Here is a 115343-nt window from a genome sequence, read left to right on the forward strand (position 1 = left end):
GGCATAAATTTTCAATTTTACTGCCTTCCTGTACTATATAAGGTGTCCGCCGCCCATCTATCAGTATGTCAATTTCACCAAAAGGCGTTACTAACTTTCCCATAGCTCTTCTCCGATAAATTGGAATCTGTCGCTTAGAAATTATAGTAAGGACGATCCTTATATTCTTCAGGCAAGTTTCCTCCCAAATCTGTCCACCCCAGATTTTTAATCATTTTTGATTCGCAGTCCGGGAAAACATAAGTATTTAAATACTCAATGAAATCTGCTTCTGTATAACATACTGCATTTCCAACTCTGTACTTTTTAGCTTCGGGACTATTCCAAAGCCAGTCAGAACAAAACTTCAGACAATATTCTTCCAAGTTTTCAGCAACAGCGTCCGGAACCAGATATAAGACACTATCTCCGTCTGCGCTCAGTATTATTTCTTTCATACATTGGACCTCACAAACACCGATTTGTATCACTGCCATCATTATAACAAAACACGAATTTACTTCACTCAGGATCGCCATATCCACCGCTATTGAAATTTTTTGGTTAATAGTGATACTTTCTACGCAGGCCAACCATGAACAGGCTTCCGACAACTGCCGCCATCAGATCGCCAATAACAACGGAACACCATATGCCTTCCACGCCAAACAACACCGGCAGTAAAAGCACAGCCCCAAGTTCAAAGACAAAGGTCCGTAAAAAAGATATCAATGCCGATACCTTTCCGTCGTTCAGAGCTGTAAAAAAGGCTGAGCTGAAAATAGCCATTCCTGAAAAGAAGTATGAAAAAGAGATGATCCTGAATGCGTGTACGGAAATTGGCACCAGTTGCATGGCATCCTGCAGAAATAAGATGGAAAACGGATAAGCAAGCGCTTCCGAAAGACAAAACATCGCAACGGATGTAATTCCGATAACCACAAGGCTCCTTTTTCGCAGGTTCTTAAGTTCACCATGATTCTGTGCGCCGTAATGATAGCTGAACACCGGCCCGACCCCATTAGAATAACCCACAAAAATGGCTGAAAAAATCAGGCTGACATACATCAGTTGGCCATAAATTACGACTCCGTCTTCACCCGCATACTTAAGCAGCTGCATATTATAGATAAGCCCTACCATAGACGCAGCGGCTTCCGCCATGAATTCCGAGGATCCGTTCGTACAGGATTTAATGATCGACCTTGCATCCCATACGGGCTTTACCAGCTTCAGGAGGCTGTTATTCTTTCGGCTGAAATAAAAAAGGGGGAACACACCTCCCACCATCTGGGCTAACGCCGAGGCCGCCGCAGCGCCTGCGAGCCCCCACTGAAAGCCGATAATAAAAAGCGCATCCAATATCATATTACACAGTCCTGAGAATACCGTGACCATAAGTCCCAACCGCGGTTTTTCAGCAGTGACAAAGAAAAGCTGAAACGCATACGACAATATCCATGCAGGCAGAGCCAGAATAAAGATCCGTCCGTACAGCACGCTGTTTTCAAGAAGACTTCCTTCTGCGCCAAGCCAGGACGTAATCTGGGGCATAAAGATAAATCCCGGCGCCATCATTAAAAAGCCCAAGCCGGAAGATACCAGTACAATCAGTGAAAACAGCCTGTTTGCCCGTTCCTGATTTTTTTCCCCCATCGTCTTGGCGATCAATGCGCTTCCGCCCACACCGAACATATAGCCGATCTCTCCCATAATATTAAGTACAGGCAGGACCAGATTGACAGCCGCAAATTCCGTCTTTCCCACAAAATTAGCGACAAAAAATCCATCCACGACAATGTACAGGGAGAGAAATATATTCATCACAATGGATGGCAGTGTAAACCGCAGCAATTTCCCGTATGTAAAATTATCTGAAATACGAATCTTTGATTTCATGTTTTAATTGAAATAATGGATGCCTACCGGACGTAATCAAACAATCAGTTTACTTTCTTTCCGGAAAAATACACCTCTGCCGGCATGTTGTGGCTGAATCCTTCATGCTCTGCGGTAAGCAGATCATTGTCGAATACCAGATAGTCGGCATCCTTGCCGGTCGTAATAGAACCCTTTCTATCCTCGATGCCAAGCTGCTTTGCTCCGTTGATCGTGTATCCCAGCAGCATCTCTTCTATGTTCATCCTTTCCTCTGCAGGAGGTAATACCGCCGTGCTCCTGGCCCATTCGGGAAGCCTGGTCTTTTCGGTAGCTATGCGGGTCATTCCGATCTCCATGCCAAGGTACGGGTTCCAAGGTACGAGATCCCCGAAGACGATGTTATCACTGGACCATGTCACAAGAGCGCCGGAGTCCCAGATCGTTTTGCAGCGGAACTGCTTTGCGGCGCGTTCCGCCCCAAGCCAGGAACTCGCTTCCTTCGTGTCTCCCTCATGCCACCACGGTGTAAAGTTTGCGATGACGCCAAGCTTGGCAAACCTGTCCAAATCCGCATCGTCCTGAACCTCCAGATGAGCGCAGGTGACACGCACATGGAAGTCATCTCCCAGCTCTTTTTTTGCCAGCTCCACACCGTCCAGCACAACACGGGACGCACGCTCGCCGACAGTGTGACAGTGCAGATCCAGACCCGCCTCATTGAGCTGTTTTAAAAGATCTGCAAGTTCCTCTGGAGAGAAGGCAGTAGATCCCAGTGTGTTGACATCTACATAAGGCGTAACCATAGCCGCGGTATGGATCCTCTGGGTCCCGTCCATCATAATCTTCATGGTATGAACCTTAACATGCTCTGTGTTGTACTCACTCCGGAAACGCTTCAGCTCCTTAAGGGCTTTCTCCGCATCGCGAGCCGACATGACCACATAGCTGCCGTCAATATAAACAGGCAGTTTTCCCAGCTCATCCAGTTCGCACAGACGCTTGTATATCTTCTCATGGAACACGGGATCTCCCGGCAGCCCGGCATCAAATACGCAGCTTACGCCGGCATTTACCGAAAACTCGATCCAGCGGTTAAGAGGAGCGTCAACCTGCCCGTCGGTCAGTTTCATCATGCTGTCCAGAATGATGGGAACTTCCGTCGAGGCCTCAATCATATTTCCGGTCACATGACCATCCTTCCTGACATAATAAGTAAGTCCAGGCACAGGATCCGGCGTGTCGTCAGTAATACCGTGTTTAGCAAGGATCCTGGAGTTCACCCAGATGCTGTGACCTTCCGCTTCCTGAATTAAAATCTCGGCATCCGGACAGATTGCATCAAGGTCCTCCTTTACGATATCGTCTCCATGGAGGAACCTTTTCTCCAAAACAAATCTGTAACGCTCCTCACCGGGATTCTTCTTAATATAGTCTGACATAATGTCCAGCGCTTCCTGTTTGCCGTTGCACTCAAGGCGCATCCCCATATCCGCGTATTCGAAACCGACCGGCATGGTGACATGGACATGGGTGTCAAGGATGCCTGGCATGATGAATTTTCCGCCCAGGTCTGTAACCTCGCCCTCATACTCCGAAAGACCGGCCTCGTCGCCCACATAAACGAATTTGCCTTCCTTCACCGCAAGAGCGGTTGCCAGCGGGTTGTCCTTGTCAGCTGTGAAAATTTTTGCATTTTTAATAATCTTGTCTGCTTTCATTTTGTCTCCTTTCGTTCGTCTTCCCGAATAATTTTTAAATCCATTTCCCATGTCACGTATCTCTACTTTTATTCTTTATTATAACGTAATTTACAGGTGCTATCACATCTATAATTCATTATAACAAAACAGCCGCAGAAAAATCTCAATGTAATTCAGTTAAGCTCAATTTCGATAAAATCGAAGTTGGGCTTTTCTTTTTGTCTAAAAAATGATTCAGTTAAGAGTTCGCAATATATAAGAAAATCCCTGCCGAGTTTTATTTCGACAGGGAAAATTTTTATAGAATCCATATAAAATTGTCAAATGTCAGAAAAATTATATAAAGAAAACACAGTTTGAGTATTTTAGGCATAGCAAACAGACGGGGGCGTCCCCGCCTTATGCGGCTATACGATATGTAAATGGTATTAGTGTCGGTGGTCGTATCTTACGTTCATCTCGTCTGCCCGGAATAACCGAACAGATATATCTCGCTATATTTTTTAATAAATCTTCATAAGTCTGTCTGCCGGGATGAAACAGGAATTCTCTGACGGCAACGGTCGCCATTTTAAAATTCACTTTTTTAGGATGCTTTTCACCCGGTTTAGATTCTACGCAGACTGCCGGAAAAGCGCAACAGATTTTGTACCGATCCAGGATATTGTATCCGCCGCCATGGACCGGCTGGGCCGCTTCGGACAATCTGGCCGCCTCGAACATATTCATTGACGACACCCCGGGCCTTTCCATCCGGGAGCTGCGCTCCAAAGCCCGGCGGCTGAAAGCGGCCGGGGGGCTGGACCTGATCGTCATCGATTACCTGCAGCTGATGCAGGTATCCCTGGGACGTTCCGGTTCTGAGAACCGCCAGCACGAGGTATCGGAAATCAGCCGGAGCCTGAAGGCGCTGGCCCGGGAACTGGAGGCGCCGGTGCTGGCCCTGTCCCAGTTAAGCCGCAGCGTGGAAAACCGCCAAGTGAAGCGGCCCATGCTCAGCGACCTGCGGGAGTCCGGCTCCCTGGAGCAGGACGCGGACATCGTCATGTTCCTGTACCGGGAAGACTACTACAAAGCCGCGGAGGAAGAGCCTACCCACCTGACGGAGCTCATTGTCGCCAAGCACCGCAACGGCCCCACCGGAAAGATCGACCTGTTCTTCCGGAAGGACTGCACACGGTTCATCAGCCTGAACGAAAAAGATGCGGTGTAAGTAAGTAAGGAAGGAAGGAAGGAAAAAAGGCACGGGCTTATAACCTGTTGACCAGATAGTTTCATACTGTAAACATACGCCTGCTATGGGATTTTAAAATAAAGCGGCGGTGAAGTTGCTTATTTGCCAACTCAACCGCCACTTTAATATTCTATTTTCCTACCTTTGCTTCCAGTCGCGCCAGCGCTTCTTTTAATGCTGCAATTTCTGCATCCTGCGCCGCAATCTTTTCATCCTGCGCCGCGCTTTCTTTCTGATGTGCTTCTTTCAATGCTGCAATTTCCGCATCCTGCGCCGCAATCTTCCGCGCCATGGCCGCCTTGCTTGCACCTAATCCCTTGCCCTTATCCAGCGCAAAGATGACGCCTGCGTTGACCATGTTCTCCCCATTGCCCATGCTGCCGCCGATGCTGAACATCAGGTTATCCTTGGGCTGATAGAACAGGCCCATGGCCATGGCATTGGCGTTCCGGTAATTACCGTAGCCCAGGCCCATGCCAAACTTGCCGTCCATATCCAGCGGGTGCAGTGCCGCCAGGGCCGCCGCTCCTGCGCCCACTTTGTTGATGCGGTTATCCAGCCGGTTGATGCTGTTGTTGAGATAGACTGCATTGTTGTAAGCATTCTGACTGGCCGCCTGCAGCTGGCCGACGGTGGCTGCATCAGTATCATCCGTACCGGGGGCAACATGCTTAATCTGGCGCTCACCGCCAGAGGATCCCACGGAAACCGCATCCGCCTCCGCAGTAGAATTGTTCCCCAGCACCACAGCGTTGTCTACGTCAGCAGTTACGTTGTTGCCCAGCACAAAGGTATTGTTGCCGGAAACTGTATTGTCGTTACCAACAGCATAACTTCCGGAACCGCTCACATCGTTGGGATCGCCAAAAGCGCCGCTATTGCTCCCGGTCACTGTATTGCCAAAGCCAATTGCTATTGACTGATTACCGGTAGCAGAACTGCCCTGTCCAATGGCTACCTTTGTACTGTTTTCGCCTAACTTCAGGCTCCCTTCTTCACCGGGCCTGCCATTCAGGTACTCGTATACGGTAACACCCTTGACAAATTCATTCGCATGCTCGCCCTGCGCAATTATTTTGCCATCCTGATCAGCCAGTTTATCAACCTTCTCATCAAGGGCAATCACACCATCAATCGACCATTCTGTACCTGCTAATAATACTGCTACACCGGTCATAGCCATATCTGCAGTTTCCTGAGCGGTAATAATATTGTCTGCATTGGTGGCAATGGCCTGGGTATTGTTCTTAATATTTGTTGTATTCGACTCTATGTTTTTTGCATTCAACTCAACTGCATCTGCATTGCTCTTCACCTGTACATCCAGCGCCGCGAGATTGGCAGCCGTTGTGCTTTCTTTCTTCACGTATTCACCGTCTTCTGCCGGGCGCACCTCGCTGTAAACCGCAGCACCGGTAATTAGCTTCCCGTTCCCATTTTCCACTGCGCCTGTACCCAGCGCGCTGCCCCAGGCCTCTGAATTATCCGCATCGTTGCCGCTGGCATCTTTCGCGTTTCTGCCAACGTTAGACGCATCCGCATCAGCCTTCTTATCCAGAACATCCCTGGCAATCCCGGTCTGGTCCTGCAGGGCTTGATCTATCAGTGTCAGGTTTTCGGCAATATTTTTATCCGTTCTGATGATGAGTCCGTTTTCGCCGATTGTACCAATGCGGTCGGACAATGCGACATCGGCGGCATCCACAGCTTCTTTCGTGTAGGCATCGGTAATGCCGTAACCTTCCAGCGTAGATGCTTTGTCTGCTTTACCCGCTACTGCCGTATTGATGGCACCTGCCGTTTCCGATTTCGTGTAGGCATCGGTAATACCGTAACCTTCCAGTGTAGATGCTTTGTCTGCTTTGTTAACTACCGCTTTGTTGATGGCGTTATCCGTTGCAGTCTTTGTATAAGCATCCGTAATACCGTAACCCTCCAGCGTCGTGGCCTTATCTGCTTTTCCCGCTACTGCTGAATTGATGGCACTGTCTGCCTCAGTCTTCGTGTAAGCATCCGTAATGCCGTAACCCTCCAGCGTCGTGGCCTTATCTGCTTTTCCCGCTACTGCTGAATTGATGGCACTGTCTGCTTCGGTCTTCGTGTAAGCATCCGTAATACCGTAACCCTCCAGCGTCGTGGCCTTGTCTGCTTTGTTACGGATTGAGGCCTCTGTCAGGAACTTGTCGTCAGCCTCCGCCTTTGTGTAGGCATCTGTAATACCATAACCGGACAGTGTATCAGCCATATCCGCTTTGCCCTCCACCGCCGTTTTGATGGCACTTGCAGTTTCAGATTTCGTGTACGCATCAGTTATACCGTAACCCTCCAGTGTCGTGGCCTTGTCTGCTTTGTTACGGATTGAAGCCTCTGTCAGGAACTTGTCGTCAGCCTCCGTCTTTGTGTAGGCATCCGTTATTCCATAACCGGACAGAGTAGTCGCTTTGTCCGCCTTATTATTTAAAGAAGCCTTCGTCGCAAAGGTGTCGTCAACCTCCGTCTTTGTGTAGGTATCCGTTATTCCATAGCCGGCCAGTGTATCAGCCTTGTCCGCTTTACCTTCTACTGCCGTTTTGATGGCAGTTACCGTTTCAGATTTCGTATAGGCATCCGTAATTCCATAGCCTTTCAGTGTGGAGGCCTTGTCCGCTTTTCCGCTGACCGCATTATCTACTTCTGTTTTCGTATAAGCGTCCCTAATGCCGTAACCTGCCAACGTGGCCGCCTTATCTGCTTTATCGTCCAACGCATTATCTACTTCTGTTTTCGTATAAGCGTCCCTAATGCCGTAACCTGCCAGAGTCGTAGCTTTTTGCGCGAATTTATCATCTGCTTCCGTTTTTGCATATACGTCCGCCGCATTTGCTTTCAGTTCAATACTATCCTCATTGATCTTTACCTGCTTATCCAGGGCTGTCAGGTTTTCCGCAGTGGTATTGGCTTTTTTTACATAATTCCCGTCCTCAGGACGCACTTCATGATATACGGTAGAGCCTCTGACAAATTCATCCGCTTGGCTGGAACCGGAAGAAGCCACTGCCCCATCCATATTTTTAATGGTTTCAATTTCCTTCGTTTTCTGGCCAATTTCGTCAGCAATATCAACGATCAGGTCAAAATTGAGATCGGTTCCCATCTCTATAACCTGTAATGTTTTTATAATATTATCCGAACTCGTCTTTACTTCTCCCAGTGTCTTATCCAGTGCAGTCAGGTTCTGAGCTGTGGTATTAGCCTGTTTTACAAAATGCCCATCAGAAGGGCGCAGTTCGCTGTACATGGTTCCACCGGTCACCAGCCTGTCATCACCGGCAGCCATTTTTCCGGTTCCCAGGGCTGCACCCCAGACCGCAGAATTATCGGTAGCTGCATTAACACCTACGTTGCCGGCGTCGGTATTCGCTTTACCGGCCACCAGCTCCTGTACTTTCCCCATCTCGCTCTTTAACGCCGTGTCAATCTTAGTCAGGTTTTCTGAAATATTCTTCCCCGCTTCAATGATGATGCCGTCTTCCCTGATTGTACCAATACGTTCGGACAGGGCTGCATGGGCTGCATCCGCTTCCGTCTTGGTATACGCATCGGTAATTCCGTAACCCGACAAAGTTGTAGCCTTATCTGCCTTAACAGCTATGGCTTGATTGATAACAGAAGTTGTTTCCGTCTTGGTATAGGCGTTGGTAATGCCGTAGCCCGCCAGGGTGGTCGCTTTGTCCGCCTTATTATTTAAAGACGACTTCGTTGCAAATGTATCGTCTGTTTCTGTCTTTGTATAAGCATCCGTAATACCGTAGCCTGCCAGAGTGGTCGCTTTGTCCGCTTTATTATTTAAAGAGGCCTTCGTGGCAAATGTATCGTCTGCTTCCTTCTTCGTATAGGCGTCAGTTATCCCATACCCTTCCAGCGTCGTGGCTTTGTCAGCTTTAGTTTCCACCGCAGCTTTTGTGGCAAATGTATTGTCCGTTTCCGTCTTCGTATAAGCGTCTGTAATGCCATACCCTTCCAGCGTCGTGGCTCTGTCTGCCTTACCTGCTACTGCAGCAGTGACAGTCCTGTTGGTTTCCTCTTTCGTATAGGCGTCCGTAATGCCATACCCTTTCAGCGTGGCGGCCTTGTCCGCCTTTGTCTCTGCCGCCGCTTTGATGGCCTCATTGGTCTGAGTCTGCGTATAAGCATCCGTAATGCCGTAGCCTTCCAGCGTAGCAGCTTTATCAGCTTTTCCTTCTGTTGCAGTTTTAATGGCACTGTCCGTTGCGGTCCTGGTGTAGGCATCAGAAATACCATAACCCGCCAGGGTATTCGCCTTGTCTGCCTTGCCTTCCACTGCAGCTTTTGTGGCAAAGGTATCGTTTGCTTCCGTCTTTGTGTAGGCGTCGGTTATCCCATACCCTTGCAACGTGGTGGCTTTGTCCGCCTTTGTCTCTGCCGCTGTTTTGATAGCCTCATTGGTCTGGGCCTGTGTATAGGCATCCGTTATGCCATACCCTTTCAGCGTAGTGGCCCGGTCTGCTTTGCCTGCTACTGCCGCAGTGATAGTACTGTTGGTTTCCTCTTTCGTATAGGCATCCGCAATGCCATATCCTTTCAGCGTGGTGGCTTTGTCGGCCTTTTTCGCTGCCGCTGCATCAATGGCAGATTGAGTCTCCGTCTTGGTAAAAGCATCCGAGATCCCGTAACCTTCCAATGTATTCGCCTTGTCAGCCTTTTTCACTACTGCACTGTACACCGTACCACCGCTCACAATGCCTGTGTTGTCGGCTGCCACCGTCCCGTTCTTCGTCACCTGCAACTTACCATCGGCATCCAGCGCCAGATCACTGCCTGTATTTACCTGCAGCTTTCCGTCCTTATCGAAGTCCAGGCCGCTGCCGTTTTTCACGCTGAGAGTGTTTTTATCCGAAACGGCAATTCCGTCGCCTGCGGTATATGTTGCGCCGCCTCCACCTCCGGCTCCTATCGCATCTTTCAGGGCTTTTAACTGCGCCACGTTCACTGCATCGGTGTCGTATGTGCCTGCCGCCACGCCTGTAATCTGGCGGGTAACGGTAGCGGTATTGCTGTCAGTAGCGGACGCGCCTACAGAAATGGCATTGGCCGTAGCGACCCAGGCCACGCCGGCAGCAACGGTTCCGTCCGGACGGTAGCCCCCTACGCCTGCCAGCCGGTTGGCCACCGAGCCGTTTCCCAGGGCTATGGAATGGGCCAGATTGGCCTTGGCCCCATCACCAATCGCCACGGAACCGGTAGCGCCTTCTGCAGTAATACCGCCTAACGCCGCCAATGAATTAATGCCATTTGCTACGGAAGAATCGCCAAAAGCCGTTGCAGCAGCACCGATGGCTTTTGAATCTATACCCCAGACGGTCGCATTGATTCCGTTTGCGACAGTATTGTTGCCCCAGGCGGTCGCATTGGCTCCGCCGGCGTTTGCTTTTAATCCCCAGGCTGTTGCATTGGAGCTTCCTGCCTGTGTATTGTTCCCCCAGGCAGATGCATTGGCGCCCGTACGCGTTACATTACTTCCTGCCACTCCGGCCTCATCAGCCCATGCCGCCTGCGCGCCGAAGCCGCTCACAAGGTATGCGCTCAGAAGCAGCGCGCCCAAAACGCGGGCAACCCTCATGCGACTGCTACGCATACCGCTGCCCTTTGTATGAGACTTCGCCAACTCGCTTGCTACCACATAACAGTTTTTCGTTTTATTCCAGACGATTTTATATATCTTGTTCATCTTTGCGTCCCCCGTATCAGAATGTCACGGAACAGTTAAAATGGATCCGCGTCTTGTCAACCTTTTCCGTCTGGCTCTTGAAATCCCGCTTCAGCGGAATACCCAAAGTCAGGCTGGAATACAGGTTCTTGTAGCTGGCTGTGATCCCCAGGCCCGTGGATACCAGGGTGTGATCCACTACCGTCCGCTCATCGCCAAAGACCCGGCCATAATCTACAAAGGTAAAAGCATTCCAGATTTGTTTTTTATCTATAGGCGCCTGCCAGGTAAGGCTGGCGCTGAAGCCCTGGTTGCCGCCCAGGAAGCTTTCTTCATAGCCCCGCACGCTGTTGGCCCCGCCGATATAGAAATAGTCGGAAGTGGACATGTTCTTCTTTTCGCTAGCCACCTGTGCGTTCAGGCGCCCTAACAGCATCTGGCCTCCCCCCAGCCGTTTCTGGTACACAGAATCCAGCCGGTAGGCCGTATAGTTGTCGCCGGTATCGTATAAATTGTTATAGCCGGTAAAGGCCAGGCTGTGTTTGTGGTATAACACGCTGCTCTTGCCGTAGTGGGTGAAGGAAATGTAGGGAATGTAGGTATTCCGCGTATCGTTTACCCATTTTACATAGCTGTCAGATTTGGTGCCGATATCCGTCTGGGATTTCTGGTGCAGATACTGGAGCCCCACCTCGTAGCGGCGTTTTTCGTCTACCCGCAGGGGATGCCGCAGGGTGATGCCGGCTACATAGGAATGGCCCTTTACCCCTGCCGTTTCTGCCAGATTACCTTTGACAAGCTTTGTCGTATTAGTGCCGTAATCAAAGTCCAGCATAGTGCCCAGGTTATTCACCGGTATGGAGTAATTGGCACCGAAAATATTGGTACCCTTGCTGCGCAGGTAGTTCATCCGCAGGGCATCCCGCTGACCGGTGACGCTGCGCATGGTATAGAATACGCCTTCCCGCCAGCGTCCTGACGTTTCGTATCCGTTATTGTCCACATACAGGGATATCTGATGATTATTTTTCGGTTCAAAGGCCGCAATCTCATAATCCGTAGTCCCCGGTTTTTCCCCGGCGTGCACCAGGATGCGCAGTTGCACATCGTTGGTAGCATTAAAACGCTGCAGTTCATCGTTCAGAGTGTCTGTATTGGCCACCTTGCCCGGTTCCAGATGGATGCGGTGGGTCACATATCCCTGCCGGGTAAAGCGCAGGCCGTTTACCGTCACGTTGCCGGTCTTGCCCTCCAGCAGTCTGATCTGCACAGCGCCTTCATGGATGCGCTGGGGCGGCAGATAGGCCCGGCACACGGCATAGCCCTTTGCCTCGTATAATTTATTGATCGCCGCCGTCATATCGTACAGATCCTGCAGGGAAGCGGTCTTCCCCACATAAGGATCTGTCACGGCTTTAATCTCTGCTTCCGTCAAAATTTCCGAGGGATCCGTATCCACCCGCGTCAGTGTAAAGGTGACCTGGGCAGCGCTTTGCTCCAGTTTCTGGGTTTCCGTTTCCACCTTTGCCTTCTGCCGTTCCTGGTCTTCTTCCAATTGCTGGGCCACCCGCTGCCGCTCCATATACTCCCGTGCCTGATTCAGCTGGGCGCCGGAATCAACCGATCCCATGGAAGCCGCCCAAGCCGTCGGTTCAGCGGGCAATAAAGCGGCAATCCCCTCCGGCAGCGCAGCTGGCACCGCCGGAGCTAATACAGCTGCGGCAAATACGGAAGAAACAAGCCAACGTCCGGTTGCGGAAGTCGCCGCTGAAATTTTAAACATAATCAATCATCCTTTTATAAAAATTTATTACTTTGCAGTCTTGCCAATCTTAATTTCCACCGGTTTCGCATTCCGGACAGGCGCTACATCCAGGGAATTGCTGTAACCTACCAGGCCGTACCGGTCGTAATAAGCAATTTTGCCATAACCCTTACGGACCTGTTCCGGCAGGTCCTTACCCGCCGTCACGGGACCCATATACGTAACAGTTCCCGATCCGGTACGGGCAATCACACTGCGGCCGGCCTCTACAGCACTGCCGTAGTAAATATTTCCTTCGACAGCATCTGCGATTACATTACGCCCTGCACTGACACGTCCCAGATAGATGATGTTACCATCCTCGGTGATTTTCGCTTCCACATTGCTGCCGGCGCTTACCGAATCTGCATAAATAATGTTACCGTTTCCTATGGTCCCGGTCACATTGCTGCCGGCGCTCACATTACCGTCGTACCAGATCTGTCCGGTTCCCACTTCCACTGCGACATCGTTGCCTGCGCTCACATTGCCGTCATACAGGACCGTACCGTCTGCCGTGGCCGCCTTTATATCCCCTCCGGCTTTCGTAGTGCCGGAGTAGGTGATGTCGCCGTATTCCTTTACAGTAGCGGTAATATCCCCGCCGGCCTTTACATCCCCCGGGTTATTCCCGCTGTTATCCATCATACCGGCTAACGTAATATCGCCATTGTCGGTTACCGCCGAGATATTGCCGCTGTCCGAGGTGATCTTCCCTTCTACCAGGATTTCCCCGTCTTCCGTTTCCAGGCTGATATGGCGGCCCGCATGGATGTTCATCGTCTCATTTATCTTTTCGTCCCTGTAAAGGGTAATGCTGCCGTCGCCGGAGGTCTTCATCGTCATATCCCGTTTTGCGTCAAGGTCGCCGCCGATATCGATATCGCCGGCTTCGCTGGTGATTGAGATATCCTGTTTGGTTGCCTCCAGCTTGCCGTCGGCCACAATATCGCTGTCTTTACCGGTAATTTCCACACTGCCGCCGGTAACGCTGCCGTTTATGGTGATATCGCCTTCTTCCGTATTGTTATGCAGCGCTGCCAGGTTCCGGGCCGTTACATTGCCGTCAATCACAATATAGCCGTTTTTCTCTTTGCCGGTCTTATCCGGATCAACCTGTATGGTTGCGTTCCCTGCATTCACGTTGCCGGATACATAGATGTCGCCTCCCGACAGGGTTTCCAGCACAGCATCGGAGCCCGCCGTAAGATTGCCTGTAAGCTGCAGATCCCCGTCGCTTTGCAGGACTGCATTGCGGGTGGTTTTCACATCGCCCACGTACATGGTAGCCTTATCCCCCAAGAGGCCGTTGACACCCTTAATTTTGGCTTCATTAGCGACCAGTGTGATCTCCGCCCCGCTATTGAGGATGCGCAGCGGAGTATATGAGCCCAACACACCGCTGTAGCTGTTTGGATCTGCGGTAAGCCGCACCTCGTTCCCTGCATTCAGGTACGCGCTGCTGTAATTTCTGTCCCAGGACATCTCGATGCCAGGTCTGGAGTCCAAAGCAAGGGTATCCCCTGCATACAGGGAGCCTACAAAGAGTCTGCTAGGTCCCATATTTTTGATATAGATGCTGCCGTCCGCATTGGCGCTCTGGAGGTCGCCCCGCAGGTCCACTCCCAGGTACTTATCTTCAGCGCCGATATCCTCAGTGCCCCCATAGGCGATCAGGTTATTCGCTTTAATATTGGCCTGGCTGGCATCCTTTCCCTCCAATGCGTTGTAGATACCTTTCTGGGTGTACAGCCGCACATCCTTTACTCCCGCATTAATGACACCGGTATTCAGGGGCGAGAAAACGCCCTTTGTATCGCTTCTGCCGGCGATAAATACGCTTTCGTCGCTGGCAGTGACATCCACCTTTCCCTCAGCCTTGACCCCCAGGGGGCTCAGGTTGCCGATGACAAATTTGTACACCGCGCCGTCCGTCGCCACCGTATTGCCGATGGAATCCCGGGCCGTTACGGTCTGTTTGCCCTCTGCGTCCGTGCTGAAAATCAGGGTATTGTCATTTTGATCCTTCATGGTTACATCCGCCGCGTCCGCGTTGGCCAGCTTCTTCAGGTTGGCAATGGCTTTTTCGGAGCCGCCTGTCAGGTCGCTGGCCAGGATGGTGGTGGTTTTGTTGCTGTTCATGCCGATGCCCTGGGCGTTCAGGGTCACATTTTTCCCCTGCACGTTGGCAATCTTGCCCTGGGTCTCCGTAGTGACGCCGCTTTCCTTGTTGACGATGGCGTTGCGGATGGAGTACAGCAGCTGGTCTTTTGTCCAGGCAAAGGTGGGATGGGTGTATCTGTCCACGATAGCCTGATAGTAGGTATCCTGGGCCAGGTACGCGTCAACACTGGTATAGGCCGTACCGTCCTTTTTGGTGAACATTTCCTTCACTGCGTCGCTGGCTTCCTTATTGGTAAACAGGGCAAACTGTTCCTCAACGCGCGCTTTATAATTGGCCGCGTCCTGCTTCAGGCCCTTGATATAGGCGCCTTCATAATCCTCCGTGCCGGCAATGAGCCCGGCGTCGATCCAGTGCCGTACCAGGTCGTCCTCTTCAATATTGTTACTGTTCTCTGCCTGAGGCAGGGAGTCCAGCAGCCGCCCGTTCTTCGCCGTCAGGGTCACATCGCCTTCACGGGACACGATGGAACCAATCCGCATGTCAGCATTGGCTTCCGTCAGGTAGATATCCTTTTTCGCGCTGGCGTCCACATTGGCGGATCCCGGCCCAAAGCCGTAGGCTTCCGGCAGGGACCACAGTACCAGCGCCTGTTTGGACGTGCCAAGACCGCCGTTGACGCTGGTCAGGTCGATTTCCCGCCCCATTACGGCAGTTTCCGAACCCGACTGGGTAATATCGCCGTCTGCCGTGAGGGCCACGTCGCCCGTGCCATCATTTCCGTAAGCGAGGCTTTCCAGCTTCCGGATCTCCACATTGCCGGGCAGGGCCTGGCCCTCCGCCGTACCGCCCCGGACGGTCACGTCAATATTGCCGCCACAGGTGGAAACCGCACTAAGTACCACCTTGTCCGAGGTGGTATAGGTGTTGCCGTCCCCGCTGGCGGTCCGGGTTCCCAGGGAGGTAATATGGATATTTTCAATATCTTCCCGGGCCTGCAGGTCTGCCTTCCCGGTGATCAGGGCCGTATCTCCCTGCTGGACGATGCTGCCCGCCGCCGTATGGATGGTCAGGGCCGCATTGGCCGAATTGTTTTTGATCGTATCTGTCAGGTTGATACCGGTTCCCTTCCTGTTGCTGTTTGCCAGGGAGATGCTGCCGTCTTCCTTACCGATAAAGCCGATGCCGATATCCCGGTCCGCCTTCAGGGAGAAGGTGTAGGACTGGCTGGAACCGGTCTTGGTGGTCCATTCCATATGGTATTTGGGGTTGGACCACAAAGCATACCAGTTGCCGCCCTCCTTCCACTTGCCGGTCACGGTGCGGGTATCGCTGGTGACCCGGTTCTCGTAGACCGCGCCGAACTCCGTGCTGTTCAGCTTCTTGCCGTATTCTGCGTCGTTGATCGCATCAATAAAGGTACCGCTGCCCAGACTGCGTTCGCCGCCCTTATTGACTTCTTTCGCTTCGGTACTGCTTTCCAGTTCCTTCAGCTTGGACTGGCTGCTGCTGGTATCCAGCGCCCCCCAGAACAGGGAGTTCTGGACTCTGTGGTAATATTTTGTAGTACCGGTTTCCGTGCCCAGGGTCCAGTTATAGCGCAGGCCTTCCTTCACCTTATAGGAACCGGAGGGCGTAGCGCCGCTGTTATAACCGATACCGGATGCGGTCTTTGTAGCTTTTTCCGCCGCAGCGCTGTCCTTGGCATATTTGCTGTAATTTTCAATGGTTTTCGTAGCGGAACGGGTGTATTCCGTCCAGGTATCTTTAGCCAGGTCCGTAATGGTGATCTTGCCTTCGATATCATTATTGAGCACCTTGCCTACGTCCAGTCCATAGGCGGAATTATTGGTAACGGAAATATCCGCGCCCCCGTCCGCCGCCAGGATCCTGCCGTTGCCGGTGCTGGAGATCCGGCCCGTCAGGTAGACCTTGCCGCCTTTGGTATCGATGTCCTCTACCAGCAGCCGGTCGTTCTGGGGGTCGTAATACACCTGCACCACGTATTTAAAGCCGCCGATACTGCTATCATAGACCGGCTTGCCGCCGTCGTTCACCTTGTACATGGTACGGCCCTGGACGGTCACCGCCCGGTCAGCCGTTTTGATCCTGTCAATATTATTTAACGCATCTTCACCAACCACTGCTTCATACTTGCTGTAGCCGCTCTGGATCAGGCCGTTTACGTTAATATCCGCCGCCGCGATATAGACGCTGTCCCCGGCAATACGTCCCAGCTCCGCGTTGGTAATATCCGCCGCCGTCTGTTTCAGCCCGGTTTCGGAATCCGTCTTGTTAGCCGTCTTATCCTTCAGGGTGCTGTCTTTTGCGTTATTCATGGCCTTATTCACTTCCGCCGCATTCAGATCCTGGGGCCGCCCTCCGATATTCACGATGCCGTCCACATAGTCCTGGGAGATGCTGTCCCTGGCAGTGAGCTGCACCGTCCGGCCGGTAATGTTGGCGCCTTTCGAAGTGCCTCCGATGGTAATAGATCCGCTACTGTTGGCGATCCGGATGTCCCCGGTATCGTTGTTTATGTCGCCTGCTACCGCCACATCGGTAATGGGGACATAGGGGCCCTGCTTCCCGCTGGCATCCTTCACCTGGACGGAAGCCCCCGCCTTGTTTTCATTGGTAACCGTAATGGCGCTGACCTTGTTCCCTGCCGTATCATTTTGTAAGGTCGTAAAGGCCGCCTGTATTTTCTTATCCTTATTCAGGGCGTTGACATCTGCGTTCTTCGCTACGCTGGTGAGAGCCGTGCCGTTGCCCCGGAAGCGGATCTCCCCGCCCGGTTCCCGGATCTGGATCCCGTCCAGCTTCAGGTAGGCGTTGGAGTTGTTGGTAATGGTCACCTGGGGAGCGCCGTTGGCTTCCAGCTTGCCCTTACCGTACAGGTTTTCCGAGTTCACGGTAATATTGCCGCCGCTGACGGTAATCTCCGGTATTTCCACGTAGCGGATGGTAAAGCCGCTGGTGGTATAGACTTTTTCCTGTTTCCCGGCCTGGGGGTTAGTTTCCATCTTGAACAGCCCCCGCTTGTCCAGCTCGTCCAGGATGCGCTGGCGCTGCTGCACGTAGCCCAGATAGGAGGCCATGCTCTTGGCGTCCGTACCGGTGCTGTATTCCTTGATCAGGGCTTCCACCGCCGCCAGCTGGGTTCCCAGTTGGGTAGCGTAATCCATATCGCCGGTCTTGATGTCGTCCTTGTTGAAGTTTTCGCTGGACCCTGTAGTGTCGATCGCCAGCGCAGACTGCCCGCTTACGGGTTTGATCCCGCCCGCTTCGGGCACGGCGCTGCCGGTAATGGTAACGTTCACCTTGTTGTGGATGCCCGCTTTCAGGGCGCCTTCCACGTTGACAAAGTTGTTGTTGGTTTCGCTGATATTCGATTTTCCCGGAGTATTAGCGACTACTTTTTCTTCTTTGTTCTTACCGGCAAACAGGTTGGTGACCTTTACCACGTCTTTTTTAAAGGTTTCGCTGCCATTGTCCGCCGCCAGGTTGATATTCCGCACGGAAGTAGCGCTGCCGTTCGCGCCCACCTTCACCTGCTGGTTGTTCTTCAGGTCCAGGCTTGCCTCCGTGGCTGTATCAAAAGACAAAAGAGTATTGTTATGTGCTTCCGCCAGGCTTTTCACATTCAGCTCCGCATCAGCTCCGTCTACATCGGTGCCTGCATACAGGTTGATATCGTGGGAGCTGTCTAACTTACCGTTCACTTCCACTCCATTATTGCGGGTGACCCGGTTACGCACCTTGGTTCCCACCGTACCTTCAAAGCCTCCGATATAAACTTCCGCAGCCCCGTCTATCTTGATTTTGTCGCTGCTGCTGAGGGTGATATCTTTGCCGTCATCAAAAGCGCCCTTCTGTTCCAGGGACGCCCCCTCGTTCACGGTAACCTTATTGGTGGAGGTGACAAAATTATCGCTGAATACATATTCATGCTCGAATGCGCCGCCTGCCTTGCCTTCCACCTTGTTATACATGTCAATATTGCTATATGCGTCGTAAACCTGGCCCTCGACGGTGGTCACTTTGGCATTTTTACCGATGACCACATTGGCTTTGTCCGTTATCTCCTGTTCCGATTTTACATCCGGCGCTACCTGAATCACGCCGCCCACGTTCATGTGATTGTTCCAGGCCTCCCCGTCGTAGGCGCCGGTTACGATCTTGTTGGCCGCCAGCACATAGCTCTTCCCTGCGTTTAACTGGGCCCCTTCCCTGATTTCCGTTTTGGTATCCATCTCCACATGGTTGTCAGAATTGGCCCAGGTTACGCTGATTGCGCCGCCTGCGCCGGTCTTGGAGCTGCCCTTGGAGGTAACCTGCTGGCTGGCAGCGATATCCGCGCTGTTGGTAACATCCCAGGCCCCGGCCAGGGACGCGGTATTCGTGGTTTTGGTGTTCATGGTAATAGTCGCCGCTGCGCCTATCGCCAGGAAACCGCCGGAATCCCCGTCCGCAAAGCCCTTGGACGTGTTGGCGCCGCCTGCGTCAATTTTCAGGTTCTGGAGTTTTACAGCCTTGTCGCCGCTGCCGCCTTTGGCCTCTACCGTGCTCTTATCGTCGCCTTCCGCTTTCGCGTCGCCGAAGCCGATGGAGGCAAGCAGGCCTATGCTCGTATTGCCGATGATGGACCGGCGGCTGGCATTGTTCTGGGTAATGAGGGCCAGATTGGTAGCTGCCGCGGATTCCTTTTTAGTCTGGGAAGTACCGTTGGCATCTGTCTCCTGTACTTCCTTTTCCGTTGTCTTGTAGGTTTCCGTGCCCACATTGACGCTGGCCGTAGTCTTGGTGATGGCCTTGGCCTTGTTGGGCGCTACGCCGGCTCCGATAGCCACACTGGTACTGTGGGTCTCGGCATGGGTCATGTCCGTCCCTTCTTTGCCGATGACCGCCTGGGCCAGTACTGTGTCGCCAATCAGCTTGTTACCGTCCGCTACGTTTACCTTAGCTGCGGAATAGGCCTCTGCATTGCTCTGCATAACGGCAACGCCGATCAGGGCCACGCCTGTGCCGCCGGCTTCCGCCTTCACCACCGGCGCATTGATGGCTTCTATCCGGATGGCGTCCGCAGTAAAGGAGTTGGCCGGGGTATCGGTTTTCTTGTCGGTATCTGTTTTCTTGGCAGTAGTGCCGCCGGCTTCCACCGTAACGGCAGAGGTGCTTTCATCATAGGCTTTGGCCGTGTTCACCACTACAGCGCCCCCGCCTACGCCTACGCCGGTGGTCTTGGCCGCTACCCGGCCGGTCCGCTCTGTCTGCAGAGTAATGGCAGCCGGAACCTTTTCTGTTGTTTTTTTGCCGTCGCTGCCCGTTACCTCCTGTGTCTTCGTCGTTTCCGCCTGCAGCGTGCTGTCGCCTTTTACAGTTACAAAATTATTGGCTGCGTTGGTGTTGTGGGCCACGCTGACAGGCACTGCTACAGCGGCCGCCGACACGCCGATCATATTGACCTTGCTCTGGGCGGCGTCGCTGGATTTCACAGTCAGGTCCCCGTTGGTGGCGGCCAGCGTGCTGTGGTCTACCGCAATGCCGGTGTTGCCTTTGGTGGTAAGCCCGGCGTAGCCTACGCCGATCCCCACGGCGCCCAGTCCCGCCTGCACGGTCCGCAGGTGGATGGCGTCTTCCTTATTTTCCGTCACATTGCCCTGCCGGGCCGACAGGGTCACGCTGGCGCCTTTCACGGTGGAGTCCTTTACGGAAATATCGTTCAGCTGGTTCAGGTGGTACACCGTATCCGCCACGTTTATCTCAATCCCGCCAAGGGAGCCGCTGCCACCGTTCAGTTCCGCGTCGTTCAGCTCCGTATTGTTCACGGTCAGGGCTCCGCTGGCAGCTTCCAGCGTGGAGCTGTTCTGCACATAGGTATGCACCCCGGTGCCGTCCACATACCTCTTGTCTTTGGTGTCGGCGTCCGCCTTCACCTTTTCCTGCATCTGCTTCTTTTCCGCGTCGGTCATGCCGTGGAAGTTTTCGGAAAGATCCCGGTTAGTATTGTCGTTGACAATACCCATGGCCTTATTGACGGCGTCCGTATGGCTGAAGGCCGTAGGCTTGCCGTCTGCATCTTTGGCATACCCCAGGTCGTTGATCCCGCCATTGACCGTAACGGCCGCCACGTTCACCGCAAGGCCTACGATGCCGACGCCGACGCCGGCTACGGTAGAGTCGATCTCCCGCCGGGTTTTGGTGTTTACTGCCAGGGTATCCTTTGCCTTGAGGGTACTCTTGTCCACAACAGTGCTGACGCTGTCGTTGAAGGTGCTGACATCCACTCCGACGCCGACGCCGGCTATCAGGCCGCCTCCGCCGGTGCCGGTGGCGTCCTTGACCTTGATGGCATTGGCCGTATCCACGTTGATGGTATCCGCTTCCAGCGTACTGCCTGCAATGCGGCTGGTGACTTTGCTGTCAATATTGTTCACGGCAATGCTGCTGGCCACCCCGCCGCTGAACATGCCTGCCGCCAGGCCCACAGACACCAGCTGGGATTCCAGCTTCGTGCTGTTGGATGCGCCTACAGACAGGGCGGATTTGGCCGTACCACCCCTGGCCTTGTCGTTGGCTTTGATATCGCTGTTTTCCACGTTGGCGGTCACGGTGGAATGTTCCTTCACCAGGCCCACGCCCACATTCAGGGAACCGGCCCCGCTGTACGTGCTGGCCGAAATAGCCAGGCCCGCGTCCACGTTCAGGTCGTAGATCCGGTCCTCGTGGCTGGCCTCCACTTTCGCATCTCCGGTGTAATCCACGGTAGAGTTGGTCACCGTGGCAAGGGTGGAACTTTTCATCCGGTTGATGTTCACGTTATCGCCGGTTTCAAGGGTGAATTCCTTACTGCCGGCAATAGCCCCGGCCACGTTAAAGGCAGACATGGCCTGCCTGGCATCCGCAGTCACGTTGAAATTCTTGGCGTAAACGGTATTTTTCTCTTTACTGGTATCGACGCTTTCGTAGTATTTCTTGGTATCGTTCCACTTGGCAGAAGACGTGGAGATACCCGCCGCCGTTACCCGGCTCACCTCGTTGACCGCGCCGGTAAAGCCTGCCGCGATGCCTACGTCTTTCCCGATGCCCACGGAGGCTGCGCCGCTGAATTCCGCTACGTTGGTGTAATCCGCCGCATGGATATTCACGTCGCTGCGGGCCGACGCGGAGTTCAGTTTGGAATCCAACACTTTCGCCGTGGTAGAACCGGCGATCTCGTTCAGGTTGATCACACCCGCCACGGAAGCGCCAATGACGCCGCCGTTGCTGATACCTGCCGCCACGCCGCCGTTAGCCATGACCGAAGCAATGGAATGGGTAGCGGAAGCGTCCACCACCACGCCGGTCTTTTCTTCTTCCACCCGGCCCTTCTGCAACCGGCTGACGCCGTATTTTTTGTTATCCCCTTCCGTGAAGGAGCCGCTTGACCAGGTGTTCCGGCTTACGGCGCTGTCGATCAGGTACTTTTCATTATCTGTATTGTCTTTCAGCTTGCTGGCCGTCTTAATTTTATTACTGTCGCTGCCGGCGGCTGTTACCGTGCTGTCGCTGATCAGGGCGGCGGTATTGCCGCTGATCTTATTATTGGATCCCGTTACGCCGATGGCGGCGGCAAGGCCCTGCCCGCCCACGGCTACGTCCAGCACCCCCGCATAGTTGGAGATGGCTTCATCGCTCCGGGCCACTACCCCTACATTGCCTGCGCTGCTGATATTCGCTTTCTTAATTTCCGCCGTCGCATTATTTTCAATATAGTTATGGCTGCCGGAACCGCCGGCGGCCACCGTCCCTTTCGCCGCCACGGAAGCGCCCATGGCCACGCTGAGGATATCCACCTGGGAAGCAGAGCTGATATCCAGGTTCCCCACGTTCATGGCTGCGGCGTTCTGCTTATCCGTATAGGTCACCCCTGCGGTGGTGGTATCCTTGATGCGGTTTACGCCTACCGCCACTACCCCTGCCAGGAAGGAATCCGGCCCGGACAGCTGCAGGGCCGCCGCACCGGTCTTCAGGGTGGAAGAGGTATCCGCTTTCACCGTCACCAGAGCCGCCTTGCTGCCGCCGTCCTTGTCGATGGCGGTATCCTTCAGGCCTGCCGTATTGGTTTTGTAAATATTGGCGTCCGCCCCCATGCCCTGGGCGGCAAACTTCGCGCTTTTCACCAGGCCCGCGCCGACGGATACCGTAGTGGCTTTGGATGTATCCGATACGGCAGCGCTGATGATGGGAGCCTTCCCGTTCTTCTTCACGGTGGTAATATCCGCGTTGTTAATTTCCGCACGGACGGTTTCTTTGCCGTCGCCCTTTTCCGAGCCTTTATCGCTTTCCGTCAAGGCCACGCCTACCCCTAAGGCCACCGTGGTGTCCTTGATGGCCAGTTCCGCCGCGCCGGCTACGGTAGTCTTTGTGGTTTTATCCGTAGCCTTTACCGTCACGGACGAGGCGTTGGTGATCTTATCCCTGTTACCTGCCTTCTTCCCATCTTTGTCTTCCCCGATGACGGCTACCGTATCGTTATGGCCCCGGTTAATGCCAAAGTTACCGTGGGCCGCCACGGTACCGCCATCCTTATAGGTGGCCGCCGCGCCCACAGACAGAGCCAGGGCATAGGCGTCGTTGTTTGCGTCCAGGGAAATATCTACCCCCTTGGCCGCGTCTTTCGCCCGGACCTGGTTATTGGCTGCATAGACCCCGGTAGTATCGTCCATGCGGTTGTAGGCAATCCCTAAGCCTATCGCATTTTTACCTCCGGCAACGTCGCCGGTGACATTGACAATGTGGCTGGTGTTTTTCGCCGTTGCGCTGACCGTATCGGCGGCAATGCCGCTGTTGGCAGCCGTACCGTTGCGGTTGCCGGTGACGGACACGATATTATCCTGGTCCAGGTCGTTAAAGGACAGGGAACCTACGCCGCCCCAGTCCGCTTCGCTGACGCTGACCCCCGCCGCCACGGACACGATGTTGGTATGCACGTCCGATGCCGCCTTGACAGAACCTGCTTCCAGATTCTTGTTACCGGTAATATCAGAACTGAACTTGTTGGTCACGTTGTTGATGGACAGCGCCGCGCCGGCCGCGTTGGTCTTCCCTTCGGAAATCTCCACCGCCACATTTACCATCGTGCTGCCGGCCGCAGTCCCCGTCCCCAGCTTATTCGCGGTGTCGCTGCTCAGGTACCCCAGCCCCGTAGCATCCACCTTGCGCGCTTTCAGGTATTCTTTATATTGATTTCCTTTTTTGCCGGAAATATCCTGGCTGGTCACCGTCACACCGCCGCTGGCCTTCAGGGTCTCCGTGCCGGAAATATAGCTGTGGTTGGTATTCTTCAGCTCTGCGTAGGCCAGCGACCCCGCTGCGGCAATGCCCTTGTCCGAACGGGTAAAGCCCAGGCCCACCGCCGCGTTCACCTGAGTCAGGGCGTCCTCGCCGGCTGCCAGCACATTGGAAAGCCCCATGTAAGAGCCCCCCTGGATGCCGCTCTGGATATCGTTATTTATCTCACTGACGGCTGCCGTCATGCCGGCTGCGATGCCGGTTCCTGCCTGGTCCGTCTTCACCCAGGCCAGGTCCACGCCGCCGGCCACCTGGATATCGCCGTCATAGGCGCTGTTCTCCAGGTCCGTACCGCCTGTATAGGCTATATTATCTGCTTTTTCCTCATATTTGGAGGTTGTGTCCACCAGCAGGGCGCGGGCGCCGGTATTGGCCTTGTTCATGGCCAGACCGAAGGCCACGCTGGCATCCGTGCTGGTTCCATGGCTGTCGTTGGTCACCGCCAGGCCCAGGGCCGCAGCAACTTCCGAACCGTTCCGGATGGCCGTATTTTTAATGTTGCCTGCCTGGGAGATCCGAGATGACAGAATCACCGCGTCTGCGTTCCGGTTCAGGTGATTAACCGCCAGCGCCGTTCCCAGGGCGCCTTTTTTCGCATTATTGTTGGCAGCCGCCCCGGTTGCACCGTTAAACCAGTTCACCGCCGCCGCCCCGGCCCAGGCCCCGCTGAACACATCGTCCGTTGCCGTATTGACCATGGAACCCGCCTTGTCTGCATCCTTCTGCTTCCGCAGGTTCACATCGATGCCGCTGATGGCGGAGGCCGTCTCGCTGTCCACCTTGTTCCAGGCCACGCTGGCCGCCGCCGTAGCGTTGAAGGACGCTTCCGACGCGTTATCGTTGGCGGGCTGCACCGGCTGGTAGGTGCTGAAGTCCCATGTCTTTTTGAGCTGGACATCCTTATTGAGTATCTTTTTAAGCCTGTCAACGGGGAAGCCCACCACATTCTTGCCGGCGTCCGTCATCTGGTCCCGTACATAGTTACCCTTCTTGTCCCAGTTGGTGAGAAAATCAAAGCCGGCGTGGCTTTCCGAGGCCTCCGCGCCCTCGATGCCCACGGCGTTCAGGGTCCCGTTGCTGTTCCCGGTCACCGAAACGTCTTTCGCTGTTACAACGCCTTTGGCAGCGCCGTCGGCGGTTTTTGCCCCCAGAGAAGAGGTCGGTTTTTCCGTGGTCAGGCTGAAATCCGTGCCCATCTTTTTAGTCTGGGCTTCTTTTGCCGCCACCTTGCGGGCGGTGGCCAGAGCGTTCTCCGCCTTGATTTTGTTCTGTTCTTCTACACTCTTTTTCTTAAACCCGTCCGTGTCCGTATCCGTCACCGTAGTGGAGGCGCCCGAACCGGTATCGCCGATCATGGCGATGCTGTTCACGTCCAGCAGGTTCACCGCCACCCCGGCACCTATGGTGGCGTTAGTACGGGCGCTGCCCAGGGCCAGGCCCCCCACTACGTTGGTCACCGTGGTCTTGCTGTCGGCGCCCATGGTAAAGGTTCCCGCTGCCTTGACCGTTGTTTCATCGTCCAGCAGTACCAGCGTGTTGACGCCCCCTGTAAGCAGGCTCAGGGATCCTGTGGCGCTCAGGTTCTTATCCGCCTTGCCGGCGCTGAGGATGATGCCGGTCTGGATCATTTCGTTCTTGGCGTCCAGGGCAATGTTGCCGCTGTCCTTTCCGGCTGTATTTGCCGTCAGGGTCACATTTTTCCCGGACAGGATCAGGCTGTCGCCGATAAAATCCTGTACCGCCACGGTAGCCCCCGCAGCGTTGCCGTTGCTTTCCGACATGGCGAAAAATTCCCCGCCGTAGCCGGTGGCCGTCACTACATCCGTATCTGCCAGGGTATCCACATTAATATTTTTCCCGGCGGAAATATTCGATTTTTCCCCCAGGGACACGATACCCTTGTTGTGCAGCTTAGCGATGTTGATCGAGGCCGCCACATCCAGATTAGCGGAGCCGCTGTCCTGGGAATCCACCATGTAGCTGCGCACATAGTAGTTGGTATAGCTGCCCGGGCTCACTACGTCGGACAGATCCTGAACCATCTTTTTTGCTTCACTGCTCAGCTTGGTAACGTTCTTCCCTTCGTTTTTCAGGAAGTTCTTCAGCGAATCACAGAAATCCCAGAAGGAAGCCCGGTCTGTCTCCGTTTTGAGTTTTCCGTCCACCAGCTTCTCCACCTTCACGGTATCGGATTCCAGGTTGGCCAGCTCCGGGAACTGGTAGCCGAAATTCTTTAATATCTTCCACATCTTTTTCGCGCGATCCACCACGTTTTTGACAGGTTCTGCCGCGTCGTAGATCTGCTTGCCCGTGGCGTTCAGGTTCACGCTGCCCTTTTCGGAAATCAGGGAGGCACCCTTGTGGTTCGCCGTATCTCCCTGCAGCTCCACCTTGGCGTCGTTTTCGATATTGCTGTACAGGACGGAGGAAGCCACCGTCACCTTGGACGCGGTGTCCGCATCCTGCTCATTGGCCCACCCCTGCAAGGAATGGTGCAGGCTGTCAATGTGGGCGTTTGCCTCCAGGGTTACATCCCCGCCGGGAACCTCCTTGCCGCCGGCATCCTTTTTGACCGCGTCCCCCGTGGCCTTCAGGGTCACGCCGGGGGCTACGGTGACCGCGGCGCTGTTGACGCTGTCCACCACCGCCACGGCGGCGCCGGCCGTAATATAGCCCTGCGCAGTGTCAAAGGCATTCTCCAGGCCCGCCAGTTTACCCCCGTTAATAAACCCGTTCCAGTGATATTTATCTTTCAGATATTTGGCAAGCTGATCGCCTTTCGTCGGGTTTAACAGCACAAAGTCAATATGGGGCTGCTCTCCCTCGCCATTGGCGTCTTCTGCGGCCACGCTCAGGCCGGCAATCTCGTTTTCCGCCGCAGCCTTCACCGACTCGGCCTCTACGGACCGTTTGACGTTCACATTGGTAGCGGTATCAAAATCCAGCACCGTGACAGAGGTAGAGGCAAAGGTCTTATCCGCGCCCTCTACATAACTGCCGGCCGACAGGTCGCTGGTAGCATGGGCTTCCGCCGAAAAGTCTCCCCCTTTGGCCGTAATGGCATTTTTGCCCTCGTCAATATTGATCTGGGCCAGGTTATCGCCGTCCAGCCAGGATACCCCCACATAGATGGCATTGCCCTTGTCCCCGGGCGATACGTAGGCGGTGTAAGGCTCCAGCGCCACGGTTTTCAGTGAAGCATTTGTCGTGGCGTTCGCCGTCAGGGCCACGTCGCCTGCCTTGGAAGTAATGTCCCCCTTCACATCCACCAGGGCCTTGTTCTTCACAATACCGACGGTCGCCGCCGCAACGGGCATCGCTGAAGTGGTCCCGTCCGCCTTGGCCGGCCTGATTTTCGCCTCCAGCTTGATTGTCGTCGTGGCGTCCGCCTGCAGGTTTACATCGCCTGCCGCCGTAATTTTCCCATTTTCCTTCAGGTTCACCTGGGCGGTGGTATTTTTCCGCGCCCCGGCGGCATCTATCTGCAGGCCCAGCAGATCCCTGAGCAGATCCTTCCCCGCCTCCATCACCGGCTTGGTCAGCGTAAACTTGCTGCTGTCAAACTTATGGGTCGCGCTGGCCGAAATATCCGCTCTCCCGTCGGTTTCTATAGCGCCGTCCACGTCGACCCTGGCGTCGAGACTCGTGTTTATAATCGTTTCAATTGTGGGCGAATACAGGAACGTATTGTCGTGCTCCGTGGCCGCCCGCAGGATGATATCGCCGCTTTTATCATCGGCCACAGCCGTCATGCCCACGCCGGAAAGGGTCGCATTCGTCACCACCGTGCCGCCATCGTCTTTGGCATTCACAAGGCTGGTAAAGTCAATATTTTTATTTCCCCGCAGCAGGGCGCCGTTTTTAATGTCGATGTGGGCAGCGCCCAGCAGCATGCCGTTGCGGGTGTTCACCTGCCCCGCGATTTCAATTTTCCCGTCGGTCGCCAGTCTGAAGCCTTTTAATTCCTCCTGTTCGGCCCATTCGGTGCGCATCACGCTAAACTCGCCCTTGTCGTTGCGTTTTCCAAAATTCGAAATGTAGTGTTCGAACTGATAGGCCATCTGAGTCGTGCTGCCCCACATGCCGCTGGTGCCCACATTACCGGTGAAATTGCTAGAAGCAGGCACCATGGCCACAAAACGGCCCGCGTTGATGACGCCGGTCTTGCCAACGGCCATGCCGTCAGCGCTCAGGAAATATAAATTGCCGCCGATGCGGTTATCCTTGATGGCGTTTACCGTACCCTGAATGTCAATTTTGCTCTTGACCAGGTTCACCAGGTTGTCGGTCTTTTTCTCCGGCTGGCCCTGCAGATGAAAATACATGTTGGCGATATCGCCCTTGCTAATTTTGAATTCCTTGAAACGGTTATAGCCAAAATTTACCCTTTCATTGCTCAATATCTGCTGGGTATAGATATCATGTACTTTCCCGTTGGAGGTCAGGGAATTATTATCCGCATCCTTGATGGTGGAAGCGAAACCGGGCGCGGCCTGGAGCAAAATCCCCACCGTCATCAGCGGCACGATCCACTGTGCCGCTGTGCGGGGCTGCACGGCGGCAACAGGCAGCCGCCTTCCCGCTTCTTTTGTAAGCCCAAAGGCCATCCCTGCCAGCTGCGCCACAGCAGCAGACCGGGCCGCCAGCCGGCTGAACACCGATTTCACATTATTCTTGCCGTGATTTTTCGCGATTTCCGCCACAACCACGTAACAGTTCCTTGCATGGCTCCAGATGATTTTATAGGCTTTATTCATGATCCCCTCTCCTGTCCGGTTACTATTATCGTAAACATATGACAAAAATTTTCACAATAATCCATCTTTATTATAGCATACAAACTGTGACAAAAGCGCGACAAAGTTTTCCTATTTAAGCGTATTTTTTTAAAAAACATAGTTTTTTTCTTCGTTTACGTATTTTTTGCGCTTTATAAAATATAAAACTCCCGCCCCTTTTTGAAAGGGACGGGAGCAAGTTTGTCCATATTATTTTGTGTCAGCATTGGAATTTCAATCGTTATTCCTTAAAACCGTCCGCCTTTGGCCAGCCACCGATTGGCCGTTTCTTCGGACAGGTACGCTGCTTCTATTTCAATGTAGTTGTCGGCGGAATGGGTGTGTTCGTCCAGGATCCGCACTTTGCCCAGGTCGGTAAGGAATCCGTTCACGGCTTCGATGGCGTTGCTGGTTTCCATGGGTTTATTGGCAACATATTCCAAAACGGTTGCCACGGAGTAGCCTTCCTGGGTGTAGATGACCATTTTCGTGCCGTCGCTGGTGCTGCGCATTTTGGTGATGCTGCCTGCAGAAACATCGGCAAAGGCTGTAGCGGAGAACAGCATCATGAACAGTGTTACGAGTACAAATAAACGAGTTTTCATAATTAAAGACCTCCTGAGAAATAAAAATATATTGAATCGATTCGTTGCCTGAATCGATCCTATTTAAGCTCCTGCGTTCGTCGCTTTACAAATTGGCTTTCAGGAATGCTTCCATGGCTTCCGCAGCGGCCGCCTATCATGTACCGCCATGCGCCTGCGTATTATCCGCGTCATGGGCTCTCAAATCCAGGCTCCGCACTTTGGCCCGTAAGGGCAGCACCCTTCCCTTCCTTTTGCGCCAGTTTGAAGAGGCGGAGCAGACACCGAAGCCCCGCGCTGGAAAGATAGTTCATCTCCTGCATGTCCAGTACGGTTTTCGCATTTTTTTGCACCAGTTCTTCTCCGAATGCATACGCAGTCTCTGCAGTCAGGGTATCGTTCCGACCTTCTACCGCCCAGATTGTCCAGCCGTTCGGTCCTGCGTATTCTTTCTGCAATAATTCCTTTGCCATTATAAACTTGATCCTTTTTTTACATAAATTTTTATTATTTCTTTATAAACACTCTTTTAATTATAAAGCAAATTAATTTTACGTTTCAACAGTAACTTGCAACAGAATTGTACTTTTTTTCAGAAAAGCTGATTCTTTGTTAAATTAAAAGATTTGTGATAGTATTATGTAGTAAGATTTGTAAAATATTTCTTATCATAACTGTACTATTTTTTTCAGGATAAGGACTTTCCGCTTTTCTTTTCCGAGGTACTTTCTATGAACCCGATTGCCTTATTTCATATTTCCTTTGAGCTGTGGGGCTGCCTGTTCTGCCTCATCGCCGCGCTGTTCCTGTACCCCATGCGTCATCTGAACCCCCGGCGCACTAATACGCTGCTGGCTCTGGAGCTGTGCAACGCCGTCATGGTCCTGAGCGACGTATTTGCCTGGGCTTACCGGGGTACGCTGACAGCCAGCGGCTATTATATTGTAAGGATCAGCAACATTCTGGTCTTTCTGTCCAGTTATATGCTGTATTACTTTTTTGCCCATTATATCGATTATCTGGTTTTTCGGGACGATCCTCATCCTTCCATATTCTGGTCCCGGGGCGTCACCCTGTTCACAGCTATTGGCTTTCTGCTGATTCTCACCGCCCAGTTTTTTCCGGACTTTATCTATGCTTACGACAGTACCAATCACTATTACCGCACCCAATACGCCTGGACCAAGGATGCTATTCCGATACTGAATATCCTGTTCACCGGTACAGAAATCCTTTTGTACCGGCATAAATTTCAAAAGAAGGAATTGTACCTTTTCCTTTCCCTGTTGCTGATCCCCCTGCTGACCATCAGCTACCAGATTTTCCATTACGGCATTTCCTTTTCCAACATTGCGTTTACGATCCTGGTGCTGTTGCTGTTTGTCTTCTACGAAATGGATTATTCCCAATGGCTGGTCTGTCAGGAACGGAATCTGACGGCACGGCGTATCCATCTTCTGGAATCGCAGATTCAGCCCCATTTTATATTCAACTGCCTCACAATCATCCGGCAGCTGTGCCGAAAAGATGTCCGGGAAGCCATAGATGCCATCGACGATTTTGCCGGTTATCTGCGCAGCGTCAGCAGCGCCATGTCCCAGCGTCACTGCATTAGTGTAAATGAAGAACTGCGCACGGTCAGTTACTATCTTTCCATGGAAAAGCGCCGGTTCGGCAAAGACCTGCAGACTATTCTTGAGATTCAGGATGAAGACTTTCAGGTGCCTGCTTTCAGCATCCAGGTCCTGGCAGAAAACGCTGTCCGCCATGGCATACGTAAAAACAAGCCGCCTGTAGGAACCGTAATGATTCGAACGTTCCGGGAAAACATGCGGCACATTATAGAAATCAGCGATGACGGTGCAGGGTTTATTACCGGTCAGCTGCCTGCGCACGACCATATGCACATCGGGTTGGAAAACGTTTCGGAACGGCTTCACATCATGTGTAACGGCCGGTTGCAAATTGAAAGCTTTCCCGGTCAGGGATCCTGTGTACGTATCGAAATACCGGAAAATCATACCGGAGAGGAGAATGCCAATCATGAAACTGTTAGTAGTTGACGACGAATATCTTGCCCGGGAAGACCTGCAGGCGGTCCTGCGGGAATGCCTTCCCCTGGCTGCAGTACTGACGGCCGGAAGCGGACAGGAAGCACTGGAATTATGTCGGTCAAGCCAGTTTGATATCGCCTTTCTGGACATTGAGATGCCGGATATGTCAGGGCTGAAACTTGCCCGGAAACTGATGGAACTGAAGCAAAATCTCAATATCGTTTTTGTTACCGCCTACAACGAATATGCGCTGTCTGCCTTTAAACTGTATGCCAGCGCTTTTCTGACGAAGCCTGTGCGTAAGGATGAAATACTTGATGCTTTACAGCACCTGCGATTTCCTCTTACGTCAAAAGAAAACGGGCTCTATATCCGCTGTTTTGGAAAATTCGAAGTGTTCAGCAAAGGACAGCCGGTATTTTTTAAGCGCAGCAAAGCTAAAGAACTTCTGGCCTATCTGATAAACCTGCAAGGCGTCTCCGCAAATGTCAATGAACTTTGCTCTGTCCTGTGGGAAGACAACGGCACGCCGGAAAACCAGAAAAACTATTTCCGGCACATTGTCGGCGACCTGCGGCGTACCTTGGCAAGCTGTGGCGCAGAGGACATTCTGATCCACAACCGAAACAGCTATGCCATTGATACGGAAAAAACAAACTGCGACCTTTTCCGCTATCAGAGACAGGAACCGGACGCAGTCGCAAGCTATCGCGGTGAATATATGAATCAATACAGCTGGGCGGAGTTTTACAAAGTAGAATGAAATTGAAGCCTGTATGACCGGCTGACGTATGCTTCATGGCAGTATCTGCCTGGCCTGAAAATCCTCCCACAGTTCTTTTATTGTTTTCCTTAATATTGGGTGAATCGCGTCAGGCGCAACCTGCGCCAGGGGACACAATACGAAATCCCGGTTCTGCATATCTGGATGTGGTACTTTTAATTCAGGTAAATCAATGATTGCATCATGATACAGTAACAGATCCAGATCAATATTTCGTTCCCCCCAGCGGCGAATGCGTTTGCGCCCCATTAAATCTTCTATTGCCAGCAGAGTATGTAAAAGCTCTGTTGGCTTTTTATCTGTCCTGATTTCTGCCACTGCGTTTAAAAAAGCGGGCTGGTCGGTTACACCGTAAGGTTCCGTCGTAATAAAATCTGAAACCCGGCAGATAGAGATTCCTTTTTTTTCTAAAAACTGCAGGGCCTCTTTCAGATTTTTCTCTTTATCCCCCAGGTTACTGCCCAGCGCAATGTAAATAGCCATGTTACACCTTCCGGATCGCTTCCAGCATGCGGATCATACGTACATTTTCTTTTACGTCATGTACCCGCACCAGGCTGGCCCCGGCAAACACAGCCGCAGCAGTCACCGCCAGCGTACCTTCCAGCCTTTCTTCCGGTGGCAGGACATTGGCATCCGCCGTCTTTCCGTTCCACTTACCAGACGCATCCTTCCCTGTTCCTGTTGGGGACGGTGCGTCATCAAAAACTGCGGGGCTTGTCCCCAGCACCTTGCCGATGGTGCTCTTTCGGGAGGCGGCCATCAGCACGGGATAGGGATTTACGGTCAAGGCATTCAGGTTCTGCATAAGCCGCAGGTTCTGTTCATCGTTCTTGGCAAAACCGATGCCCGGGTCCAGAATAACCTTGTCGGCGCCCATCCCGTATTCCTGCAGGCTGCCGGCAGAACGATGCAGGTAAGAAAAAGCAAATTATAATTAATTATTTCTTCCTATTTGCATGTATATTTTTAAAATCAGTTGCTTATATGAGGTTCCATCAGCTTCAGCTTGTCCTCCCGGCTCATGGTGTGCTTGATATGCCACTCACGGCTCAAGGCATCATGCTTCGAGTCAAAGGTTTCTACATACACCAAAGTGCAAGGCCGCCGGGAACGCGTGTATTTAGCGCCTTCCCCCGCGTTGTGGGCTGCCAGCCGTTTATCCAGATCGTCCGTATAACCCGTATATAGAGTTCCATCAGCACACTTCAACATATAAACATAAAAAGCCATCACACCGTTCCCCTGTCCTGTTTTGTTGATATTATACCATCCAGCCAAAATAAGTTAAAGAACAGCCGGCACCTATATCTTTACAGCTCCGGCTATCTTCATCACTTCCATGAGTAACCATGCGTAGTTTTGCACAAAAAAAGTACGAAATTTGGTACGCCATAGACTTTTAAGGTATAATCGAAATAAAATCGTAAATAAATTGTCCAAATTGCAGTTAAACATAAAAAATTCGGGAACCCGCTCACTGTGCGGATTCCCGTCTTTTTTTAATTGGTCGGAGCGACTAGATTTGAACTAGCGACCTCTTCCACCCCAAGGAAGCGCTCTACCAAGCTGAGCCACGCCCCGAATACATAGGATATTTTAGTATAGAAACGCGTTTCTGTCAACTGTTTTTTCTTTATATATCAATATTTAATACTTCCGTTCCTTTCGTGTTCAATTGCAGGATGTGATAGACTGCTGTCTGTCCGCAGGAAGCGAAGGCGTCTACCATGGCTTTGCCAATAACGTCCCCGTCTTTTTCCGGTGAAGCGTATGCCAGAAGCGTGGAACCGGAACCGCTGATGATACATTGATAGGCCCCCGCTGCCTTGCCCGCGGCAAACACTTCAGGCAATCCCGGAATCAGTTTTGCGCGATACGGCTGGTGCAGTTTATCTTCCAGCGCATATTGCAAAAGTTCCGGCCGGTTTTCCAGCAGGGCTGCCGTCAGCAGTGCAGTTCTTGAAGCGTTAAATACGGCATCCGGATGGGCGATTTCCTTTGGAATGGCCGCCCGCGCCAGATGGGTGGACAGTTGCATATCCGGTACAACGGCGATGAACTGTAACGGCATTTTCGGAACGGTTCGCAGCGTGTGGGCCACACCGTCTTCCTGAAAACTGATCGTAAACCCCCCGTAAATGGCAGGAGCTACATTATCGGGATGTCCTTCCAGCCGGTTCGCTTCCTGTAAAATTTCATCCTGGGAAAGGTTGGCGCCGCTTAAAATACTGGCAGCGGTCACCCCTGCGACGATGGCTGTGGAACTGCTTCCCAGGCCCCGGCTTTTCGGCACCTGGTTTTTCATATGGATCGCAATGCCAATACGTTTATGGTCTGTCAGCCTGTTCCAAACGGCAAGAAATGAAGAAAACGCCATATTACGCCCGGAAGCGTAAAAGCAGTCCTTTCCTTCTCCTTCCACATCCAGAGAGAAACCGAAAACTTCATCGGAAATACGAAAGGTGAATTCATTATATAACGTTAATGCCAAACCCAGGCTGTCAAACCCGGGACCGCAGTTTGCGGAGGTGGCCGGTACCCGGACGGTTACAGATTTTTTCATGGTTCACTCCGTTCTATGATCACAGGTTCGGGTCTTCCACCCTCAGCACGCTGCAAACCTTTTTCACAACAGGCAGTACCTGCAGGGTACGCAGTGAAAGTTCAAGGCTCAGCCTGCTTACTTTATACGTAATGATGATCAGTTCAGCCAGCCCGTTTTCGATTACATTTTTCTGAATTACGGACGCAATGCTCATCTGCTGTGCTGCAAAGGTAGAGGCAATCGCTGCCAGAACGCCGGGCCGGTCGGTAACCAGCAAACGGAAATAGCAGGGCGCCATTTCTTTATCGGCCGGGCACATTTTCTTCTTCTCAAAAAGATTTCCTTTAATACGGCCGCAGGAATTGCTGCAAATATTGCGCGCGGTGTCGATGATGTCGCCGCAGACCGCGCTGGCGGTCGGAAGCCTTCCGGCGCCCCGGCCCATAAACATCGCGTCGCCTACTGCATCGCCGTTGACATAGATTGCATTATATACATCGTTTACGCTGGCCAGCGGATGATTCTTCGGCAGCATGACCGGGTATACGTTGGCAGTAATACCGTTTTCCGGATCGTTCTTTGCAACCCCCAGCAACTTTACTACATAGCCGAGCTCCCGCGCATAGCTGATATCGCAGGCGTCGATCGTATCGATCCCTTCGATGTGCACATCTTTCAGTGTAAGGCCTGTGTTAAATGCCAACGATGCGAGCACTGTAATTTTACGGGCTGCATCGATGCCTTCTACGTCGGCGGTGGGATCGGACTCCGCATATCCCTTTGCCTGCGCTTCTGCCAGGGCCTGTTCATACGAAAGCCCTGCGTCAGTCATACGGGTCAGCATATAATTGGTAGTTCCGTTGACAATGCCCATGATGCTGGAGATTTTATTGGAGGCCAGACAGGACCGCAAAGGACGGATGATGGGGATGCCTCCCCCTACCGCTCCTTCAAACTGGAAATCTGCTTTCTTTTCAGCTGCCAGAGCGAACAGCGACTTGCCGTATTCAGCCAGCACGTCTTTGTTGGCGGTTATCACATGTTTTCCGTGGTTCAATGCCGCTTCAATGTATTCTTTGGCCGGATGCACACGTCCGATCAGTTCTACAACGATATCAATTTCCGGATCATTTAAAATATCGTCAAGGTTGTCCGTATAACCGATATTATATTTTTCAATTTCCGGTTTCAGTTTCGTTTTGTCCCGTATAAGAACCGTTTTTACTTCGATCGCGCACCCTGCTTTTTTGGCAATATCTTCCCTGTTTTCGTTTAAAACGATGATTACGCCGCCTCCTACGGTTCCGCAGCCCAGCAGGCCGATTTTCACTGTCTTCTCCATAATTTTTTCTCCCTCATAAAACAAGATTCATTATATCTTTACAACAGATGGACACACGGTTACAGTTTTTATGCAAAGAAAATCTTACACCTGTCCCAGTACTTCTAGCCGTTTTACTCCGTCTATCATGCGAAGTTTGTCCAGTAATGCCTCCAGGTCCACAGTCATATTTTTTGTTTCAATAGAAATCGTGGTGTTGGCAACACCCTGCAGGGGGATGCCCTGGTTGATGGTCATGATGCTTCCCGAATCGGTTGCAATCAGGTTCAGCACACGTGAGAGGACTCCGGGTTTGTGTTCCAGCAGCAGGGACAGTGTGATAATTTTATCTTTGCTTGCTTCGTAAAACGGAAACACATAGTCTTTGTATTTATAATAGGCGCTGCGGCTCAGTCCCATCAGTTCTACCGCCTGGTTGATAGTCCTGACTTCGCCCCGCTTCAGGATTTCTTTAACCTTGATCGTCTTCTTGATTGCTTCCGGTAAAATATCTTCTTTTACAAGATAGAAAGAAGTTTTTTCATAACCGGGTTTACTTTCTGAGGAATTTAAATCTGCAATCTTTGTACGTGCCATAATCCCTGACTCCTTTTACAAATAATAGTGTTATATATTGCGAACGTTTTATATATTGCAAACGTTTTTAGCCGGAATGCCGGTTTAAAACCGAAAATCCTGTCATAACGGAATGCTCATTGTTTATCATTCAGATGGCCCGGTTTGATTTTACTTTCCGTTCCGTTCATCAGCCGTATGATATTGTCCTTATGGCGGATAACGACAAACAGGCAGGCCATGGTTCCGAACACCGCATAGGGAACCGGGTATTGCAGATACCAGCCCGTTGCAGCGGCCACTATCGCAGCGATGACAGAGCCTAATGATACATAGCGGGTAATCAGGACAATAACGGCCCAGATGCCAAAGCCAGCCGCTGCGCCCCAGGGAAGCATATACAGGAACAGCCCCAGGCCGGTAGCGACCCCCTTCCCGCCCTTGAAGCCGAGAAAGAGTGAATAGTTGTGCCCCAGCAAAGCGCCTAATGCAGTAACCGCCACGACAGCCGGGTCATCGGTAAACCGCGATATGATATACAATGCCAGAATACCTTTCAGCATATCGCCTGCCAGCACCGCCGCAGCCGTTTTCGGTCCTACCGTACGGAATACGTTCGTAGTTCCGATGTTGCCGCTTCCGTAGTCACGGATATCGATGCCGTGAAAGGCCCGCACCAGCCACAATCCGCAGGGTATGGAACCAAACACATATCCCAGCAGGAAACCGCCGGCGCCTAACAAATAGTTCATATTACAAGTCCTCTTCATTCTTTGCGCGGATAATCATCTGGATCGGCGTGCCTTCAAATCCAAAGGCCTCCCGCAATTTGTTTTCCAGATAACGCTGATAGGAAAAATGCATGATCTCCGGATTGTTGACAAACAGCACAAAGGTCGGCGGTTTGATTTTTACCTGTGTTACAAAATAAATCTTCAGCTGGCGACCTTTGTCGGTAGGCGGCGGGTTGATGGCGCAGGCGTCTTCGATGATCTGGTTGATGACGGACGTGGAGATACGCATGGCGTTCTGTTCCGCCACATATTTGATCACTTCGGGGAGCCTGTGGATGCGCTGCATGGTTACGGCCGAAACATACACAACCGGCGCGTACTGCAGAAAAACAAGTTCTTTCCGTAATTCTTCCGTATAGCGCAGCGTAGAATCCGTATCCTTTTTATACAGATCCCATTTGTTGACTACAAGGACGATGCCTTTTCCTGCATCGTGCGCGTAGCCGACGATTTTTTTATCCTGTTCGGTGACGCCTTCTACCGCGTCGATCACCATTAGCACAACGTCAGAACGGTCCACGGCACGAAGGGAACGGACGATACTGTATTTCTCAATCAGCTCTTCGATTTTTCCCTTACGCCTCATTCCGGCCGTATCGATGAAAAGATAACGCTGCCCGTCCTTTACGACCGGCGTATCGATCGCGTCGCGGGTCGTTCCGGCCTGGTCGCTGACGATGGAACGTTCTTCCCCGACAAGCGCATTGAAGATGGAAGATTTCCCTACGTTAGGCCTGCCTATGAGTGCAACTTTGATTTCGTCTTCATCTTCGTCATTTAACTGGGGCACTGTCTGCTGTACCTTGTCCATGACAGAATCCAGCATATCGCCAAGCCCCAGATGGTTGGCTGCGGAGATGGGGATTGGTTCGCCTAATCCCAGGTTGTAGAATTCAAAAATTTCCATTTCCTGTTTAAACGAGTCCGCTTTATTGACTGCCAGGACGATCGGCTTTCTAGACTTCCGTAACAGCTTGGCCACTTCCGCATCTTCATCCGTGATGCCGGTACGGGCGTCGCAGACGAACAGGATCACATCGGCCTCCCTGATGGCGATCTGCGCCTGTTCCCGGATCGAAACAGCGATTTTGTCAGTATTGGCAATTTCAATTCCGCCGGTATCAATAATCAAAAACTCACGGTCTAGCCATTCGGACGTGGCATACAGGCGGTCTCTGGTTACGCCCGGAATGTCTTCAACAATAGAAATCCGTTCATTGGCCAGCACGTTAAACAGGGTGGATTTACCGACATTCGGCCTTCCAACAATCGCAACGATAGGTTTTGACATAGTTCAAATATCCTCAAACTTTCTTGTACGGTTTATAAATTAAGAATAAGCAATGTAAACCGGATTTAAATTTTTTCCGGTGAAAAATGTTAATGGTCTATACCATCGCGTATGGTAATATTTTTTGTCGTAAAATAATGCCTGACTTCCTGCATATCAGTTACCAGATCCGCTTCGTCCATCAGTTCCTGCGGCGCTTCCCTTCCGGTACAGACAACTTCGGTGTTTTTGCGGTGTTCATGAAGAAAAGACACAACTTCGGCGGTGTCTATCAGTTTTTTGGCCATCGCCAGGTTGATTTCGTCCAGGATCAGAACGTCGGCATCCTGTGATAACAGGATGCGCTTTCCTTCTTCCCAGGCTTCCTGTGCCATTTTTACATCAACAGGATCCGGATTACGGAAATTGACAAAACTGTCCCGTCCCATTTGTTTTATGGTAAAGTTGGGCAGGAAATGAAACGCCTGCGCTTCTCCATAGGTGGCATCGCCTTTCATAAAACAGATCATGATCACGTTTGCCCCGTGGCCCACAGCCCGCAGCGCGAGCCCTAAGGCGGCAGAGGTTTTTCCCTTACCGGTTCCCGTATAGACATGCAGCATGCCAAAATTTTTCATTGCAACGCACCTTCCGTTACTGTTCTTTCAGGAAAACTGTTTCACATACTCTGTATTATTTGCGGCCGTAACCGGTCCCCGCTCCGGAACAGAGTTCCTGGCTGCGGTACCGTTGTGCGGCAAAGGCTGTTCTGACAGAAGGTTATACAGTTCCGATGCCCCTTTGGCAATTTTTACGTCCCGCCTGCTTCGGTGCATGAACTCCGTTAAGGACATATCGTCCAGGAACAGGTTATCCTGGTTTAACACGACCGAAGGGAGAATTACAGGATTTTCTTCCGGAAGCTGGGCCAGTATATCGGATCCTGTCAATAAACCGGTTACGTTGACGTTATGGCCGAAAAAGTCATTGACAACGGGGATAATACGGTGATTCGTATGGTATTTCGCATTAAAGGAATCGATGACCGGCTGCAGCAGGGTGGCTGCTGAAACACCGAGAGGAATTACGTAGTCTTTTTGTACAGGAGGCCGGCTGCTTCTGGAGTTCTGCGCAGCCCTGTCCCACTCGGCAAGAAAATTCCGTGTGAGCCCGATACCGTTCTCCAGCTGTGGAAACCCGTCATACCAGGAAACGGGAGGCATTTCACGGCCTGCCAGAATGTAAAACTCATCTCCCAGATATATGAATGAACGTCCAAGCCGGCGGCGGCATTCTTCCTGCCAGCGGGTCACGGTGTTAACGAGAGCTTCCGCTCCGTCTTTTGTGAAAAGCTGCAGGTCAGGCAGGCCCTTTGTATTTTTTGTAATGCCTACCGGAACGACAGCCATATCATCCACATAATCCGATAAGGCTGCCAGATCCCTGTATGACTTTTCCAGGACCGGACCGTCGTTCCAGCCGGGGCAACAGACGATCTGGGCATGGATATGGATTCCGGCGGCAAACAGACGTTGCAGTTTTTCCATGATTTCGCCGGAATGACGGTTCTTCATCATCGCCTGCCGGACTTGCGGATCCGTTGCGTGGACCGATACATATAACGGCGACATGTGATTCCGGATAATACGGTCAAAGTCGTCTTCGGTCAGATTGGTCAGCGTTACAAAATTACCGTACAGGAACGACAAGCGGTAATCGTCGTCCCGGACGTAAAGGCCCTTGCGCAGACCGGGAATCATCCGGTCCACAAAGCAAAAGACGCAGCGGTTATGGCAGAGGCGTACTTTATCAAACACGGCGCTTTCAAAGGAAAGCCCCAGTTCTTCGTCAATCTCTTTCGGAACGGGTATCTCACGTATAGTGCCGTCGGCTCCCCGGACAGACAGGACCGGTTCGAAATCAGCCGCAGCAAAACTCACATCCAGAATATCACGCATGGGCATGCCATTAATGGCGCAAAGAGACTCTCCGGCTGTTATGCCGGCAGCTTCTGCCGCGCTATGCTTCCTGACTGAACTGATCTTACCTTCACCGCTTGTTTCCATACGTCCTCCAAATGTCTTTTTATATTATACCTAAATTTTCGTAAAAAAACAAATGTACATTGTAAAAAAGCAAAAAAAGACCCGCTTTTTAAAAGCGGGCCCCTGGTTTGTAAAAAGATTACTTACGGATATTCAGTTTAGCAATAATAGCACGATACCGTTCGATATCTTTTTTCTGCAGGTAGTTCAGCAGACCGCGACGCTGACCAACCATTTTCAGCAGACCGCGACGGGAATGATGATCCTTTTTGTTGGTCTTCAGATGCTCGGTCAGGGCTGCGATACGGGTGGAAAGAACTGCAATCTGTACTTCCGGGGAACCGGTGTCGCCTTCATGGCGGGCATTATCTTTGATAATAGCCTGTTTTTCTTCTGTTGTTAACATAGTAACGAACCTCCATAAAAATAATTATTGTCCGGCCGGAACCAGGCAGGCGTTGGAGAAGCGCTCTTCTTAGCTCCGGTTAGGATACTGAAGTATTTTAGCACATAAACAATTATATTGCAAATCTTTTTTACATAACAATAAAAAAATATTTTACAAAACAGAAAACCGCTCCGCATCGCGGATGAAGCAGCCGGTACGCCATTTACTGTTCGTTGTCCTGGGAGGCAAACCAGGACAGGGCATCTGCTTTGTCCTTTTCCAGCTGCGCTTTTAATTCATCTAACGAAGAAAACCGGCGTTCATTTCTCAGGAATCTGCAAAATGCGGTTTCCAGGATATGCCCGTACAGATTTTCATTGCAGCCAAACAGGTGGACTTCCAGTACTTCCCGGACCACATCGTCAAAGGTCGGGTTCATGCCCAGATTCCCTACCCCGTTATACAGTTTTTCCCCGTCCCGCACCTGCAGCGCATACACACCGGCAGGCGGAAGGGCGGAACCGCTCCGGTTCACATACAGGTTTGCGGTAGGGAAACCTAAGGTCCGGCCGCGTTGGAAGCCTTTATGGACGATTCCCTCTACACTGCAGAAACGCCCCAGCATATATTCCGCGTCACGGAGATTGCCGTCTGCAATGGCCCGTCGTATCCTTGTACTGCTGATCACCTTGTTCTTGTATTCCAGAAGGGGCCTGATCATGACGTCAAAGCCGTGTTCTTTCCCGCTTTTTACTAAAGAATCTGTGTTCCCCGAACCGCGAAACCCATAGGTGAAATTGGTACCGCAGACGAGGCAGGAAAAATTAAACATACGCAGTTTTTGTAAAAAGCCTTCCGGTGATAAAAGCGACAGCTGTCTGTTAAACGGAACGTCAATCAGCAGGTCGACGCCCCACCGTTTCAACAGCCGTATTTTTTCTTCCGGGGATATGAGCGACTGGGGAATGGCAGAGGGACGGATTGTGGCATACGGATGGTTGCTGAATGTAAACACGGCGAGCCGTAACTGATGCGTTCTGGCATACGATGCCGCAGCGTCAATGACATCCCGGTGCCCTTTATGCAGGCCGTCAAAGGTTCCCATGGCAATCACGCAGGGTGTGTCATGAAAAAAATCTATTTCGTTTTGATCCAGATTCAGATGTTTAACGATTTCCATAATTATTTAATGCATCACTGTCAATCTGCACCAGTACTTTTTCCGGACTTACCACTTCTTCTTCCACGGTTACCATTCCGAGAAATGTATCCGCGAGATACAGAGAGTACCTTCCCGGTTCCGTGCCTTTTATGGTTGTCCGGACACCGTTGGTGATGCGGTGCGCCTGAAGGGCGTTTACATACAGTTTTTCTGTTTTGGAAACTGCGGATTCCACCGGAAGCAAAACGGCCTCCGGATTTTCTGCGATCTCCTCCAATGTATGGGAGTCTTCAATGCGAAAATCCCCTGCCCTTGTCCGGAGCAAAAATGTCATGCAGGCACACGTGCCCATCGATGCGGCTATATCTTCCAGCAAGGTGCGGATATACGTGCCCTTGGAACATTCGATATCCAGACAAAAGTACGGGGGATAAAAACGAAGGAGCTCCAGCCTTCGGATTTCAACGGGCCTGGCAGCGCGTTCAATTTCAACTCCCTGTCTGGCATATTCATACAATTTTTTCCCGTTGACTTTCAAAGCGGAATACATAGGCGGGACCTGTAAGATATGGCCCCGGAACTGTTGCAGGGATTTTTCAAACTGCATGGCGGTCATCACCGGAACCGGTTTACGTTCCATCACGTTCCCGCTGTCATCACCGGTATCCGTCCGGATACCCAGAAGGCCCTCGGCACGGTAGTGTTTTGTATCCGAGGCGGCATATTCCAGCATACGGGTCGCATGGCCGATGAAAACAGGCAGTACTCCGGCTGCGTCCGGATCCAGTGTACCGGAATGGCCGGCTTTTTTCAGACCGTAGATATGTCTGATCCGGTTAATTACATCATGGGATGTCATACCGGGAGGCTTCAATACGTTAATGATCCCGTCTGTCATTGGAACAGTTCCTCAACCGCTTGCAAAACTGTTTTCTCGGCTTCTTTCAACGGGGCATAAATGCTGCAGCCGGAAGCTTTTTTATGACCGCCTCCGCCAAAGGATAACGCGATTTTAGCTACATCTTTTTCTTTGGAGCGGAAGCTCACCCGTGTCAGATTTTCTTCTACCTGTTTGAACAGAAGAGCAACTTCTACGCCTTCCACATAACGTGGATATGAAATGAAGGCATCGGTATCTACATTGTGGTCGTACAGTTCCGGCGCGATTTCAATAAAGGCTATTTTCCCGTCATGCAGAAACGTCAGTGTTTCCAATACTTTGCGCAGCATTTCCACCTGTGAACGGGATTTTAATTCCATGTTGTCTGAAATCAGGCTGGGATTTACCCCGTAACCGAGCAGATCGGCCGCCGTTCGCAATGTATTTGCGGTAGTGTTGGAGTATTTGAACGATCCGGTATCTGTGTAAAGACCTTCATATATACAGGTTGCGATATCTGTATTGATGCTGATCCCCATCTCTTTCAGCAGACGGTACATGATTTCGGCCGTTGCCGCGGCGTCCGGATCCAGATACAGATAATCCGCAAACCGTGTATTCGTCTTGTGGTGATCGATATTGAGAACGGCGCGGGACCTGACGACGTCCATGGCATTGCCGGCCCGGTCTGCCGAACTGGCATCAATGACCACCAGAAGGTCCGCTTCTACCGATTCGTCTGCATTAAAACGGCCATATGCATCAATACCGGGAAGAAATGAAAAAACGTTGGAAATGTCATCGTCTACATTCATGATCACTTCTTTTCCCAGCATGCGTAATGCGTGCATAAGGGCCAGTGATGAACCGAGCGTATCGCCGTCAGGGCTGACATGGCTGACAATAACCAGCTTTTGCGCTGATTTCAGCAGTTCGGCTGTTTCCGCTAATGAACAGTTCTTACTCATCTTTATTTCCTTCATTTTCTTTGATCTGGCGCAACAAACGGTCTATATGGGCACCGTATTCCAGGGAGGTATCTTTTTCCAGGATGAGTTCCGGTGCAAAACGCAGACGGATGCGTTTTGCGATTTCCGTCCTCATGAATCCTTTTGCCTTATTCAGCGCCTTCCAGGCTTGTTCCTGTTCCTCTGCCGTACCGTACAGGCTGACATAAACTTTTGCCTGGCTCATGTCATCCGTCAGACTGACGCCCGTAACGGTCACCAGTTTTATGCGCGGATCTTTGATATCCAGCAGAAGCATATTGGAAATTTCGTGCTGGATGGCTTCCTGTACTTTTTCAACTCGTAATCTGGCCATAGTTCACCTGTTCATCATTTCTTATTCGGGAGCAATTTCTTTCATCACATAAACTTCGAACTGGTCGCCTTCCTTGATGTCATGGAATTTAGCCAGTGTGATACCGCATTCGTAACCGGCAGCAACTTCTTTTACATCGTCTTTGAAGCGGCGCAGGGATTCCATTTCGTCTTCGGAAATAACAATGCCGTCGCGAACTACACGGATCTTGGAATTGTTGGTAACCTTGCCTTCTGTTACGTAGCAGCCGGCGATGATCATCTTGGAAATCGTGATGACCTGGCGCACTTCCACGCGGCCAATGACGTCTTCTTCAAATTTCGGCGCCAGCATACCTTTGATAGCGGCTTCTACATCATTAATTGCGTCATAGATAACCCGGTACGGACGGATATCAACTTTCTCACTCTCTGCCAGTTTACGGGCATTGGCGTCGGGACGGACATTGAAGCCGATGATCAGCGCGTTGGCTGCGGAGGCAAGCATTACGTCCGATTCGTTGATAGCGCCCACGCCGGAATGGACAACGGCAACTTTGACTTCTTCGTTCTGAATCTTGACCAGGGATGCACACAAGGCTTCCACAGAACCCTGCACGTCTGCCTTGACCACAATATTCAGTTCCTTCAGCTCACCTTCTTTGATGCGGCTGAAGATGTCATCCAGCGATACTTTGGCAGCTTTCTGCTGTTCTGCTTTTGCTTTGGCGATACGTTTTTCTGCTACGCTGCGGGCAATTTTTTCATCTGCAGCATCCAGGATATCGCCGGCCTGCGGAACTTCGTTCAGGCCTAACACTTCTACCGGTGTAGACGGACCTGCTTTGCGTACCTTTTCACCCCGGTCATTGATCAGGGCACGGACACGTCCGTGAGCGGTACCCGCAATAATATAGTCACCGATGGTGAGGGTGCCGCGCTGTACCAGAACGGTAGCAACCGGTCCGCGTCCCTTATCCAGTTTGGCTTCTACGATAGTGCCATGGGCAGGCAGTTTCGGATTTGCTTTCAGTTCCTTTACTTCGGCTACCAGCAGGATCATTTCCAGTAAGTCGTCAATACCCTGATGGGAGTGTGCCGATACAGGAACCATGATGGTATCTCCGCCCCAGTCTTCCGGGATCAGTTCCATCTCCGAAAGCTGCTGTTTTACATGCTCCGGATTGGCAGCCGGTTTATCCATCTTATTGATGGCAACGATAATCGGTACGCCCGCAGCCTTTGAATGGTTGATTGCTTCAATGGTCTGCGGCATTACGCCGTCGTCTGCCGCTACAACCAAAATGGAAATATCCGTACACTGGGCGCCTCTGGCACGCATGGCAGTAAACGCTTCATGACCGGGCGTATCAAGGAAGGTGATCTTCTTGCCACCCGCATTTACGGTATACGCACCGATATGCTGGGTGATACCGCCTGCTTCGCGGGCTGTTACATGGGTTTTGCGGATCGCATCAAGTAAGGAAGTCTTGCCGTGGTCAACGTGACCCATAACGGTAACTACAGGCGGACGAACGACCTGATCTTCCGGATTGTCTTCAATTTCCGGAATTTCGGTAGGATCTTCTTCCGGCGGTAACGGCTGTACATCTACGCCGAATTCCGTGCCAACCAGGGTTGCCGTATCAAAATCAATATCCTGGTTGATCGTGACCATTTCCCCTAACAGGAACAGACTCTTGATTACTTCTGCTACTTCCCGTTTGATCAGTTTGGCAAATTCCTGCACGTTGATGGATTCCGCAATCTGTACCATAGTAGGACGTACCACGGCAGCCTGCTGTTCATTGCGCACAGGGGCCCCTGATTTGGATTTCAGATGCTTGTTCGGACGCATATGGTCCGCACTGCGCATAGGTCTGCTGTCACGGGAAGCATAGGATCCCTTCAGCTGCTTTTCGTGTTTCTTATTATATTTTTCCCGGCTTTCCTTGCCGCGTGGAATATCATCAATCCCTGCGGCAGGCTTCTTGGCTGCATTATTGTTGCGGTTGCCCGGACGGGCTCCGCCAAACTTATTTCCCTGGTTTCCGTCTTTGTCCATGCGGTCTTTAGTAAAGCCGCCGCCCTGGCCCTGACGGTTGAAATTCTGGCCCTGTCCCTGCTGACGGTCCCTGTTAAAGCCGCCGCCCTGGCCCTGACGGTTGAAGTTCTGGCCCTGGCCCTGCTGGCGGTCCCTGTTAAAGCCGCCGCCCTGGCCCTGACGGTTGAAATTCTGGCCCTGGCCCTGCTGGCGGTCCCTGTTAAAGCCGCCGCCCTGACCCTGACGGTTGAAATTCTGGCCCTGGCCCTGCTGACGGTCCCTGTTAAAGTTGCCACCCTGACCCTGACGGTTGAAGTCACGGTTCTGGTTCCCCTGGCGGTTAAAATCGCGGTTCTGATTGGGACGGTTCTGATTTCCCTGCGGGGACATGGGGCGGTTTTGCGGACCTCTGTTCTGATTTGCGTTCAGGTTCCGTTCTCCGCTGAACTGTCCGGATCCGGAAGGTCTTTCATTTGTCTTGACAGGAGCCGCTGCAGTCCCGGCTGTTCTTTCGTTTTTTGCATCTCTGTTATTTAAATTTTTATTGTTCGGTACATTACGATACTTGTTTTTGCCGTCGGTGTTCACAACGGGTACTTGCACACCTGCTGCATTCCGGTTATCGGCCGGTTTGCCAGTTTTGTCTTTCTGCAATGCATTATGCGTAATGGTGCTCTTGCCTTCGGCAGTCGTTTCAACAGTCATGATGACCGGCTTTACAATCATGGAAGGACGTTCCGGCTTTTCCGGTCTGCTTTTTGCCGGAGCGGGAGCCGGGGTTACGGCAGGCTTTGTTTTTTCTGCAGTTTTTGCAGTTTGCGGCTTTACCGGTTTGGGCGCTGTCTGCTGTTTTTCCGGCTTGGTTCCCTTTTTGTCGAACGCAGCACGGATGAGAGCCACTTCGTTTTCTTCCACACTGCTGAAATTCGTTTTCGTTATATTATGCTTAGCCAAAAGTTCTATGACTTCCGGACTTTTTACACCGTATTCTTTTGCAATCTCAAAAATTCGTTTCTTCCCCATTCAGCTACCTCCAGCTTATATCACACGTTCCATTTTTTCATAATTAATCCGGCAAACCCTTTGTCCAGTACAGCAACCGCTGCGCGGGGTGCTTTTCCGATACAGAGTCCCAATTCAGTCCGCTGCATACAGAAGATAACAGGTACAGATGCTTTTTCTGCCTGGAACTTCAGTTCCTTTACCGTATTGGGAGAGGCATCCGTGGCGATGAGCAGAAGCTTTGCCTTGCCTCCCAGCAGCGCATCTTTCACACCAAGATCCCCGGAGGAAAGTTTACCGGCCTTCTGCGCCAGGCCTAACGCGCCTGCCACGTCTTTTTCACTCATGTTTCATTTCCTCCAGAAGCTTTTTGTACACGTCATCATTCACCTGTTTTTCCAGGGCTTTTTCCAGCCGGTGCGCTTTGTACGCTTTGGTTATGCATTCCTTATCCGGACATACATACGCGCCGCGGCCTGCTTTTTTGCCGGTCAGGTCTAACGAAATATCTCCTTCGGGAGAACGGACAACGCGAATCAGTTCCTTTTTGGACTTCATCTCCCCGCAGCCAACGCATTTACGCTGTGGGATCTTTTTAACTTTCACGCTTCTTCACCGCTCCCTTCCTGGACCGCCTCATCGTGATCTGCCTGAGATTCCGGTTTGATATCTATTTTCCAGCCGGTCAGTTTGGCAGCCAGACGGGCATTCTGCCCTTCTTTGCCAATGGCCAGCGAAAGCTGGTAATCAGGAACGACAACCCAGCAGATTTTTTCTGTCTCACTGGCGACGGCGCTGACCACCTGGGCAGGCGACAACGCGTTAGCCACATACTGTGCCGGGTCCGTATTATATTTGACAATATCGATTTTTTCACCGCGCAGTTCATTCACGATATTCTGCACGCGCATTCCTTTGTGACCTACACAGGAGCCTACCGGATCAACCTTTTCGTCATTGGAGAAGACAGCGATCTTGGAACGCATTCCCGCTTCCCTGGCGATGGATTTCAGTTCCACGATACCGTCATGGATTTCGGGAACTTCCAGTTCGAACAGCCGCTTTAACAGGCCGGGATGTGTGCGGGACAACATGATCTGGGGACCTTTGCCGGTCTTTTTCACTTCGATGATATAAAACTTCATCCGGTCATGGGGCAGATACCGTTCGCCGGGAACCTGTTCATTGGCCATTAACAGGCCTTCCGTCGATCCCAGATCAACGTATACCGTACCCCGTTCTACACGCTGGATCGAACCGTTGACAATATCATCTTCCCGTTCAGAAAATTTATCGTAGACCATGTTCCGCTCCGCTTCCCGGATGCGCTGCATAATGATCTGTTTGGCATTCTGTACTGCGACACGGCTGAAATTCTTCGGAAAAACTTCCTGCTCTACAATATCGCCCAGAATATAATTGGGATTCATTTTAACGGCTTCTTCCAGTGAAATCTCATCGTGGGGTTTCACTACCTGCTCCACTACCCTGCGCTGTTCAAATACATGGAACTCTCCGGTCTCTTTTGACATTTCCACACGCACATTCTGGGAACTGTCATAATTTTTTTTGTATGCGCTTACGACAGCTTCTTCTACAGCCTGAAATAATACATCCGAATTGATACCTTTTTCTTTTCCTAATGCTTCAATTGCCAATACGAACTCTGAACTCACTTTTTCTGTTCCTCCTTAAAAATCAATGTGCGGTCTGATGACTGCAATCAGTTTACGTTCTATAATAACCGGATTTTTTTCTTCTTTGCCTTTACTGATCCGTTTCACTTCAATTTCCGTTGCGGTATGCGAACACAGTATGCCTGTCATTTCCTTATTTCCGTCGAAGGGAGAAAAGAACTGTATGTCAACTTTCTTTCCGTAATTCGCTTCATAATCCGTATCCTTTTTCAGGGGACGGTCAATGCCCGGAGAGGATACTTCCAGATAATACTTTTCTTTGATCGGATCCCGTTCATCCAAAACTTCTGCCAGTTTTTCGCTTACATACTGGCAGTCATCTATCTCTATACCCTCTGGTTTGTCAATAAAGATACGGAGATACCAGTCTTTTTCACGCACATATTCCACGTCAACCAGCGTAATATCCGTGTCTTCCAGTATCGGCATGACCAGTTCGGTTATATATTTCTCCACTTCCTCACGTTTCATAGCTTCACTCCCTGTATAAAATATTCCAATATAACGAAAGAGCGGGTTTTGCGCCCACTCTTTCTCAGTACTTCATAAATTTTCTTTACATATTATAACATTAAAAATCATAATTGCAAACTGTTTTTCAAGATTCTTCCGGGAAAATTCGTCCGGTCAAAGAATCTTGCGCCTTTAGCCTTTACAAACTTCTTTTGGGTTTTGCAACAGAGGGTTAAGAGAAACTGAACAGATCCATCTGGTTGCTGACCGGCAGATTTCCTAACGCGCCGTAATCTGCCAGCGCATCCAACGCCGTCTGCCCCACATGTCCCAGTTCTTCTTCTTCCGGCAGAAGCTCTTTACGTCTGGCGATTTTATCTGTTACGCCTTGTTCCGTCTGCCTGCAGCACGACAGCAGATCCTCCTGTGAAATAAAATCACGCGGATTATTCTTTACCGTTAAAGAAAGGGTCTTTGCAGCACCTTTCCCTACCCCCGGCAGGCAGCATAACGGAATACGGATCCCTTTTTCGTCTTCCGGACGGAACTGGAATGCATGGGATTTGTACAAATCAATCGGATAAAAGACAAATCCCCTTGCCAGCATCTCCAAAACCAGCTGCAGGTAAATCACGTTGTCTTTATCTACCGCTTTCGCTTCCTTGCCTTGCAGGTCGACAGTTTTAATATATTGCCTGATATACGCTTCTCCTTTGGCGATATATGTTGCATCCACATCGGCCCGCTGGGAAAAATAAGCAGCATAATAGGCCAGCGGATAGTGTACCTTGCAATAGGCGATCCGGTACGCATTCAAAACATATGCTACTGCATGCGCTTTTGGAAATAAATACTGGACCGTTTCGCAGGATTTCATATACCATTCAGGCACATGGGCCTTTTCCATCGCTTCCCGCATTGCCGGCTCCAGTCCTTTTTTCGCAGCCTTGCCTTTACGTACATACTCCATGGTTTTGAACGCAATGGCCGGGTCCACGCCTTTTGCTATCAGGGAAGTCATCACGTCATCCCGGGTAGAAATGGTCTGCTCTACCGGGTGTCCGGATTCAATCAGATCTTTCGCATTGCCTATCCACACATTCGTGCCGTGGGAATAACCGGACACACGGACAATATCGCTGAAAAGTTTAGGCTTCAGTTCATGGATCATGTCCAGTGTAAAACGGGTCCCGCACTCCGGTATCCCCAGTGTCCCGACGTTTGTCCCGATCTGTTCCGGGGTAACGCCCAGTTTCTCGGTGGAAGAAAAGATAGACATAGTATCCGGATCCCCAACCGGGATATCCATTGCGTTTATGCCGGTAAACTCTTCCAGGCGTTTAATCATGGTGGGGTCTACGTGACCCAGGATATCCAGTTTTACCAGCCGGTCATTAATGGAATGGTAATCGTAATGCGTAGTGATGATACTGCTGTTTTTATCGTCAGCCGGATGACTCATTGGGGTGATATAGTGGATATCCATATCCCTCGGGATGACCATGATCCCGGCCGGATGCTGGCCTGTTGTACGCTTTACCCCGTTCAGGCCGTCGATGAAGCTTTCCACATAGGCCGGGTGGGCCGGAATATTATGTTCTTCAAAATATTTTTTTGCATAGGACCAGGCGGTCTTCGGTGCAACCGTGGCAATCGTTCCGGCGCGGCACACATTATCCCGTCCGAACAATTCCTCCGTATATTTATGTGCCCTGTGCTGATATTCATCAGAAAAATTCAGGTCAATATCGGGTACTTTATCCCCATGGAATCCCATAAATACAGCAAACGGAATATTATGGCCGTCCCGGGCCATATCCGTTCCGCATTCGGGACAGGCCTTGGGAGGCATATCAAACCCGCTGGCATATTCATTGTTCTCAAAAAATTCTGTGTGGCGGCATTTCGGGCAGCGGTAATGGGGAATCAGCGGATTCACTTCCGTAATATCTGTCATGCAGGCAACCAGGCTGGAACCGACCGATCCCCGGGAACCGACCAGATACCCTTCATCCATGGAATGCTTTACCAGCTTATGGGCAATATCATACAAAACAGCATACCCGTGGCCGACAATGGCATCCATCTCCATTTTCAGACGGTCTTCCACCACTTTTGGCAATACATCGCCATAATACCGGTGGGCTTTTTCATAGCATAAGCTGACGATTTCTTCTTCAGCTCCCGGAAGGACAGGCGAATACAGCTGATCCCGGTCCGGAACCGGTTTGATCCGGCTGATCTGGTCCGCAATCCGATTCGGATTGGTTACACAGACCTCGTAGGCGGTATCTTTATCGAAATACGTGAATTCTGCCAGCATCTCCTCTGTTGTCCGGAAATACAGGGGCGCCTGCATGTCAGCATCGTGATAGCCCTGGCTGTATTGCAGTATTGCACGCGTCTTGGCGTCTTCCGGATTCAGAAAATGGGAATCGCAGGTTGCTACACACAGTTTTCCCAGTTTTTTTGCCAGCCGGTAAATCAGCTTGTTGTGCTCAATAAGCTGTTCATGGCTGAAACGTCCTTCCCGTTCCAGAAACGCATTATTGCCCAGCGGCTGTATTTCAAGATAATCGTAAAAGTCAGCAATCTGCAGTAATTCTTCTTCGGTCTTTCCCTGTTCAATCGCCTGGTATAATTCGCCGATTTCGCAGGCACTGCCTAATAAAAGTCCTTCCCGCAATTCTTCCAGTATACTGCGGGGGATCAGCGGACGGGCATGGACTCCGGAACCGTTCTGATAGCTCAGATGGGACAGCGTGACCAGTTTGTACAAATTGCGCAGCCCGGTATAATTTTTTGCCAGGATGATAATATGATTGGAGCGGATTTTGTTCGCATGCGGCAAACCTTCCCGTAAAATTTTCCCGTTTTCATCACTGGTCAGGTATCCTTCACAACCGTAAATCAGTTTGAGATCGCTGCCGGCCTCTTCTACCGCATCGGCACAGAAGGGAAACGCCTGTATTACGCCATGATCTGTAATTGCCAGCGCCTTGTGACCAAAACGGATCGCCGTCTTTACCAGATCTGTCATTGGCGTGATCGCATCCAGCTTGCTCATTTTTGTGTGGCAATGCAGTTCTACCCGCTTGACAGGCGCATTATCTTCTCGTTGTTTTACTTCAATTTTTTTGATGGCAATGGGCGTAAAGGTCATGGCATCATGATTATACTGATCCGGCTCTGCATTGCCCAGCAGTTGCAACTCCAGTCCGGCCTTCAGCTGCTTTTTAAACCCGTTTCCTTCATCATGGTCATCAAAAAACAGTTTTACATAGATGCCGCCGTCTGCGTCAATTACATTGAATAAAACCAGTAAACGGGAAGAGTCTTTATTCCGTCCCCGAACCTCCCGTTCTGTGTAAGGGACAAGTTTATCGTCTTTATCCCGCTGGGTCCCTATGTGTCCCTGGATCACGATGTGACGGCGGGCTTCTGTCAGTTTGTTTAACGGGACGATTTCGTCTGCTTTAAAGTTCTTGCCAAACAGGCACCCATCCGCATACTTTTTCCCATATAAAGCATTATACGCCTGAATATAGGATTCGTCCTCTTCGAATCCGGAATCCGGCTCACATTCTGCGTCCGGAGGCGGTTCTTCTACAGGGACATCCTGATAATAATCCGCAGGAGGTTCGTTTCCAATATCGTCAGAAATGCTTTCCGATACCGGTTCTGTAACCGTCTGTGGTAATGCGGCCTGATTCTGTATCGTTTTCCAGTAAATGTTTTTTAAAGCAAACACAGATTTAAACCGGTCTGCCAGCGTATCCAGGCAATGGGGATCGACCGGTTTCAAGGAAGAATACTCTAATTCCCAGCTGTTATCCGCTTCATTGATCCATATTTTACGGATACTGATGAATTTCAAATCAGAACTAAGACCTTCTGGTAAAGAAAAAGAACGGAAGAAAGAATGGATTTCTTCCGCATCAGGCACTAAATAATAAGAGGGGTTCATACTCTTTTCCTCTCAAAAATCTATCCTATGTTCTCAATCGACTTGATTCCTTCAATCTGCTGCAGCCCGTCCATAATCATGCCCAGCTCCAGCTCTTTGTTGAATTTAAGATATAACTCAAGCACGACAGTATTGTTTAAGGAACTGTTCTGGACATTAATCGTTTTTACGGTAACATTGTTCCGGGCAAGAAAAGCAGCGACCCGCGCCACAATTCCCGGAGAATTTAAGGCTACAACCCGGAGATATTTTTTGTCGGATTTACTGTTTGCGACAGCGAACCGTTTTTCCACGCTGTGAAATGTTGTCAGTGTTATAAAAGTAATTATCGTTGCGGCAACACCTACAAAATACATGCCGGCCCCCGTGGCCAGGCCGATGGCGGAAATCATCCAGAGGCTGGCCGCCGTAGTCAGACCCCGTACAGTTATGCCTTCATGTAAAATCGTGCCTGCACCCAGAAAACCGATGCCGCTTACAACCTGCGCCGCAATTCGTGCGGAGTCCCGGTTCTTCGGATACTCAAAAGGCACCTTGTCAAATCCTTCGAATCCGTACATGGACACCAGCATGATGAGAGCGGAACCGGCACAGACCAGGATATGTGTGCGAAATCCGGCAGGACGGTCCCCGCTGCCCCGTTCCATGCCGACAATGCCGCCCAGTACGGCTGCCAAGATCAGCCGGAACACAATTTCAAATTGTATGGAATTTGAAAAATGATTCAGCCATGCTTCCACGTTAATCACCCCGGAATTATTTCTTCAGTTCTTCCAATAAGTCTTTGATCCCCTCAACATAGTCATCCGCTGATAACATTCTTGTTTCCCCGTTTTTGCGGATTTTCACTTCAATCTGTCCGTTATCTAACGTCTTTTTACCGATTACAACGCGAACAGGATAACCGATCAGGTCTGCGTCCTTGAATTTGACGCCCGGCCGTTCGTCCCGGTCATCCAGAATGACTTCGATACCTGCCTTTTTAAGCGTATTGTAAATGGAAAAAGCTTTTACCTTTACTGTTTCGTCTTTAATGTTGATAGGAACGACGATTACATGGAACGGGGCGATTTCCACCGGCCAGATGATGCCGTCCTTGTCATTGTTCTGTTCGACGGCCGCCGCCATGGTCCGGCTTACGCCGATACCGTAGCAGCCCATATACATGGGTTTTGCTTTTCCGTTTTCATCCAGATATGTCGCGTTCAGCTTTTCACTGTATTTGGTGAACAGTTTGAAGACCTGCCCTACTTCAATCCCGCGGGCTTTGGCTATCCTGCCGCCGCAGTGCGGACAGGGATCCCCTTCCTGCATCAGCCGGATATCCGCCACATATGTGGGCGTAAAATCCCGTCCGGGATTCACATTGATAAAATGATAGCCCTCTTCGTTTGCGCCGCAGCAGAAATTATGCATCTGCATCACGCTCTGGTCGCAGACAATGATAACTTTTTCCGGATCCAGTCCGCAGGGGCCCATGTATCCGCCGGTCGTTCCCGCTGAGGCCAGCATTTCGGCCGGGGCCATTTCCACATTGTTCACGCCACAGGTGTTGATGACTTTGATTTCATTCACTTCATGGTCGCCCCTCACAAAGCAGAGGATCAGGCCCTTTTCACTCTGGTAGGCAACAGCCTTGATGGATTTTTCCACGGGGGCCTTCAGATATGCGCACACGTCCGCAATGGTCTTGCAGTCCGGTGTGGAAACCTTCTCTTTCGGCAGTGCGTCTTCAGCCGGTGCTTCGATCAGGTTCAGTTCTGCTTTTTCGGTGTCGGCAGCATAATCGCACTGGGTGCAGTAACTGATTTCCGCTTCGCCGGAATCTGCCAACACCATGAATTCATGGGAGCCGCTGCCACCGATAGCGCCGCTGTCCGCTTCTACAGGACGGAATGAAAGACCGCAACGGTTAAAGATGTTGGTATATGCGTCATACATATCCTGATAGGATTTGTTCAGTCCTTCTTCGTCTTTGTCAAAGGTGTACGCGTCTTTCATGATAAATTCGCGGCTGCGCATCAGCCCGAAGCGGGGACGCCGTTCGTCCCGGAATTTATCCTGGATCTGATACAGGGAAAGCGGCAGCTGGCGGTACGAGTTCACATCCATATGGGCCAGCGTGGTGATCATTTCTTCATGGGTAGGTCCCAGACAATAATCGTGTCCGTGACGGTCTTTTAAGCGCCACATCTCTGCGCCGTACACATCCCAGCGGCCGCTCTGCTGCCAGATTTCCGCCGGCTGCACAATCGGCATTAAGATTTCCTGGGAGTCGATGGCATTCAGTTCTTCCCGGATGATCGTTTCAATTTTCTGCAGTACACGCTGGGCCAGCGGCAGGTACGAATACATTCCCGTTGCCGATTTGCGCATATAACCGGCTCGCAACATCAGTTTGTGGCTGGGGATTTCTGCTTCTGCCGGAACTTCACGTAACGTAGGTGCGTATAATTTGCTGACTAACATTTATTTATTCTTCCTCTCATCTAAAATTTTATCAATCTCATCAAACAATTCATTTACCAGACAGTTTTCCGGAACTTTTTTGATCACTTGTCCCTTTCGGAAGACAAGGCCTTCCCCTTTGCCTCCGGCGATTCCCACATCGGCTTCCCTGGCTTCGCCGGGCCCGTTTACGATACAGCCCATGACAGCGACGCTGATGGGTTCCCTGATATCCGCCAGCCGGGCTTCCACAGTGGTTGCCAGGTTTTCCAGATCGATACTGGTCCGTCCGCAGGTAGGACAACTGATCAGCGTCGGTCCGTAGATACGAAGTCCTAATGACTTTAAGATTTCAAAACCGGCCTTTACTTCATTCACCGGGTCGCCTGTCAGGGAAACGCGGATCGTATCGCCGATTCCTTCCGCCAGCAGTGTCCCGATCCCCACAGCAGATTTAATGATACCCGAATGAACCGTACCGGCCTCCGTAATACCTACATGCAGCGGGTAATCGCACTGGGATGCCAGCAACCGGTATGCTTCCAAAGTAAGAGGCACATCATGGCATTTCAGGGAGATCTTAATGTTGCGGTAATCCATCTCTTCCAGAATATGAATGTGACGCCACGCCGCTTCAACCAGCGCGTCCGCCGTAGGATGTCCGTATTTTTCCAGCAGGTCTTTCGGCAGAGAACCTGCATTGACACCGATTCGGATCGGAATGCCTTTTGGCTTGGCAGCCTCAACCACTGCCCTGACCTTTTCCGTCCCCCCTATGTTGCCGGGATTGAGCCGAAGGCCGTGCACACCGGACTCGATTGCCTGAAGGGCCAGCCGATAATCAAAATGAATATCGGCGATGACAGGGATCGGACTCCCTTTCACAATATTTTCCAGGGCGTTTGCTGCTTCCATATCGGGAACGGCGCAGCGAATAATATCGCAGCCTGCATCTGCCAGTTTGCGAATCTGCTGCAACGTTGCCTGTACATCCTGCGTTTTTGTGTTCGTCATGGACTGTACTGCAACAGGCGCATTACCGCCGACTGCAACGGGACCGACATGGATCTGCCGGGTAAATCTGCGTTTCATAGGTCACCTTCTTACAAATTTGTTTTACACTTTATCTCAGTCATGCATTACCATAATCACCGTGTCAGGTCTTTAAAGGTCGCAAAGAGGGTGATCGCCAGAATCATGGCCACACCGACCTTCTGAATGTTCTGCATCGCAGTCTTGCCCAGTTTATGTCCGGTTACTGCTTCGATTAATAAAATCAGGAAATGACCGCCATCCAGTGCCGGCAGCGGTAACAGGTTGATGATGGCAAGATTCAGGCTCAACATGGCAGTAAACTGCAACAGCATATCAAATCCCTTATGGGCTACCTGCCCTGCCATTTTGGCTACGCCTACCGGGCCGGATAATTCCGCTTTTGCTTTGCCTGTCACCATGTGGTACAGGGAAGCATACATATTTTTAATGATATTTTTGGTAGCCGTTACAGAAGAAACCGCAGCCTGCCACGGTGTCAGCTGCACCTTTTTCAGAGAGGACACCACACCGATAAAGGGTTTCCCGGTTTCCGGATTCAAACCGGGGGTTACTGTTATTGTCAGCTTTTCCTGGTTTCTCTGAATTTCAAAAGGAACCGGTTTTGTTCCCGCATCCGCAATACTGTTCCGAATATCCAGCCAGTTATTGACGGGCTTACCGTTGATTGTAAGGATCCTGTCCCCTTCTTTTAATCCGCTTTGGGCAGCCGGGTAGCCTTCTACAATTTGCCCAAGGATTGGCTTATTTTCCGGAACTTCCATCCCGAATGCCAGAAAAAGGCCAAAGAAGATCAATACAGGTAACAGAAAATTCATCAGGGAACCGGCTAAAATCACCAGCATCCGGGATGTAACCGGTTTGGAATTAAAGCCCCGTTCCAAATCCTCCGGGTCTTCCGGATCCATTCCTGCGATCTTATTATAGCCGCCCAACGGAAGCATACGCAGAGAGTACAGTGTTTCCCCATCCTGCTGCTGATAAATCTTCGGGCCGAAGCCTATGGAAAACTCCTCAACCTTCATCCCGGTTAATTTGGCAGTGATGAAATGTCCGAATTCATGGACCGTAACTAAAATACCAAACACAAAAATACAAGCTAATACAGTTAACAAAAGTGAATCTCCTTAACAAAAAATTAATGTAACTATTATAAATCCGCAAAATAAAAGAACTTACCGTTGCCGGATCATTTCCTTTGTGATAATACGGATCTTACGGTCTGTTTCTTCAATTTCTTCCAGACAGGGATCCGGGATCATAACGTGGGAACCGACTACACGTTTCACGATTTCCGGTATATCCAGGTATGCAATTTTTCCCTCTAAAAATGCCGTAACGCATTCTTCGTTTGCCGCATTAAAGGCGCAGGGCAGGCTGCCTGCCGCTTTGCCGCATTCAATGGCAATCTGCAGGGACGGAAATGCTTCCCCGTCAGGCGCTTCAAAAGTCAGGCTTTTGCATTTTAACAAATCAAGCTGGCCAAAGCTGCAATCATACCGTTGCGGATAGGAAAGCGCGTACTGGATCGGCAGCTTCATATCGGGCAGGCCTAACTGGGCGATCACTGCGCCATCATTGAATTCTACGAGAGAATGAACTATGCTCTGGGGATGGATCACCACATCGATTTTCTCATAGGGCATATTAAACAGCCAGTGAGCTTCCATGACTTCCAGCCCTTTGTTGGCCAGTGTCGAGCTGTCGATGGTAACCTTTTTCCCCATGCTCCAGTTTGGATGTTTAAGGCATTGGGCAAGGGTAACATGTTTTAATTCTTCCCTTGTTTTTCCGCGGAACGGACCACCGGATGCTGTCAGGATCAGTCTTTTCACTTCGCTGGTATCCCTGCCCTTTTCAGCAAATGTGAGACAGGGATGATACCCGCCCCGCAGCGACTGGAAAATGGCGCTGTGTTCACTGTCTACCGGCAGAAGGGTTACGTTATTATCTTTTACCGCCTGCATGACAATATGCCCGGCAGCTACCAGCGTTTCCTTGTTTGCAAGCGCGATATCTTTACCGGCTTTAATGGCGGCCAGCGTCGGGCGAAGGCCTGCATATCCGACCATGGCGCCTAGCACAGTATCTGTGTTTTCATACGTAGCAACAGCAAGCAGGCCTTCCTGCCCGCCCAAAATTTCTGTTTTCCCATGATACTGTTTCCGTAATTCGGCAGCCGCATCTTTGTCTGTCAATACTGCCAGATCCGGATGAAAATCTTCAATCTGACGCAACATAAGAGCGACATTCGTATGCGCTGCCAATGCGCGGATCTTCAGTTTTTCCGGATTGGCAGCTGCCACTTCCAACGTTTGCCTGCCAATGGAACCCGTACTTCCCAATACAGAAATATTTTTCATGATAAGCTCCTGTTTTGCTGATCCGGAACCTGCAGTAAGCCGGACAAATCAGCCGTGTATACCGGAATTATGTATTATTACATTCCCATGAACTTCATTACATAATAGACAGCCGGCACTGCAAACAGCAGACTGTCGAAACGGTCCAGCACGCCGCCGTGGCCGGGAAAGAAGTTCCCGGAATCCTTGATTTCAAAGGAACGCTTCAGTATGGATTCGATCAGGTCTCCTACCGGCGCAAAAAATGCAACGGTCAAACCCAGCATCAACGCAGGTACCAGGCCGGTATGCAGGCCATGATACGCAATTCCCCCGGTTACCGCGAACGCAAAGATAAACCCGGCAATTGCGCCCTCCATGGATTTTTTTGGGCTTACGGAACAGAACCTGTGCTTGCCCAGCGCTATGCCAAAAAAGTAGGCAAAGGTGTCACTGGCCCAGGTGCCCAGCAATACCATCCACAATGCAAGCTCCCCCCGTGAAAAAATCATCCCCATATAATGTACAGTATCCGGGGAATATTCACGGATCAGGGGAATATGCGCAAATAACAGCCCCACATATAACAATGCCATCAGTGAACTGGAAACATGCAGAGGCCAGTTCGTTTCACCGCAGTTGCAATGCCTGTAAAGACCTTCCATCAGGATACCCAGGACTGCAAACGTCAGAACCGGCAAAAAGAATTCGGTTTTACCGGTTCCCGCAGCTGCCAGAAGCAGCATGGACGGAAGCAGGGATGTCACCTTATATGTATGGATATCTTTGGCTCCGGCCATTCTGGCAAATTCCCGCCAGGCAGCCACAGCCAGAATAAAAACAGCGGCAGTGAAAAGTAACCCGCCTCTGGTCACAAGAAAAACAGCAACGGGTATTCCCACAACTGCCGTTAAAATTCGTTTTAACAAAATAATCCAACCTTTGTGTTATTTTTGGACAAGCCCGCCAAACCGGCGTTCCCGTTTCTGATACATCTTTATGGCCTCTACCAGCATGTCCGGCGTAAAGTCTGGCCAGAATACCTGAGTCGTCCAAATCTCAGAATAGGCGATCTGCCATAATAAAAAATTGCTGACCCGCAGATCCCCGCCTGTCCGGATCAGTAAATCCGGGGACGGAAGACCTTTGGAATATAAATTATTTTCAAATACGGAAGCATCGATGTCTTCAATCTTCAGCGTACCATCGGCAACCTGCTGTGCGATAGACCGGACCGCGTGTAAGATCTCCGCCTGCCCGCCGTAATTAATTGCGAGATTTAAAATAATGCCAGTATCGTTTTTAGTTTCTTTAATGGCATGGTCCATCTTTTCTGTTACGATCGGGGGCAGTCCATCTCTTGATCCCATGAACCGTACCTGCACATTGTTTTCCTTAAACTCTTCTATTTCCGAAGAAAGATACCGGCTTAACAGCTCCATAATAAAATGTACTTCTGTTACAGGACGTTTCCAGTTTTCTGTAGAAAATGCATACGCTGTAATCGCTTTTATACCCAGCGTGTCGGCCGCCCGGACAATCGTTTTGAGTGTTTCGGCGCCGACTTTATGCCCCTGTGTACGGATTTTGCCCCGGGCTTTGGCCCAGCGTCCATTACCATCCATGATAATTGCCACATGTGCCGGAATATTATCCATATCAAGACCGTCAACATTCATGGCGACTTTGGCAGGCATGGACCGGATTGGTTTTAAAAATAAAGTATTAAACATAAACGGATATCCTTGTACGTAAAGAAAAATGTGCCTCCCCTCCTGTCGGAACAGAAGGGGAGTTCTTTCCGGAAATTATTCCTGAGAAATAGCGCCAACCGGGCAGTTTGCTGCGCAAGCGCCGCATTCTACACATTCGTCAGCCGTGATCTGATATTTGCCTTCACCGTCTTCTTTCGGTGCGCCCACGGGGCAGGTGCTGGCACAAGTGCCGCATCCTACGCAAGCGTCGGTATCAATTTTATAAGCCATACTCGAGCACCTCCTTTCTCCTCTTCATGATTGTACTCAAAAGTATTTTATGGTCAGTCAGCTCCTGCTGTCTGACAACATATTCTTCCATCTGGCAATTCTCTATCGTCTCATGCCGGTAACCGGAAGAAATACGTACCACCTGATAATCCCGGCCAGAAGCTGCCAGCAGTTTTTCTGCTTCACAAAGAGGCAGGGCAAGAACATCCGGCATAGGTTACACTTCCATAATTTCTTTTTCTTTTGCTTCGATTACTTTGTCGATTTCTTTCATCATTTTGTCAGTCAGCTTCTGAGCTTTATCCTGACCGTCTTTTGAATCGTCTTCCGTAATCTGTTTGGCCTTTTCTGCTTTTTTGATGCCCTCAATAATGTCACGGCGCATATTACGTACACTGACGCGGGCTTCTTCCGTGCGCTTATTGGCCGTTTTGACCAGTTCTTTTCTCCGGTCTTCTGTCAGTTGGGGAAGATTTAACCGGATGACCGAACCGTCTGTGTTGGGATTCAGACCCAGATCCGACGTCATGATTGCCTTGGAAATGGCTTTGATCATGCTTTTTTCCCAAGGGGTGATGACGATCATGCGGGGTTCCGGTACGCCGATATTGGCAACCTGGTTAATGGGTGTCGGGGTTCCGTAATAATCTACCGTAATTTTATTGAGCAGAGCCGGCGTCGCCCTTCCTGCCCGCAGCCCTGCAAGGTCTTCACGAAGATAAGAAACGGTCTTTTTCATTTTCTCTTCGTTCGTTGTTAAGAGTTCTTCAACTGTTGCCATGATCATTTACCTCCTACCGTTGTACCGGTGACTGTTCCCAGTGCGGCTTTCAGGATGTTCCCCTGTGTTTCGATATTAAATACGATAATGGGAATCTTGTTATCCATACATAAGCTGATGGCTGTCGTATCCATCACGCTTAAATGTTTGTTGATGACATCAATATAGTCCAGATAGTCAAACTTCTTTGCTTCCGGATGCGTAGCCGGATCTGCGTCATAAACACCGTCTACCCCGTTCTTGCCCATCAGGATAGCATCCGCCTCAATTTCCGCTGCCCGCAGCGCTGCAGTTGTATCCGTGGAAAAATACGGATTTCCGGTTCCGGCCGCAAAGATCACGACACGTTCCTTTTCCAGATGACGGACAGCCCTGCGACGGATATACGGTTCTGCGATCTGACGCATTTCAATGGCTGTCTGCACCCTTGTCGGCACGCCGATCTGTTCCAGTGCATCCTGCAACGCCAGGGAATTGATCACTGTGGCCAGCATACCCATATAGTCTGCCGTAGCACGGTCCATACCCTTATTGGCACCGGATAATCCGCGCCAGATATTACCGCCGCCGTTTACCACCGCAATCTCCAGCCCGCAATCCAGGACTTCCTTGATTTGTTTTGCGATGGAGTTCACCACGTTCGGGTCAATACCGAACCCTTTTTCTCCCGCGAGCGCTTCTCCGCTCAATTTTAAAACGACACGTCTGTATTTCACTTCATTTGCCACGCCGACACCCTCCTATTATTTTTATAGTCTTCCGCAAACTAAATTCCGGGAAGATGAAACTTGCTGACATTATTCAAATTATTATACCACATTTTGCGGCACAAAAAAAGACTGCAAAAAAAATTGCAGTCTTTCATATCAGGCAAATTATTTTTTAATAAAAGCAGCAACTTCGTCAGCGAAGTTTTCCTGTTTCTTTTCAATTCCTTCGCCTAACTGGAAGCGGGCAAAACGGGAAACATCCGCATTTTTGGATTTCAGCAGCTTGCTGATGGTCAGGTCGCCATCACGAATAAATTCCTGATCTACCAGGCAAACTTCTTTGTAGTACTTATTGATGCGGCCGATAACCATTTTCGCAATGATATTTTCCGGTTTGCCTTCATTGCGGGCCTGTTCAGTCAGGATTTCTTTTTCATGTTCCAATTCAGAAGCGGGAACTTCATTGCGGTTTAAGAACTGAGGGTTGGCAGCTGCGACCTGCATGGCAACATCTTTGCCCAGTTCTGCATCGCCGCCTTTCATATCAACCAGGACGCCGATCTTGCCGCCGCCATGGATATAGCTGTAAACCTTTCCTTCCGCACTTTCAAAACGGGCGAAACGGCGAACGGAAATGTTTTCACCGATCTTGGCGATGGCTTCGGTAACAACGTCTTTCACGGCTTTGCCATCCATTTCGGAAGCCAGAAGAGTCTCAACATCAGCCGGATTGGTCTTTACAATATGGGCAGCAATGGATTTTGCCAGAGCCTGGAAGTTTTCGTTTTTGCCTACGAAGTCGGTTTCGCAGTTAACTTCAACAATTACGCCCACTTTACCGTCTTCTGTAACGTGGGAAACCACAGCGCCTTCCGCAGCAACGCGGCCGGCTTTTTTAGCGGCCTGGGACAGGCCCTTTTCACGCAGAAAGTCGATAGCTTTTTCCATATCGCCTTCCGTAGCTACCAGTGCTTTTTTGCAGTCCATCATGCCTGCACCGGTACGTTCACGCAGTTCTTTAACAATTGCAGCAGTAATCTGAGCCATAAATATCATCCTCCTGTATTTGAAAACATATTACTATTGAGCGGTTATAAATAAAGGGAACCGCAACGGGTTCCCTTTCGAAATCATTACACTGAAGGTTCCCGAAACCGAAAACCAGTTGTAAGATTATTCTGCGTCTGCAGCAGCTTCTTCAGCCGGTGCTTCTGCTGTTTCCGCAGTCTGCTGGCCCTGACGGCCTTCCAGTACGGCATCAGCCATCTTGCTGGCCAGTAAACGTACGGCACGGATGGCGTCATCGTTAGCCGGAATTACATAATCCACTTCATCCGGATCGCAGTTTGTATCAACCGTAGCTACGATAGGAATGTTCAGCTTGCGGGCTTCCAGAACAGCGATGTGTTCTTTGCGGGGATCTACTACGAACAGGGCTGCCGGCAGTTTCTTCATGTCTTTGATGCCGCCCAGGTTCTTGTTCAGTTTTTCCATTTCATGGCGCAGACCCAGTACTTCTTTCTTCGGCAGAACATCAAACGTTCCGTCTTCTTCCATCTTTTCCAGCTGACGCAGACGGGCAACGCGTTTCTGGATGGTCTTGAAGTTGGTCATCATGCCGCCCAGCCAGCGTTCATTAACATAGTACTGGTTGCAGCGTACCGCTTCTTCACGCATGGCTTCCTGTGCCTGCTTCTTCGTGCCGACGAACAGGATGTTGCCGCCGTTCTGTGCGGTTTCGCGAATGAAGTTGTAAGCTTCGTCAACTTTTTTAACGGTCTTCTGCAGGTCGATAATGTAGATACCGTTACGTTCGGTGAAGATGTACTTCGCCATTTTGGGGTTCCAGCGACGGGTCTGATGACCGAAATGTACGCCGGCTTCCAGCAACTGTTTCATGGAAATAATTGTGCTCATGTTTCTTCCTCCTGTTTTTTCCTCCGCAGTCTTCCTTATATTCAGGCTCACCGCTTGCGCGGACAGTACCCATCCGACTGCGTGTGTATTGAAACACTTCAAGCATTATAACACAGTCATTGCCATCGGGCAAGACTTTTTTACATAGTAAATAAAAATATTTTATTGTGCAATTTCCAACGTCTTTTTGATGTGTTGTGCCATCTCGTCGGCTGCAATCACTTCTTTGTGCAGGACGGGCATCGATTCCAGTGCTAAAACCTGTGGAGGCACTGCGGTTTCTGTTTCTTCCGCGAGACGGTGTGCCGCTTCAAAAGGATCAGTTTCATTTAATCCTGCCGCCTTGCCGATTCCTTCCAGAACCGTTTTGCAGAATTTAAAGGGGCTTGCCGTGGAAAGGACGACAATATAACTGTCATCGCCGCTCAGCAGGCGGTATTTTTCTGCAGCCCGCCAGGCCACCGATGTATGCGGGTCGATCAAATATTCAAAGTCATTATGGACACGCCCTATTGAATCCACGGTCTCCTGTTCGTCAATCCACGCTGCGAAAAATAATTCCCTGATCTGTTCCAAAACATCTTTGGAAACCTGATACTTCCCAGTTGTATTTAGTTGCTCCATCCAGTCTGCAACCTGTGCCGCATCATTTTCCGTAAGGTCAAACAGCAGCCGTTCCAGATTGCTGGAGACCAGGATATCCATGGAGGGAGAAACAGTTTTGTTCAGCTCACGGTTTTTATCATATACACCCGTGTTGATAAAATCTGTCAGCACATTATTAGAATTGGAAGCGCAGATAAAGTGTTTTACCGGCAGCCCCATCTTCTTTGCATAATAACCGGCCAGTATGTCGCCAAAATTCCCGGTGGGAACAGAAAAAATAATCTTTTCTCCCGGCTTGATACGCTCATTCGCTACCGCGTCGGAATAGGCTTTAAAATAATAGGTGATCTGTGGGGCCAGTCTTCCCCAGTTTATTGAATTGGCAGACGAGAAAACCCAGCCGCAGTTTTTAAGTTCCTTTTCAAGTTCAGCATTACCGAAAATCTCTTTCACGCCCCGCTGGGCATCATCAAAGTTGCCGTGGATCCCAAATACTTTTGTGTTTTTTCCCGCCTGGGTCACCATCTGCAATTTCTGTACCGGGCTGACACCGTCTTCCGGATAAAACACAATAATTTCCGTACCGGGAACATCTGCAAACCCTTCCAGCGCCGCTTTCCCTGTATCTCCGGACGTAGCGGCCAGGATCACGATCCGGGTGTCAGAACCGGTTTTTTCCTGGGCTTTTGTCATCAGATGCGGCAGGATCTGCAGGGCAATATCCTTAAATGCCATAGTCGGACCGTGCCATAATTCCAGTACATCCGTACGTTCCCCCACTTTGCGCAGGGGCGCGGGATCTGCCCCGAATTTTTCAGACGAGTACGCGGCCCCGGCACATTCAGCCAGTTCTTCCACACTGTAATCCGTAAGGAAGTTTTCCAGTATCATGACGGCCATCTGCTCATACGACAGCGCATGCATCCCCAGGATCGAATCCAAAGACAGACTCGGGAAAGACTGGGGAACGAACAACCCGCCGTCATCGGCCAGCCCTTCTTTGATTGCATGGGCGGAAGATACTTTGCCAACCTGCCCCCTGGTGCTTACAAATAACATTTTCCTGTCTCCTCTTTTACATCACTAAATAATCAACCACAGCCCCTGTTGCCCGGACCAGATCCGCAGGAGCTGCCAGTATCTGCATCCCGCGCATACCGGCACTGATGGCAATGCGGTCAAACTCCCGGCAACTTTCATCCAGAAAGACCGGATACGCTTTCTTAGCTCCCAGAGGGGAACAGCCGCCCCGGATATAACCTGTCAGCGGCAGCACTTCTTTCAGATGGACCATTTCACAGCGTTTGTTACCGCTTACCCTGGCAAGGGCCTTTAAATCCAGCTCTCCGTTTCCGGGAATTACCGCAAAAACAACACCCGTTTTGTCACCGCGCACACACAGTGTTTTAAATACCTGTTCCGGCGGCATGCCGACCTCCGTCGCCACATGGACGGCATCCAGATGCTCCTCGTCTACGGGATAGGTTTTCAATTCATATTTGATTTGCAGTTCATCCAGAATACGGGCTGCATTTGTTTTCTTAACTTTTTTCACAAGAAATACCTCCTGTGCTTATATATAGTAAACTAAAATATGGAAAAACGCAAATATCTCTGCTATAATTTATATAATAATACAATTGACAATTGCTTTACGATATATCGCTGATAATAATTAACAGAAAGAGGCGCGGAAAATGGCGTTGAAAATTGCCTGCGGACAACTGGAGATTATAGCCGGGCGTCCGGATTTGAACACAAAAAAAATGATACAGGTAATCAGCCTGGCAAGAAAAGAATCTGTAGATATCCTGTTATTTCCTGAACTTGCTGTTCCCGGCTCTATGATTGGTGATTTATGGGAACAGTCTGCTTTTCTGAAAGACTGTGAAACCTTCGGGCAACAGATTATTGCCGCGACAGAAGGGATCACTGTCATTTTCGGTAACGTAGCGACTGACTGGAAACGAACGAACCAAGACGGGCATGTCCGTAAATACAGCGCCGCTTTTACGGCACAGGGCGGAAGGCTCGTCCCTACGGAACAGGGTCTGGATTTTGTCGCAAAATCATTCCTGCCAGCGTACCGTGAATTTGATGATCCCCGCTATTTTTCCGGACAGGACAGACTGTTAAAGGACAAGCGTATTTCCCTCAAAAACGGGTTGAGCTCTGTGGCTATAAAAATACGTGGCACAGAATATAAGCTGGGTATCCTGCTTTGTGAAGACGGATGGACGGAGAACTATCCTTTTTCCGTACCTGCCATGCTTAAACAGGGGGGCGCGGAATTATTGTGTAACCTTTCCAGCTCCCCTTTTACACTGCACAAGAATCAAAAGCGTCACGAAGTGTTTGGCCATCAGGCCAAAACACTGCAACTGCCACTGATCTACTGTAATCATACCGGCATCCAGAACACCGGTAAGAATATTTTTACCTTTGACGGACAAAGCTGTGTTTACGGGCCGGATGGTATGGTTAAGGCAGCCGCGCCTATGTTTGAAGAAAAGCTGCTGGTTTTCTCATGGGATAAAGGAAGCGCAAAGATACGCGCCTATGCTGCAGAGGATGAACTGATCGCCACGGAGGACGACGAAACAGCCATCTTATATAAAGTAATACAATACGGTACCAGGCTTTTTCTGAAGCAAACCGGCATCAAACGCATGGTTATCGGGGCTTCCGGCGGCATTGATTCAGCCGTGACAGCTGCCCTGTTTACGGATATCCTTGGCCCGAACCAGGTGCTGCTGGTAAACATGCCCAGCCGCTATAATTCAGAACTGACCAAAAACCTGGCGCAGCAGCTGGCAGAAAATCTGGGCTGCTGCTACACCATTGTCCCGATCAACGACAGCGTGTCCCATACTGTTGAACAGCTTTATACTCCCATTCATAATTACACGACAAACCGGGATTTTAAAGTAGAACTGGATGGGCTGATGTACGAGAATATACAGGCCCGGGACCGCGGTTCCCGAATTTTGGCCGGGTTCTCTGCCGCGTTTAAGGGCGGCATCAGCTGCAATGCCAATAAAGCAGAGGCCACTGTCGGTTACGGTACTTTTTACGGGGATCTGATCGGACTGTTCTGCCCGCTGGGAGATTTATGGAAATATCAGATTTATGCTCTGGGAAAATATATTAATGAATATGTATATAAACGAAAAGCAATTCCCGAAACAATATTTACGATCCGTCCCAGCGCCGAACTGTCACAAGAGCAGACAGTGGGCAACGGCGGCGACCCGCTGGTGTATGAGTATCATGATTATCTGCTTCGTTCTTTTATAGAGAATTGGGAGAAAGCTTCTCCTGCAGAGATACTCAGGCACTATATTGATGAGGATCTTGAACGATTTTTGGGCTGCAAGGCCGGAATAGTTTCAAGTATTTTCCCAAGCCACGCTGCTTTCTGTCAGGACCTGGAACGCTGGTATGGCCTGTTTACCGGCCTTGCCGTTGCCAAGCGCATCCAGGCGCCTCCCATTTTGAGCCTCAGCCGAAGAGCATTTGGTACGGATTTCCGGGAAGCCCAGCTGACGACTTACTACTCTATGGAATATAAAGAAATGAAAGAAAAATTATTGGTACAGGAGCGTTTGTTCTAAATGAAATTCAATATGCAGTTCTTTTACCGCGCGATATCTCTGGGTGCTGTTTTCTGGACGACCGTGTCCATGTCTGCCTATACGCCGCATGAAACAGGTTCCCGGAATACGGCCAGCGGCGCCAAAGCAAAAGAGGGTTACACCTGTGCTGCCAATTTTGTGCCGATCGGCAGCGTGATTATTTACGAAGGACATAAATATGTCGTTCAGGACAGGATGAATCCGACACATGACCGGCACGTAGATCTTTTTATGGAATCCCATAAGAAGGCCCTGCAGTTTGGACGCAGGGAAGCCAAAGTGCAGGTCATTACCACAGATGACGATCATTTGAAACTTCCGAAAGAGGATAAGACAAAGAAAAACAGGAACAGTGAGAATAAGCAGAACGAAACCCTTAATGGGCAGAAGCAGCCTGAACAAGCAGACATAATAAAAGCACAGCAAGACCAACCTGCGCAAACGGAAGAAATGAAGTCAACAGAGGAAACCGCCCACAGTTCCCTTCCCCACGCACCCCATGCGCCTCAGGTTTTAAAACCGCAGGCCAGACCCTGACAACCAGCCGGAATCTGATTGCCGAAAACAAAGCAGCAGACCGGAGCACTTCTCTGATCGCAATTCATTCAGTGAATTGCCTGACATTGTTAGAGATGTACTCCGGTCTGTTTTGTTTTAGTTTTACGCTTATCTGTTACCGTGCAGCTTCATTTGTAATGAAACAGCTGTTGACTTACAGCGCAATGCAGGCAGCTTTTGCAAGCGTTGCTTTTGCATCAGAGATAATTATTTCTATTACCTCCTTACAGGGCAGTACCTCATTTAATACATTCAGGCTCTCTCCCACCATAATGCTGCCGTTCTCGATGTCGCCCTCTTTCATACCCAGGCGGGCCGTTCCCGTCCCCAGTTCCATCAGTTGCGCATTTGTCGCGCCGCCGGTTTCTGCTTCCAGGTACTTCTGCGTAAATGCGTTTTTCAGACAGCGGACACCCATATTTCTTGAGAAACCGGTTACCACGCAATCGGTATCGGTTGCATTGATAATCATTTCTTTCGTTTTCTCGTGGACCGGGCATTCTGTTGTCAGCAGGAACCGGGAACCCATCTGCACACCGTCTGCGCCCATCAGCAGGGCCGCAGCCATAGCCCGGCCGTCAGAAATGCCGCCTGCAGCCAACACCGGTATGGGATACTCTTCCTTTAGTACATTGGAAAGCAATGCCATACAGGTCAGGGTACCGATATGTCCGCCGCCTTCCATGCCTTCGATCACCATCGCGTCCGCCCCGGAAGCCGCGACCCGTTTTGCCAGTTTTACATTGGGTACTACAGGAATTACTTTGATTCCGGCTTTGTGCATCGGTTCGATCCAAGGAACCGGATTGCCTGCGCCGGTAGTGATGAATGCAACTTTTTCCCTGCAGATAAGTTCTGCAATCTCGTTTACATTGGGAGCCATCAGCATCAGGTTGATGCCAAAAGGCTTCCCGGTCAGGCCTTTTGCCTTTTTAATCTCTTCTTCAACCCACTCCGTAGTGCGGCCGCCTGTGCCGATGATCCCGGCCCCGCCTGCATTAGATACGGCTGCGGCCAATGTTCCGTCGCTGCTCCAGGCCATGCCGCCCTGGATAATCGGATACTGAATTCCCAACAATTCACAAAACCGGTTCTTCATACGTATTCTCCGTTCTGCCAGAAATCCGGCAACATGCAATCTCAAAAAACATATTATTGAAACAATTTTGACAGAAAAATGATAATCGAGCCTACCACCAGGCCGATGATCCCGATAAACAGGAACGTCGGCAGAACAAAACAGATAACTCCCAATACAATCAGGGCAAAGATGATCCATGTCCACAGACTGCCACCAAGCCGGTACACCTTAAAACCGGAGTGATTTCTGTTATCATCATACGGCCTGTCGGCACGCTGATACGTATCATCCTGCTGATCATAGCTGTTTTTCTCCTGATATTCAGCTCGTTGCGTATAACCATCGTCCCCGGAAGAGCCTTCCATCTCAATGGTCGTCCCGGCAAAGTTATCCCTTTCTTCCCTGGTCAGGCTTTTGGCCTCAAAATCAACTTTTTTATGGCAGTAAGGGCATTCCGTCAGACTGTCATCGAAATCATGCCGGCAGAATTCACATAACATGGGTTCTCCTCCTTATGAAAAAACCATATTCATAAAAGCGTCTTCACTCATGTAGCGCGGATCAAACGGTTCCAGCCGCAGGGCGTCCCGGATCGCAACGCTCCGTTCTGCAACACGGTTTATATCAATATGTATGCTTTCCGCATAGGGAGAAATTTCCAAAAGGAATGTCCCGGTACTATTCATGTAGTTCTCAAGTAACGCAAGAGTCCAGACCATTACATCTTCATCGCTGAAACACGCAACGGGACTGACTGCGTGAAAATCACTCCACATCTGCGTCAGGTTGTTGCGATCCTGCCAGGATATGTTCAGCAGTTTACTGAACTGCTGAAGGAGCTGGTGTACCGGATCCTCTTTCCGGATTACAGCCGGTTTATACTCCCCGGCCCTTGCAGAAGGATATACCGGTTTCATTGGCATATCCGGCGCCGCTGCATAGGCAACCATATGCATAACCAAAGCGGGATTATCCGTCACAAACATTTCCCAGTCTGCATCCGGATGCGCAACCCTGTAATAGGCAAGAAAAGCAGACAAACGGTTATACAGGGCTTTTTGCGCTACGGGAGAGATTATTACACTTCGCAGATACTCGGTGATCAGGTTGCCGTCTTCAAAAACATGGGCAATGCATAAAAGATTACGGACATCTACAGATTCATCAACCGGCAGACTCAACTCTGAAATGCTTCCTGTAAAAAAGTCACGGCAGCTGAACCAGCCGTCCGATTCCTCACCTTCAATTGTAAAAACCATCATCTGGATCTTCAGCATAGACTCCAGCAATCCGATCAGAGCGTTGTTGGATTTTCCGTACTGCGGGTCAGGGTTCTTTTTATAATACTTGTAAAAATGTTCTACCGGTCTTTCGTTTGTATCCCGTAAGCGGTAATCAAAAATAAAATATTCCCAGTAAGAGGATAACAGTTCGGGACGGCCCTGATTCATTTCCGGTTCTGTTTCGGATCCAAAAAATGCATAGCTGGCGCGTCGCCTGTCTAAACGGAACCGGGCGTCGTCGAAATACTTCTGCATCATGTCAAACAGGGTCATGAGTTTCTGGCCCAGCTGCATGAACACTTTATTTTCCAGATCCGGTTCCCGGTTGGTCCTGTATTTTTCATATTCTGCAGGGAGGGCGCCGTCCTTTTGAAACAGCAACAGGCTGCCATCCTGCCCCAGCAACTTTAACCGGCACTTATCCGCTGCTGTGTCACTGCTTATTGCTTTTTTCTGTTTTAAGAAACGGAGCAACCGCTGGATTACCGACAGAAAATGGTCCACACTTTCGTAATCCAGTTCGAAATCACCGATATTCCGGTGACACCAGCTGATACAATATATAAAGTCTTCACCGCTCATGTCACCGATTTTATAGGAGGTGTTACCGCAATATATCAACAGATACATGACCTGCTGCCAGATTTCCAGTAACTCGTCATCGGTTGCGCCCCGGAATGCTTCCATCCGCAGAAACTGCTCTGCATACCTGCGTTCCAGGACTGTGTTCCACCCCTCATCATCGTTATATAATTCGTTGATTACGTCGTAAATATTTGTCATTCTTCTCCTAATACCAAAACTTCCGGTACTAAAGCTACGTTATAATTCTCAAGAATCTTTTTCTGGATATATTCAATCAAATGCAACACATCCGCTGCCGTAGCGTGATCCGCATTGACAATAAAACCGGCGTGTTTGACAGACACTTCTGCCCCGCCGATCCGGAAGCCTTTTAATCCGGATTCTTCTACCATCTGTCCTACAAACCTGCCCTCAGGACGTTTGAATGTGCTGCCTGCACTGGGGATATCCAGCGGCTGCTTGCTGATACGGCGCTGACTGAAATCGTCCATCCTGGCCTGGATTGCAGCCTTGTCTCCCTTTTTCACCTTCAACGTCACATCCAACACAATGACATCGGATTCCTGCAGGGCAGAATGGCGGTAGGAAAATTGCAGATCATCATGATGCAACGTTTTTATTTCTCCGGCCCGGGTCATAACCTGTACGGACACAACGGCGTCTTTCATTTCTCCGTCGTAAGCACCGGCATTCATATATACAGCGCCGCCGAGACTTCCGGGTATTCCTACAGCAAATTCCATGCCTGTATATCCGGCTTCTCCGATGATACGGCAGCACTGGGCCAATGAAACACCGCTCCCGAACCGGAACGTGTCGCCGTTCTGTTCCCAGTGCTTCAGGGCGTTGCCAAGTTTCAGCACGATTCCGCGAATTCCTTTATCCCTCACCAGAAGATTGGAACCGTTGCCTACAACAGTCAGGGGGATATTCCCTTCCCGTGCGATTTTGAGCACATTCCTCACTTCTTCTGTATCCGAAGGAATGACCAGTGCATCTGCCGGCCCGCCTATATGGAACGAGGTGTGGAAAGACATGGGCTCGTCAAACCGGACCTGCCCGGTAATATCTGTTTTTAAACGCAAAGCCGTTTCCTGTTTCAGCATATTATTCCGCAACTTCCTTCACGACATCCGTGATCGTCTTCGATACGTCCTGGAACATCAGCTGGAAACGCTGGAACGCATTCAGGTAATTCATCGCCAGCGGGTTCAGGCTGAGGGTACGCATCATATCATTAAACTGGGTTTCCTTTTCAGCCGGGATCTCCTTCTTCTGATACCGGGCGATTTCCACTTCCTGCCCCAGCTGCATGAAACGGGCGACCAGTGCTTTGGTGTCCGGTTCCGCAGATAATTTTTCCTTTGCTTCCTTTAACACGGCAAACTCACGTGTTGCCCGCATTTCTCTTGCCAGTTCATTGGCACAATCATATACTGTCATTATGGATTCTCCTCCGTAATAAATTTTACACACGTCACATATTGTAGCACATTTTACTTAATCTGCCCATAGGGAATATTTAAATGCTGCCAGCCCTTCAAATCACCCAGTGTAAAATGCCACCACTCTTCTTTGCCCTGAGTAAAACCGTTCTTTGTCATCACGGAAACCAGCAGATCCCGCAGGGTACGTTGTTCCTCCGTTCCGCCCGTAAAGCCCGGGAACTGGCGGACAGACACCTCATCAAAATCACTGATCATGGTCACGGCTTCCCCGCTTGTCAGATCATACAGGCTAACGTCTACCGCACGCCCCGTATTACGGTCTTCCCCTTTATCCGGAGACGGGAGCATGCTTTTTTTATCTTTCGGCAGAAGATCCGATGCCAGTTTGGAAATGTGCCAGGGCCGATAGGCTTCCCATACTAAGATCCCATACCCCCGTGTTGCAAGCTGGTCGGCAGCCTTTTTCAAAGCGGCAGCTGTTTCTGTATCTGCAAAGGCTTCCGAAGAATCATACAGGGAAATGCCGAAAATGTTATTTGTTCCCGTGTAACGCAAATCAAACTTAACATTGGGAACGACCAACCGGATGCGGACCAGCTTCCCTGCCTGTCCCTGCTGCAGCTTTGCCGGCATGTCGGCCTTAGGCGCCGCGTCTTTCAAAAGCTGGTAGTCCTGATTCATTTCTACCCGGAACACGTTGTTTCCTTCGCCCGGAAAAAAACTCCGGGTAAACCGTTTGCCTCCAATCTTGCAGACAATACCGTTTCCGTCTGTATCCCGTTCAAAATGCACCGGGGCTTCTGTACCGAGGATAGGGCCTTCTTCGTTCAGCGTATAGGAATCAAAGTGAACTTTTTTTAACGGGAAAATGTTTCCCCACCGAAAGTCTTTGTCTTCCGGGTCAGTATGATACACAATTTGCAAAACGCCTTTTTCCTCCCGCAGCAGAAATGCGGAACCGTTTCCGTAATACAGACCTAACAGATAATTTATATCTTTCGGCACCGGCTTAGCTGCGATTGCGTCAGGAGACAGGAAAAACAGGCAAAGGGTAAGCAGAAGGAAAAGTGAAACGATTTTCTCTTTCATGACTAATCACCCGGTTCCGAAATCTTAAAACGTACGTCTGCCAGGGCATTTAGATTGCTGCGCACCTTTTCGATAACATCCAGATCAATATCTGCATAAATGATTTCTTCGCTGTCGCCGCCTTCCGCAAGGATACGGTTCAGGGGATCGATCACCCGGGAGTGTCCGTAGAAAGGATCGCCTTTGAAAGAACCGACACAGTTCACCGCAGCCACAAACACATGGTTTTCGAAAGCCCGGGCCCTGGATAATAAATCAAAGCCGTCTCCTCTGCGCGCCGGCCATTCAGCCGGACAGACTATCAGCTGCGCACCCTGTAAGGCAAGATGCCGGTAAAGTTCAGGAAACCGTAAATCATAACAGATTGTAGCGCCGCAGCATATACCGTCCAGGTTGAACACATCAAAAGAGTCACCCGGCGCAAAGAACTTTTCTTCTTCAAACATGCCGAAAAGATGCGCCTTGCCATATTCATAAACCAGTTTTCCCTCTTTGCTGATGGCAGGGATCATATTATATATGTGGCCATTTTTCCGGATCGGCAGTGAACCGGGCAACAGCGAACAGTTATGCTTTTTAGCAATCCTGCACAAGGTTTCCACCAGCGGGCTGTCCAGTGTTACCGCTTCCTCTTTCAGATGGCCCAGGGAATATCCGGTCGTCCAGATTTCCGGCAAAATAACCAGATCGCTCTGGCGTGCTGCTTCTTCCAGAAGCATAAGGCCATGTTCCGTATTCCCTGCACAGTTCCGTTCTTTGATTTCCATCTGGACCAGCGCTATTTTCATGTTAATACCAGCTTTCTTAATTCATATTTCTTATTATTTTGTTTCAAGGTCTTCTTCCGGGAGAAGTCCCTTTTCAGCAAGACGTCCGGTTATCCACTGTTCCAAAAGCCGGAGTACTTTCGTACCGATAAAATCATTTTTGGAAAGGGGGCGAAGCCACGCAGCCGGTAAATGATACCAGTGAGCCCCCAGCACATCCGTAAACAACTGATCTCCTGCAGCCAGAATCCGGGAAGGATGCTTTGCCAAATCAGCAAAAACATCTCCGTCTGATGCAACAGATGATTCCAGCAGCCGCAGCGCACCATCGTAAGCCCGGGGAAAGGGTTTGCCCGCCCAGGTCAGGATGGGGATCGACAATCCGTTTCTTTCCAGCTGCTTTTTGATTGCCTCCACCCTTTCGCCGCCGTTATTGGAAGCCAGTACCAGCGCAATACCCTGTTTCTGCATCCGCATCAGCCAGGCTATGTTCTTTTCCGGCACAACATAACTGTTGCGCGGCAGCAGTGTATTGTCTATATCCATCAGCAATGCCCGGTAATGATGCTTTCGCATCCATTCCGGTGTAATCTTCGCAAGTGCGGAAAATCGGTATTCCGGATTCAGCATTTCGAACATCATGGCTGCCCTTCCTGACGTATGACGGCTTCCCTGGGGAAATTCACCACAAACCGGGTCCCTACACCGACCTGTGAGAACACTTCGATCTGCGCGCCATGCATACGGACGATTTCTTTGGCAATCGCCAGTCCCAGCCCCGTTCCTTTGGAAGAACTGTGTGCGTGTGACTTGTCGACCTTATAGAATCGTTCAAAGATAAAAGGTAAATCTTCTTCCGGAATCCCGGGACCGTTGTCTACAACACTTAACTCAAAAGCGCCGTTAGCCTGCAGCTTCGTTTCAAAACGGACATGGCTTCCTTCGGGCGAGTATTTGATGGCATTATCACCCAGCAGCAGCACCAGTTGAACGATCTGGTCACCGTTCCCCAGTATTTCCACGCCTTCTTCCACCTGAAGTTTTAAGGTAATATGTTTCGGCTCTGCCTTTACTTTCAGTTTTTCGGCCACATTACGGATAATCTCCGCCACAGGCAGCGGCTCTGTATCCGATACTTTCAGCTTATCTGCAGACTGCAGCCGGCTGATGTCCAGAAGAGCACGTACCAGCCGTTCCAGCCGTTTGGTTTCACTGCCGATCAGGTCACAGTACCTTTTGTTGGGATCCTTTTCTTCCAGGCTGTCGCTCACAATATCGTTGTAACCCCGTATGATGGTGATGGGGGTCCGCAGTTCATGGGATACATTGGCCACAAAATCGCGTCGGATCTTTTCCATCCGCGCCATCTTGCCCAGATAGTTGCTCAGTTCCGTGCTCAGGTGATTGATGGCATTCCCGAGCTCGGCAACTTCATCTTCACTCCCAACTTCTACCATGCGTGAATAATTACCCTTAGCAATGGCGATAGTAGCATCTTTCATAGAAACCAGAGGCTTTACAATCTGACGGGAAAGACTGCGTACCATAAACAGGCTGAGCAGCAGTCCCAACAGACCGACAATGATAGTAAAGATGTACACATTCCTCAAAAAGCCTCCAAAACCGCTCAGAGGTTCTGCCATCAGGATCGCGCCACGGGAGTTTATTGAGTTCCCGTAAGGGACGCCAACCAGGATAACCTGCTCTTTGAAATACGGATGATAAATCTGGGAACGTACACTCTCCCCACGGTAAATATCTTTCAGAATTTTATTTACGTTACGGGATACCTGACCGCTTTTGATTTCTTCTGCCAGCCGTGACGTATATTTATAGACAGGAATAGTGTCTGCCGGAGCGGGAATGGAAACATCGGGCTTACCGGTTCCCACCTTTCCTCCGGCTGTAATTTTGCTGGCGTCATCCACATCTGCCGCGATATTGGAGGCAGCCAGCAGATTATAATCATTGTCGAACAGCCAGATACGGGCGCCTACCAGACGGTCTACCGCAATGATATACCGCATCAGCATATACCGGTTATTATCTTTTGTAACAAAGTACTCCACGGTATCTGCCATCTCGTGACCCTTCTGGGCCAGCTCGTCTTCTTTGATTTTAAAAAAGTAGTCTGCAATTAAATAGGAAGTACCGGCTGTGATGCCGACCACCACAATAACGATGATGGCCATAAAGCTGTACATCAGCCGGGTACTCAGAGATTTGTTCACACTGCACCTCAAAAATTATGCTTTGGCAGGCTCAACCGTTTTCCTTTTCAGCTCGAACTTATAGCCTACACCCCAGACCGTTTCAATATCCCAGGCTGAATCTTTCGGAATGGCCAGCTTCTGGCGGATCCGTTTAATATGAGTGTCTACCGTACGGGTATCCCCAAAATAGGTATAACCCCAAATAGATTCCAGCAATTGGTTGCGGGAAAAAACTTTTCCCGGCGCGGATGCAAGATAATAAAGCAGTTCAAATTCTTTCGTTGTAAACGTAACAAGCTTGCCTCCAGAAGTGACCTGCATCCGTTCCCTGTCAATAGAAAGGCCTTCATACTCAATCTTCCACTTATCGCTAAGCTTCTGGAACCCGCCGGACCGGCGCAGTACGGCTTTGACGCGGGCCACTACTTCGCGTGGATTAAAGGGCTTGGTAATGTAATCGTCCGCACCTTTTTCCAGCCCCAGGATCCGGTCGTCGTCTTCGTCCTTGGCAGTCAGCATGATGATGGGAAGGTCATAGCGGCGGCGGATTTCTTCGCAGGCCGTGATCCCATCCAGTACCGGCATCATGATATCAAGCAGTACCAGGTCCGGTTTTTCTTTTCCAATCATTGAAAGAGCCTGCTGTCCGTCTTCTGCTTCCACCACAACAAAATCTTCCTTTTGAAAATATACACGTAAAATCTCACGAATCTGGGGTTCGTCATCCGCAATCAGTATTTTAGACATAGCTTTCTCCTTTTCTCCGTTCAAAACTAAAACTTGCAAACTGTACCTGTCCAGATGTAACAGCATGACTGTCCTGTCGTTATCATATCTCATCTTACATTATGTATTATACAATATAAATGACATGGAAAACAGAGGCTGCTGTTTCATCTCACAAAAGATTTACAAAAATGACGAAAAAGCGCCATATATAAAAGTAAAAACAGGCAAACCGGAACGGTCTGCCTGTTGAAAGTCATACTTGTGCCGCCTGTTCAGTTATACACTCTGCCTGCGCCCAGATACCTGGCGCCCCAGTAACCGGTGAAGACTTCTGCAACAGAAATGCCTTTACTGCTGGAAGCATGAATAAATTTACCGTCCCCGATATAAATACCCACATGGGAAGGACCGGGGCAGTAAGTCTCAAAGAACACCAGGTCGCCTGTCCGCAGATTTCCTCTGGAAACATGGGTTACAGCATCATACTGCGAATCTGCCATACGGGGCAGGGAAATACCGGCTTTGCCAAAAACATAGCATACAAAACCGGAGCAGTCAAACCCTCCGGGAGACATGCCGCCGAACATATACGGAACCCCAAGCATGCTGTACGCAGCCCTCAGAATAGTACGGGTCATCATGTGGTTGCCATAACGGTCCGGAGGTAACTCCTTGTTTAAGAGATTACGATACGTAGTATCATTGACAATTCCGTCAACAGTTAATCCTTTTGCTGTCTGGAAATCCTTTACCGCTTTTTCTGTAGCCGGGCCAAATACGCCGTCAATCTCACCTACATTGTAGTGCAGGACAGCCAGTTGTTTCTGGATTTCAATCACTTCCATCCCGCGGTCGCCTACCGCAAAATCGGCGAACGCTGTTGAAAATGAAAAACAGGACAATGCAACAGTTGCAAAAACAGTAGCAAGCTTTTTAAAAGACATTCAGAAAACACCCTCTCAGATAATTTGTTTTGCCAATTACTGAGATCCATAAAAAAACATGTAAAAGCAACTATACCATTACTGCAATTTTATATAAATCTCCAAAATTCATCTAATTACAATACATATTATAGCACAATTCCGACAAAAGTTTGTGAACTTTTCCATTAAGAAAAATGCAATTTGATGTCATGACATCTTCGTGACATCAAATTGCGCAGTTGATAACCATGCGGGTTTAGGACATCCCACGGTAAAATAATTTCATTTCAGGGAAAATTTAACACAATTCAATTTGTGAACTTTACTTAAAATACCTCACTCCGCTTTCAAAGATATGCTGATCTTTTTCCCCATAAATATTTTGCATCAGACCGGGGATATAACGTTCGCTGTGACCCATCTTGCCAAGGATGCGTCCGTCCGGGCTGGTAATGCCCTCGATGGCGTACAGGGACCCGTTTGGGTTTTCCGGGCTGGCCATGGTGGGTGTGCCCCTCAGATCCACATACTGGGTAGCCACCTGTCCGTTCTGGAACAGTTCCCGGATCGTTTCTTCCGGTGCATAGAACCTGCCTTCCCCATGGGATACCGCAATGGCATGTATGTCTCCCGGCTGTACCAAGTTAAACCAGGGTGATTTGTTGGACGTAATACGTGTATAAACCATCTGGGAAATATGGCGGCCAATGGTATTAAAGGTCAGCGTCGGGGAATTTTCCTCCAGCGGACGGATCTCACCGTAAGGCACCAGACCTAATTTGATCAGCGCCTGGAAACCGTTACAGATACCCAGCATCAGGCCGTCGCGGTTTTGCAGCAGATCGTTGACCGCTTCCGTGATCCGCGGATTCCGGAACATGGTAGCAATGAATTTCCCGCTGCCGTCCGGTTCATCACCGGCGCTGAAACCGCCGGGCAGCATGATGATCTGGGATTCTCTGATCCCCTTTACCATTGCCTGGATGGTTTCTTCGATAGCCTGTGCCGTCAGGTTGCGGATGATAAACACATGGCTTTCCGCACCGGCCAGGTCAAATGCCCTGGCTGTATCATATTCACAGTTCTGCCCCGGGAATACGGGAATAAATACTTTCGGTCTGGCCAGAGTTACCGGCGCCGTCAGAGGCAGGTCCCGTTTGTATAAAGGCTGTGTCAGTAAATCGGCAGGTGTTTCCGATGCCGGCGCTTTGGCCGGGAAGATGGGTTCCAGTGTTTCTGTATAGGCTTTCACCAGTTCTGCATTAGACAGCGTCACATCGTTAATGACCACTTCTGCCTTTTCCGTAACAGTGCCCAACGGCAGATATTCCAGGTCGCCGAACAGGCTTTCCGGGTCCGCATCCCCCGCAATTTCCAGCAGCATACCGCCCGGTTGCAGTGTGAACAGATTTTCCGTATGGGGGAACGGTTTGATAAAGGTAAAGCCCAGGGCGTTGCCCAAGGTCATTTTGGTGATGCCGGCCGCAATGCCGCCTTCCTCAACAGCTGCCGCAGCTTTGATCTTTCCTTCCAAAACCAGCTGGTGGACCTTACGAAGGTTTTTCCGCAGAACGGCAAAGTCCAGCACGTCCCCTTCCAGCAGGGGCGTGGTCAGGAACACGACTTTGTCCCCGGCTGCTTTAAATTCGCTGGAAACGGCTTTGCGCCCGTCGATCACATTGACGGCAAAAGATACCAGCGTGGGCGGAACATGCAGATCCATAAAGCTGCCTGACATACTGTCTTTCCCGCCTACCGCAGGAACTTCCATACTGTTCAGTACCGTATTGGCACCCAGCAGCGCTGCAAAGGGCAGGCCCCAGTCTTCTTTGGCCTTCATGCCCTGGAAATATTCCTGTAAGGTAAGACGGATCGTATCGGGGTCCGCCCCTAACGCCACCGCCTTCACCAGAGACTGGGTCACTGCATACATGGCCCCATGGAACGGGCTCCAGCAGGCAACCTCCGGATTATAACCGTGGGTCATGAGGGATGCTGCGTCAGTGTGTCCGTGCAGCACCGGGATCTGGGCTACCATGCCTTCCGCAGGCGTTAACTGTAACTTTCCGCCAAAGGGCATCTCAACCGTAGCCCTGCCTATGGTGGAGTCGAACCGCTCGCTTAATCCTTTTTCACTGCAGACATTCAGGCGTCCTAAGTTCTTCAGCCAGGCTTCTTTCAGATTTGCGGCTTTTTCCACGACCTCAGGCGTTTTGTCGAAAACAGATTTACCGGTAATATCTTTCACTACCACTTCTGCATGCTGTGCCACGCCGTTAGTGTCCAGGAACCTGCGGGAAATATCAACTATTTTATCGCCGCGCCAGTACATGACAAGACGAGGTTCTTCCGTAACTTCCGCAACAACGGTGGCTTCCAGGTTTTCTTCATCTGCAAATTTTGCAAACTTCTCCCAGTCTTCTTTCCGGATCACAACCGCCATCCGTTCCTGGGATTCGGAGATGGCCAGTTCCGTACCGTCCAGACCGGCATATTTTTTCGTTACTTTATCCAGATTGATCTTCAGTCCGTCTGCCAGCTCTCCGATGGCTACAGAAACACCGCCGGCGCCGAAATCGTTGCAGCGTTTGATCAGGACCGTAACTTCCGGATTGCGGAACAGACGCTGGATCTTCCGTTCGGTGGGCGGATTGCCCTTCTGTACTTCCGCACCGCAGGTAGCCAGGGAATCTACCGTATGTTCTTTGGACGAACCGGTCGCGCCGCCGATACCGTCACGGCCGGTACGACCTCCCAGCAGCACAATGATGTCTCCTGCTGCCGGACGTTCCCGGATGACTGCGCTCCTGGGCGCTGCGCCCATAACTGCGCCGATCTCCATACGCTTGGCTACAAAACGGTCATGATAATACTCCTGTACCTGCCCGGTAGCCAGGCCAATCTGGTTACCGTAGGAAGAATAGCCAGCCGCTGCCCCGATGGTCAGCTTGCGCTGGGGCAGCTTGCCTCCCAGCGTTTTCTCAATGGGTGTACGGGGATCACCGGCCCCGGTGACCCGCATGGCCTGGTACACATAGGCACGGCCCGACAGCGGATCGCGGATCGCGCCGCCCAGACAGGTAGCGGCGCCGCCGAACGGTTCAATCTCCGTGGGATGGTTATGGGTCTCGTTCTTGAACATAACCAGCCAGTCTTCTTTTTTACCGTCAATTTCAACCGGAACGACGATGGAACAGGCATTGATCTCCTCGGAGTCATCGTTGTCCGGGAATTTATTTTCCTTTTTCAGTTTCTTCGTTGCAATGCAGGCCATGTCCATCAGGGTGATGGGACGGTCCGTTTTCTTGCCGTACACCTTGTCGCGGATAGACAGATACTGTTTAAAGGCTTCTTCAATCGGTTTTGTATAATACCCGGGTTCGATCTCTACTTTATCCAGATTCGTCATGAACGTGGTATGGCGGCAGTGATCAGACCAATAGGTATCCAGCACACGGATTTCCGTAATGGTGGGCACGCGTTTTTCTTCTTCTTTAAAGTACTTTTGGATCCACAGCAGGTCTTCCACGCTCATGGCAAGCCCCAGTTCTTTCTGCATGGCAGCGATTTCCGCTTCCGAACGGTCCAAAAAGCCTTCCATCCGTTCCACATCCGCCGGTTCTTCCCAGGTGTCTTCCAGCGTTTCCGGTTTTTCCAGGGCCGCTTCCCGGGCTTCGATGGGATTCACCAGATAATTTTTTACTTTTTCAAATTCCCCATCGGACAGACTGCCTTTTAATACATAGACCTTGGCGGCAGCCACCAGCGGTTTTTCTTTCTGGGTGATCAGCTGGATGCATTGGGCCGCAAAGTCTTCCCGCTGGTCATACTGGCCCGGCAGCAACTCTACTGCAAACATCTTTTCATCAGCTGCAGGAACCAGTTCTTCCATAACCGTATCCACAGGCGGTTCAGATAATACCAGCTGCAGTGCCTGTGCAAACTCTTCCTCCGAAAGACCCATTACATCATAACGCGCCAAAACGCGGACTTTTTCCAGTCCGTCCATCAGCAGGTTGTTCTTCAGATCTGCCAGCAGCCCTTTGGCTTCTACGGCAAATGCGTCTTTCTTTTCAACATAAATTCGTCTGATGTCACTCATGGTTTGGCCTCCGTGTGCTGATAATTAATAATACTCATTAATATAATTAATGCATTTGGGGAATAATAAATCAAGAAAGACCGGCAATTCCGGTAAATAGGACTGCATCCTGATTTTTCCGGCTTCTACCAGCTGGGTAAAGGTGTAGGCGCCAAAGCAAAGCTGGGCAAAAGCACCCATCGGAATCACCGCGTCAGCAGGGCTTTTTCCCTTTTCCAGATACAGGCTTCCCGAATCAACTGTCAGGGTGACGAGGCAGTTATTTTCTTCCAGCAGCTCATCCTGCAGCAACAGAGTTACCTGTCCGTCCGGACAATTTTCCGGTACTTCATACCGTTCCAGCGCCTGTACCGCGTCACAACAGCGCACCATCATAAAAGGTTTTACCCGCCCAGCCAGTTCTGCATCCGGAAAATCAAGATACGTAAGATCGTCTTCCATAGCTTCCCAGTACAGCTTATCCGCCGATGACAGATGCCCTTTGGCGTATTGCAGCAGCGCCCATTTTGCGTCCGGCGTCAGCGCAACCAATTCCTGAACAAAAAATGTTTTATCTTCTGTAATCTGATAGAACATGTAGCCTCTGGGGTCCCCTCCGTGATACACTACTGCCGCCTGAACCTTTTCAAGCTGATGTACGGTCAGCAGCTTCTGCCATTGAAAGTCTGTGCGGATCGGCAGTCCGTTATAGCAGTCCGACAAGGCTGCATATACATCTTCAAACAGTTCGCGCCCGTAAGCGCTGAAATGCCGGATTTGCAGGTTACCGGAAGGGAACGGTACAATAAGCTTTGATAACGGCATTTCATATACATGTTTGCTATAACAAAATGCAAAATCACAGGTCTGATATATTCCTGCATAGACGGGCATCAAAAGAGCAAAAGCACAGCCTTTCTTGCGCAGCTGGCGGAACGCCGACTGCAGCAGTTCCCCCGTCAGATTCTGTCCCCGGTCCGCCGGGTCTGTGGCCACGCCCACAATATACGGAACGCGTTCTTCCTGCCCCCGCAATAAAATACTGTACGGATTCAGGTGCAGCATACTCTGTAAATGCCCGTCCTCTTCGGAGAAACCGCCTAACACAAGATTATGCTGTAAACAATATTCCTGAAAGTACCACTGGAAAAAAGGCTCTTCCTTCTTTTCGAAACAGTAATCCCACAGCGCCATGGCCCGGGGCAGTTCTGTCTCTGTAATAATTCTGCAGTTCATAGATCCCTCAAATCAATGTGATGTATCTGTCTTCCTGTAACGCAACTTATGGAACCACTGCGTAATCCGTGATTCCTTATTTTACTAACAAACTGTACTTCTTCACCATAAACGCAGGGTGTAACGCTTCTTTTGCTTTACGCAGCCCTTCATGGCCCATGTCTTCTTCCCGGTTGATATATTTCATATCCGGCCAGACCTTCTGGGCGCATTCTGTCTGGATCGCTGCATACAGCCCGCGGATATCGGAATTAGCCTTTTCCACGTTTTCGTCGCAGACCTGCCCGTTAATTGCCTTGCCGAAACCGAAAGCCTGGATCTTTCCATTGATGCGGATTGCTCCCCCGCGTAACCCCAGCGCTTCAAAGTTTACAAAGGCTTCCTGCAGGGCACGGATCTCCCAGACGATACTCGGGTCCGTATCCATGCGGGCCTTGCACCACTCTTCCCCGAAATACAGACATTCTGCAAAGTTTTCCGGATTGATCATTTCAAATACATAATCCGGATTTTCCCGCTTAAAGGTATTATAATGATTTTTCTGCCCGTGGTAACGGCGGCCCCGCAAAGTTGCCAGATCTTCCTGCAAATATACGTAGTCCCAGCTGTCACGGCTTTCCCTATATTCCTCTTCACCCTTCAGACAGCTTAAACGTTCCAGAGAACATTCATAAATGCCACGGAATTCGAAGGGCCCGCCTTCTGCTTCTTTGATTTCTCTGGCAAGGAGCGCAAGGTCCGCATCGTTTCCGCCAAACGGCTGCAGATAAAACACTTCATCTTCTAACTGCACCTTGATCAGCAGGAAACCAAACTTTTCCGTCCACCAGGTACGGTAATAATCCCTCCAGATATACAGGTTGGTAAAGGCACATTCTGAGCCGAAATGTTCCGGCTTGCTCAGATACGACTCAAATAAGGATCGATCTTTAACCTCAACTTCTTTAAATTCTAAAATAAATATACCCCTTTCTGAAAAAACATAACACACCGGTTATGCTTTATAACGTCAGGCGGAGCATCCGCCCGGAATTAATTCCTTTCCTGCCATTTTTTCTCAATGATATTCATTATATCATAAATACGTGATAATGCACACAACGCTGTTCAATATCTTTATAAAACAAAAAATAAACCGACTGCCCAATTGAACAGTCGGTTGGGGATACTATGGGTCTCTAAGGGGTGATGTTATAACATTACATCATTTTATTCGTGGTTATGTCCTGCTTTCCGTTTATTGAAGCAATCAAAGCAATAAACCGGGCGGTCTTCAGAAGGATGGAAAGGTACTTCTGTTTCTTTGCCGCATTCAGCGCATACTGCCTTAAACATTTCACGCGGCTGGGTTCCGTTCATACGGGCTTTACGGGCCGCACGACAGGAAGAGCAGCGTTTCGGTTCATTAGCAAAACCTTTTTCTGCGTAAAATTCCTGCTCCGATGCAGAAAAAATGAATTCATTACCACATTCGACGCATTTCAGTGTCTTGTCTTCAAACATAGTTCAGTCACTCCTTTTCTTTGTACCCCATAGGAACAACTATCTTCTTACTGTACCGCTTCATCCTTTTGATGTACTTTGAAAACAAGTGAGAAAACGAAACAATAAACTAAGCCGGCCTTGAGATATCCTAAATTGAAGTATACCAAAAAAAGAAAACTTGTCAATGCTAAATTGCAATATTATTGGTTACAATTTTAGTAAAATTGCATTTTGACATTGTTTTAGCACTTTTTGTTATTATATAAGCAATTTAAGTTCTAAATCTGTCATGCTATTGCCAATTAGTCAATATTTTGTCATGTTTGCATAATCCAGCGTATAGGAACGTCCCCAATAATAGAAGCAGGTAATGGATGCATTACCTACATGCAGGTGCCAGGAACGGTTCAGATCCAGTCCCAGCATGGTGCAGATCAGCACCCGGATGACCCCGCCATGGGCGACAAAGGCCACATCCCCTTCGGGATACTGGTCCAGGATACGCTGTACTTCCGGATAAGCGCGCTTTTGCACCTCCAGCATGCTCTCTCCCTGCGGGATTTTAGTGTTGGCAGGGCTCGCAAAAAAATCCTTCCACTCTTTCGCATACTTCTTTTGGATATCAGCGCTGTTCATATTTTCCCAGATGCCGAAACTCATCTCCCGCAGTGCATCTGTTTCCTGCGGTTCGATTCCTTTAGCCTTACCAATGATTTCCGCGGTAACACTTGCGCGTTTCAGGCTGCTGGTATAAATAGCCTGCAGTGGAATATCCCTGAAGAATTCCGCTGCTTTTTCTGCCTGTTCAATCCCGTTCTGGTTCAGCGGAATATCTGTCTGTCCCTGAAAACGCATGGCATTGTTGTAATCGGTTTCCCCATGACGGATCAGATAAAGTTTTGCCATAATTCTCCCCCTTTCGCTGCTCTGGACAGCAGCGCATTCTTTCTCCCTTTGCAGATTCTGTCAGTTATTTCTTCTGCCTTGTTTATTCTTATCTTCCTGAACTTTGAACGAATAATCTTCTTTCTCATTATGTACGCCGGCTTCTTCAAAGGTTTCCATTTCCGTGTAGGCTTTGATACCTGCGTCGAACAACCGGAGACAGGTCAGCGCCCCGATACCTTCCCCATTGTTCAGGGACAGGCGTAACGGCGCCTGCAGCTGCAGTTTTTCCAACAAACCCGCACTGCCCGGTTCGGCCGATTCATCCCCTGCAAAACAGTATTGCAGTACACAGGGATTAAACCGGGCTGCGGCAAAGGCAGCCAGACAGCTGGCCACGCCATCCAGCATCACAGGGATGCGCATGCCTGCTGCCTGCAATATGGATCCGGTCATTGCAGATACCGGATGGCATTGCAGCCTCTCAAGCAAGGCAAGACCGTCTTCTTCTTCCAGCAGGTCCTGCCAGTCCGGCCTTAACTCTTTTTCACAGGTTCCCAGGCAGATAAGGCCTGCCTTTTCTTCAGCAATATACTCCCCCGTCAGCATCGCCCCTTCTTCCAAAAGGTCATACGCGGTTTCGCCGATTACCAGAAGCGGGATGACCCTGGCATTTACATGGGACGCAAAAACAGAAACCGCTTTCTTCTTCAGCATTGCGGCTTCGATTTCCGCTGTGTGCTTCATCTCGCCCCACAGTAAAAGGAGGCGCGTCTCCGGAATCACTACCAGCTTCTTATCCGAAGAGCCGACGATGCCCGCATAGCGCGTGGTCATGCTTTCCAGCTGTGCCAGTGAGCCTACCGGTTTAATCAGGTTGTCAAACCGTTTCTGCGCTGCATCTATTATTTCCCTGCTCAAGGGTTGAATTTTCGTAACGAGTTCTTCAATATGCATTCCTGTTTCCTCTGTTAAATAATATCCCATATGCCGGATCATTTCATCCAACGTTTCAAGATTATATGATTTTCAACAGTTATCGTAAAAAGCAATAGGTTAAAAACAGTACGATCACGTTGCCGCATTCTGTCAGGAAGCCGAACGTATCTCCGGTCAGACCGCCCAGGTTCCATTTCAGATAAAACGCAAGGGCGATACAGGGAATACAGCTGATCACAGCCAGTTTGCACCACACCGGTCCCAAAAAGAAGAGCATCCCCGCTGCAAAAGCCACAGCCAGCAACAGATAGACCGGGCTGCCGCCGGTTTTAAACATTTCCCCCAGACCGCCGGGCCGGGCATTGGGGAACCTCAGGATATAGATAACCATCAGTGTCCGGGTAATAATGTACATGGATGCCAGTAAAGGTCCCAGATCGGCAGGCTTGAAAGAGCCGAACAAAGTGACCTTGGCCAGTATCAGTATGATGGCGCCGATTACCGCATTGGCTCCCACATGGCTGTCCTGCATGATCTCCAGTTTCCGTTCCCGGGTCCTTCCGCTGAAGAGACCGTCTGCGGTATCCATAAACCCGTCATACATCAGAGTACCGATAAAGAAAAGTTCAGCCATTACCAGGAACAGCCCCATCACATTACCGGAAAAACCGGCCAGCATACCGATCCGTGCAGCGCCCCACATCAGCGCTCCCATTATTCCCCCAACCAGCGGAAAATAAGGCACTGAACGGGCAAAATCATCAGGGAACCATACATCCCGCTTGGTCATCCGTATCCTTGTTAAAAATTCCAGGCAGGTAAAAAAATCACGCAGGTAACGGAAGGGCCCGGTGGACCGTTCGGGCAGACGGATATTCAACCGGTTCCAGAAACCGGTTTCCTCTTCTACTTCGGTTCCTTTTGTCTTCAGATCTTCTTCAGCCATTTCAGTCTCCCGTCAGTTCCCGGTAGGTATCCAACGCCGCGCGTAAAATACTGATGGCCAGCGAGGCACCGGTTCCTTCACCCAGGCGCATGCCCGCATGCACAATAGGCTTAAGCTGCAGCACTTCCAGCATCTTCTTTGCACTCAGATCAGAAGAAAGATGGGAACACAGCAAATACTTCGCACAATGCGGATCGATCCCATAGGCAATTAACGCGGCGGCCGTCGCATTCACACCGTCCACCATGGTCGGTACATGCCGCGCCGCGCCTGCCAGTATCATGCCGGCCAGACCTGCATGATCGTAACCGCCGACCTTGCACAGTACGTCCATCCCGTCTCCGGCCTTCGGTTTATTTACTTCCAGGCCTCTGCGAACAACCTCTGTTTTGATTTTCATACGTTCGTCATTGATTCCGCTGCCCCGTCCGGTAGTCAGTTCAGGTGATAATCCCAAAAATCCGGCGGCGATCGCAGCGGTAGAAGTGGTATTGGCAATGCCCATCTCCCCGGTCTCCAGCAGATTGCAGCCGCCGTCTATCATTTCATCGGCAATACGCATGCCGGTTTCCAGGGCTGCAACAGCCTGATCGTAACGCATGGCAGGACCCTGGGTAAAATCGTCCGTGCCCCAGGCAACCTTACACTGCCGCACATGGGAAAAAGCGTGCAGGTCAAAATTTGTGCCTACGTCTACAACGATTATTTCGGCACCGGCATGACGAGCCATTACATTAGCGCCGGCGGTTCCCCTGCCGTAGCCGTTGATCATCTGCAGGGTCACTTCCTGCGGGAAAGCACTGACTCCGTATTTACAGATACCGTGATCGCCGCACATCAGCAGCATGACCGGACGCAGGCCCCGGATGCCACGGCCGTCCGTCATCATCAGATAATCCGCCGTCAGACCAGGCAAAATCCCGAAATCTTCTCCGGGCAACAACACGGATTCCCAGTTTTTCAGTACTTCTTTCCGGATGTTTTCATTTGGCAGCTCAATATATAAATCTTCTAACATCGAAGCACTCCATTTCATATCTGTGTAATCTGAACACTCACACGGGCATGGCACAACATTGTGACTTCCCCATACCTTTTGCCTGCGAAACCTTTACTAAACCGGTCAGTCAAACCGGAACGCAAGGCGTTTGATATCTACAGCCTGCCCCGCTACCACATAAAAGACCTGGTCGGCAGCTTCCCCGATCTGCTGGTTCACCCAGCCGGAAATATCCCTGTATTCCCTGGCCATGGCATTATCAGGCACAATGCCGTTACCCACTTCATTGGAAACAAAAACCACGGTCCTGCCGCATGCCCTTGCCGCGTCCAGCAATGCCTGTATCTGTTTCCGGATCACGGCTGCCTTTTCCAACGTGGTACCCTGCGGCGCATTTTTCCCATACAACATATTGCTCAGATAAATTGTAATATCATCAAACAGTATAGCGTCTGTACGCTGTGCCGCTTCCGGAAAGACCTGTTCTGCCTGATACGGGGCTTCAAAGGTGATCCACCGTTTTTCCCGGCGGGCCCGGTGCAGTTTTACCCGTTCCGCCATTTCATCATCCAGTATTTCCGCTGTAGCTACATAACCGCAAAGATTACCGGCATGCAGCACATATTTTTCTGCAAATTCACTTTTCCCGCTGCGGGCGCCGCCCAGCACCAGGACCAGTTTGTTGTCCGAATTCAAAGTATACTGACCTCCTGTGTCTATACGCCGTAGCATCTGTTTGCCTTCCTGATTTATCTGAAACCATATTTAAGGAGACACCGCATGAGTCGCTTCTGATAACATCTACTATAAAATAATTCTGTAAATTAAACTTAACTATTTTATTATACCATAGAAAAAGCCTCCTGACTATGTGTCAGGAGACTTGAAGTTAAATTTGTACAAACCACAGCCTGAATGAAGATTAAATGTAACAGGCAGTCATGCTGAAAAAGTTATTTCGCAGCCGGATCATTTTCCTTCTTCCACGCCCACTTCCGTTTCCACGCGGGCTAAAATGAAGCAAAGGTCCGACAGGCGGTTCACGCAGATCAGAAGCTGCGGATTTACCGGCTCCGTTTCGTTCAGGCGCAGCAGCTGGCGTTCCGCACGACGGGTAGTAGTACGGGCAATATCCAGCGCACCGGCACCGGGCGTATCTCCCGGGATAATGAAATGGCTCAGGGGTTGGAGCATAGAATCAAACTTGTCTATGGTGCTTTCAAACAGTTTTACATGCTCTTCCGTTATATACGGCTGGGGCAGGTTCAGGCTTGCTACGTCCGCCATCATGGACATCAGCAGCTTCTGCACATTAAAGATCGCTTCTTTTACGTCCTCCCGTTTTACCAGGGAGCGGGCCAGGCCCAGTGCGGACGTAATCTCATCCAGGTTGCCGTAGGATTCCACGCGGGTAGAACACTTGGACACACGTTCGCCGGTGTACAGACCGGTGGTTCCCTTATCCCCTGTACGGGTATAGACTGCAGCTTTTTTCGACATACTTCATAACCTCCTTACAATAAATGCTTGTACCGTCCAGACGGTACGCGGACATGATTTCTGCCATTTCCCAAATGGAACCGAAAAACATATCCCCGCAGGTTCAATGAGAGTACGGGGAAAAAAGGCCCAGACAAAATATTGCCTGAGCCCGTTGATCTGATTAATAAATTTCTTCGGGTTTGAAGAAGTTTTTGATTTCCCGTTCTGCTGCTTCCGGGCTGTCGCTGCCATGGATTACGTTTTCTCCTTTATCCAGCGCAAAATCGCCGCGGATGGATCCGGGGGTGGATTCGATGGGATCGGTTACGCCCATCATGGTACGGATGGCTTTAATGGCATTGGGACCTTCTACAACCATGGCAACCAGCGGGCCTCCGGTGATGAAAGCTTCCAGTTCCGGGAAGAACGGTTTGTCAACGTGTTCCGCATAATGATATTTTGCCTGATCTTTAGTCATAACCAGCATCTTCAGCGCGCAAATCTTTAAGCCGCGGCGTTCAAAGCGGGCAATAATTTCACCGATTAAATGTTTGCGTACTCCGTCGGGTTTTACCAGTACTAATGATTTCTGATCCATGTTTTTCTCTCCTTTAAATAAAATTAAATAGTATTACTATTAAAATCTATCAGGCCGGAAAATATAATCCGGTATGAAGCATCCTAAATCTCTTTCTGCAAAGGGACGCGTTACGTAAGCCCATCTGCAACAGGAAAACAGCACAGCCAGAACTATTTTTCCAGTTTGCCCTGCCGTCTCATCTCTTCGGCCTGCTGGCGCAGCAGCCGTACCCGTTCTTCCGTAGAAGGATGGGTGCTGAACAGCTTCTGCATATCCCTGGTGCTGAACGGGCACATGATAAACATATGTGCCGTAGCTTCCGTGGCATTTTGCATGGTCCGGCGGGTTGAATAGGTGGAAATCTTCTCCAGCGCATCCGCCAGATAATTCGGGTTGCCGCACAAAGCGCCGCCGCCCTCGTCTGCTTTATATTCGCGGCTGCGGGAAACTGCCATCTGGATCAGCGCTGCCGCAATAGGCGCCAGAATCAGCAGCAACACAGAAGCAATCGGATTATTGTTTTCCCTGTCACGGCTGCCGCCAAACCATAAAGCGAACCGGGATATCGTAGTAATGACACCGGCCAGACTGGCTGCTACGGTACTGATCAGGATATCCCTGTTCTTGACATGGGTCATTTCATGACCCAGCACGCCTTCGATTTCTTTCGGGGAAAGGTAATTCATCAGTGCCGTGGTCACCGCTACGGCAGCGTGTTCCGGGTTACGGCCGGTAGCAAAAGCATTCGGTACCTGGTCATCAATAATATATACCTTGGGCATAGGCAGGTTGGCCCGCTGTGCCAGCCGTTTAACGATACCGTACAAAGCCGGCGCGGTATTCTCGTCTACCTGATGGGCCTTATATTGGGCCAGCACCATTTTATCACTGTTCCAATAGGCAAAAAAGTTCATGCCCAATGAAAAAATCAGCATGACCACCATACCCTCACGGCCGCCTGCAAAGTCGCCCACCATGACCAGTAGCAGGGTAAGCAATGTCATTAAAAAAGCTGTCTTCATAATTACAAACACACTCCTTATAATTATCTAAATAATTATAACAGACTTTGTCCTATTTTTCAATTTCTCCTTTAATGGCCCGCAGCATGTCCTCGCTGTTTTCCCTGACCTTGCGGATCAGGATGGGGTTCAGCAGGCCGGCGATCATGGGGATCCCAAATTCAAAATCCACAGCCAGAGACACATTGACGCCCTCTTCGGTGTCTGCCAGTTCCCAGGCGCCTTCCATCTTTTTCAAATCCCCGGCAGTCTGTTTATACGTGATCTTAAACGTTTCCGGATAAAAGTCATCCCGTTCGGTCCAGATGATCTTCCGCCCGTCCACGTTGGAAACCCAATGGGAAATATCATAATTATCTCCCTTTTCCAGTACCTCCACACTGACAAGGTTTTTCATAAATTTCGGATAGGATGCCATATCCTGAATCACGTCAAAAATTTTCTGTTTTTCACCTTTGATTACTATTTCAGATTTTACAAACGGCATACAACCACTCCCCGTTTACCCTAGTACTTTCTTATAAATCATCAATCACATCTGCGACCTGCCGGATACAGCTCCGCAACACTTCCAGCACATGATCCACAACGGATTTTGGCATGATGAGCGGCGGTTCGATACGGATCACCTTTGGATTATTTAATGTATAAGCCACAATGATATGCTGGTCGATCATCAGCGCCATCAGCATGCCGCCGGCTCCTTCTTTCGTCAGGTCCATACCGATCATCATGCCACGTCCGCGAACCTCTTTGATCACCTGGGGGAATTCTCTGGCAATCGCTTCTATTCCCTGTTTAAAATAAGCTCCTGTATACGCGCTGCGCTGCAGCAGATTTTCTTCCTCAATTACCTGCAGGGTCGCCACACCGGCTGCGCAGGCCATCTGTCCGCCGCCGAAGGTTGATGTATGCAGGAACGGCGCCTCAATCAACCCTTTCCAGGCAGCTTCCGTACCGATAACGGAACCGATGGGCATGATACCTCCGCCCAGTGCTTTGGCTACAGCCATCAGATCCGGCCTGGCCCCGTCATGTTCCACGCCGAACCAGGTTCCGGTGCGGCCGATGCCGGTCTGTACCTCGTCTGCGATCAGCAACGCGCCTTTCCTGTGGGCGATTTCTTCCGCCTGCTTCATGTATCCGTCTGCCGGCACGTTGATGCCGCCTTCTCCCTGCACCGGTTCCAGGATCACAGCTGCCGTCTCTTCGTCCACAGCCGCTTCCAGGGCAGACACATCATTGAAAGGGACATGGGTAAACCCTTCCAGCAGCGGTTTGAAGGGATCGCGGTACAGATCCCGCCCCGTTGCCGTCAGTGAGCCGAAGGTCTTGCCATGGAACGCGTTATGGGCAGCTACAAACTTTTTGCGGCCTGTTGCCAGCCGGGCCACCTTCAGGCAGCCTTCCACCGCTTCTGTTCCGCTGTTGCAGAAAAAATTGTACTGCAGATCACCGGGGGTGATCTCCGCCAGTTTTTCCGCCAGCAGGGCAGCCGGTTCATTAAACAGCACCTTGCCGCACATTGGCATATTGTGCAGTTCCCGTTCCACGGCCTCTACAACTTTCGGATGTTTATGTCCTACCGCAAACATGCCAAAACCGCCCAGGCAGTCAATAAACTCCGTGCCTTCCGTATCGGTGATGGTCCATCCTTCCGCGCGCGCCTCCACGCTGGAAAGTCCCATAAAGCGGAATAACCGCGTTGAGGAAGGATTGATGTATCGTTCGTATTTCTGCATAACTTCTTCCGGATTCATCAGTAAACCTCCAAGCAGACAGAACAGGTTAAGTCAACATACCCCTGACTGTTTCCTGTGTCCGATTTTATATAATATCTATATCTATATTAATATATCATCTATCTTAAAATCTCTGTTTTTTTACTGTCGTCTTCTGTTCTTTTTTCCTCATCGGCCAGCCTGTTTTCTTTCGATATCCTGGGGATATCCCGGTCCCGGTTCGTCAGGTTGCCGTGATGGAAAAAGTAAACGGTATCCGTTGAAAAGATCCGTTCACTGTTTTTCCCGGATTTAACCGCGATCCCCAGTTCCAGACGCCAGGCATCCATTTCATGCCATGTTGATTGTTCTTCGTTGATAACTTTGACATCCGTATTTTGCAGGTGTTCCCGTACCCACCGGGACGCTCCTTCCAGTTCCGTTGTGACAGGCACGCCTACCGCTATTTCCCTGTCAGTCCAGAGTACATCGGCTCCCGATGTCTCCAGCAGGTCTTTATGCTGCCGGCGTCCGCTGTCCCGCAACTGCCAGTTTTCGCGTTTAATGAGAAGTACATCGTCTATGATCCTGTGGGCCGTTTTTGACTCTTCCATCAGGTCAAAGGACTTCACCGTTGTATCCGACAGGTCTTTCGGTTTTTCCTGAATACGGGAGCCGTAAAACATACCGGCAGCTCCCGCAAGCAAAAATAATATTACAATAAACAGTATAAAGATTCCCACACCGCCATGGTTGTTATCCCGGGAACCGTTGCGTTCCTGCATACGCAGCCCCTCTTTTCCGCACCCCGCTATTTGCGCGGATGTGCTTTCTCATAAACCGAACGCAGCCTTTTATTTGTCAGGTGCGTATATATTTGTGTTGTAGAAATATCGGCATGCCCCAGCATTTCCTGCACGCTGCGCAGATCGGCGCCGTTATCCAGCAGATGGGTGGCAAAGGAATGGCGCAGCACATGGGGCGAAATCGTTTTGGATATGCCAGCCAGTCTGCCGTATTGTTTAATAATCTCCCAGACACGCTGGCGGGTCAGCCCCTGGCCGCCCAGTCCCAGAAACAAAATTTCCGGATCCGTTTCATTTTCCATCAGAAATGTGTTTCTGGCTTCTGTTATGTACCGCTGCAGATATTCGGCGGCCACGCTTCCCAGTGGAACGATCCGTTCTTTGGAGCCCTTGCCAAAGGCAATCACGTACCGCATGGAAAGGTTCACACTGGCTGTCTTCACTGTGACCAGTTCCGATACACGCATCCCCGTAGCATACAGCATTTCCAGCATGGTACGGTCGCGAAGTCCTTCCGGGGAAGAAAGGTCAGGTGCTTCAAGCAGCGCCCGTACCTCGGCCTCTGTCAGGACTTTGGGCAGATGTACGCCTTTGGTTCCGGCTTCTACTGCTTCCGCAGGATCTGTCTGCAGGTAATTCTCCATAATCATAAAACGGTAAAAGGCCTTGATCGCGGCCAGCTTCCGGGCGATAGTAGCCGCTGCCCTGCCCTGCAGTTTCAGTTTCGTGATGTAGCCAATAATCTGTGACCGCTGTACGTCTGCGAGTTTTTCTTCCGAAATGGACAACGCCTTGCAGAACAGCCGCAGATCCCTTTGGTAGGAAAGCCGTGTATTATCCGAAAGACCCAGTTCTACCTGCAGATATTCCATAAACAACGCAAGATAATCCACGTCTTTGGTCCCTCCCGGTATCAGCATCATTTCATATAATTATGGCATCCCTGTGTTCTGATAAAAATATATCAAAAAAGAAAAACAACGCAAAAGCGCTGTTCCTCTTTACTATCGCAGCAACATCAGTCTTTTTTATCTGCTTTTTCCGGCTGCATTATGGTGATATTGCCAACCGGGGAGATCGTAGAAACCGCATGCTTGTACACCAGCTGCTGCTTTCCGTCATTTTCAATGATCACGGTAAAGTTATCAAACCCGCGAACCAGTCCGCGGATCTGGAAACCGTTTACCAGATAGATCACAACGGGCAGGTTCTCCTTACGCACATGGTTCAGAAAACTGTCCTGCAGGTTCATCATATTTTTATTACCTGTTGTATTTGTCATTGCACAATCGCTCCTTATCTTCATAATTGTCTATTAGATTTTACAACCTTTTGATTTATTTCTCAAGGGTATCTGCCATATCTGCTACAATTTTTTTATAGTTTAAGTCCCTGCCAACGGTGAACCACTGAATGTACGGCATTTTTTTGTACCATGTGATCTGCCGTTTTGCAAAGTGCCGGGTGCCTTTTTTGATATTGTCGACCGCCGTCGCATAATCGCATTTGCCTGTCAGATATTCCGCCATCTGACGGTATCCCAGGCTTTTCATGGACAGACAGTCCGGGGGGACTCCCTCCTGCAGCAGAGAACGGACTTCTTCTTCCAGACCCTCTGCCAGCATCTGATCTACCCGGCGGTTGATCCGCTCATACAGAAAATCCCTGTCCATGGAAAGCCCAAATACGGCTACGTCATATTTCAGTTCTTGCTGCTTTTCCTGAGACACGCTGTCACCGGACAACGCAGTCTCCAATGCGCGAACCACCCGGCGGACATCATTGGGATGCAGACGTGCGGCAGCGGCGGGGTCTTCCTTTTCCAGCCACTCGAACAGTTTGTCATTTCCTTTTTCTGCAGCAAACGCTTCCAACTTCCGGCGCAGTTCGGGATTCTCTTCCACACTGCTGAACTGGTAGCCTTCCAGCAGCGCCTTGATATACAGCCCGGTGCCGCCCACTACGATGGGCAGGTTTCCACGTTCTGTGATCTGACGGATCAGTTCCGCAGCCTGCTGCTGGAAATCGGCCACACTGTAGGAGGCATCCGGGGGCAGGATGTTTACCAGGTGGTGGGGTACCAGCTGCAGTTCCTGCTCTGAGGGTTTGGCCGTTCCGATATTCATGTTCCGATATACCAGCATGCTGTCGCCGCTAATGATCTCTCCGTTAAATCGTTGCGCCAGTTCTATGCCGCAGCAGCTTTTTCCGGTTGCCGTAGGCCCCAGGATCACCACTAATCGTTCTTTTGGCAAAGTCGGTTTCCTCTTTTCATTGTCACAAATTCTGTAAAAAACTGCCGTATCCGTGCCGGGGCGATTTGAAAACGGACTACGCTGCGGGGATGATACCGTTCTGTCTGCGTATCCACAGTGTCAATTTCTGTATAATCACAATCTTTTCCGTATGCCGAACCGGACTGCGCTGTATTTTGTCCCGACGAATTCTGTGCACCCGTATTCCTGCAAAATCTCTACGCTGCGTTCCTTGATCACCACACGCGGTGCCACGCGCAACGCCCTCTCCACCGTTTCCACGGAAAGCGGGTCATGGCAAGCCAATGGCCGCAGGGGTACCATTTCCGACGATTTTCTGACAGGCTGTCGGAACATGGGATCAAAATATACCGCGTCAAAGCAGTTGTCCGGAAGCTTCTGTAAATATTCGGAAGCTTCTGCATGAACGATTTCAATTCGATGCAGATCCTGTTCCATTTCAGGAAATTTCGCTTTATATGAAGCAATCCCCTGACTCGTGAGGAACCAGAGTGGCAGAGATGCTTCCAGACCGATGACATTTCCGGTCTCTCCTACCGCGTGGGATGCCAGCAGCGCGTCGGCCGCCAGCCCGACGGTACAGTCCAGCACCCGCTGGCCGGGCCCGACAGCTAACGCCGTTACGAAATTATCCGTTTCCTTCCGCTGCACGACCCGCTGCCAGCGCACCTTGCCCAGCCCCGGATGATACAACATCATCCCTTCCCGCGAATAAAGCTGGGGGCCTTTCTTTCCGGAAATCAGCAGCGCATCCAGCTGCAAATCTTCCAGCATCGCATCCAGGGAGCCGTTATCATAGCGTTTCACATACGGGACCCGTAGCCGTTGTGCCCAGGCTTTGGCCCGCTCTTTCAGGTACTGATTGTCATTTTTATTACAGGTCACCGCAAATCTGATCGTTTCCAAATCCTTCTCCGTAGCCATTATTCGTCATAAGGTACTTTATTCTTTCCCGGCAGATCAAACCCTGTGCGCTTAAACAGTTTATATAATTCGTCGCTGGTCACTGCGATCATGCAGGGGCGGCCGTGAGGACAGGTAAAGGGATGCGTGGTATTGCACAGGTCGATGATCAGCTGCCGCATCTGCCGCATATTCAGCACTTCCCCTGCCTTGATGGCTGCCCGGCAGGCCGTCATGTGCAGCACGTCCTGGCGCAGCTCACTGGCTTCCGGTGTACGGTGCTCCCGTAAATACTGCGCGATTTCACGGATAAAATCTTCCGCGTCTTCATTGTGTATATCACTGGGCAGGCTGGCTACTCGCACAGAGTTTTCCCCGGACGTAGTGATGTCCACCCCTAATTTGTAAAACGCATCATGCTGCTGTTCCAGCAGTTCCACTTCTTCCGGCTGCAGCGTAATATACAGCGGGATCAGAAGCTGCTGGGCCGGGATATCATTATGGGTCAGGACCAGCCTGTCGTACAGGATGCGTTCATGGGCCGCATGCTGGTCGATCAGATACAGTGTATCTTCCGACTGGGCGATGATAAAGGTCTTATCCACCTGCCCGATGGGCCAGATGGTTTCCAGAGTATCCTTTCCTGCCAGCTGCATGGTGACCGGATTCTCTGTCTGCAGCGGCGCCTGTTCACGGATCAGTTGCTGTGTTTCACCGAAGCTGTAGACCGGTTCCTTCGGCGCGTCCTCGCCATATACGCTGTCCGTCTGCTTCCATATTTCCTGACGGGGATTGGAAAAAGCAGCTCCGCCTGTCCGATGATTCCCGGAAGACGTTTCCCTGTTTCCGTATATACTGTGACGACTACTGTCTTCTCCAAAATCCCGGTTCAGATGACCCAGACGACCCGCATCTGCTGCTTCTCCGAATATAATCTGCTGGCTGGCCGCTTCATTGTGTACGGCGACGGGTCCCTGTCCCGATACTGAATCATTTCCTTTTTCAGCCCGTTCCAGTACCGCAGCCAGCGCCTGCCGGTTCTGTTCCTGCAGGCTGTTCTCTTTTTCCGCATGCATGGGTTTCGTCAGGGCATCGGTCAGGGCACGGAACACCGCTTTGTAAATCGCGCTTTCGTCGCTGAACTTAATCTCACTCTTCTGGGGATGTACGTTCACATCAATCGTTGCAGGATCCACCCGGATATCCAGAACCGCAAAGGCAAAGCCCCGTTTTGGTATCTGGGACTGGTAGGCATGCTCAATGGCCTTGCTGATCATCAGATTGCTGATGCTCCGCCCGTTCACCAGAATGGTCTGCCAGCCCCGGGTTCCTTTCAGCAACGTGGGCTTGCCGATAAACCCCTGAATGGAAATACCTGCAAACACGCCGTCCAGGTTTACCGGCAGCAGGTCTTCCGAAACTTTTTTCCCGTACAGTGACGTGATCGTATCTTTCAGGTTCCCCAATCCCGGCGTCACCAGCACTTCTTTATCGTTGCTGGTCAGTTTGAACCGCACATCCGGGCGGGCCAGGGCAATACGGGTCAGCATCTCGGTAATGTACCGGCCTTCCGTGGAAACCGTTTTTAAAAACTTACGCCGGGCCGGCACATTATAGAACAGATCTTTAACGATCACCGTAGTTCCCGCGGGTCCGCCGGTCTGAATACATTCATCCTCTTCGCCACCGTTTACTTTAATAGAAGTGGCCAGTTCTTCCTGCTGCGGTCTGGTCAGCAGTTCAAACCGGGATACGGAAGCAATACTGGGCAGCGCTTCCCCCCGGAACCCCAGGGTGTGGAGAGTGCGCAGGTCGTCTACTTCACGAATCTTACTGGTGGCATGCCGTTTCAACGCCATCCGGGCATTCTGTTCTGTCATTCCGCAGCCGTTATCGGCCACGCGGATATACTCTGTCCCGCCTTCGAAAACCGTAACTTCTATGCTGTCCGCCCCGGCATCCAATGCGTTCTCCACCAGCTCCTTGACCACCGAAGCGGGTTTCTCTACTACCTCGCCGGCGGCAATCTGGTTCGACGTATTGGTATCCAGTAACCGGACATCTCTTTCCTGAATCATAACTAACTCCATTCCACCGTCCTCGGCAGACTGCAAAACAAAATTTAATACACTCTGCTTTTACAGTACTGTTTATGGCACTCATGGCGGCAACATGAACCGCGATCCGCTGTTACATTATACCGCTTTCCTTTTTCGCTTCCTGCTGCAGTTTATACAACGCGTTCAAGGCTTCAATAGGCGTCATGCTCATCACATCCAGCTGCAGCAGCTCTGTCTGCAGCGCGCTCATGAACAGGGATCCCATCCCCAGATCGGCCGGTTCTTCTTTTACCGTTCCCCTGGCACTTCCGGTTCCGTTGTTGGAAGGCGTATTGCTGCAGACCGCAGCCCCTTCGCAGATAAATCCCTTATTACGGTCATATTCCTCTAAGATCTCATCGGCCCTTTCAATCACTTTCTTTGGCAGGCCGGCCAGCCGGGCCACGTGGACACCGTAGCTGCGGTCTGTGCCGCCCCGTATGATGCGGCGCAAAAAGACGATATCATTACCCCGTTCTTTGATGGACACAGAATAATTTTTGATGCCGTCCAACACGTTCTCCATGGTGATCAGTTCATGGTAATGCGTGGCAAACAGGGTTTTCGCCCTGATCTTTGTCTGGATATACTCCATCACCGCCCGGGCGATAGACATGCCGTCATAGGTACTGGTACCGCGGCCCACTTCATCCAGGATGATCAGGGAATTTTTCGTAGCGTACTTTAAAATCTGTGCCACTTCATTCATTTCAACCATAAAGGTGCTCTGGCCGGTGGCCAGGTCATCGCTGGCCCCCACCCGGGTAAAGATACGGTCTACCGCACAGATATCCGCGCTCCGGGCCGGTATGAAACTGCCCATCTGGGTCATCAGCACCAGGAGCGCTACCTGCCGCATGTAGGTAGATTTTCCGGCCATATTGGGCCCGGTGATGATCACCATCCGTTCATCTGTGGAATTCAGGGTCACATTGTTGGGCACAAAAATTTCCTTATCCAGCAGGCGTTCCACGACCGGATGCCGCCCGTCCATGATCCGGATTTCGCCCCGGTTGTTCAGTTCCGGCCGGTGGTAATCATATTTAAACGCCGCCAGCGCCAGGGCTGCCAGCACGTCCAGCCGGGCCAGGGCATGGGCCGTGTCCTGGATCTCCGGAATGTCCTTCCGGATGTCATCGCGGATTTTATTAAACAGATAATATTCCAGGGATTCGATTTTTTCTTTGGCGCTTAAGATTTTGTTTTCGAAATCCTTCAGCTCCGGAACGATATACCGCTCCGCATTGACCAGCGTCTGCTTCCGTACAAAGTCTGGCGGAACGGCAGAGGTCTGCCCTTTGCTCACCTCTATATAGTAGCCGAACACTTTATTGAAGCCTACTTTTAAGGTTTTGATTCCGGTAGACTCTTTGATCTTCTGTTCAAAATTTGCCATCCACTGTGAATTGTTCCGGGCGATGTCATGGAGCTCATCCAGTTCCAGATCATAGCCGTCTTTTATCATGCCGCCTTCCCGAACGGTAAAGGGAGGTTCGTCTACAATCGCCGCTTCCAGGGTATCATGGATCTCCCTGTGCATGTGGATGCTGGCCGATACTTTCTGCAGCAGTCCAGACCGTGCGCCCTGCAGTTTTTCTTTCAGGGCAGGCAGGGCTGCCAGGGAAGCACGCAGGCTTACCAGATCCCGGGCGTTGGCACTGCCCACTTCCAGACGGGACAGGATTCGCTCCAGATCGAACACTTCTTTTAAGCTGTCCTGCAGGCTGTCGCGCAGGGCGGGGTTCAGCACGAGTTCTTCCACTGCATCCTGCCGCTCCCGAATCTTTACAATATCCAGCAGCGGGCACTCGATCCAGTTTTTCAGGCAGCGGGACCCCATGGACGTCCCTGTAAAATCAAGAATATCCAGCAGCGTGCCCCGCTTGCCCCCGTCACGCATGTTTTTAATCAGTTCCAGATTCCGGATGGCTGTCGCGTCCAGGTTCATAAACTGTTCTGTCGTGATGCGTTCCAGCCGGTTGATCTGGGAAAGGTCCGTCATCATGGTCTCGTGGAGATAGGCTAACAGATTCTGCACGGAGGAATAAACCAGCGGATCCAGTTCCAAACGCCCGAAATGCTGTGTAACAAAATCTTCCGGCGCCTTAGCCGGTTCATAAAAGGAATACATGCAGTCGGGCAGCTTCGATTTCAGCCAAGTCTCCAGCGCTTCCCACTGGGCGATGCCGCTTTTCAATACGATCTCCGACGGCTGCAGGCGGAAGAGCTGTTCTTCCACAGAGATCAGCCGTTCGCTTCCGTTGGCCGTATACCAGCGGCATTCCCCGGTGGAAACATCCGCCAGGGCCAGGCACAGGACACCGTCGTCTTCCTGCAGATATACCAGATACCGGTTGCCGGACTCTTCCAGCAACGCTTCATTCAGGGCCGTGCCGGGGGTGATCACCTTGATGACCTCCCGTTTTACCAGCCCTTTGGCCAGCTTCGGATCTTCCATCTGTTCGCAGATGGCGACCCGGAATCCCTTTTTAATCAGTTTGGCTATATACGGTTCCACCGAGTGATACGGGACCCCGCACATGGGGATCCGTTCTTCCAGACCGCCGTTGCGGCCTGTCAGGGTCAGCCCCAGTTCCCGCGAGGCTGTTTTCGCATCTTCAAAAAACAATTCATAGAAATCGCCGCTGCGGTAAAACAGCAATTCATCCTGATACTGATTCTTGAAATCAAGATACTGCTGCATCATCGGCGTTAATTCATTGGCCATAGTTCCTCCCGGAAATGCTTCCGTATTTCCTGCAATCATTTATTCAGCCATTGTTTTTTCCTGAAATCAATTGACTCTAGTTCCTTTTACCAGCCAGGTCTGGGCGCTTTCGATCTTGATCTGCACCAGTTGCCCGGGACGAATGGGGAAATCCTGCTTCCACAGCACCAGTTTGTTGCCCCGGGTCCTGCCGCTCCAGGTCTTCGGATGTTTTTCCGTGGGCCCTTCGGCCATCACTTCTATCGTCTGCCCCACCAGTTTCCGGTTGATGCACAGGGACTGCCGGTTCTGTATGTCCATCAGCTTCTGCAGCCGGGCATGCTTCACATCATCCGGCACCTGATCCTGCATACGGGCTGCCGGCGTGCCGCTGCGTTTGGAATAAATAAACGTAAAGGCGGAATCAAATCCCACCTCCTCCACCAGACTGCAGGTCTCGGCAAAATCTTCCTCCGTCTCGCCGGGGAAACCTACAATAATGTCTGTGGTAATGGAAGCCAGCGGAATATATTTTCGAATCATTTTCACCAATTCAAGGAACCGTTCCCGGGTATACCCCCGGTTCATGGCTTTCAGGATCCGGCTGCTGCCGCTTTGCAGAGCCACATGGAAATGTTCGCACAGATGGGTTCCTTCTGCCACGGTTCTGATGACTTCTTCCGACATATCCCGGGGATGGCTGGTCATGAAATGTACCCGTTCCACACCCGGCACCTGATCCACAGCCTTCAGCAGGGCGGCAAAAGGTTCCACCCGCAATGCTTCCGTAAACCCGTCCCCCACCGCGCTGCTGACGGAACGCAGCTTTTCTTCCTCATGGTTCCGCAGAAAATCCTTCCCGTAGGAATCCACATTCTGTCCCAGTAGCGTGATCTCTGTATAACCGGCAGCCACCGCGCTGCGCACTTCCGCTAAAATGTTTTCAATGCTGCGGCTCCGCTCCCGTCCCCGTACATAGGGCACGATACAATACGTACAGAAATTGTTGCAGCCATACATGATGGGGATCCAGGCGCTGAACCCGCTTTCCCGCACACGGTGCCCTTCAAACTCACTGCTCTGCACTTCCAGGCTGGTGAACACGCCTTTCTTCCGTTCCTCCAGATACGCCTGCAGCACGTTTTTAAACGAGTTCACATATGAAGTTCCCAACAGCAGATCGATCTGGGGATACTTTTTCACCAGCGCTTCCCCATCCTTTTGGGCCATGCAGCCCGCCACACAGATAATCTGGCCCGGGTGCCGTGCCTTTACACGCTTCAGCTCCCCAATCTTACCTAAAATTTTAAGCTCCGCACTTTCCCGGATACAGCAGGTATTGACCAGAATCACGTCAGCCTGTACCAAATCCTCCGTGCGACTGTACCCCAGCTCCTCCAGCTGTCCGGCGTAATGCTCCGCGTCGCTTTCGTTCATCTGGCAGCCGTAGTTCAAAATGGCATAAAACGTTTTGCCTGAATTATTTTTATCTGTATTATTTTTATATTTAATATCGGTATTCTCTGTCATCCGGTACTCCATTCAATAACAAAAAATTTTACGTAAACTTAATATATAATTATACCACATTTTTTTCTGTTTCACGAGAAAGAAAAAGGAATGAACCCATATGCACCGATTCATTCCTTTACATCTGGCATTCTGCTTCAAAAGTCCGTTTATGATCTTCTTTTTTTCTCACAGACTTTCTACTTCAAAAACCCGTTGATGATCTGCTCTTCCGCCTGCTCCTGGGTCAGTCCCAGTGTCATCAGTTTGATCAGCTGTTCCCCGGCGATCTTGCCGATGGCCGCTTCATGGACCAGCGCCGCGTCTACATTGTTGGCGTCCAGTTGGGGGATCGCCAGCACCCGGGCCTTGTCCATGATGATGGCATCACACTCCGTATGGCCTTTGCAGGCTGCGTTGCCGGTGATGCGGGAAGAAAACTCCTGGAACGAGTCTTCCCTTGCTACGGACCGGGACACCACATCCGCCGAAGCGCCGTCCCCGTTCAGATAAGTTTCGTAAATACTTTTGGCTGTCTGGCTGCCGTGGGTCATGAGCCGTTCCCGCACTACCAGGGACGCATTGGCCGCCAGTTCCGCTTTCGTGGTGCGGACCGTAGAATCCACGCCCTTGATCTGCACCATTTCCATTTCCATGGAGCTGCCTTCTTCCAGATAGGCTTCCGTCACCGGGTTCAGGATCCGTTTCGCACGGCCGTCCCCTTCCCCGTAATGTTTTTCCACATATTTGACCTTGCTGTTCTTTCCTACAAAGAAACGGTGCACCCCGTCATGCTGGGAATCCTGCACGCCGCAGTTATGGATGCCGCAACCCGCCACGATCACCACATCGCAGTCCTCACCGATATAAAAATCATTGTACACGGTTTCCTTGATGCCACTGTGGCTCAGCACGACCGGAATATGCACACTTTCCTTTTTGGTGCCCGGTTTGATACGGATATCGATGCCGCTGACATCCTGCTTGGAGATGATGTCGATGTTCGCCGTCGTATTGCGGGCCGCCATCTGGCTGTTGGCCCGGATATTATACGCTCCCGTGGGAACCGTATGAAGGTCTGCAATCTCCGCCAGCAGACGTTTCTGAATCGCGTCAATCACAGTTCACACCTCCTCGTTTCAGGCAGCCGCACAAGCCTACCGCGTCACCTGTTCCTAACAGTTCCGGAAGGATCTCTTCCCGGGGTCCGTGTTTCGTTACCTGCCCGTTGGCCAGCACTACGATCTCATCCGCGATCTGCAGGATCCGTTCCTGATGGGAGATGATCAGGATGGAACGGGTATTGGCTTCCCGCATCCGTTCAAACACACTGATCAGGTTCTGGAAGCTCCACAGATCGATGCCCGCTTCCGGTTCGTCGAAAATAGCCAACTGTGTCCCCCGGGCCAGCACCGTGGCAATCTCAATCCGCTTCAGTTCCCCGCCGGAAAGAGACGCGTTCACTTCCCGGTTGATATAATCCCGGGCGCACAGTCCCACCTCAGACAGAAATTCACAGCAGGCGCTGACGGTCAGCTGCCTGCCTGCCGCAATGCGCAGCAGGTCCAGCACCGTAATGCCCTTAAAGCGGGCCGGTTGCTGGAACGCAAAACTGATGCCAAGGTTTGCCCGCTCCGTAATACTTTTTGCGGTAATATCTTCCCCGTTAAATAAAATGCGTCCTTCGCTGGGCGTTTCAATCCCCGCAATGAGTTTGGCCATGGTGGACTTGCCGCCGCCATTGGGACCGGTGACCACCACAAACTTCCCATCTTCAATTTTCAGATCCAGATGCCGGATGATTTCTTTTTCCTTTTCTTCATCCTGCACGTTAAAGCTGATATTTTTTAATTCAAGCATGATTCCTCTCCAACTGTGTCGTCCGTTGCTTCAGTAATGCAGCAAATCCATTCAAAATTGACCGCGCTGCACTTTTTGTCACACTGCAATTATGTATTGTACTGCAGTCTGATACTATAATGAGACGCTGATGAATGACCGCCTGTGCTCAGGCATTTTCCTGCAATGCGGCCCCCAGCGCTATGGCCAGCTGGTCCGCGCAGGATGTGCCCCGTCCGCCGCAGTCATTGCCCCGCAGCAGGTCGGCAATCTCTTTCGCGTCAGCCCCTTCCACCAGTTTCCCGATAGCCTGCAGGTTTCCCGGGCAGCCTCCGGTAAATTTCACATTATGCAGTTTACCCTGTTCGTCCAGCGCAAACGCAATGTTACGGGCACAGACACCCTGGGGCGTATACGAATAATTCTTCATGGTATGATTCCTCTTTTTCGATTTATTTTATTACAGTATTTTTATATTATATCATGAATATCCCGAAACGGTTAGCAAAACCGGTAAACAGAAAATATATAACTTAATATATACTATTTAAGTAGGAAATGCAATAGCAGTCATAACGGCATATGAAAAATCTCTGTGAAATCCTTCCTGCCTGCGCTGCATTGGTTTCCTGTCTGCCATTACCATTCAGAGCCTTATAAAAACTTTAAAAAATAATGTGGCGATTTTATGAAGATATGATAAAATAGGAAAGTATCACCTTCCGTATTATGTTAGTACAAGACTATGGTTTAGTAGAATATTATGTTATTACAAGGAGAATTCTATTTTGTTTGAACTGTTGAAAGCCGTACTGTTCGGCATCATCGAAGGCGTAACCGAATGGCTGCCTATCTCTTCTACCGGGCATATGATCCTGCTGGACGAATTTATCCATTTAGGTGTCAGCGCCGAGTTTTACAAACTGTTTGAAGTCGTGATCCAGCTGGGAGCCATCCTGGCGGTCATCCTTTTATATTTTGAAAAGATCTGGCCTCTGAAACAGGAGAACGGTTCCCTTACGCTGGACCGCCCTACCCTGAACCTCTGGGGTAAAATCATCGCCGCCTGCCTGCCGGCCGCCGTCATCGGCATCCTGTTCGACGACTGGATGGAAGAACACTTTTTTACACCGGAAGTGGTAGCCATCACCCTGATTTTCTACGGCATTTTGTTTATCGTGATCGAATCCCGCAGTATCGGCTCCGGAAACGTAAAACGTGTGGAGGATATTTCCTACAAAAAGGCCATACAGGTAGGAATCTTCCAGCTGCTTTCCTTAGTGCCCGGCACCTCCCGTTCCGGTTCTACCATCATCGGCGGCCTTCTGATCGGGCTGGAGCGCAGCGTAGCGGCTGAATTTACCTTTTATCTGGCGATTCCTGTTATGATTGGCGCTTCCCTGCTGAAGCTGGTCAAATACATCCTGCGGGTAGGATTTGTATTTAATGGCAGCGAACTGATGATCCTGGCTGTGGGATGCATCGTAGCCTTTGTGGTCAGCATCCTTGTGATCCGGTTCCTTATGAGCTACATCAAAAAGCATAACTTTATCGTGTTCGGTTATTATCGCATCATTTTGGGTATTATGGTGCTAGGATATTTTTGGTTTTTAAAATAAGCTTTTCTTATGGTTTCTTACAGTAAAAAGAGCGGCGGTAACGTATTTGCAAAACCGTCTGTGTTTGCTGTTTCATGGACTCATTCGCCTGTGGCTCGAAACTCGGGCTTCGCCCTCAGACAGTCTCGCCACGGTCGGCTCATTTTGTCTCATGAAACTACGCAAACGCTTCCGATGTTTTGCAAATACGTTACCGCCGCTGTATTTACTTTTAAAAAAGCAGTGAATTAGTGAGTTTAAAAAGAAAATATCCCGCTTACTCTTCTATCACCAACCGCTGCTCTGACGGCGCCGTCAGGTGCGGATGGGCGGAAAAATACTCTTCCAGCACACTGTGGCTCTGGGTAGCGACCACCTTCGGCATACCGTTTGGCGTGAATTCCGCTTCACTGATATCCAGACCCGTCTTCAGGTTTTTAAAATGGTACTCGTGCATGCCGATCCGCAGCGTTTCGTCATCCCCGACTTCCCGGCCGTGCATGGTGATGCTGGTGACCTTCTTCCGCGTTTTATTGTAGACGACCCGCAGCCCTTCGGAGAGCTGGTAAAATTCCGTATGCTTATCGGGGTCAAAGGCATCGTCCCGCAGCATATATTCCATCATATGGCGGAACTGCCGGCCCGTCACGATATACCGGTACACCTCTTCATTAAACGGATGCATCTCCTGCATATCCTTCAGGGTCATGAGCGGTCCCAGAAACGGGTTGCGCAGGCTTCCGGACGCTTCCAGCATGATGTCCAGGCCCAGAGACTCCTTAAAGGCGTCAGCGAAGATTTTCCCTACCTGGGTCTCCCGGTTGCGGGCGGGATGGCTGTAGCGCTCCGGAAAGCGGGTCAGGATCCGGTTGTATTTCGATTCCGTGATGTTGTGGTACTTTGCAATGACCTCTTTGATTACTTCATCTTCCGGACAGTGCTCCGGCGTGATGGGGATCAGCTGCCAGGTATAGCTGTCGATGCAGTTCCGGTCGGTGTCCACCATGATGTCGAACCGGCCGATCTGGTCAGTACCGGAAGCTGCCTGCACAATGGGGATCCCGTTTACTTCGACGGGTCTTTCCAGCAATGTGTGACTGTGCCCGCCGATAATCAGGTCCACGCCCCAGCGGGGATCCAGCATGGCAGCCAGTTCCTGGTCCGACTCGATCCCGATATGGGTAAGCAGCACGGTAAAATCAATATCTTCCGTCCGGTACGCGTCGCAGATGCGCCCTGCTTCAGCAGCGGCTTCCCGGATATCCACCAGGGTACCGATCAGGTTTTCCAGTCTGGTTTTCTGCAGCACGTCTTCCGTCAGGATACCGATAAACAGCACCTTCATCCCGTCGATCTCCAGTATTTTATGAGACCGGAACAACCGTCTCCCATTACTTTTTACAAACAGGTTGGCGTTGATGATGGGAAAGTTGGCGCACTTTTCCAGAAAGAGAAGATGGGCCAGCCCATAATCCACTTCATGGTTGCCGATCGTCACCACGTCCGGCGCCAGCAGGTTCATGATCTCAATGGTGGAGATTCCTTTAAATTCCGAATCAATGAGGGACCCCTGGAACATGTCGCCTGCGATCGCATATACAACATTCTGCTCTTCCCGGCGTACCTTGTTGACATAGCCGGACAGCATGGAAACGCCGCCTACCAGCGTATCATTCACCTTTTCATCCAGAAAATCACCGTGCAGATCGTTGGAATGAAGCAACGTCAGCTTTTTCAGATGTTTCATCGGAATACCTTTCTGCCCTGACCGGCCAGATTGTTGATTCAGGTATGGGAAGACGCGTTTCCGTAAGGAAACACGGATCATTTCCCTTTGCGGACAGGCTTTACTACGCCTGCCATACATACTTGGTGATCACGTCGATGCAGGAGAGCCGTCCGCCTTCCAGACAGGCCCCTGTATCGCATAATATGATGTGGTTGTCCCGGATGACCGGGTACATATCCCAGATCACATCCGGCCACAGGTTTTTCCGGTTCTGGATGGGCGTATGCCCCACCACAACGGTTTCCCGGCCCTGATACCCGTTATAAAACTCATCCCGGATCCAGAGCAAGTCCTCTTCCTTCTGCTGCTCCAGCGGCACACCCGGTTTTACCCCCGCATGGCAGAAATAATACTCGCCGATGCGATAGAATAACGGCAGGTTACGGGCGTAATCCAGCCGGTGCTGCAGCGCCTTTTTCCCCAGCGCCTGCAGCTGGGGCAGGGTTTTGTCCCCGCCGTAGGCAAGCCACTGGCTGGTCCGGTTTAACAGACGGATCTCCAGATCGTCTTTTGCTTCAGCCAGGGCATCAAAATAATCCAGCATCTCCCGTTCATGGTTTCCCATCAGATACATGACCGAATCCGGATGCTTCTTCTGCAGGTGCATCGCATAATCAAAGCACGCCAGGGATTCCGGTCCCCGGTCGATCAGGTCGCCGAGAAAGATCAGGATGTCCTGCGCGGGATCGAATTTGATGCGGCGCATCAGCGTTTTCAGTTTAAGATATTGGCCGTGTACATCCCCAATGGCCATCACCCGGCTGCCAATCATATTGTTCCTCACACTCTGTAACTTTTACACACCGCATATCTGCCTTTCGCGTTTTCCTGCAGACAAAAGCGGTATGTAATGTTATGATTAATAAAACCACACTTTTTAATCAGCATTTCTTTGCTATTATTTTAACCGATTTTTCACTATTAGGAAAGTATTGAATAAATTGTCATAGAATTGTCAAAAATAGCAGGTATACTGTCTCTGAAAATGGAATACGAATATGGAACGTAACGAATCTGCAAGGAGGTAACGCATATGAAAAACTGGAATAAAACCGCGGCAGGATTTCTGGCTGTTTCTCTTCTGGCAGCAGGCCTTGCCTGCCCCGTACCGGCAGGTGCGGCAGCTGTTAATCAGAAAACCGTTGTATCTTCCGAATATAAAGAAGGCGCTGTAATCCCCGCTTCCAAATCCGAAGCCATGCGGCTGGCAGCAAAAGAACAGGCCCTGTCCCAGTATTATATTACCAGCGGAAAAAAGCTGAACAAAGCCATTTCCACGCTGGAAGGGCTTCCCTCTTCCAAGACAGGCCTGGATGCCGGCAAGCCCTACTTTTACCGTATGGACAAAGTGCTGACCGGTAATTATTTTCATCATGTGAAGGTGTTCACACCGGATATGGAGACCCTGGTAGGCGAATTCTATATGGCCAAGGACAACAGTTGTGTGTTCCGCCGTTTCCCGGAGAACGGGAACTGCGAGCTGCTGGAAGGCACCACGGAAAAACTGCTGAAAAAAGTGGAGATCTACCGGGCCGGCGCCATCATCCCCTTAAAAGGTAACGGGAAGGTACTGGTACGGGTACCCGGCAACCTGCCCTACGACCTGACCCTGACCAGCCTTACGGAAAACGTTGCTGAAATCAAAGAAGAAAACGGCCAGCTGACCATTGCCGGCAATGCCCGGGGCTATGCGGATGTTCTGGCTGAAGTGGAGATCGGCGGCTATGTAAAAAGCGAAAAGCTCCGTTTTGCCGTTATGGATGAACGGGATATCGCTGCGTACGAAGCCCGCCAGGTATATGTCCCGGTTTATGTAGGCATGGGCTGGGGATGGGGCTGGTGGGATGATCCCCCGTATCACCGCCATCCGGGTCCTCCTCCCCGTCATCCCGGTGGTCCGCACGGTCCCCGTCCCGGCGGCGGCCCCAGGCCGGGCGGCGGTCATCACGGCCCCCGGAAGTAAATTAACAAACAAAATCCAGCGTAACAAGACACGTACATCCCGGATCTGTTTGGTAAGGAATCGCCTGCACCGGCGGTTCCTTACTTTTTTCTGTAAAGCGCTGTATGAAACGGGAATTCATGATATAATGTTTTAAAGGAGTAACATTGCATCCTGAAAAACAACACAAAACGAGCAGAGGAGGAATTCATCATGGAAGATAAGAAGATCTACACCGAAGAAGAAATTGAACAGCTGGCAGAAAAAGCATCCCAGAATGCCATGGAACATTTCAAGCACGGTCTGAACTGCGGTGAATGCGTGCTGCAGGGCTTTCTGGATCTGGGTATCAGCGAATATCCTCCCGAGATCATTGCCCTGGTCTCCGGCATGGGCGGCGGCATGGGCTTTACCAAACACACCTGCGGCGCGGTAAACGCCGGCATGGTGGTCATCGGCAGCAAACAGGGCCGCAAGAACCCCTATGCCAAAGAGACCTTCGCGGAACGGGTGGATGAGCTGCATCACGACGAAACCGGCATCTATCCCCGTCACGCCGTTTACGTTAAGGACGTGATCAGGGAATACGGCACCATCGAATGCCGTGACCTGTGCTTCCCCTTCGATGAATCCACCAAAGAAGGCATGAAAGAACGGGCCCGGAACTGCAAGAAGATCATCGGCTTCTGTGCAAAAGAAGCCACAAAAGCGGCATTGAAGAAATAAAGTAATTTGTCGGGAAGTCCGAAACAGACAGACCGAAGGAGGAAGTGTTTTGAGCAAGCGAATCTTAGTGGTCGGCGGTGTGGCCGGCGGAGCATCGGCAGCAGCACGGGCACGCAGACTGGACGAACAGGCGGAGATCACCATCTTTGAACGGGGGCCCCATGTCTCCTTCTCCAACTGCGCCCTGCCCTATTTTCTGAGCCGTACCGTAGCGGACAGCGCGGACCTGGTGATGATGGACCCGGCCCAATTCAAAACGAAATATAACATCGAAGTCCGTACGGAACACGAAGTGACCGGCATCGACCGGGAGAAGAAAACGGTTGCGGTAAAGGACCTCACTACAGGAACTGCGTATGAAGAAGCGTACGACGTCCTGATCCTCTCCCCCGGCGGCGAACCGATCCTGCCGGGCGCCATTGAAGGCATCCGCAACGAAAACGTTTTCGGTATCCGCAACGTGGTGGACATCGCCAGGCTGGATACTTATATCCGCACCCATAAGGCGGAAGACATTGCCGTCGTAGGCGGAGGGTTCATCGGCTGCGAGATTGCGGAGAACCTGATGCACGCAGGGTACAGGGTCACCCTGATCGAAGCCATGGACCAGGTCATGACCCCCTTTGATTATGACATGGCCCAAATCCTGCACAAAGAGATGCTGGACAAGGGCATGACTCTGATCTTAAAAGACGGTGTGAAAAAGATCGGCAGCGATGCCATCGAACTGGCCAGCGGCAGACGGGTAAAGGCCGACGCTGTGGTGATGGCCGTAGGCATACGTCCGGAAACCGCCCTGGCGAAAAATGCCGGGCTGGCTATCGGTGAGACCGGCGGCATCAAGGTCAATGCCAACTTCCAGACCAGCGATCCGGCTATTTACGCTGTAGGCGACGCCATCGAAGTGTTCAACCGCCTCACCCGCAAACCCATGCGGCTGGCCCTGGCGTGGCCCGCCCAGATGGAAGCGCGGGCCGCGGCGGATCATATTTACGGCATCCGCAACCAGCAGAAAGGCTTTATCGGTTCTTCTGTCATCCGTATCTTCTCTTTGCTGGCTGCCAGCACCGGACTGAACGAAAAAGCGGCGAAGGCAGCGGGCATACCCTATGAAATTGCTTATGTGATCCCTTCCGATAAAGTGAGTCTTATGCCGGATGCCCACCCCATCCATGTGAAGCTGGTCTTTGAAACGCCTACGGGACGACTGTTAGGCGCCCAGGCCATCGGCAAAGGCGAAGCGGACCGCCGTATCGATGTGATCGCGGCCCTGATCTCCATGGACGGCACGCTGGAAGACCTGAAGAATATGGAACTCTGCTACGCCCCGGTGGTCAGCACCGCCAAAGATGCGGTGAATATGGCCGCACTGGTAGGTCTGAACCTGCTTCATGGCGTGTACCGCCAGGTTCCCCTGACAAAGGTACGGGAACTGGTGGAAAGCAACGCCTGCATCGTCGACGTGCGGGAACCGGGTGAATACAACGCAGGTCACCTGCTGAACGCTGTTAATATTCCCTTAAGCCAGCTGCGACAGCGCATGGACGAGATTCCCAAAGACAGGCCTGTCTACCTCCACTGCCGTTCCAGCCAGCGGAGTTACAATGCCATCATGGCCCTGCAGCACTGCGGCTTTGATAACCTGTACAACATCGCGGGTTCCTATCTGGCCATCTGCCTGTATGAATATCCCCAGGACGTACTGTTTAAACGGGAAAAAATTGTGACGGCTTACAACTTTAAATAAAAATCACTGTTTCTGTGACAAATTTAACACAAATGGTGCTTCCATTTTTTGATTTTACGAGTATAATAAGAGTTGCCATTTCGTCAGGTCAAAGGGACCGGTAGCGGGTTTACCGGTTATGGACGGTACATCAGACATCAGGAACCCCGCCCGCGCAACAAATCCTGACGCTGTTTTATGGCAATACTGAATATACGAGGGGAGATTTTACCATGTATAAAGCAATGACCATCGCCGGATCAGATACCAGTGGCGGCGCCGGTATGGAGGCTGATCTGAAAACCTTTCAGGAGCTGGGTGTGTACGGGATGACCGCCCTCACCTGCATCGTAGCCCAGAATCCCAATGCGGACTGGGCCCATGAAATTTATCCCATTGAAACCTCTGTCATTGAAAAACAGCTTATCACGATCCTCCAGGGCATCGGCTGCGACGCCATGAAGACCGGCATGCTGGGC

91 protein-coding genes, 1 tRNA gene and 1 pseudogene (1 of these 93 running past the window's edge) are annotated in these 115343 nt (G+C 50.7%); 10 read left to right on the forward strand and 83 right to left on the reverse strand.

Annotation, left to right across the window (positions count from 1 at the left end):
* Positions 1 to 134: 134 nt before the first annotated feature.
* The 3 genes from ACZOWY_RS03095 to ACZOWY_RS03105 all read right to left on the reverse strand — a co-directional run bounded on the left by ACZOWY_RS03095 (position 135) and on the right by ACZOWY_RS03105 (position 3578).
* Positions 135 to 437 (reverse strand): hypothetical protein, encoded by a 303-nt coding sequence (locus tag ACZOWY_RS03095; RefSeq protein WP_484392793.1) that lies wholly within the window; start codon positions 435 to 437, stop codon positions 135 to 137.
* 106 nt (positions 438 to 543) lie between these two features.
* A complete protein-coding gene (locus ACZOWY_RS03100; protein WP_484392795.1) occupies positions 544 to 1878 on the reverse strand; it encodes an MATE family efflux transporter in 1335 nt (444 codons plus the stop codon).
* A 44-nt stretch (positions 1879 to 1922) separates the two neighbouring features.
* Positions 1923 to 3578: an amidohydrolase gene (locus tag ACZOWY_RS03105; protein ID WP_484392796.1), complete on the reverse strand. Its 1656-nt coding sequence runs from the start codon at positions 3576 to 3578 to the stop codon at positions 1923 to 1925.
* Positions 3579 to 4254: 676 nt separating this feature from the next.
* Between ACZOWY_RS03105 and ACZOWY_RS03110 the strand changes: the two are divergent.
* Positions 4255 to 4773, forward strand: a pseudogene (locus tag ACZOWY_RS03110) (DnaB-like helicase C-terminal domain-containing protein); the annotation flags it as partial.
* 151 nt (positions 4774 to 4924) lie between these two features.
* On the opposite strand, the gene ACZOWY_RS03115 reads toward ACZOWY_RS03110, so the two are convergent.
* From ACZOWY_RS03115 to ACZOWY_RS03135, 5 genes are all read right to left on the reverse strand, one after another.
* Positions 4925 to 10522, reverse strand: a complete 5598-nt coding sequence (locus ACZOWY_RS03115; RefSeq protein WP_484392799.1) for an ESPR-type extended signal peptide-containing protein — start codon at positions 10520 to 10522, stop codon at positions 4925 to 4927.
* Between the two features lie 16 nt (positions 10523 to 10538).
* A complete protein-coding gene (locus ACZOWY_RS03120; protein WP_484392800.1) occupies positions 10539 to 12284 on the reverse strand; it encodes a ShlB/FhaC/HecB family hemolysin secretion/activation protein in 1746 nt (581 codons plus the stop codon).
* A gap of 27 nt (positions 12285 to 12311) precedes the next feature.
* Positions 12312 to 28520: a leukotoxin LktA family filamentous adhesin gene (locus ACZOWY_RS03125; protein ID WP_484392801.1), complete on the reverse strand. Its 16209-nt coding sequence runs from the start codon at positions 28518 to 28520 to the stop codon at positions 12312 to 12314.
* Positions 28521 to 28789: 269 nt separating this feature from the next.
* The gene (locus tag ACZOWY_RS03130) at positions 28790 to 29146 is read right to left on the reverse strand and encodes a hypothetical protein (RefSeq protein ID WP_484392804.1); all 357 of its coding nucleotides are present in this window, start codon (positions 29144 to 29146) and stop codon (positions 28790 to 28792) included.
* A 170-nt stretch (positions 29147 to 29316) separates the two neighbouring features.
* Positions 29317 to 29598: an STAS domain-containing protein gene (locus ACZOWY_RS03135; protein ID WP_484392805.1), complete on the reverse strand. Its 282-nt coding sequence runs from the start codon at positions 29596 to 29598 to the stop codon at positions 29317 to 29319.
* 258 nt (positions 29599 to 29856) lie between these two features.
* Here ACZOWY_RS03135 and ACZOWY_RS03140 point away from each other — a divergent pair, with 258 nt between their 5' ends.
* Positions 29857 to 31188, forward strand: a complete 1332-nt coding sequence (locus tag ACZOWY_RS03140) for a sensor histidine kinase (protein WP_484392806.1) — start codon at positions 29857 to 29859, stop codon at positions 31186 to 31188.
* Positions 31169 to 31942, forward strand: coding sequence for a LytR/AlgR family response regulator transcription factor (locus tag ACZOWY_RS03145; protein ID WP_484392808.1), 774 nt, complete (start codon positions 31169 to 31171; stop codon positions 31940 to 31942). Before ACZOWY_RS03140 ends, ACZOWY_RS03145 begins: the two co-directional genes overlap by 20 nt.
* Before the next feature lie 33 nt (positions 31943 to 31975).
* Here the strand turns inward: ACZOWY_RS03145 and folK are convergent, their stop codons facing one another.
* The 37 genes from folK to ybaK all read right to left on the reverse strand — a co-directional run bounded on the left by folK (position 31976) and on the right by ybaK (position 66808).
* On the reverse strand, positions 31976 to 32446 hold the full coding sequence (folK, locus tag ACZOWY_RS03150) for a 2-amino-4-hydroxy-6-hydroxymethyldihydropteridine diphosphokinase (protein WP_484392810.1): 471 nt from the start codon (positions 32444 to 32446) through the stop codon (positions 31976 to 31978).
* A gap of 1 nt (position 32447) precedes the next feature.
* Positions 32448 to 32879: a dihydropteroate synthase gene (locus ACZOWY_RS03155; RefSeq protein ID WP_484393085.1), complete on the reverse strand. Its 432-nt coding sequence runs from the start codon at positions 32877 to 32879 to the stop codon at positions 32448 to 32450.
* A 59-nt stretch (positions 32880 to 32938) separates the two neighbouring features.
* Positions 32939 to 33196 (reverse strand): GIY-YIG nuclease family protein, encoded by a 258-nt coding sequence (locus tag ACZOWY_RS03160; protein ID WP_484393090.1) that lies wholly within the window; start codon positions 33194 to 33196, stop codon positions 32939 to 32941.
* A 274-nt stretch (positions 33197 to 33470) separates the two neighbouring features.
* A tRNA-Pro gene (locus ACZOWY_RS03165) sits at positions 33471 to 33547 on the reverse strand.
* Positions 33548 to 33599: 52 nt separating this feature from the next.
* Positions 33600 to 34529 carry a homoserine kinase gene (gene thrB / locus ACZOWY_RS03170; protein ID WP_484392812.1) on the reverse strand — a complete coding sequence of 310 codons (930 nt, stop codon included), beginning with the start codon at positions 34527 to 34529 and terminating at the stop codon, positions 33600 to 33602.
* Between the two features lie 19 nt (positions 34530 to 34548).
* The gene (locus ACZOWY_RS03175) at positions 34549 to 35853 is read right to left on the reverse strand and encodes a homoserine dehydrogenase (RefSeq protein ID WP_484392813.1); all 1305 of its coding nucleotides are present in this window, start codon (positions 35851 to 35853) and stop codon (positions 34549 to 34551) included.
* An 84-nt stretch (positions 35854 to 35937) separates the two neighbouring features.
* On the reverse strand, positions 35938 to 36429 hold the full coding sequence (locus ACZOWY_RS03180; protein WP_484392815.1) for an ACT domain-containing protein: 492 nt from the start codon (positions 36427 to 36429) through the stop codon (positions 35938 to 35940).
* 116 nt (positions 36430 to 36545) lie between these two features.
* On the reverse strand, positions 36546 to 37160 hold the full coding sequence (gene plsY, locus ACZOWY_RS03185; protein ID WP_484392817.1) for a glycerol-3-phosphate 1-O-acyltransferase PlsY: 615 nt from the start codon (positions 37158 to 37160) through the stop codon (positions 36546 to 36548).
* Between the two features lies 1 nt (position 37161).
* Positions 37162 to 38493 (reverse strand): ribosome biogenesis GTPase Der, encoded by a 1332-nt coding sequence (gene der / locus ACZOWY_RS03190; protein ID WP_484392819.1) that lies wholly within the window; start codon positions 38491 to 38493, stop codon positions 37162 to 37164.
* An 89-nt stretch (positions 38494 to 38582) separates the two neighbouring features.
* Positions 38583 to 39110 carry a cob(I)yrinic acid a,c-diamide adenosyltransferase gene (locus ACZOWY_RS03195; protein ID WP_484392820.1) on the reverse strand — a complete coding sequence of 176 codons (528 nt, stop codon included), beginning with the start codon at positions 39108 to 39110 and terminating at the stop codon, positions 38583 to 38585.
* Positions 39111 to 39137: 27 nt separating this feature from the next.
* Entirely contained in the window at positions 39138 to 40538 is a 1401-nt protein-coding gene (locus tag ACZOWY_RS03200) for a DUF512 domain-containing protein (protein WP_484392823.1), read from the reverse strand.
* Positions 40539 to 40656: 118 nt separating this feature from the next.
* Positions 40657 to 40923, reverse strand: a complete 267-nt coding sequence (gene rpsO, locus ACZOWY_RS03205; protein WP_484392827.1) for a 30S ribosomal protein S15 — start codon at positions 40921 to 40923, stop codon at positions 40657 to 40659.
* Between the two features lie 205 nt (positions 40924 to 41128).
* Complete coding sequence (gene ribF / locus ACZOWY_RS03210) at positions 41129 to 42085, reverse strand: riboflavin biosynthesis protein RibF (protein ID WP_484392830.1); 957 nt, start codon at positions 42083 to 42085, stop codon at positions 41129 to 41131.
* Positions 42072 to 42965 carry a tRNA pseudouridine(55) synthase TruB gene (truB, locus tag ACZOWY_RS03215; protein ID WP_484392831.1) on the reverse strand — a complete coding sequence of 298 codons (894 nt, stop codon included), beginning with the start codon at positions 42963 to 42965 and terminating at the stop codon, positions 42072 to 42074. The genes ribF and truB overlap by 14 nt, the downstream gene beginning before the upstream one ends.
* Positions 42962 to 43915 (reverse strand): DHH family phosphoesterase, encoded by a 954-nt coding sequence (locus tag ACZOWY_RS03220; RefSeq protein WP_484392832.1) that lies wholly within the window; start codon positions 43913 to 43915, stop codon positions 42962 to 42964. Before ACZOWY_RS03220 ends, truB begins: the two co-directional genes overlap by 4 nt.
* Complete coding sequence (gene rbfA, locus ACZOWY_RS03225) at positions 43908 to 44270, reverse strand: 30S ribosome-binding factor RbfA (protein WP_484392833.1); 363 nt, start codon at positions 44268 to 44270, stop codon at positions 43908 to 43910. The genes ACZOWY_RS03220 and rbfA overlap by 8 nt, the downstream gene beginning before the upstream one ends.
* Before the next feature lie 21 nt (positions 44271 to 44291).
* Entirely contained in the window at positions 44292 to 47315 is a 3024-nt protein-coding gene (gene infB, locus ACZOWY_RS03230) for a translation initiation factor IF-2 (RefSeq protein WP_484392835.1), read from the reverse strand.
* Between the two features lie 20 nt (positions 47316 to 47335).
* Positions 47336 to 47641: a L7Ae/L30e/S12e/Gadd45 family ribosomal protein gene (locus ACZOWY_RS03235; protein WP_484392838.1), complete on the reverse strand. Its 306-nt coding sequence runs from the start codon at positions 47639 to 47641 to the stop codon at positions 47336 to 47338.
* Positions 47634 to 47900: an RNase P modulator RnpM gene (gene rnpM / locus ACZOWY_RS03240; RefSeq protein WP_093731108.1), complete on the reverse strand. Its 267-nt coding sequence runs from the start codon at positions 47898 to 47900 to the stop codon at positions 47634 to 47636. The genes ACZOWY_RS03235 and rnpM overlap by 8 nt, the downstream gene beginning before the upstream one ends.
* The gene (nusA, locus tag ACZOWY_RS03245) at positions 47897 to 48970 is read right to left on the reverse strand and encodes a transcription termination factor NusA (protein ID WP_484392841.1); all 1074 of its coding nucleotides are present in this window, start codon (positions 48968 to 48970) and stop codon (positions 47897 to 47899) included. Before nusA ends, rnpM begins: the two co-directional genes overlap by 4 nt.
* Before the next feature lie 15 nt (positions 48971 to 48985).
* A complete protein-coding gene (locus ACZOWY_RS03250; RefSeq protein ID WP_484392843.1) occupies positions 48986 to 49462 on the reverse strand; it encodes a ribosome maturation factor RimP in 477 nt (158 codons plus the stop codon).
* Between the two features lie 214 nt (positions 49463 to 49676).
* A complete protein-coding gene (locus ACZOWY_RS03255) occupies positions 49677 to 53411 on the reverse strand; it encodes a PolC-type DNA polymerase III (RefSeq protein WP_484392844.1) in 3735 nt (1244 codons plus the stop codon).
* 20 nt (positions 53412 to 53431) lie between these two features.
* Positions 53432 to 54088: an MgtC/SapB family protein gene (locus ACZOWY_RS03260; protein WP_484392846.1), complete on the reverse strand. Its 657-nt coding sequence runs from the start codon at positions 54086 to 54088 to the stop codon at positions 53432 to 53434.
* Between the two features lie 79 nt (positions 54089 to 54167).
* A complete protein-coding gene (locus tag ACZOWY_RS03265; RefSeq protein ID WP_484392850.1) occupies positions 54168 to 55880 on the reverse strand; it encodes a proline--tRNA ligase in 1713 nt (570 codons plus the stop codon).
* On the reverse strand, positions 55881 to 56951 hold the full coding sequence (gene ispG / locus ACZOWY_RS03270; protein WP_484392854.1) for a flavodoxin-dependent (E)-4-hydroxy-3-methylbut-2-enyl-diphosphate synthase: 1071 nt from the start codon (positions 56949 to 56951) through the stop codon (positions 55881 to 55883). It abuts the gene before it with no gap.
* A 56-nt stretch (positions 56952 to 57007) separates the two neighbouring features.
* Complete coding sequence (rseP, locus tag ACZOWY_RS03275; protein ID WP_484392858.1) at positions 57008 to 58027, reverse strand: RIP metalloprotease RseP; 1020 nt, start codon at positions 58025 to 58027, stop codon at positions 57008 to 57010.
* Positions 58028 to 58087: 60 nt separating this feature from the next.
* Entirely contained in the window at positions 58088 to 59275 is a 1188-nt protein-coding gene (locus ACZOWY_RS03280; RefSeq protein ID WP_484392861.1) for a 1-deoxy-D-xylulose-5-phosphate reductoisomerase, read from the reverse strand.
* A gap of 77 nt (positions 59276 to 59352) precedes the next feature.
* Positions 59353 to 60183: a phosphatidate cytidylyltransferase gene (locus tag ACZOWY_RS03285; protein ID WP_484392863.1), complete on the reverse strand. Its 831-nt coding sequence runs from the start codon at positions 60181 to 60183 to the stop codon at positions 59353 to 59355.
* Positions 60184 to 60201: 18 nt separating this feature from the next.
* Positions 60202 to 60987, reverse strand: coding sequence for an isoprenyl transferase (locus tag ACZOWY_RS03290; protein ID WP_484392865.1), 786 nt, complete (start codon positions 60985 to 60987; stop codon positions 60202 to 60204).
* Between the two features lie 75 nt (positions 60988 to 61062).
* Positions 61063 to 61239, reverse strand: coding sequence for a 4Fe-4S binding protein (locus ACZOWY_RS03295; protein ID WP_093730815.1), 177 nt, complete (start codon positions 61237 to 61239; stop codon positions 61063 to 61065).
* A complete protein-coding gene (locus tag ACZOWY_RS03300; protein ID WP_484392867.1) occupies positions 61229 to 61453 on the reverse strand; it encodes an RNA-3-phosphate cyclase in 225 nt (74 codons plus the stop codon). The genes ACZOWY_RS03295 and ACZOWY_RS03300 overlap by 11 nt, the downstream gene beginning before the upstream one ends.
* 3 nt (positions 61454 to 61456) lie before the next feature.
* The gene (gene frr, locus ACZOWY_RS03305; protein ID WP_484392868.1) at positions 61457 to 62020 is read right to left on the reverse strand and encodes a ribosome recycling factor; all 564 of its coding nucleotides are present in this window, start codon (positions 62018 to 62020) and stop codon (positions 61457 to 61459) included.
* Between the two features lie 2 nt (positions 62021 to 62022).
* The gene (pyrH, locus tag ACZOWY_RS03310) at positions 62023 to 62748 is read right to left on the reverse strand and encodes a UMP kinase (protein WP_484392869.1); all 726 of its coding nucleotides are present in this window, start codon (positions 62746 to 62748) and stop codon (positions 62023 to 62025) included.
* Between the two features lie 147 nt (positions 62749 to 62895).
* Entirely contained in the window at positions 62896 to 63777 is an 882-nt protein-coding gene (gene tsf, locus ACZOWY_RS03315; protein WP_484392872.1) for a translation elongation factor Ts, read from the reverse strand.
* 126 nt (positions 63778 to 63903) lie between these two features.
* Positions 63904 to 64647 carry a 30S ribosomal protein S2 gene (gene rpsB, locus ACZOWY_RS03320; RefSeq protein ID WP_484392876.1) on the reverse strand — a complete coding sequence of 248 codons (744 nt, stop codon included), beginning with the start codon at positions 64645 to 64647 and terminating at the stop codon, positions 63904 to 63906.
* A 162-nt stretch (positions 64648 to 64809) separates the two neighbouring features.
* Entirely contained in the window at positions 64810 to 66312 is a 1503-nt protein-coding gene (thrC, locus tag ACZOWY_RS03325; RefSeq protein ID WP_484392877.1) for a threonine synthase, read from the reverse strand.
* A gap of 16 nt (positions 66313 to 66328) precedes the next feature.
* Positions 66329 to 66808: a Cys-tRNA(Pro) deacylase gene (ybaK, locus tag ACZOWY_RS03330; RefSeq protein WP_484392882.1), complete on the reverse strand. Its 480-nt coding sequence runs from the start codon at positions 66806 to 66808 to the stop codon at positions 66329 to 66331.
* A 142-nt stretch (positions 66809 to 66950) separates the two neighbouring features.
* On the opposite strand from ybaK, the gene nadE reads away from it, so the two are divergent.
* Positions 66951 to 68867 carry an NAD(+) synthase gene (nadE, locus tag ACZOWY_RS03335; RefSeq protein WP_484392886.1) on the forward strand — a complete coding sequence of 639 codons (1917 nt, stop codon included), beginning with the start codon at positions 66951 to 66953 and terminating at the stop codon, positions 68865 to 68867.
* Positions 68868 to 69425 (forward strand): 3D domain-containing protein, encoded by a 558-nt coding sequence (locus ACZOWY_RS03340; RefSeq protein ID WP_484392889.1) that lies wholly within the window; start codon positions 68868 to 68870, stop codon positions 69423 to 69425.
* A gap of 175 nt (positions 69426 to 69600) precedes the next feature.
* On the opposite strand, the gene ACZOWY_RS03345 is transcribed toward ACZOWY_RS03340, so the two are convergent.
* The 36 genes from ACZOWY_RS03345 to ACZOWY_RS03520 all read right to left on the reverse strand — a co-directional run bounded on the left by ACZOWY_RS03345 (position 69601) and on the right by ACZOWY_RS03520 (position 107513).
* Positions 69601 to 70545, reverse strand: a complete 945-nt coding sequence (locus ACZOWY_RS03345) for a nitronate monooxygenase (protein ID WP_484392894.1) — start codon at positions 70543 to 70545, stop codon at positions 69601 to 69603.
* A 53-nt stretch (positions 70546 to 70598) separates the two neighbouring features.
* A complete protein-coding gene (locus ACZOWY_RS03350) occupies positions 70599 to 71027 on the reverse strand; it encodes a hypothetical protein (RefSeq protein WP_484392898.1) in 429 nt (142 codons plus the stop codon).
* A 12-nt stretch (positions 71028 to 71039) separates the two neighbouring features.
* A complete protein-coding gene (locus ACZOWY_RS03355; protein WP_484392901.1) occupies positions 71040 to 72593 on the reverse strand; it encodes a hypothetical protein in 1554 nt (517 codons plus the stop codon).
* Positions 72590 to 73501: a UDP-N-acetylmuramate dehydrogenase gene (gene murB / locus ACZOWY_RS03360; RefSeq protein WP_484392904.1), complete on the reverse strand. Its 912-nt coding sequence runs from the start codon at positions 73499 to 73501 to the stop codon at positions 72590 to 72592. The genes ACZOWY_RS03355 and murB overlap by 4 nt, the downstream gene beginning before the upstream one ends.
* Position 73502: 1 nt before the next feature.
* Complete coding sequence (locus tag ACZOWY_RS03365; RefSeq protein ID WP_484392907.1) at positions 73503 to 73838, reverse strand: YlbF/YmcA family competence regulator; 336 nt, start codon at positions 73836 to 73838, stop codon at positions 73503 to 73505.
* Positions 73839 to 73891: 53 nt separating this feature from the next.
* Positions 73892 to 74932 carry a M15 family metallopeptidase gene (locus ACZOWY_RS03370; RefSeq protein WP_484392910.1) on the reverse strand — a complete coding sequence of 347 codons (1041 nt, stop codon included), beginning with the start codon at positions 74930 to 74932 and terminating at the stop codon, positions 73892 to 73894.
* A 2-nt stretch (positions 74933 to 74934) separates the two neighbouring features.
* Positions 74935 to 75720 (reverse strand): carbon-nitrogen family hydrolase, encoded by a 786-nt coding sequence (locus tag ACZOWY_RS03375; RefSeq protein ID WP_484392911.1) that lies wholly within the window; start codon positions 75718 to 75720, stop codon positions 74935 to 74937.
* Positions 75721 to 75753: 33 nt separating this feature from the next.
* Complete coding sequence (locus tag ACZOWY_RS03380; RefSeq protein ID WP_484392913.1) at positions 75754 to 76341, reverse strand: YqeG family HAD IIIA-type phosphatase; 588 nt, start codon at positions 76339 to 76341, stop codon at positions 75754 to 75756.
* On the reverse strand, positions 76338 to 77930 hold the full coding sequence (locus ACZOWY_RS03385) for a sensor histidine kinase (protein WP_484392917.1): 1593 nt from the start codon (positions 77928 to 77930) through the stop codon (positions 76338 to 76340). The genes ACZOWY_RS03380 and ACZOWY_RS03385 overlap by 4 nt, the downstream gene beginning before the upstream one ends.
* Positions 77931 to 77945: 15 nt before the next feature.
* The gene (locus ACZOWY_RS03390; protein ID WP_484392918.1) at positions 77946 to 78659 is read right to left on the reverse strand and encodes a response regulator transcription factor; all 714 of its coding nucleotides are present in this window, start codon (positions 78657 to 78659) and stop codon (positions 77946 to 77948) included.
* Positions 78660 to 78913: 254 nt separating this feature from the next.
* Positions 78914 to 79486 (reverse strand): C40 family peptidase, encoded by a 573-nt coding sequence (locus tag ACZOWY_RS03395; RefSeq protein WP_484392919.1) that lies wholly within the window; start codon positions 79484 to 79486, stop codon positions 78914 to 78916.
* 403 nt (positions 79487 to 79889) lie between these two features.
* Positions 79890 to 83669 carry a phosphoribosylformylglycinamidine synthase gene (locus tag ACZOWY_RS03400; protein ID WP_484392923.1) on the reverse strand — a complete coding sequence of 1260 codons (3780 nt, stop codon included), beginning with the start codon at positions 83667 to 83669 and terminating at the stop codon, positions 79890 to 79892.
* 24 nt (positions 83670 to 83693) lie between these two features.
* Positions 83694 to 84884 carry a GNAT family N-acetyltransferase gene (locus ACZOWY_RS03405; protein ID WP_484392926.1) on the reverse strand — a complete coding sequence of 397 codons (1191 nt, stop codon included), beginning with the start codon at positions 84882 to 84884 and terminating at the stop codon, positions 83694 to 83696.
* Positions 84885 to 84960: 76 nt separating this feature from the next.
* Entirely contained in the window at positions 84961 to 85875 is a 915-nt protein-coding gene (locus ACZOWY_RS03410) for a DUF2156 domain-containing protein (RefSeq protein WP_484392929.1), read from the reverse strand.
* 218 nt (positions 85876 to 86093) lie between these two features.
* Complete coding sequence (locus tag ACZOWY_RS03415) at positions 86094 to 86387, reverse strand: zinc-ribbon domain containing protein (RefSeq protein ID WP_484392931.1); 294 nt, start codon at positions 86385 to 86387, stop codon at positions 86094 to 86096.
* A 288-nt stretch (positions 86388 to 86675) separates the two neighbouring features.
* Positions 86676 to 87275 carry an alpha-ribazole phosphatase gene (gene cobC / locus ACZOWY_RS03420; protein WP_484392933.1) on the reverse strand — a complete coding sequence of 200 codons (600 nt, stop codon included), beginning with the start codon at positions 87273 to 87275 and terminating at the stop codon, positions 86676 to 86678.
* A 60-nt stretch (positions 87276 to 87335) separates the two neighbouring features.
* Positions 87336 to 88211, reverse strand: coding sequence for a nicotinate-nucleotide--dimethylbenzimidazole phosphoribosyltransferase (locus ACZOWY_RS03425; RefSeq protein WP_484392936.1), 876 nt, complete (start codon positions 88209 to 88211; stop codon positions 87336 to 87338).
* A gap of 79 nt (positions 88212 to 88290) precedes the next feature.
* Complete coding sequence (locus ACZOWY_RS03430; protein WP_484392937.1) at positions 88291 to 89139, reverse strand: adenosylcobinamide-GDP ribazoletransferase; 849 nt, start codon at positions 89137 to 89139, stop codon at positions 88291 to 88293.
* A gap of 1 nt (position 89140) precedes the next feature.
* Positions 89141 to 90157: a nicotinate-nucleotide--dimethylbenzimidazole phosphoribosyltransferase gene (gene cobT / locus ACZOWY_RS03435; RefSeq protein ID WP_484392939.1), complete on the reverse strand. Its 1017-nt coding sequence runs from the start codon at positions 90155 to 90157 to the stop codon at positions 89141 to 89143.
* 105 nt (positions 90158 to 90262) lie between these two features.
* Entirely contained in the window at positions 90263 to 90835 is a 573-nt protein-coding gene (cobU, locus tag ACZOWY_RS03440) for a bifunctional adenosylcobinamide kinase/adenosylcobinamide-phosphate guanylyltransferase (protein WP_484392942.1), read from the reverse strand.
* Between the two features lie 273 nt (positions 90836 to 91108).
* Positions 91109 to 91639, reverse strand: coding sequence for a cob(I)yrinic acid a,c-diamide adenosyltransferase (locus ACZOWY_RS03445; protein ID WP_484392943.1), 531 nt, complete (start codon positions 91637 to 91639; stop codon positions 91109 to 91111).
* Between the two features lie 163 nt (positions 91640 to 91802).
* Positions 91803 to 92219: a nucleoside-diphosphate kinase gene (ndk, locus tag ACZOWY_RS03450; RefSeq protein WP_484392945.1), complete on the reverse strand. Its 417-nt coding sequence runs from the start codon at positions 92217 to 92219 to the stop codon at positions 91803 to 91805.
* A 152-nt stretch (positions 92220 to 92371) separates the two neighbouring features.
* On the reverse strand, positions 92372 to 93223 hold the full coding sequence (gene htpX / locus ACZOWY_RS03455; RefSeq protein WP_484392949.1) for a zinc metalloprotease HtpX: 852 nt from the start codon (positions 93221 to 93223) through the stop codon (positions 92372 to 92374).
* 52 nt (positions 93224 to 93275) lie between these two features.
* Positions 93276 to 93710, reverse strand: coding sequence for a type II toxin-antitoxin system RatA family toxin (locus ACZOWY_RS03460; RefSeq protein WP_484392951.1), 435 nt, complete (start codon positions 93708 to 93710; stop codon positions 93276 to 93278).
* Between the two features lie 31 nt (positions 93711 to 93741).
* Positions 93742 to 94983, reverse strand: coding sequence for an aspartate aminotransferase family protein (locus tag ACZOWY_RS03465; protein ID WP_484392953.1), 1242 nt, complete (start codon positions 94981 to 94983; stop codon positions 93742 to 93744).
* 101 nt (positions 94984 to 95084) lie between these two features.
* Entirely contained in the window at positions 95085 to 95729 is a 645-nt protein-coding gene (locus ACZOWY_RS03470) for a hypothetical protein (RefSeq protein ID WP_484392956.1), read from the reverse strand.
* A gap of 26 nt (positions 95730 to 95755) precedes the next feature.
* Positions 95756 to 96673 (reverse strand): site-specific tyrosine recombinase XerD, encoded by a 918-nt coding sequence (gene xerD / locus ACZOWY_RS03475; RefSeq protein WP_484392957.1) that lies wholly within the window; start codon positions 96671 to 96673, stop codon positions 95756 to 95758.
* Positions 96674 to 96768: 95 nt separating this feature from the next.
* Complete coding sequence (gene hfq / locus ACZOWY_RS03480) at positions 96769 to 97032, reverse strand: RNA chaperone Hfq (RefSeq protein ID WP_484392961.1); 264 nt, start codon at positions 97030 to 97032, stop codon at positions 96769 to 96771.
* A 55-nt stretch (positions 97033 to 97087) separates the two neighbouring features.
* Positions 97088 to 98005 carry a tRNA (adenosine(37)-N6)-dimethylallyltransferase MiaA gene (gene miaA / locus ACZOWY_RS03485; protein ID WP_484392963.1) on the reverse strand — a complete coding sequence of 306 codons (918 nt, stop codon included), beginning with the start codon at positions 98003 to 98005 and terminating at the stop codon, positions 97088 to 97090.
* A 135-nt stretch (positions 98006 to 98140) separates the two neighbouring features.
* Entirely contained in the window at positions 98141 to 98950 is an 810-nt protein-coding gene (locus tag ACZOWY_RS03490; RefSeq protein ID WP_484392965.1) for a class I SAM-dependent methyltransferase, read from the reverse strand.
* Positions 98950 to 101007, reverse strand: a complete 2058-nt coding sequence (gene mutL, locus ACZOWY_RS03495) for a DNA mismatch repair endonuclease MutL (protein WP_484392966.1) — start codon at positions 101005 to 101007, stop codon at positions 98950 to 98952. The genes ACZOWY_RS03490 and mutL overlap by 1 nt, the downstream gene beginning before the upstream one ends.
* Positions 101008 to 101119: 112 nt before the next feature.
* Positions 101120 to 103756 (reverse strand): DNA mismatch repair protein MutS, encoded by a 2637-nt coding sequence (mutS, locus tag ACZOWY_RS03500; protein WP_484393092.1) that lies wholly within the window; start codon positions 103754 to 103756, stop codon positions 101120 to 101122.
* A 66-nt stretch (positions 103757 to 103822) separates the two neighbouring features.
* A complete protein-coding gene (gene miaB / locus ACZOWY_RS03505; protein ID WP_484392968.1) occupies positions 103823 to 105265 on the reverse strand; it encodes a tRNA (N6-isopentenyl adenosine(37)-C2)-methylthiotransferase MiaB in 1443 nt (480 codons plus the stop codon).
* Between the two features lie 179 nt (positions 105266 to 105444).
* A complete protein-coding gene (locus ACZOWY_RS03510; RefSeq protein WP_484392971.1) occupies positions 105445 to 106365 on the reverse strand; it encodes a SufB/SufD family protein in 921 nt (306 codons plus the stop codon).
* Positions 106358 to 107104, reverse strand: coding sequence for an ATP-binding cassette domain-containing protein (locus ACZOWY_RS03515; RefSeq protein WP_484392973.1), 747 nt, complete (start codon positions 107102 to 107104; stop codon positions 106358 to 106360). The genes ACZOWY_RS03510 and ACZOWY_RS03515 overlap by 8 nt, the downstream gene beginning before the upstream one ends.
* A 148-nt stretch (positions 107105 to 107252) precedes the next feature.
* Positions 107253 to 107513, reverse strand: a complete 261-nt coding sequence (locus ACZOWY_RS03520) for a TIGR03905 family TSCPD domain-containing protein (RefSeq protein WP_484392977.1) — start codon at positions 107511 to 107513, stop codon at positions 107253 to 107255.
* 358 nt (positions 107514 to 107871) lie between these two features.
* Here ACZOWY_RS03520 and ACZOWY_RS03525 point away from each other — a divergent pair, with 358 nt between their 5' ends.
* The gene (locus tag ACZOWY_RS03525) at positions 107872 to 108702 is read left to right on the forward strand and encodes an undecaprenyl-diphosphate phosphatase (protein WP_484392979.1); all 831 of its coding nucleotides are present in this window, start codon (positions 107872 to 107874) and stop codon (positions 108700 to 108702) included.
* A 256-nt stretch (positions 108703 to 108958) separates the two neighbouring features.
* On the opposite strand, the gene ACZOWY_RS03530 is transcribed toward ACZOWY_RS03525, so the two are convergent.
* Together ACZOWY_RS03530 and ACZOWY_RS03535 are read right to left on the reverse strand one after the other, a co-directional pair.
* Positions 108959 to 110428: a bifunctional metallophosphatase/5'-nucleotidase gene (locus ACZOWY_RS03530; protein WP_484392980.1), complete on the reverse strand. Its 1470-nt coding sequence runs from the start codon at positions 110426 to 110428 to the stop codon at positions 108959 to 108961.
* A gap of 103 nt (positions 110429 to 110531) precedes the next feature.
* Positions 110532 to 111242 (reverse strand): metallophosphoesterase family protein, encoded by a 711-nt coding sequence (locus ACZOWY_RS03535; RefSeq protein WP_484392983.1) that lies wholly within the window; start codon positions 111240 to 111242, stop codon positions 110532 to 110534.
* Positions 111243 to 111503: 261 nt separating this feature from the next.
* Here ACZOWY_RS03535 and ACZOWY_RS03540 point away from each other — a divergent pair, with 261 nt between their 5' ends.
* From ACZOWY_RS03540 to thiD, 4 genes are all read left to right on the forward strand, one after another.
* Positions 111504 to 112433, forward strand: coding sequence for a hypothetical protein (locus ACZOWY_RS03540; protein WP_484392985.1), 930 nt, complete (start codon positions 111504 to 111506; stop codon positions 112431 to 112433).
* A 192-nt stretch (positions 112434 to 112625) separates the two neighbouring features.
* Positions 112626 to 113138, forward strand: coding sequence for a C-GCAxxG-C-C family protein (locus ACZOWY_RS03545; protein ID WP_484392988.1), 513 nt, complete (start codon positions 112626 to 112628; stop codon positions 113136 to 113138).
* 49 nt (positions 113139 to 113187) lie between these two features.
* Positions 113188 to 114885, forward strand: coding sequence for an FAD-dependent oxidoreductase (locus tag ACZOWY_RS03550; protein WP_484392991.1), 1698 nt, complete (start codon positions 113188 to 113190; stop codon positions 114883 to 114885).
* A 212-nt stretch (positions 114886 to 115097) separates the two neighbouring features.
* On the forward strand, positions 115098 to 115343 hold the 5' end (the start) of the coding sequence (gene thiD, locus ACZOWY_RS03555) for a bifunctional hydroxymethylpyrimidine kinase/phosphomethylpyrimidine kinase (protein WP_484392994.1). It continues 552 nt past the right edge of the window; only the first 246 of its 798 coding nucleotides appear in the window; it begins with the start codon at positions 115098 to 115100; its stop codon lies off the right edge, out of view.

The sequence above is a fragment of the Succiniclasticum sp. genome, from assembly GCF_056977735.1.

Excerpts from the sequence above, each read along its gene's own strand:
- ACZOWY_RS03095 (WP_484392793.1), bottom strand. The coding sequence starts at position 437 with ATGAAAGAAATAATACTGAGCGCAGACGGAGATAGTGTCTTATATCTG.
- ACZOWY_RS03100 (WP_484392795.1), bottom strand. The coding sequence starts at position 1,878 with ATGAAATCAAAGATTCGTATTTCAGATAATTTTACATACGGGAAATTG.
- ACZOWY_RS03105 (WP_484392796.1), bottom strand. The coding sequence starts at position 3,578 with ATGAAAGCAGACAAGATTATTAAAAATGCAAAAATTTTCACAGCTGAC.
- ACZOWY_RS03115 (WP_484392799.1), bottom strand. The coding sequence starts at position 10,522 with ATGAACAAGATATATAAAATCGTCTGGAATAAAACGAAAAACTGTTAT.
- ACZOWY_RS03120 (WP_484392800.1), bottom strand. The coding sequence starts at position 12,284 with ATGTTTAAAATTTCAGCGGCGACTTCCGCAACCGGACGTTGGCTTGTT.
- ACZOWY_RS03125 (WP_484392801.1), bottom strand. The coding sequence starts at position 28,520 with ATGAATAAAGCCTATAAAATCATCTGGAGCCATGCAAGGAACTGTTAC.
- ACZOWY_RS03130 (WP_484392804.1), bottom strand. The coding sequence starts at position 29,146 with ATGAAAACTCGTTTATTTGTACTCGTAACACTGTTCATGATGCTGTTC.
- ACZOWY_RS03135 (WP_484392805.1), bottom strand. The coding sequence starts at position 29,598 with ATGGCAAAGGAATTATTGCAGAAAGAATACGCAGGACCGAACGGCTGG.
- ACZOWY_RS03140 (WP_484392806.1), top strand. The coding sequence starts at position 29,857 with ATGAACCCGATTGCCTTATTTCATATTTCCTTTGAGCTGTGGGGCTGC.
- ACZOWY_RS03145 (WP_484392808.1), top strand. The coding sequence starts at position 31,169 with ATGAAACTGTTAGTAGTTGACGACGAATATCTTGCCCGGGAAGACCTG.
- folK (WP_484392810.1), bottom strand. The coding sequence starts at position 32,446 with ATGGCTATTTACATTGCGCTGGGCAGTAACCTGGGGGATAAAGAGAAA.
- ACZOWY_RS03160 (WP_484393090.1), bottom strand. The coding sequence starts at position 33,196 with ATGGCTTTTTATGTTTATATGTTGAAGTGTGCTGATGGAACTCTATAT.
- thrB (WP_484392812.1), bottom strand. The coding sequence starts at position 34,529 with ATGAAAAAATCTGTAACCGTCCGGGTACCGGCCACCTCCGCAAACTGC.
- ACZOWY_RS03175 (WP_484392813.1), bottom strand. The coding sequence starts at position 35,853 with ATGGAGAAGACAGTGAAAATCGGCCTGCTGGGCTGCGGAACCGTAGGA.
- ACZOWY_RS03180 (WP_484392815.1), bottom strand. The coding sequence starts at position 36,429 with ATGGCACGTACAAAGATTGCAGATTTAAATTCCTCAGAAAGTAAACCC.
- plsY (WP_484392817.1), bottom strand. The coding sequence starts at position 37,160 with ATGAACTATTTGTTAGGCGCCGGCGGTTTCCTGCTGGGATATGTGTTT.
- der (WP_484392819.1), bottom strand. The coding sequence starts at position 38,493 with ATGTCAAAACCTATCGTTGCGATTGTTGGAAGGCCGAATGTCGGTAAA.
- ACZOWY_RS03195 (WP_484392820.1), bottom strand. The coding sequence starts at position 39,110 with ATGAAAAATTTTGGCATGCTGCATGTCTATACGGGAACCGGTAAGGGA.
- ACZOWY_RS03200 (WP_484392823.1), bottom strand. The coding sequence starts at position 40,538 with ATGGAAACAAGCGGTGAAGGTAAGATCAGTTCAGTCAGGAAGCATAGC.
- rpsO (WP_484392827.1), bottom strand. The coding sequence starts at position 40,923 with ATGTTAACAACAGAAGAAAAACAGGCTATTATCAAAGATAATGCCCGC.
- ribF (WP_484392830.1), bottom strand. The coding sequence starts at position 42,085 with ATGGAAATCGTTAAACATCTGAATCTGGATCAAAACGAAATAGATTTT.
- truB (WP_484392831.1), bottom strand. The coding sequence starts at position 42,965 with ATGACAGACGGGATCATTAACGTATTGAAGCCTCCCGGTATGACATCC.
- ACZOWY_RS03220 (WP_484392832.1), bottom strand. The coding sequence starts at position 43,915 with ATGAGTAAGAACTGTTCATTAGCGGAAACAGCCGAACTGCTGAAATCA.
- rbfA (WP_484392833.1), bottom strand. The coding sequence starts at position 44,270 with ATGGCCAGATTACGAGTTGAAAAAGTACAGGAAGCCATCCAGCACGAA.
- infB (WP_484392835.1), bottom strand. The coding sequence starts at position 47,315 with ATGGGGAAGAAACGAATTTTTGAGATTGCAAAAGAATACGGTGTAAAA.
- ACZOWY_RS03235 (WP_484392838.1), bottom strand. The coding sequence starts at position 47,641 with ATGAGTGAAAAAGACGTGGCAGGCGCGTTAGGCCTGGCGCAGAAGGCC.
- ACZOWY_RS03250 (WP_484392843.1), bottom strand. The coding sequence starts at position 49,462 with ATGAAACGTGAGGAAGTGGAGAAATATATAACCGAACTGGTCATGCCG.
- ACZOWY_RS03255 (WP_484392844.1), bottom strand. The coding sequence starts at position 53,411 with ATGAACCCCTCTTATTATTTAGTGCCTGATGCGGAAGAAATCCATTCT.
- ACZOWY_RS03265 (WP_484392850.1), bottom strand. The coding sequence starts at position 55,880 with ATGTTAGTCAGCAAATTATACGCACCTACGTTACGTGAAGTTCCGGCA.
- ispG (WP_484392854.1), bottom strand. The coding sequence starts at position 56,951 with ATGAAACGCAGATTTACCCGGCAGATCCATGTCGGTCCCGTTGCAGTC.
- ACZOWY_RS03280 (WP_484392861.1), bottom strand. The coding sequence starts at position 59,275 with ATGAAAAATATTTCTGTATTGGGAAGTACGGGTTCCATTGGCAGGCAA.
- ACZOWY_RS03290 (WP_484392865.1), bottom strand. The coding sequence starts at position 60,987 with ATGTTTAATACTTTATTTTTAAAACCAATCCGGTCCATGCCTGCCAAA.
- ACZOWY_RS03295 (WP_093730815.1), bottom strand. The coding sequence starts at position 61,239 with ATGGCTTATAAAATTGATACCGACGCTTGCGTAGGATGCGGCACTTGT.
- ACZOWY_RS03300 (WP_484392867.1), bottom strand. The coding sequence starts at position 61,453 with ATGCCGGATGTTCTTGCCCTGCCTCTTTGTGAAGCAGAAAAACTGCTG.
- frr (WP_484392868.1), bottom strand. The coding sequence starts at position 62,020 with ATGGCAACAGTTGAAGAACTCTTAACAACGAACGAAGAGAAAATGAAA.
- tsf (WP_484392872.1), bottom strand. The coding sequence starts at position 63,777 with ATGGCTCAGATTACTGCTGCAATTGTTAAAGAACTGCGTGAACGTACC.
- rpsB (WP_484392876.1), bottom strand. The coding sequence starts at position 64,647 with ATGAGCACAATTATTTCCATGAAACAGTTGCTGGAAGCCGGCGTACAT.
- thrC (WP_484392877.1), bottom strand. The coding sequence starts at position 66,312 with ATGTTATTTGTAAGCACCAGGGGGCAGGTTGGCAAAGTATCTTCCGCC.
- nadE (WP_484392886.1), top strand. The coding sequence starts at position 66,951 with ATGGCGTTGAAAATTGCCTGCGGACAACTGGAGATTATAGCCGGGCGT.
- ACZOWY_RS03340 (WP_484392889.1), top strand. The coding sequence starts at position 68,868 with ATGAAATTCAATATGCAGTTCTTTTACCGCGCGATATCTCTGGGTGCT.
- ACZOWY_RS03345 (WP_484392894.1), bottom strand. The coding sequence starts at position 70,545 with ATGAAGAACCGGTTTTGTGAATTGTTGGGAATTCAGTATCCGATTATC.
- ACZOWY_RS03350 (WP_484392898.1), bottom strand. The coding sequence starts at position 71,027 with ATGTTATGTGAATTCTGCCGGCATGATTTCGATGACAGTCTGACGGAA.
- ACZOWY_RS03355 (WP_484392901.1), bottom strand. The coding sequence starts at position 72,593 with ATGACAAATATTTACGACGTAATCAACGAATTATATAACGATGATGAG.
- murB (WP_484392904.1), bottom strand. The coding sequence starts at position 73,501 with ATGCTGAAACAGGAAACGGCTTTGCGTTTAAAAACAGATATTACCGGG.
- ACZOWY_RS03365 (WP_484392907.1), bottom strand. The coding sequence starts at position 73,838 with ATGACAGTATATGATTGTGCCAATGAACTGGCAAGAGAAATGCGGGCA.
- ACZOWY_RS03370 (WP_484392910.1), bottom strand. The coding sequence starts at position 74,932 with ATGAAAGAGAAAATCGTTTCACTTTTCCTTCTGCTTACCCTTTGCCTG.
- ACZOWY_RS03375 (WP_484392911.1), bottom strand. The coding sequence starts at position 75,720 with ATGAAAATAGCGCTGGTCCAGATGGAAATCAAAGAACGGAACTGTGCA.
- ACZOWY_RS03380 (WP_484392913.1), bottom strand. The coding sequence starts at position 76,341 with ATGATGTTCGAAATGCTGAATCCGGAATACCGATTTTCCGCACTTGCG.
- ACZOWY_RS03390 (WP_484392918.1), bottom strand. The coding sequence starts at position 78,659 with ATGTCTAAAATACTGATTGCGGATGACGAACCCCAGATTCGTGAGATT.
- ACZOWY_RS03395 (WP_484392919.1), bottom strand. The coding sequence starts at position 79,486 with ATGGAAGTGATTGAAATCCAGAAACAACTGGCTGTCCTGCACTACAAT.
- ACZOWY_RS03400 (WP_484392923.1), bottom strand. The coding sequence starts at position 83,669 with ATGAGTGACATCAGACGAATTTATGTTGAAAAGAAAGACGCATTTGCC.
- ACZOWY_RS03405 (WP_484392926.1), bottom strand. The coding sequence starts at position 84,884 with ATGAACTGCAGAATTATTACAGAGACAGAACTGCCCCGGGCCATGGCG.
- ACZOWY_RS03415 (WP_484392931.1), bottom strand. The coding sequence starts at position 86,387 with ATGTTTGAAGACAAGACACTGAAATGCGTCGAATGTGGTAATGAATTC.
- cobC (WP_484392933.1), bottom strand. The coding sequence starts at position 87,275 with ATGGCAAAACTTTATCTGATCCGTCATGGGGAAACCGATTACAACAAT.
- ACZOWY_RS03425 (WP_484392936.1), bottom strand. The coding sequence starts at position 88,211 with ATGCATATTGAAGAACTCGTTACGAAAATTCAACCCTTGAGCAGGGAA.
- ACZOWY_RS03430 (WP_484392937.1), bottom strand. The coding sequence starts at position 89,139 with ATGGCTGAAGAAGATCTGAAGACAAAAGGAACCGAAGTAGAAGAGGAA.
- cobT (WP_484392939.1), bottom strand. The coding sequence starts at position 90,157 with ATGTTAGAAGATTTATATATTGAGCTGCCAAATGAAAACATCCGGAAA.
- ACZOWY_RS03445 (WP_484392943.1), bottom strand. The coding sequence starts at position 91,639 with ATGTCGAAAAAAGCTGCAGTCTATACCCGTACAGGGGATAAGGGAACC.
- ndk (WP_484392945.1), bottom strand. The coding sequence starts at position 92,219 with ATGGATCAGAAATCATTAGTACTGGTAAAACCCGACGGAGTACGCAAA.
- htpX (WP_484392949.1), bottom strand. The coding sequence starts at position 93,223 with ATGAAGACAGCTTTTTTAATGACATTGCTTACCCTGCTACTGGTCATG.
- ACZOWY_RS03460 (WP_484392951.1), bottom strand. The coding sequence starts at position 93,710 with ATGCCGTTTGTAAAATCTGAAATAGTAATCAAAGGTGAAAAACAGAAA.
- ACZOWY_RS03465 (WP_484392953.1), bottom strand. The coding sequence starts at position 94,983 with ATGAATCCGGAAGAAGTTATGCAGAAATACGAACGATACATCAATCCT.
- ACZOWY_RS03470 (WP_484392956.1), bottom strand. The coding sequence starts at position 95,729 with ATGCAGGAACGCAACGGTTCCCGGGATAACAACCATGGCGGTGTGGGA.
- xerD (WP_484392957.1), bottom strand. The coding sequence starts at position 96,673 with ATGATGCTGATACCGGGAGGGACCAAAGACGTGGATTATCTTGCGTTG.
- hfq (WP_484392961.1), bottom strand. The coding sequence starts at position 97,032 with ATGACAAATACAACAGGTAATAAAAATATGATGAACCTGCAGGACAGT.
- ACZOWY_RS03490 (WP_484392965.1), bottom strand. The coding sequence starts at position 98,950 with ATGGCTACGGAGAAGGATTTGGAAACGATCAGATTTGCGGTGACCTGT.
- mutL (WP_484392966.1), bottom strand. The coding sequence starts at position 101,007 with ATGATTCAGGAAAGAGATGTCCGGTTACTGGATACCAATACGTCGAAC.
- mutS (WP_484393092.1), bottom strand. The coding sequence starts at position 103,756 with ATGGCCAATGAATTAACGCCGATGATGCAGCAGTATCTTGATTTCAAG.
- miaB (WP_484392968.1), bottom strand. The coding sequence starts at position 105,265 with ATGACAGAGAATACCGATATTAAATATAAAAATAATACAGATAAAAAT.
- ACZOWY_RS03515 (WP_484392973.1), bottom strand. The coding sequence starts at position 107,104 with ATGCTTGAATTAAAAAATATCAGCTTTAACGTGCAGGATGAAGAAAAG.
- ACZOWY_RS03520 (WP_484392977.1), bottom strand. The coding sequence starts at position 107,513 with ATGAAGAATTATTCGTATACGCCCCAGGGTGTCTGTGCCCGTAACATT.
- ACZOWY_RS03530 (WP_484392980.1), bottom strand. The coding sequence starts at position 110,428 with ATGAAACATCTGAAAAAGCTGACGTTGCTTCATTCCAACGATCTGCAC.
- ACZOWY_RS03535 (WP_484392983.1), bottom strand. The coding sequence starts at position 111,242 with ATGATTGGCAGCCGGGTGATGGCCATTGGGGATGTACACGGCCAATAT.
- ACZOWY_RS03540 (WP_484392985.1), top strand. The coding sequence starts at position 111,504 with ATGAAAAACTGGAATAAAACCGCGGCAGGATTTCTGGCTGTTTCTCTT.
- ACZOWY_RS03545 (WP_484392988.1), top strand. The coding sequence starts at position 112,626 with ATGGAAGATAAGAAGATCTACACCGAAGAAGAAATTGAACAGCTGGCA.